The following is a 111,329-nucleotide window of genomic DNA, read 5'->3' on the forward strand; positions in this document are numbered from 1 at the left end:
TAAAGGGCGTTAGAACCGATAGAATTCGCCCGACGGTGGACCGGCGGAATTCGTTCTATCAGCTTCTTTCTTGACGAAGTTTCACTCAACTTCTCAAGGGAAATCAACAACGTCCGGTTTTGTATATCACAAACGGAAGCAGCCATTCCGCAAACCACCCTACGGTGCCAATCGGTTTGCGGGTGATGTGAGAGGGCTTGGGCGCCGCTGCCCGACTACGGGCATCTGATCATCTTCCCAACGACGCACCTCTCGGGGGGTATTCCAAGCGAATATAGATCAGCACCGCATCATTTGCCGGATGCAACCTGAATCAAGTCTTGCGTCCAATGTGGCATGCCCGGGTTCTCTCTGCTCCACAACAGGAGAAAATCCATGTTCGTCCGAGCCTTGCTGTTGACCGCAGCCTTCGCCGCCGCCACGCCTGCCTTCGCCCAGGATGCCGCCGCACCCGCTGCTCCCGCCGCAGCGCCCGTCACTGTGACCGAACCCGCAGACTTCGCTGCCATGGCCTCGGTCAGCAATCTCTTCGAGATCGAAACCAGTACCCTTGCCATCGAGCGCGGCCAGTCCGAAGAGGTGAAGGCCTTCGCCCAGCAGATGGTCACCGATCACACCAAGGCCACTCAGGATATGGCGCCCGCCGCGGAGGCCGAAGGCCTTACCCCGGCCACCGAACTCGATCAGCGTCATCAGGCTATCGTTGATGACATGACCAATCTTGAAGGCGCCGATTTCGACGCAGCTTATATCGCCGCCCAGATGCAGGCCCATGATGAAGCCGTCGCTCTCTTCCAGGGCTATGTCGATGGCGGTGCCGATGGCCCACTCAAGGATTTTGCTGCCGCAACCCTGCCCACCTTGCAGATGCACCAGGAACATGTCCGCGGCCTTTCTGTCCAGTAATCCAAAGGGAAGGGGTCAAACCCCTTCCCCCTTCCGGAGGCCCCGAAATGAACGCCATCACCCTTTCGTCCGGCCTCGCTCTGGCCCTTTTCGCCGGCTCCCTCGCCAATGCGCAGGAAACCGTCGGTGGGCAGCCCATCGCGCAGGAAGACATGATCGTCGTGCAAGACCATTGCAATGACCTCGTCCGCGCCGCGTCTGGCGCCGACCCCGGCGCTGGCCCGCAAGGCACTGCCCCCGACAGCGAAGGCGGCGCGGCCGGCTCAACCCTTGGCAACGACACAAGCGGCCTGGACCTCGCAGCTATCACCCTTGAGGACTGCCAAGCCGCCGGCATCGTCGAACTGACCCAATAGCGCTTGCGGCCATTCGGCCTTGCCACCATCGATGCCAAAAGCGGACTTTGACCGTGCTCTGGCTTGATCTACAGATTTCTGGGCCTGAGGAAGAAAGGCATAAGGTCATGCGCATCGCCATCAGCGTTATTTGCTTTTTGATAGCCTGTGCGGGAACAGCCGTAGCGATGCCGACGGACATGACCGTCGCACGCCTGCTCAATATATGTGAAGCGAGCACCGTTAGGGAAGCCGCGCCGATGGGAGACGAGCTTGGCTGGCAGCGCCTAGCCGACTCTGAAACAGAGGAATGGCGTGCGAGTCTCGTTGCCTCTAATGGTGGCTCGCTTGAACTTGTCGGCTGGCGGCAAGCGCAGGCCAGCGGCGAGGAGACTTTGTCGTTTTGGATAGCGGTCGGTCCAAACGCCATACAGCCTGTGCATATTCAACGACGGAACCTACCGGGGTCCTGAGTGCCCTAACGGAGCGCCTGGAAGAGCCGGACAGTCTCAATAGGAATGATGCCGTCGAAGTGCTATCTGCTGGGTGGACGCGAGGGGACCGTCACTATTCCCTCACTCAAGTTGGATCGTCCGCCACGATCAATATCGGGCCCAGCCTGTGAGCGCACATGCTGATCCAATGATCTTGTCAACCACTAACGGTCTTCCACCAAGCCGCCGGTCAGCCATCGACCCCATTTTGGACGTTTTACTTCATTGAGTTTGAGCTCGAAAGCAGTCACAAAATGAAGGGCAACAAGCGCCTGCGGAGCATCATGGAAGGGAGGACATAGATGTGTACTCTCATGTCAGCCCTCCAGAGCATTTTCAGTATCCCCGCGGTAAGCTCGCCCTGGCTGCTCTTGGTGGTTCTGCCGTCCATTCTATTTGGACACGGACGGTCAGCCCTCTTCATGTTCGGTGCGATCAACGGAATTGGCCTGATCTTCCTCGGAGCCGCCGTCTTTGTGGCTTCGGCATTGGGGATTGCGAAACGTTGGTGGTGGGCAATTTTTGGGGCATGCCTCTGTGCCAATGTGTCCTACTGGCTAATTAGAGGCATCTATTTTCCCGATCCACCCCCACCCGGCGCGTCGTCGCTCTATTTTGAGTATGAACCATTCCTCGCCTTGTTTGCTATGCCGACAATCCTAGTGGCGATGATAGTGGGGGCGAATTTCGACCGGCTCTTCAAACGAGTGAGCGATCTTCAGCCGCGCGCTTAGTTCACGTTCAAGAAACGGGATAGTCCGCCGAGGCGTCTCGCTCAAAGCAGTCCAGCGCAGACAGTCAGAAACCCGACCCCATCTAGTCCTCAACGCTTCGGTTGTGGAATCTCGAAAACGGCCATTAAGTTACCGCACTGCGGAGACGGTTCAGTTTCAATCGCCTCAATCTAAAATCGTATCGAAATCAAACTCGTCTTCGGCTGCCATCCTGCGTAAGGCGGCGATTTCGTCGGGGCGGATTGGCTCTCTAAGAGGTTGCTGTGCCGCGTTGCTGAGCACGTTGGAATGGATTCTTCCTTTGAACTCCTCACCAGCGATGAACCATTGCTCACCCCATTTAAAGTGAGGGGCGCAATCTCCGTCGCCCCAGGTCGCGTAAACAGGAATGATGGCGCCGGCCTCTGGGCCAACAATAGACGTATCTACCCGGAAAAGAGCCGCTCTGACGTGTTGGTACACCTCGCACATGGGCGTTGAGGCTGATTCCCAGTCGTAGCCACCATAGCCGTTGTGACCAGTATCCTTCTGAACGCAGGCCGCTGGCATCTGGCCTATTAGATTTTCGCCACTGTCTGTTTGCCACCCAATCACGGTGCCCCCGAAAATCGACGACAAGCCCGCCATCTGCTCAGCCATAGTGGGGGGACGTTTGGGAATCCGAATGTCACAAGCAAGAATGGGCGCCGCGCTGGCTCCGACCAACAGTCCCACCACCAGCGAGGCGCTCGAAAATTTGCGTTTAGAGCTCATCGCCCCCCCCTTATTGTCGGACTGCTTTGATGTGGCACATGTCGATTGCGTCTACTTCAGCGCATTTTGCAATAAGGAGCGGACCGTGATCTTTTGACCCGATTGCTGTCGCACGGGCCGGAGCGAATCTAGCCTAGCAGCTGCTATTCCCAGCTCGCCCGCATCTCCCAACGAGCCTTGATGCGGTGGCGCTCACGAAACCCGTAAATGAGGGGCGTGGCAAACAGCAATTGTGCGAAAATTATCCGGTTCCAGTTCACCGCTCCCGGAGAAACTGAGGAAGGATCGAAGCTCAGCTCCTCCCGGAAGCCGTACAGCAACAGCAATACCGCAATGACGAATACGAAAAATTTGTAGCGGTAGCTTTCAGAGATGGAAGACGCCGCAGCGAAAACGAAAACGAGGGGCAACCCAATGAGCCCAACGAACAGATAAACGAACGGCGAATAGGCGTGGTAATTGATGGCAACCATCGGAAACATGCCGAAGGCCGCCACGGCGAAGGCTAAAAGGAACGCGATTAAATCGCGGAGGTAGCGGCTTAGGTAGTCCTGAAAAAGCTGCATAGCGCTCTTTGCTTCGGGTTACGGGATTGGGTCCGCTTCCGCGCAATTCAGCACCGAAAGCGGCCAGGCTGCAACCCATCTGTGGACGCCCCGTAAGACGCAAGCGGCATTTTGAAGGATTGCACGTAGTCGGATGCTNACTCGGACAATTTGAAGCCTGCCTTGTGCACAAATTTTGCGCAATTCTAACCTTGTGTGGCACATATAACTGAACTGACTTAGGTCATTCATGTCGCTCGCGCGATCATAGTATAATCAACGAGTTTCTCTGGAGCGTGGAATGGGTCATCGACACCTGTGAGAGCCCAAGCGTCTTTCATCTGTGTGAGCATCATCCAGACGTCCATCCTGAGTTCCTTGCGCGCGAGATCGCCCTCGCCGAGCGCATAAAATTGGGGAATCGTCGTCTGTTTGACAGCTGGAGTGGTCCCGAACGTGCGCGGAACCTTCCGCCAAACCTTCTTCGCGATGGCCGTCTGCTGAAGTACATGCAGCGCTTTCATTTCGACTGCTTCCTGATCGGCCTTCGCTAGGTGGTATTCAATGTCGTCCATGGGTGCGGTGCCGACGGCAAAGGTCGCGAGCTTGCTTTCCTCGGCCACTTCGACTTCGCCGCTCCATCCCAGGACTTCGAGCGTGCGCACCAATTCATCAAACCACGAGGGATCATGGGCCGGGGCGTAGACAGACCGCTCCTCTCCGGACGCAAGACGCACCAGAGCCTTGTGATACTTGGCGACGGTCGACGGAACGCCGAAAAACAACTGAGCCAGTTGTTTTTCGAAACTGGCGATATCCCCGAGATGCGGCGCACAATGAGCGAGAATATGTGCTTCGATGAAACCGTTCGACAGCCTCACTGCGTCCCACAGCTGTCCGCCAGATCGGACGGCCAGGTCTTCGAACGCGATGACTTCGTCGACGATGACGTCGTCCGGAACCGATTCCGCGACCATTATCACGGCGGCCGGCACTTCGCGGTAGACCGGACGGATGCGGCCCGTCCCTTGGCGAAGCTGCTCCTCCCTGTATTGCTTCTGGACAGCATGGGCTAGTGGTCCTGCGTGCTGCTGGACCTCGAAGCTGATGTCGCTGCCGTCTCGGTGTTTCAGTGTGCGGCGGGTAACGTGAGCGGCGAACCTGTTGCCAGCCTCGTCCAGACCGGTGCCGGTGCTATCGATCAGTACCTCTTGGAGGTCGTCCTCGTGCGATAGCGCGGCAACGATCCCGTCGATCTCGCGGACGGGCAGCTCGATGCGACCAAGCGTCATGCTGCCGACGTGTCCCTTCGCGTAGTCCAGACCTGCAGTTGCGCCCAGGTGGCCGAAATCGACGTTTCTTGGTTTGACCCAGCCCTGCTGAATGAGCCGCCTGACTTTCTTCGTCGGCTGGATGACGACACGACCATGAGCATTTACCGCGGCATATGTCGCAATCATCAGACGCAGATCGGCAAGCGTCTGCGCAGCGCGCACGTGTTCGTTGATGTCGGCAGATTCAGACGGGAAAAGCATTGTCGACGACAGGCGACGATTGATCGCCACGGCGACCCGCTGGTTGAGTGAGACCTCGATCTTGTGCACCTTGACCTCGCGGCCGACGCCGATCGTACGGCGCACCAATTCTTCGTCCGTGGACGCGTCGAGGAGCAGTGTCGGTGTCGATGCCCAATTACCCTGCACGCCCCAGCTGATGCGGATCCATGGGAAGCACTTCGGATCGTCCTTGTCGAAGTCGAGCAGCTGGATCCTGCGATCAGAACGAGGGGTTGGCCGGCCGGCAAGATCGGCGTTGCGATGTTCCTCGATGCCCTCCTCAACGAGGCACCACATACGATATTCCTTGGCGACGTCTGTGCCTGTAGCCGTCGAGCACATCTCCTGGATGTCCTGCAGCGTACGGTTGGGGCTGAGTTCCGCTTGGGAGGTCATCGCCTGGCCGCAGACGCGCCGTGCAGCGGCCGCAAGTTCCGGACCGGTGGTGATAATGCCGTTGTTGTTTTCCGTGTGAGCATGGAAAGCGGTCGCGAGGTCCTTGCCCTCCTTGATCCATCTCTGTGCTAGCGCGCTAGCATGATCGCGGAGCTGGAGAAGTTCGTACGGATCGAGACCCGCTTCTTCCTCTTTTTTCGTCAGCCTTGGTGGACGGCGCGCCAAATCCAGCGATGTGATCTGAAAAGTGGTGCTCTTAACGAGCTGGTCGAAAACGCGCTCGTCGAGGATCACGCCCTTTGGATTGGCCAGCTCTTCCGGAATCGCAAGCGTCAGGAAGTTCCGGACCATGAAGACGATGTGTGCTGCCGCGGCCGTCTTGCGTTGAAGGATCGCCGGGCACGTGGCGTAGTGTTCGCAGTAGACCGTCTCCTTCTCGCCCGTGTAGACGCCGTTGTTCTTCACTGAGATGGTGGACTGGCAGAGCTGGCTAGACGAGATACCGGCGGCTTGCAGAAGGGCGACCTTCTCTTTCTCTGCGCATCCGGCGGCGATCTTGCCCTTGTAAGTGGCGCTGATCAGGCCCGCAGCTGATGCCATCGACCGAAGCTCGCCGAGGCGCTGATCGACTTGATCAACGTGGACCACACCCATCTCAAGCGCTTGAGCCTCCAGCTCGTCGTCAGGAAGACTGGGATCCAGGTTGATCGAGCTTGCGCGTTCTCGAAGTTCATCGACATTGTTGTACGAGGGCACCAGCATCAACATCGGCCCGTCGGCGATCGGCAGGCCGTCGTCGTCCGTGGCCTCGGCGGTGACTGTCAGAAGTTCGGGTCGCTTCACGATCTCGCGGATTATGGTGGCGCTCTTGCCTACGCCGGTGGGGGCATTCAGGACGTGCACGACGTTGTTGCGAACGATGACATCATCGAAGAATGCATTGATCGCGACCGCTACGCCGGCGGACGCTTTCTCGCCCTCTGCCTGCCTGTTAGGGTTCAACCGGCGCTCAGCCGCTTTGACTGGATCCGGCTTCGTCTCGTGAATTTTGAGCGTCTCGCGGCGCGTCGTCAGCCACGCGAAGGTGTCGTCCTCAGCGACATGGCGCTGCGGCGCGACGTAAGGAAATTCGTGGACTTCCACTGCGGCGACGATCTTGCCGTCGTCGTTCGCCGCCGCCAGCTTGCCCTTCGGCAAACGCGGCTTGATCCGCCCGGACTTGAGCATCTCGACAGCGCGGCCGGTTTTCTCGACGATCGCTCTCCGGAGATCAGCCTCCGGCCAGGATTTGTTGCCCTGCTCCTCGGCGCCCCGGAAAGCATCGCGGATGGCCGTCCGCAGGTCTTCAACCTTAAGGGCGTCCGCCATGATCGCGGCGGCGTGGCGCTTCACAGTGTCCTTCGTGAGCGTCCAGAGATACTCGTCGCGGCCATCTACGATCTTGCCATCGCTATTCTGCACCCATGCAACCGGCCGGTCGCCAAAACTCAGCTTGCCGACGACGATTCCATCGGCAGATCCATCGATCCACTCCCCGACCGCACCGGCAGCCGAGGCATGGCGATAGGCATGGCGCAGATCCTGCACCGCGTCGAAGAACGCCTCGAGTTGTTCAAGTGTCGCAACAGGAACGTCTTGAGGGCCGTTCGAGATCGGCTGGTTGGCATACCACTTGAAGTACTGGCTCGTTTTGTGGTGGTACCCGTAGGCCGTCATCATTCGGCCCGCGCCGAGGATCTCGATGCCGTCGTCCGTCGGCTGCTTGCGGTCCTCCGACATGAACTTGATGGATTTGTACGACGGCAGGTCTTCCTCGGTCTCGGCGCGATAGAGCAGCGCGATCTTCGGATGCATGCCCGTCCGGCGATACGGCGTCGCCCCCAAGATTTCGACGGACAATTCTTGGATCGAATAGCTCAACTCTACATCGAGCACGTCGATGTCGATCGCGAACACGTTTCCCGACGACGGCCCGAGCAGGATGGCGGCGTTTTCCGTACGCGCCTGGATGCCCCAGCGCGCGGTTTCCGCCGTGGTCGGCATGCGCTTGATGTACGGGCCCCATTTCAGCGCCTCGCCATCGATGACCGAGGTGAGGCGCTTGCCCTTCCGCGACTGCGGCAGGACGGTCCAGCCGTTGGCGCGCACCCTGTTGCAGACGCCGCCGAAAAGCGATTCGGTCGGCATATACATGTGCTCGATCGCGCCGGGAGCGAGTTCGGTTCCGTGGTCTTGGGCGGGAGGGTTCTCGACCGCCCGGTCCGCTGGCTCTGAAGCCTCCGCGGATCGATTCGTTTCGTTCAACATGACTATACACACCGTTTAAGCGCCGAGGTTTGCCCCGATCACCGAAACAGTCTGCGGCGCCTCTAAGCACGGCGCAACAAATTTCGCATAGAAAAATCGTTCGGAATTTAAACGATCCGCACTAGAGCCCGTATCTACGAGGTTTTGGCTCCAAAAAAGAATAATTCAAATCTTGTAGTTTTAACCTGCGGACTAAGAAGTCTGGCCGGTTCACTTGACCTCAACTCGGCGGCGCCGCCGAGTAGGATTGTAACGTCAATCCTTGAGACAAATCCTTGCGCCCGTTCTCTCTAAGTTCCTCCAACAACGCGGCAAGCATCTCGTCCGAAAAGGATCGGCTGCTTGAATACATCTCCGCGTTCATCGAAGAGCGGAAGCTTACCGCGAGACAGCTTCAAGTCCTGAAGCCAGGGATTCACCCCACAAGCTTTCTCTGTTGAGAGAAAAGGACCGCTCGGCGTGCGGCATCGATACGCTGAAGATTATCGCCGCCGGAATCGAATCTGGCGTGCTGGACCAGACCTCCGAAGAGGACTCCGGCGTCCATCGTCATCGCAATAATCCTTACGACAGGGATCCGATCGCTCAGGCCGTCAAGGACGAGCTCTTCCGCACCGTCGCCCAACAGGTTCGGCTCACGCCGACAGCCGAAATCCAGGCGGTTCTTCCAAATCTTGGCAAACGCCAGCTCACGAACCTACGGAACGAGAGGCCCAATTTATTCGGCTGGGACCGCCTCAATACCATCGCGATCCGCCTCGGAATCGATGTCACGGCGATCTGGTCGAAGCACTATCAGCCGCAGCAGGTGGCTGCATGACGACCATCCTGACGCTCGACACTGCCACCAAGACTGGCTGGTGCCTCACGCGAGATGGCCTCGTGATCGCGTACGGACTGCTGCGCTTCGATGATGACGTAACCGCTAAGGGTGACTTCATGCGTCCCGGTTCATTCGACTACATCGGCCAATCGTATCGAGCCGCCAAAGCAGCGGCCGAGCACTATGACCGCGAACAGGACCATGAGACCGCGCGGCGGTTCTGGCGGGACGCTGACGGTTGGTGCCGCCTCGCCAGGCAGAATGGCATCGACCTGGAGCGTCGCGCGGCATGACAATTCACGACAACCGGCGCGAAAGCGATGCGTTTTATTACGTGACACCGTCACCCGAAAAAGTAGCTCAAATCGTCGATCGCTATGGGGCCTTCGCTGCGGCAGAACGCTGGGGCTGGCTTAGCAACCTGCAGCTGACGGACCTCTATCGCCGCGGCCGGAAAGACATGACGGCCACGCTTAATTTCCAGTCATCATACGGCTGATGGATCCCGATTCCGTCTCGGAAGATTTCATGGTGCAAGATCTGGAGCCGCGGCGGGCGTCAACGTTCGTCGATCAGCTCGTCGAGTATGTCCACACAGGATCCGTCACATCAACGGAACCGGAGAAGCGCCTGGCGGCAGTGGTCGATCAGGATCGGGCTCATCCAACCAAGCGTATGGAAGCAGGCCCTCGACATCTGTCAACGCCTGCTCCACTTGCGCCGTCCAGCTGTCGATCATCTGGGGTGTGATTTCGACGGACTTGTGCCCCTTTTTGTGGACGCTTTCTGTGAGCCATTCTCCGGTATTTGGATCTTGATGGAAATGACCGTGCGCCAGTTCGTTTCTCCAAGCATTTATGCGACGTAGCCGTTCAAAGTCCGGTGCCGGCCACCTGGGGAAAGCGCATAACATTAAGTCGAGCCGCTCGACCTTCTGGATATAAAATTCGTTGATTTTGAAGAGATGAGGCTTCATCAGCTTCTCCTTCGTCGTCACGCGAATGATTTCTGCCAGAAGGCTTTCCAGCTGATTGAAGCGGACGAGCATGCGGCCAAGCGCAGCCTCGTAACGTTCCTCGAAATATTTGGTCCGCGGTTCGGTCATAGATCGATGCCGACAACCATGAATGCGATCATGTCACGCGCTCCCCACCCTGATATCTAGTGACAATGTCACGGAAAGCTGGGGGCTGGAAGGCGTCCGGCACTAGTGAAATCGCCTGACTTCTGCAAGTGTCAGAATGGGTTGGGGGAACTCGAATGCGGGACTGGATACCATTCTTGATAGCGTGCGCAATCTCGATAGCGCTGCTGTCGTTTTGGATGGGCGCTGTGACAGTCACCGGGGTCACCACTACCAGTGCGCCGCATGGAGTCGTCGAGTACTGGCTCAATAGATATCAGACCATCCTCGCCGCCTTCGTCGCATTTTCGGCTGCCTTTTTCGTAGCTCAGCAGATCCGTGAAACCAGGGCCCAACACCGCGCAAACGTCCGCCTCGCCATGCGCCAGGAATTCGATGCGCTGCAGTCCGCCGAACGGTATGGCGAAAGCATGATCCGAGCGGCCCACGATCGCCGTTTGGACGTCGCCTCAGCGCTGATAAACGCACCTGCATCACGAACATTTCCTCGGATGAGTGTTAGGCGGCTTGAGCGAATTCAGCAGTTCTCCGGAGACGTCGTAGCGGACTTCGTACAACGCCTTCTCGACGAGATCGCCGACTATGAGAGATGGCGCGACCGAGGGTCTGTAATACAGGTGACGGTTTTCGGAACGACGACGCCGACGTTTGAAGAACGCATCGAGCGAGTGATCGACGCCGGCATTCTTGTCGTCGAAGCCGCGAAGATGCAGCGGGCAGAACTTGAGAAGTACGCCGCGTAACCTTCACGGAAAACGCTCGCCTGGAAGGCCGGCTAGCCCCATAGATTTCGTTTCAGGTCATTCGATACCCAACCACAATCCAACCCGCCACGACCCATCTAGGCGCATGACCAACCGGCAGGTCGCCCACAGGTCATGCACAGGTCACGGAGCGGAGTAGTTGCCTAATTCACGAATGATTTCATACACTTGCCCGGAAGCATATTTTCGGATTTTCGAAGGCAGGATGGATTGAGGGTGGCGGAGAGGCCCGGAAATATTGGGTTTTGGTTTCGAGAACCGCGAAAAGAAGCCGAGGAGTCAGTTTTCGCCTCCCATGACTTCGACGAAAGCCAGCCTACCGGCATCGATCAATGCCTGCCGTCTCGCTGGATCGACGCCTTCAATGCTCTCGCCGGCAAGCCAGACCTGATCTGCGAAAACAGCGAGGTCTTCGAGATCTGCGACGGAGATGACGTTGTCGATGTATGACCGGAGCGCGGCGATCAGGCTTTCCTTCGTTGTCATCGGCCGGCCTCACGGATGGCATGGTGATGATCGCATTCAGTCCGCCACCATCCGCGCACCGCGCGGTTGATGCCGGGCGCACCGCAGCACTCGCAGATGTGCACAGAGAGCGCTTCCATACAGCTATCGACGAGATCCAATTCTCCATCGAAATACGACGACGAGAAAAGCGACATGCTGCCATATTTCTCCTTCGCGTATGAGATTTTCAGGGTCTCGCCCGCATCAGCAACGATCGCCGCACCGGCGCTCATGATATCGCACCAGCCAGCCTCGAAATCGAACGCGCCGCTCAGACCTGAATACCTTTCGCGAAGGGTTTCTCGCCAATTTTCGGGATGCCAGGCTTCACCGATTTCCGGCTCGAAGTGGCGGCGGCGATGGACGTAGAACTGCGCTACGAGCTTGGCCATCTGGACATAGACCGTGGGATCGTCAGCCAGGCGCTGGCCGGTTCGGTGATCAGGTGCAGTCAGGCGATCCCATACGATTTGGCTTTCGATTTGGAGAAGGTCGGTCATTTCGAGCACTCCAGGCTTTCGCTTGCGGCGATGCCGATTTCGATGAGCGCACCTTCGATTCTTGGCTGCCATGGCTGACCGATGCTGGCTCGGAGAACCGCCCTGGTGGTGGTCGGCGAAGGCTTTTCGAGAGCCGCCTCGATGGCAAGCCGAGCGTCGCCTGTGGCATGGTGAAGGCTCAAATTGAGAGCAGCGCAGTAGATCGCATTTGCCGTTTTCATCACGCATTCCCCCACGTCATTTCCCGTCCATCGACCAGGGTTTCAATGATCCTTGTCAGCTGTCGAAGACTTCCGCCAGGCCAGGTCTTCTTGATCAAGGCAATCTCGTCCGGGGCCAGCGGAGCAACCCACCTTCCATCTAAGCCGCGCTGCAGCATGAGATCGTTGACGATGTTTTCTGCCAGCAGGCCCAGGTGCTTCCATTCCGGATCCGGCATCTTGAGAATGCGCATGCGATCGCGAAGCGGACCTGGGACACCCTCAAGGCTATTGGCCGTTGCGAAATGGGATACATGTGACAGATCGCATTCGACTTCGAGCGCCGGATCGCGCACGCTCCTCGACTGGGTCCGTTCGAGCATTGGCAGCAGCGCATCAAGGGCGCTGCCGTTATGCGTCGCCGTCGACACTTTCTCCAGCTCGTCCCAAACGAGAGCCGGATTCGCGGAGCCTGATCGCCGGATCAACTGCAGCGGGACGCTTTCTCTCGCAGATGACCATTGTGCACTGGTACCCATCAACGAAGCATCCGAGACACCACCCAGCGGCACGACCTCGACAGGAAGGCCTGCCATTTCCGAGATCGCCTTCGCCAAAGCGGTTTTTCCGGAGCCGGGTTTTCCGACGATGCATGTCGGCCGGAAAAGCACGGTTTCTGAGACAACCAGATCGGAAAGGATGGTGTCGATCAAGCGGAAGGCATGCGGCCACCGTGCAACAAGCGCCTGCCGCGCGGCGACGATGTTTCCCTTTGCAATAAGGGGAATTTTCGATCCGGCGATGCCCGTCCATGCGCGGTGAATCTCACGCCGATGGCTCGTTCCCCCGTCTGGCAGCTCGGGCACGACGACGATGCCGGCCGACGTCGGCGGCGCGGTCTCCGCGCGGTCTTCTCGCTCTGCGGCAAGCGCTTCGCGGATCATCGATTCGGCGGCTTCGACCTCTGCATACTCGCCATTGGTGACCCACTTTTCGGCAGCAAGATAAAGGTTCGCAATGTCGTTGCTCTCTCTGATCCGCCGTGCGCCGCGAGCGTAGGCATCAACGGGATTCTTAAACATGCCGCTCATGCCTTCGAGCATCGTACGGCTGATGAGCGTACTGAACGAAAGAGTGCCGCTCATCGCAACGCGGTCTTCCAAATCCCGGCGAAGTTTGAACAGCGATTTGTGGTCGCCGAGGCAGACGGCGTAGAGCCGGACGCGATCAAGATCGTCCCCAAGCTCCCCTTCGCCTGCACCCAGCACAAGGCGGCACGACTCCACCGAATGACTGACTTTCAGATTTTCGAGCGCAGCTTCGAGCCGATCGCCAGCGCCGAGAAGGAGTCGATGCTTGCACCACGACGTGATGTCGATGTCGATATCGCCGGCTGCGAACGGATAGCCAGACAGCAGTTCCGAAGTCCGCGGCAGCATGCCTTCCTCGACACGCTGCATGCGCTCGTTGCGTGATTTGATCAGCCGAACTGCCGCGACGTTGATGCCGCTCGGGACTTTGAAATCGTCGAACTTAGACATCGCGCGACCCCACGTTTTTGTGCGGCCCAAGGCGATACAAATCGTTCTCAGTTTTCAGCCAGCGGCGGTCAAGGTCCGCGTGTGTCGGAGGTGACAGCACGATTTCGTCTTCGTCGCCGAGCAGATGCCCGATAACTTTACCGATAATGCTGCCGCCCCAAAATTCGTCATCTGAGATGGACCAGTTATACAAATAGGGGGCAGCAGCGATATCTGCGTCGGTCGGAAAAAGTCCGCCGTCGCCAAGATACAACAGGCAGGTCGTATCAACAATAATGCAAGACATAAGAGCCTCGGAAACCATCCGCCGCAGCGGACAGCCGAGGCGGAGACTAGATCGCGCGCCGTGAGACGCGAACGAAAACGACCGCGATTGCGGTCCCTTGCTCAGCGTCTATTCGAATGGTGGCGGCGAAGGTCATTTGGGTCTCCTGCCCAAAACATGGCGCCGGGGAGACCCATTGTAAAGGACCTTCCGGGCGGCAGAGCTCACAAAACGTTAATGGGATCCTACTCGATCGGCGATGTGCTTCAGCTGCCGATCGGCATAGTGCCCAACGATCGTCCTGGCGACACGTAGGGCAAGATCGCGATCGACAGGCAGCATGGCGACGGCCCAGTGCCCGCGCGGACCGTGGACTATATCCCAGCCGGACTTGTTGCGGACTGATCGCTCGTCGCTGTCGAGATCCGTCATATAAATGAGTGCTTCTTCGACGAGGTCATCCGGCCAATCGACACCCCCCTTGACCGTCTTGGCAGCACCTAGCATCGCTTCCGCACGCTTCTCGGTAACGCGGACGTAGCGATCAAGGGCGTCTTTTTGGCTGTCGAGTAAGTAGCTCTGACCGGTCAAATCGGTGATGGTTTTGTAGCCAGACGTGAACTGACCCCAGCGTTCTTTCGTCGCAACTGCCCGCGCCAGTGCACTGTCACGGCGCTCCCGGACGGCGCGCTTATTTTCGCGCTGCCTAACATGACGTTCGATGAACTCCGAATGCTTGGCTCGGAGCTTGTCCATATAAAATATGGTCAGCTTTTCCGGGGCTTTTCGAGGATCGTATTCCGCGTAGAAACCTCCCGGACCCTTGGTGAAAGTGATGCCGGCCCGCACCAGGTCGAGCGGATCGCTGTCGCGGTATTTCCAGAGCACCCTGCTCACCGGCGACAAGAATTTCTCGCCGTCCGCACGCCAATCAGTTCCATCTATTTCCGGCAGCATAGCAGTCTCCATGTCGCATTATGAACGACATGAATATGTATCACGGCGTTAACGATATCAAGGTTATGTCTCATATTTTGCGACATTAGATCTTGTAGAACGGATTTTCATGTCCTAAATTCGAGACATGACGCAGGCGTTGGCCGCGTCGCTAAGTGGAGAGACCAGACCGATGGCTAAAGAATTTCATCATTGCCCGGAGTGCGGCGAGCGCGCGACAATATATGGGACCAACCGCCGGGAAGCGCTGCGCAAGCTTGAATGGTGGCAAAGAACCCGCCCACTGTGCAACGGATGCCAACACAAGAAAGAAGAAGCAGCGCTAGAGAAGAAGAAAGACGCCGCGGCTATCGTTGTCGAAGAGTTGGAACTGCCGGCGCTGCGAGGGTCGAAAGCGCAGGTCAGAACCGCTAATCTCATCCGTGCCCGGCAGGTCCCAGCCATTCTGGCTGGTTGCGAACATGACGACGTGGAAGTCATCCGGTTCTTCAATCCAAAGCCTTACGAAAAGTCATTGATCGCGCAGTTGCACGGCTTGGCGATCGAGAAGATCGAGACTGCCAAGAATTACATCTGTAACATCGACGACGCGGACTGGTGGATCGAAAAAGGCAACCAGCTCGAAGCGGCACCGCTGTTGTGCCGGGTGATCGAAGAGATGGCTGATCGGGACCTTCCTGAAAAAAAGCCGGCACTGGTCGTCGCTGTCGATCTGGAAACCCTGCTACGCCCTGAGGCACCGGTTAGTGAGACCGTCGGTCGCGTGATCCACACGACCGGACGTCTGACCATGGACATCGATTATCCGGAAAAGCGCGAGGACTTCAACGAAGCGGTCAAAGCTTTCAACCCTCGTTGGGACGCACCGACCAGACGATGGGTGTTTGAGTTCCGCGAAGATCAGATGCCGGACATCGCAGCCGAAGTCGTCGCACATCTCGTCGGCAGTGGCTTTGTCTTGCGTGTCAAGGACACCGCCCTTCGGGAGCTGGTCCAGTCTGGCGAATTCAAGAAATCGGACGGAAGGCGCATTGACTATGCCGGCGGTGATTTCCTCCGTATCGACTGGCATCGGATCGACGGCGACTACTACGAAGAAGTGCGCAAGCTCGTCGGCTCGAAGTGGGATCGAGAAAACCGTACGGTCCTGGTTCCCATCGGATCCATCGACGACATTCGAGATTTCGCATCCAAGTTCGGCTTTCCCATGACCGACCTGGCGATAAAGGCTGCCGAGGCCTTCGACGAGTTCCGTAGATCCGGAATGATCGAAGGCAAGAAGCGCGCGAAGGGCAAGGCTGCGCCCATCCTCGACCGCAAAGTCTTCCCCGACACCATCAAGATCAATCCGGATCTCCTGGACTGATCGATGTTCCACACGACCACGGAACTCATGACGCACCAGGCGCGTGCGGTGGCGAAGCTTTCGCCATCGCGGGTCGCAGCGCTCTTCATGGACATGGGGACAGGCAAGTCCCTGACCGCCCTGCGCCTAGCCGAATTGAAGCAAGCCAATTGGAACAAGCTATTCTGGTTTTGTCCCTGCGCCCTTCGCCAGACCGTGCTCGAACAGATCATCGAGCACACCGACATTCCTGCCGACATGGTGACGGTCTGGAATCAGCAGGGCATGCGGAAAAGGAGCCGGCGCGACGACGCGCTCGTGCATATCATCGGCATAGAGACCATGTCTTCCTCGACGAACGCCGTGCTGCGTTACAACCAGCTTTTGACAGAAGACGGCTTCGTCATCGTTGACGAGTCTTCATACATCAAGGCCAACCGAGCGAAGCGGACGCAGCGGATAACGGCGATGTCCGATCGCAGTCGCTATCGAATGATCATGACCGGCACGCCGTTGACGGATTCGATCATCGACCTCTTCGCGCAAATGACCTTCCTGTCGCCGAAGATCCTCGGCCACAATTCTTGGTATAGCTTCGCCAACGCCCACATCGAATATGAGACGAAGCCGTCGCGCTTCAATAAGTCGATGAGAATACGTACGGGTCGCGTTCTGCGGACCTTCGATAAGGACGTCCTCGCCGCTCAGATCGAACCTTACGTATTTCAAGTCCGCCGTGAGGAATGCCTTGATCTGCCGAAACAGATCTACGTCGATAGAACCTGCGAACTGGCTGAGTGGCAGCGTGAACTGTACGAGCAGGCGAAGCTCGATGCTCTGGCCAGCCGAGATTGGGATGCTTGGAATGACACCAGCATTCTCCAGCTTTTCACTACCCTGCAGAAGATCGTGGTCGGGTTCGCCGGCCAGGTCGTTCGAGCAGACAATCCTAGGATCGACCTACTCTTGGAGACCATTGGGGAAATCGCCGACGATGAACCGCTGATCATCTGGACGAAATATCTCGAAGCCGCGGACACCATCTGCCAGATTCTTGGGCGGCATTACGGGTCCGACCAGGTCTGGAAGTTCACCGGCCGCGTCGGCGAGACGCAGCGCAACCATAACCTTGAAAACTGGCGTCGCAAGGGACGCTTTCTGATCGCGACGCAAGCGATCGGCGGTCATGGCCTTACGCTCAACGAAGCGGCCTACTCGCTCTTCTACGCTGATAGTTTCAAATATGCCGAGCGGATCCAGGCGGAAGGCCGCAACCATCGGATCGGTCAGGAGCGGCCTGTGGTCTACACCACGCTACGTTGCGAAGACACGATCGATAATCGCATCGAGCACAAGCTGCAGTTGACGGACAGCGTGGTGTCCGACTTCCGACGGATGGTCGACAGCCTCGTCCGCCAAGGCGATCAGGACGCCATAAAAAAAGCGATCGCTTCGCTCTGATACCCCTTGAAGAAAGAATTTCATGTCTCTATATTTGAGACATGGGCGCAGGCATAGGCCGCGTGCATTGGTAGGAGACCATCAAATGAACGACGACAAAACCTTGGATGAACTGTACGCCGAGCATGACGCTCTGGAGAAGGCGATAGAGGTCCTTAAGAAGCGGCAGGCAGAGATCATGTCCGCCGCAGGCGTTATCTGGTTGCGGGTGAAGAACCGGGAAATCGACGCCGCATTGGCGGCCGGTGACATCGAATGACCAAGCACCTTTCCATCGACGTCCACGCGGCCGCGATGAAGCGTATGGCCTACGTCTTTGCCAACTTCGACAACGTCTACGTCGCCTTCTCGGGCGGCAAGGATTCCGGGGTGCTGCTCAACCTCGCGCTGGACTATATCCGCCTCCACGCCCCGGAACGCCGCATCGGCGTGTACCATCTCGACTACGAGGCCCAATACACGGCCACGACCGAATACGTCGACGCTGTCTATGCCGAGCTTGGCGACAGCGTCGACAACCTGCGCTGCTGCGTGCCCGTCCGCTGCCCGACGTCCACCTCGATGTTCGAGACGCATTGGCGGCCGTGGGAGCAGGCAAAGCGAGACATTTGGGTGCGTGACCTTCCGAACGCCCACCTCGGCATCGACGATCTGCCGTGGATCACGCCGGAGATGACGGACTACGAATTTCAGGAAGAGTTCGGCCGGCACTACCACGCCGCCAAGAAGGCCAAGCGCACTGCCGTCATGGTAGGTATTCGAGCTCAGGAAAGCCTCGACCGCTGGCGCACCATTGTTTCCGATCGGAACAAGGTAGGCAAGTTCAAGGGCGTGCGATGGACGACCGAGGTCCACGAAGGCGTCTACAACTGCTATCCGATCTACGATTGGCAGACAGAAGACATCTGGGCGGCCAACGCTAAGTTTGGATGGCGGTACAACCGGCTCTACGACCTTATGCACTACGCCGGCGTGCCGTTGCATGCGATGCGCGTTTCCTCGCCTTTCCATGCGTACGCGAAAGGCACCCTGCAGCTCTACAGGACCCTTGATCCGCACGTTTGGGGAAAGATGATCAGCCGCGTCAACGGCGTCAATTTCACGGCCCTCTACGGCGACACGAAGGCTATGGGCTGGAAGAAGATCGAGAAGCCGGCGCACTTTACTTGGCAGCAGTATGCCGAGTTCCTGCTGGCCACCCTTCCGCCTGCCGTCGCCGAGAACTACCGAACCAAGTTGGCCACCTCGATCAAGAGTTGGAAGAAAGGTGGCGGCGTCATGGACGAGCAGACCATCGCCGAGCTGCGCGCCGAAGGCGTCCAATTCGAGGTGGGAGAGACCAGCGCAAGATCGGCGACTAAGAAACCGGTGACGATGGATTACCAAGACGACACGACCGTCACGGACTTCCGCCGGATCCCGACCTGGAAGCGTCTCTGCATCACCATCCTGAAGAGCGACCATGTCGGCAAGTACATGGGCTTCACCCTCACCAAAAACGAGATGGCGCGCCGTGCCGCTGCGCTGGAAAAGTACAAGGAACTCTGACATGACCAAGACCTTCGTATCGCCCGTATACGGCGTCCGTGCCGTGCCACTCGAAAAGATCCGGGCCAATGCCTACAATCCCAATGCCGTGGCGCCACCCGAGATGAGGTTGCTCGAGAAGTCGATCCGCGAGGACGGCTACACCATGCCCATCGTTTGCTACCACCTGCCCGACGAGGATATTTACGAGATCGTCGACGGCTTTCACCGCTACACCGTCATGATGACCTGCCGCGACATCCGCGAGCGCGAAGGCGGCTGCATGCCCGTCGTGGTCATCGAGAAAGACATCTCGAACCTCATGGCATCGACGATCCGGCACAACCGCGCCCGGGGCAGCCACTCGATCGACCTGATGGTCAATATCGTCGGCGAGCTGGTTCAGTCCGGAATGTCGGACGAATGGATCGCGAAAAACATCGGAATGGATGCCGACGAACTCCTGCGCCTCAAGCAGATCAGCGGCTTGGCTAGCCTGTTCGCGGACAAGGATTTCTCACGCGCCTGGGCGGTCGATAGCCATGACGAAAAATTCTACGTTGGCACTTGATACTCTCACTTCGTGTCGCTATATTTGAGACATGCAACGCAGGTATAGACCGCGTGACAGTTCGGAGAAGCCCGATGAAGACCCTCAAGACCGTCCAGTTCAAAGACAACCTCGTCTACCAGACCCGTGCTGGCCGTGACCGCATTTCCGTGGCGGATGCCAAGGATGCCATCTGGTTCCAGTATATCGATGGCGAAGAGGTTCTCGGTATCTGCTCCCTCTTGCCGATCACCGGCAACGGCGGCCGTCTCAAGGCAGTCTGGGTCAAGCCCGAACATCGCGGTGCCGGTAATGGCACCGCCATGGTCGAGGCTTTGATGGCCTTCGCCCGCGACAGGGGCGCCGACCGCTTGGAAGTCATAGCCTACAACCCGAAATTCTACGAAGCCCGTGGTTTCAAGAAGGTCGGGAACCCCCGTCCCAACGGCACTCAGCGCCTCGTCAAGGAGCCCGTCTGATGAAGGTCGTCATAACCGATCTCTCCCGACCCGATGAAGAAATCGCGAGGCAGATCGGCGTCAATGTCGAACGCGTCGCAGCTATCAAGAACCACCTGAAGAAGGCACCCGCAGATGGAAATCGATCTTCGCCACCCCAGCACGATTAAGTCCGGTTTCGATCTCTCCCTGGACGGCCAGGAAGGCGTCACCATCGTCGGGCTGGTCAACATCGACGACACCGACGAGGATCTCTACTACCCTCTGGCGATCGTCCAGTGTGGCCGTGTGCGCAAGCTGGCTGCCATTATCAATGGTGAAGCAGCCGACATCGAAGCACCCGATGCCGGGGCCGAATTCCATTCGGTCTTCGAAGACCTCATCAGCGATATCTGGCCCGAAGACCACGTTGCCGCCTTGACCCGTCTCTTCGGGTTCAATCGACGTTCCGTGCAACGCGACCGCATCTCCACCTGGCTGATCCCCGGTCCCGTGGTGCAGCTGCTTACCTATGTCCACTCGCGTCCCGATCGTCGCGCCTTCGCGCAGATGCTGCTCGTCATGTGCGAGTATGCCGATCTGTATGATGACCCGAAGAAAGCCAAGGCAGCAGTGCTGTCGGCAGTCGACTTCTTCTACGACGACAAAAACCAGAAGATTCTGCGCCCGCAGTCAGGAGATCCGAAATGAAACTGAGAGTTGAACCCCTCGCTACCGGCGGCGCTGCCTTGTTCGACGGCAAGGAGCACTTCATCACGCTCGAAACTACCGCCGCCGCAAACGAAATTAAGTCGCTCGTTGAGGCTGCCTTGGCTTCGGAAGCACCAGCTAAACAGATCGTTGGAGCTATCGCACTGGCGCTCAACGTGTCCCGCTGACATAGTGTGGTAAAATATCCAAGAGCCCGGCCATCGCGCCGGGCTTTTCGATTCCTTCCATAAGAACCGGCCGTCTTATGCCTTAACGCGAATCCGCCACCGGCTTATACGATGGACCAACATCCGGCCGACTTATATCGTGACATAGATTTCCACAGTTGATCCTTGAAACGAACCAACCCCGCGTGGATATCGGCAACTGCGCCCTAATCGCGCCCTAATCGATCATTTTTGGAGGATCCACCGTTGGGTTTTCTCACTCTCAAAGAGGAAAAAACCCAACGATTTCAATTTGGTAGCGGAGGAGGGATTTGAACCCCCGACACGCGGATTATGATTCCGCTGCTCTAACCAACTGAGCTACTCCGCCACAACGCTGCGACCGAAGTCACGCTTGCGGGGTCGTACTAGACGGGGAAGGGAACAGTGTCAAGTGCTCCGCAGAGGTTTGGTTCGGTTGTAGATTTGGACGCCTAAAGACAACGCAAATCGCCGATCTGGAGACGGCTCTGGCGGCGACTTCAGTGCCACCAGAGCCGCGACCTTCCCTCAAATTCCTGCAAGGCAAACGTACTTCATTTCGAGATAGCCCTCGATGCCGTATTTTGACCCCTCACGGCCTAGGCCGGATTGCTTGACGCCGCCGAAGGGCGCCATTTCGTTGGCGAGGGCGCCGGTATTGACCCCGACCATGCCGGCTTCAAGAGCTTCGGCCACGCGCATGATGCGGCCCATGTCGCGGGCGTAGAAATAGGAGGCGAGGCCGAATTCGCTGTCATTGGCCTTGGCGATGACGTCGGCTTCGTCCTTGAAGGTGATGATCGGCGCGAGGGGCGCAAAGGTTTCTTCCTTGGCGACGAGCATGGACTGGGTGACGTCGGCGATGACGGTGGGCTCGAAGAAGGTGCTGCCGAGCGCGCTGCGCTTGCCGCCGAGAAGCAGACGCCCGCCCTTTTCGAGCGCGTCGGCGACGTGCTGTTCGACCTTTTCGACGGCCTTGCCATCGATCAGCGGACCCTGGGTGACGCCAGGCTCGGTGCCGTGGCCCAGTTGCAGCGCGCGGGCTTTGGCGACGAGCTTTTCGGCAAAGGCTTCGGCAACGCTTTCCTGCACATAGATGCGGTTGGCGCAGACGCAGGTCTGGCCGGAATTGCGGAATTTTGACAGCATGGCTCCCTCGACGGCTGCATCGAGATCGGCGTCGTCGAAGACGATGAATGGGGCATTGCCGCCCAGCTCAAGCGACAGGCGCTTGATGCCACTGGCAGCCTCGCGCATCAGCCAGCGGCCGACCTCGGTCGAGCCGGTAAAGGTGATTTTTGCAATTTTTGGATTGGTGCAGAATTCTTGGCCGAAGGGTTTGGCCGAGCCGGTGACCACGGAGAAGACTCCCGCAGGCACGCCGGCGCGTTCGGCCAGCACGGCGAGAGCCAGGGCCGAGAGCGGGGTCTGCGAGGCGGGCTTGAGGATCATGGTACAGCCGGCGGCGAGCGCCGGGCCGGCCTTGCGGGTGATCATGCCGTTCGGGAAATTCCAGGGGGTGATGGCGGCGCAGACGCCGACCGGTTGCTTGAGCACCAGGATGCGCTGGCTGGGACTGGCGCCGGGAATGATGTCGCCGTCAATGCGCTTGGCCTCTTCGGCGAACCACTCGATATAGCCGGCATTGCTTGTGATCTCGCCCTTGGCTTCGGCCAGTGGCTTGCCCTGTTCGCTGGTGAGAATCAGGGCGAGATCATCGGCATTGGCGATGATGAGATCGAACCAGCGCCGCAGGATCTGCGAGCGCTCCTTGGCGGTCTTGGCGGCCCAAGCGGGCTGGGCCTCATGCGCCGCGTCGATCGCCTGACGGAGGACATCGACACCCAAGCTCGGGACGCTGCCGATGACGACACCGTCAAACGGGTCGGTGACGTCGATTTTGGCGCCATCGGGCGCGGCCACCCATTTGCCGCCGACGAGGGCTTTGTCGACGAGAAGCGACGGGTCCTTGAGGGCAAGCGAACGGGTGGTCATGATCAAATCCTAAAATTACTGCTTCTGCTTGAGCTGGCGGAGGGCCAGGATTTGCCGATCGCGCCAGGCCTGGCGCTCGGCAATGGAGTCAATCGGTACGCGCTCGGCAAGTTCCGCATGTGCTGACGCGATCTGCTCCGGCGTCCAATCGTAATCGGTGCGCGCCGCTTCGCCCATGCGGCGCATCATCGGGCCGAGGCGGTCAATAAAGCCCTGAAAACCGTCGGGGGCATTGAGGTGCGCGACCTCGAAGGGGCCGATAGAGGCCCAGCGAAGCGCGAGGCCATCAGTGAGGACAGCGTCGATATCCTCGGGGGTGCAGTAGCCCTCGCCCACCAGATGCAGCGCCTCGGCAACGAGGGTGAACTGCAGGCGATTGAGGATGAAGCCGTCGATTTCTTTCTTGAGCACGATCGGCCGCATGCCGGCTTCGGTCATGAGGGCCCGGGCCTTGGCGACGGTTTCGGGCGCCGTCCATTGCGTAACGCAAAGTTCGACCAGCGGGATGAGGGATGGTGGATTGACCGGATGGACGACGAGGGCGCGTTCGGGATGGGCAAAGTGACCCAGAAAATCCGAGCCGGGAATTGCCGAAGTTGACGACGCGAGGACGGCGTCGGCCGGCGCATGGGCAGCAATTTCCGCAAAAACGTCGCGTTTGACGGCGACGTCTTCGCGCACGCTTTCCTGCACGAAGATGACATCGGCCACCGCTTCGGCAATCGAGCCGGCGGCGCTGATGCGGCTGACGACGGTATCGATGTCTTCGGTAAGCAGGCCGTTCTCCCATAGAAGCTCAAGCGTGCGGCGCGCACCGGGAATGGCGGTGCGCGCGACTTCGCCGTCTATGGCGTCGTAGAGCCTGACATCATAGCCGGCGCGGGCAAAGACGACGGCCCAGGCGCGGCCGACCGTACCGGCACCGATACAGGCGACGGCGCTCATTCGGCAGCCGTCGTGGTCGGACGGGCCCAGCGACGCTCGAAGTCCCAAACTTCTTCAAACCCAATCAGCGTGTTGAATTCGCCGAAGTTGAAAAGCTTCGAGTTCGGCGAATTGGACGTGCCTTCGTTCTTTAAAACCTGCAGCGCGTTTTCGGCGGCGGCGGCGGCGGCAAGACCGGTGGCTGAGGGGAAGATCGCGAGCTTATAGCCGATATCGGCGAGTTCGGCCTTGGAGCGGATCGGCGTTTTGCCGCCATCGGCCATATTGGCCATCATCGGCTTGCTGACGCGCGCGCAGGCATCGCGCATTTCCTGTTCGCTCTCGAGTGCTTCGAGGAAGACGATATCCGCGCCGGCTTCGCCATAGGCGATACCGCGCTTGAGCGCGCCTTCAAAGCCATCGGTCTGGCGAGAATCGGTGCGGGCAATGATCAGGGTTTCCGGATTGCGGCGCGCTTCGACGGCGACCTTGACCTTTTCCACCATGTCGATCATCGGCACGACGCGCTTGAACGGCGTATGGCCGCACTTTTTGGGGAATTCCTGGTCCTCGATCTGGATGGCGGTGACGCCGGCTTCTTCAAAGCCACGCACGGTGTGGTGCACATTGAGAAGCCCGCCATATCCGGTATCGGCATCGGCGATCACAGCGGCATTGGCAGTGCGGCAGAGCGTGGCAACGCGATCGAGCATCTGGGTGTAGCTGGCGATACCGGCATCGGGCAGGCCATAGGCCGAGGCGGTCATCCAATAGCCCGAGGCATAGACGAAATCGAAGCCGACCTTGTTGCTGACCACGGCGGTGATCATGTCATGGATACCGGGAGCGACCACGAACTGGCCGGAGGCCAGAGCGGCCTTAAGGGAGGGCTTGCTCATCAATTTCGTCCTAGATTTCTGAGATATGAAATGGTTTCGGCTTCGGAGACGACGTCGCCATATTTGGCGTCCATGTCGAAGAGGTTGGCTTCGTGCGGCGCGGGATGACGATCACCCACAGCCTCGCGCACGATGATCGGGATGAAGCCGTGCGAATTGCAGTCGACGCAGGTGGCGCGAATGCAGCCGCTGGTCGACACGCCGGTATGGATCAGGGTGTCGATGCCGAGCGAGGTCAGCGTCGAGGCGAGCGAGGTGCCAAAGAAGGCGCTGGCATATTGCTTGGAGATGACGAGTTCATCCTCAGCCGGCACGAGACCCTTGGGCCAGGCGCCCATGGGGCTGCCTTCAAGGAAGTGATGGAGCGTCATCGACTTCTGATAGAAGCGGCCGCCATTGAGCGCCGTCTTGTTGTAGACGACGTTGGTATAGATCACCGGCACGCCGACTTCGCGCGCCACGTCCTGGAGCCGCAAGCCGCTTTCGAGGGCACTTTCGGTGCCGGCATAGAGCGAGCAGCTGGGATCGAAATAGGCTTCGACGAAATCGATCATGATCAGCGCCGGCTTCTTGCCGAAACCGATACGCTTGCCGAAGGCGCCCTTGTAGTTTTGCGACAGGTCTTGCTCGGTCATGCTTTGTCCGTCTGGCTGAAGAGAGTGTCGAGCCGGCCATCATCTAAGAACAGCCAGGGCTGGGAGGCGCGATGGCGCTTTTCGAAGGCGGCGATGTCGGCGGCATCCTGCGCCAGGATTTCGCCGATCTCGTCGAGACCGAGCATCAGCGCCGCCTTCCGGTATGGATCGATCTCGAAAGACAGTGAGGGGCCATTGGGAAGGGTGACCGTCTGCCTCTCGAGATCTATCGAGAACGGCTCGCAACTGGCAGCCGCTGCCAATGCATTGGCATGGGCCTCGCCAGTGATGACGATGGGAAGAACGCCGTTCTTGAAGCAATTGGAATAAAAGATTTCGCCAAAGCTCGGGGCGATGACGCAGCGGATGCCGAAATCGGCCAGCGCCCACACAGCCTGTTCGCGGCTCGATCCGGAGCCGAAATTGGCGTCGGCCACGAGAATCTTGGCCTCGTTGAACGGAGGAACGTTGAGCATAAAATCCGTGCTCGTGCCGTCCGGACGGTGCCGACGCTCATGGAAGAGGTGCTTGCCGAGGCCGGTCTTATCGAGCAGCAGCAGGAAGCGGGCGGGAAAGATGATATCGGTATCGACATCGGCTTCGGGCAAAGGTGCCGCGACGCTGGTGAGGGTAACGAATTTTTCCATCAGGCAGATTTCCCCAGCGTGCGCACATCGACGAGATGGCCCGAGATCGCGGCGGCCGCGGCCATGGCGGGGCTCATCAGGTGGGTTCGACCGCCTTGCCCTTGCCGACCCTCGAAATTCCGGTTGGAGGTGGACGCACACCGCTCGCCGGGGGCGAGGCGGTCATCGTTCATGGCGACGCACATCGAGCAACCCGAGTCGCGCCATTCGAAACCGGCATCCTTGAAGATGCGGTCGAGCCCTTCCGCTTCGGCTTGAATTCGCACGGTGGCTGAGCCCGGGACGACGATGCCGGCGACCGTGGACGCAACATGCCGGCCCTCGACCACTTGGGCGGCAAGACGCAGATCCTCGATGCGGCCATTGGTGCAGGAGCCGATGAAGACGCGATCGATAGCGATTTCGTCGAGCTTCATGCCCGGTTCAAGCGCCATATATTTAAGGCTCCGCTCCATCTTGGCGCGACGGACCGGATCGGCTTCGAGCGCGGGATCGGGAATGCGATCGGAAACCGGCGCCGTTTCGCCGGGATTGGTGCCCCAGGAGACGTGCGGCACGAGTGCGGAAACATCGAGCTCAACTTCGCGATCGAAGCTGGCATCGGCATCGCTGCTGAGACTCAGCCAGTGGGCTCCGGCTGCGGTCTGCATGTCCCGCGTCGGCGCAAGCTTGCGGCCGCGCACATAGTTGAGGGTCGTCTCATCCGGCGCCACCATGCCAACGCGACTGCCCGCCTCGATCGACATGTTGCACAGCGTCATGCGCGCTTCCATCGAGAGGGTCGCGATGGCCGGTCCGGCATATTCGATGGCGTGGCCGACGCCGCCATTGGTGCCGATCTTGGCGATCAGCGCCAAGATGATATCCTTGACTGCGACACCCGGCTGCAGCGCGCCATTGAGCGTCACCCGCATGGTCTTCTGCTTCTTCTGCCGCAGGGTCTGCGTTGCGAATACGCATTCACACTCGCTGGCGCCTATGCCGAAGGCAATGGCGCCGAAAGCTCCGTGGGTCGAGGTGTGACTATCGCCACAAACCAGCGTCATGCCAGGTAGCGTAAAGCCCAGCTCCGGCCCGATGACATGGACGATGCCATGCCGGTTATCGTTCATGCCAATATAGTGGACACCGAAGCGCTCACAGTTCGCCTCAAGCCGCGAAACCTGGCGCGAGGCGAGACCATCGGGCAGCGGCAGATGGCGCAACCGGGTCGGAACCGCATGGTCCGCAACGGCGATATGAGCCGCAGGACGCACGAGATTCCGGCCTTCCGCCACAAGGCCAGCAAAGGCCTGCGGGCTCGAAACCTCCTGCACGAGATGTCGATCGATGTAAAGCAGACTGGTGCCGTCGTCATAGTCCTTGACGACGTGCTGCTGCCAAACCTTGTCATAGAGAGTGAGTGCGCTCATAGCCCCGCCGAGACCAGGAAACCCTATTCATGAAGTGTAGTGGTGCAGCCTCCGCAGGCCAGTCCAAGAATCTGGAGAGGCCCACAATCTTTGCACTTGCGAAGATGTCAAACCCCAATCTATGCTGGTGTGAATGCGCATGCAATATCCAATTGGATGAGGGTGCATGCGTGACGGGGAAGACTAAGACAAGGGATGAATTATGAGATTGGGCGTAGACGTTGGCGGTACTTTCACCGACCTGCTCCTTCACGATGAGAAAGGCCGGCGAACCTTTCAGGCCAAGACCCCTTCAACGCCCGAGGATCAGTCGATCGGCGTCGTCGAAGGCGTGAAGCTGATCTGCGAAAAGGCCGGGATTTCGCCAGCCGATATCGACCTGATCCTGCACGGCACGACCGTCGCCACCAATGCGGTGCTCGAAGGCAAGGGCTCGCGCGTCGGGCTCCTCGTCACTGAGGGCTTCGAGTATACGCTCCATCTCGCCAAGGCCTGGACCCCGGGTCCGCTCTTTGGCTGGATCAATATGGAAAAACCCGATCCATTGGCCTCGCTCGCCGATACCCGCGGAATTCCCGAGCGCATGAATGCGCGCGGCGAAGTCGTTCGCGAACTCGACATGGCGGCGGCCACCGCACTGATCGACGATCTCTGCTCCTCGGGCATCGAAGCGCTGACCATTTCGCTTATGCACTCCTATGCCAATGCCGCCCATGAGCGCCAATTGCGCGATATCGTGGCCCAGCGTTTTCCCGATATCCCGGTCTCGCTCTCGTCAGAAATCCTCCCCGAATTCCGCGAATATGACCGTGCCATCACCACTGTGATGAACGACTATGTCCGCCCGATCATGAAGCGCTACCTTTCGCGCATCGAAGATCGCCTAGCCGACAATGGCGTCACCGCGCGTCTTCATATCGTCCGCTCGGATGGAGGACTGATGAGCGCTGCGGCGGCGTCAGAACGTCCGGTTCATACCGTGCTCTCCGGCCCAGCCGGTGGCGTCACTTCGACAATGATGCTCTCTCGCCGCTCGGGTTTCCCGAAACTGCTCGCCTTCGACATGGGCGGCACGTCGACCGACGTCGCCGTAATCATCGACGGTGACGCTACCATTTCGCGCTCGACCGAAGTCGGCATGTTCCCGGCCAAGGTGCCGACGCTCGACGTGCGCAGCGTTGGCGCCGGCGGCGGTTCGATCGCCGACGTTTCCGAACTGACCGGCTCGCTCCGCGTCGGACCGCGCAGTGCCGGCGCCCGTCCGGGTCCGGTCTCCTACGGGCGTGGCGGCACTGAACCGGCCGTGAGCGACGCCAATGTGGTGCTCGGTTATCTGCCGCCCGTGCTGCTCGGCGGCGAAATGAAGCTCGACGTCGAAGGCGCCCGCAAAGCCGTCGCCAATGTTGGCCAGCAGATCGGCCTTTCCCCAGAAGACGCAGCCAAGGGCATTATCGACATCGCCAATGAAGTCATGCTTGGCGCACTCCGCGTCATCACGGTGCAGCGCGGTCTTGATCCGCGTGAATTCGGCATCGTCGCTTTTGGCGGCGCCGGCCCGCTCCATGGCAATGCCATGGCCGAACTCTTGGGTTGCTATCCGGTGCTCGTGCCGCCCAATCCGGGCGTGCTCTGTGCGCTCGGCTTCCTCGAGGCCGACTTCCGCAACGAATTCGTGCAGACCTATATTCGCTCGACCGTGGGTCTCGACCCATCGGAAGTCTGGAGCCGTTTCGCCGAACTCGAGGCGAAGGCGCAGACTTGGCTGACCGAACAGGAAGTGACGGATGCCGATGCCTCGATCACCTATTCACTCGATCTTCGCTATGAGCAGCAGGGCTTTGAAGTGGCGGTGCCGGTCAGCGCTGCAGACGTCCATAACAAGGGCGCGCTGACGCAGACCCTCGCTGATTTCCACGATATCCACGAACGCCTCTATGGCGTGCGCTTCACCGTTCCGGTCGAACTCGTCGCCATGCGCGTCGTTGCCCGCGGCGCCACGGAGCCCGTGGAAGAGTCCTACGCCGAAGCCGCCTCGACCGACGTCAAGGCCGCGATCATCGAGACGCGCCCGGGCTATTTCAACGGCGCCTGGCAGGACACGGTCCATTATGACCGCAACAAGCTCGGCGTCGGCTCGCGCGTCGAAGGCCCGGCAATCATCCGGCAATACGACACTACGACCGTGCTTCTCCCGGCGCACTACGCCGAGATCGATACGCACGGCAATATCCTGATCTGGCCCGTTTCGAAGGGGAATTGAGCGCCATGACCAACGCAACCGAGACAACCACCGTCGACCCGATCACCCTCGATATCATCGAGAACGCACTCAAGAACGCCCGCTATGAAATGGATGGCGTCGTGGTGCGCATTTCGCTCTCGCCGGTAATCCGCGAGCAGCACGACGAATTCCCGATGATCTGCAATGAACGCGGGCAGATGATCGTCGGCCAGTTCGGCTCCTACATTCCGTCCGTCGTCGAAAAGTTCGGCGGCGATGTGAACGAAGGCGATATCTTCGTCTGGAACGACCCCTATGCCTCAAAGGGCTCGATCTCGCACAACAATGACTGGTGTGTGATGCTTCCCATCTTCCACGAGAAGGTTCTCGTGGGTTTCTCCTCGATCTTCGGCCACATGGTCGATGTCGGCGGCACCGTACCGGGCTCGATGCCGGCCAATGCCCGCACCATCTGGGAAGAAGGCCTTCGCGTTCCGCCAGTCAAGATCTACTCCAAGGGCGAATTGAACCAGGGTGTCCTCGACATCATGCTCAACAATTCGCGCACCCCGGACATGAACAGGGCCGACCTCATGGCGCTGATCGCCGGCTGCCGCACCGCGGGCACGCGCGTCAGGGAACTCTGCGACCGTTTTGGCCGCGAGACCTATATGACCGCCTGCGACATGCTTCTCGCACGCACCCGCGAAGCCATGCGCGTCGTCATCCGGAAATACATTCCGGAAGAGCCGGTGAGCTTCACCGACTATGTCGACGACGACGGCCTCGGCAATGGCCCGTTCAAGATGACGCTGACCATCTGCCGCCGCGGCGATGTGGCCGTGTTTGACTGGACAGGCACCGATGCGCAGGCGGAAGGCCCGATCAACTTTCATATCCATGAAGGGCTCTGCAAGCTCTTCTTCGGCGTCTATATGATCATGTCGTTCGACCCTTCGGTGCTGTTCAACGAAGGCTTTTATGACCTGTTCGAGATCGTATTGCCGGAAGGAAGTCTGCTCAATCCGCGCTTCCCGGCAGCGCTTTCGAACCGCCTCAACACCCACACGCGCTTCTTCGATTGTCAGGCCGGCGCGCTCGGCAAGTTCGTGCCGCAGCTGTCGATGGCTGCCGGCTACGGCACGAGCCCGCACTTCATCTTCTCGGGCACCGACAAGGAAAACAAGTACTTCCAGCTCATGGAATTGCTGTTCGGCGGGGTGCCGGGACGACCAAAGGGTGATGGCTTCGACGGTCACGCCTGGTGGCCGCTCTTTTCGGCGACCCCCATCGAATATATCGAGAACTACTATCCCGTTCTCATCGAGCGCTATCAGCCGATCCAGGATTCCGGTGGTCCCGGCCTTCATCGAGGTGGCGCCGGCATCGAAAAGGTCTATCGCCTGCTCGAAAAGGGCCAGGTCTCGATCCATGACGACCGCGAAGTCGTGCCACCCTGGGGCATCAATGGCGGCCTTCACGGCGGCACATCGAGCAAATGGGTGATCAAGAACGGCGAAACCGAACCGACCCGCATCCCGTCCAAGATCGACAATCTCAAGGTCAACCCCGGCGACCGCGTCGTGTTCAAGACCGCCGGTTCCGGTGGCTGGGGCGATCCGCTCGAACGCGCCGCCGAGATCGTCGCCCGCGACGTGCGCTATGGCCTCGTCTCTCGCGAACAGGCGGAGAAATCCTATGGCGTCATCCTGACCGAGGACAACGAGGCAGATGTGGCGGCCACTGCAAAACTACGCGACGCCACCAAGAAAGAACGCGGCGAGCCGCCGGCTTTCGACTTCGGCTACACGCCACCGGAACCCCAGGCAGCAGAATAAGCAAACGGGGCCGAAAGGCCCCGTTTCATTTCTCGTCTTCGTTTTTCGCAGCTTCCGCTTCGCCCCGATAGGCTGGTGGCACCGGGATAGAACTGCGCCAGATCAGACGCCCCTTGATCGGCCGGTCAATGCCGCGCGGGATAGGCTCGGTCGGATCGTCGAGATGGAGGATGGACAGGGTTTCATCCACCATCTGCTCGATCGGCTGTCGCACGGTCGTCAGCTGATAGGGCGCGCGGCGGCCTTCGGGGATATCGTCGAAGCCGCCGACCATCAGATCCTCCGGCACGCGCAGTCCGAGGCGATGGCGCAGGGCATCGATGGCGCCCATGGCCATGATGTCGTTAACCCCGAACAAAGCGTCGGGGCGCACGCGGCTTTTGTCGCGGATCAGCTTGATCGTCGCGTTGAAGGCCCCCTCATAGGAGGAATGCCCATGCACCTCGACGATCTGGGAGCGCTTTACGCCACCATCGAGCAGGCGCTCAACGAAACCACGCACACGATCACCGCTGGTTGTGCCCTTCAAATCGCCGGTGATCAGCGCAAAATTCTGCGCGCCGGCGGCAAGGAAAGCCTCGGCAATCAGCGCGCCGCCCGCGACATTGTCGCAGCGCACGCCGGACGCATCGGAGCCCGGAATATAGCGATTGAACAGTACGATCGGGATGCCGCGATCATGGCAGAGGCTGATCATGCGGGTCGAAAGTTGCGCCGCGGTCAAGACCACGCCGTCCACCTGATATTTGAGGAGATGCATGATCGCCTCGTCGCTTTCCGAATTCGGCTCGACGGTGAAGATCAGCACCTGCCGCCCCTGTGCCTGGAAGCGCCGGCTAAAAGTGTGGAGAACGTGGACGTAAAAGGGATTGTCGAGATTACCGATGATCAGCGCGACGATATTGGTGCGTTTCGTCGTCAGGCTGCTGGCAATGGAGTTCGGGACGTAGTTAAGCTTGAGCGCAGCTTCGAGCACTTTTGTGCGGGTTTCGTCCGCTATGCGCGAGCCGGGCGTGAAGGCCCGCGAGACTACCGATTGAGAAACGCCGGCTAAAGCGGCGACATCGAACGAAGTTGACCTGGAGCTTTTCCGCGCCATCAATTTTCTTTCCGGGGGCCTGCCGTCAGAATGCGCATGCATTCCTCGCCCTTCACCTATCGATAATCCCAGCCGCGCTGGGTTTCAATGCAAACCTGCACGCTTGCTGTGCATCTCGCCTGCAAAAACGGCTCGCCGATACAAGAATTCTCGCCAAAGATTTTTAGAACGGGAATTGACTTGGGTAATGAGTTGCGCTCCTATGAATACGCATTCACCATCATAGCCCGAGGGGGGTTCGATGGCCGGATACAGGGAGACTCTCATGAACAAACGCGCGCTGCTCGCGTCGGTTGGCGCCTTGACCATGCTTGTTGGCTTTGCAGGGGCCGCCTCTGCAGACGAGGCGAGCGACGGCTTGGCTCGGGCCAAGGAAAATATCGCCAAATATACCTCAAAGCCTGAATTCGTTGCTCCTGGCGACGCCTTCGATGCCAAGACTTGCGCGGCCGGCAAGAAGATGATGTCGATCCCCAACAATAGCGGCAATCCCTTCCTCAAGGGCATCATCGACCGCATGAAGGCGGCCGGCGCCGAAGTCGGCCTTGAAGTGCGTGAATGGGAAAACCAGGGCCAGCCGAGCCAGTGGGTCCAGGGCATCGAACTCGCAACGCGCGAAAAATACGACATCATTGACCTGATCTCGGGTATCGATCCGGCCACCGTCGCCCCGCAGCTCCAAGCTGCCAGCGATGCCGGCGTCAAGGTCATGACCTCGCACTTCTACGACCCGAGCTTCGAACAGCACCCCGTGGTATCGAGCTCGCTGACCATCGGTTTCGGTGAAATCGGCACGATCCTCGCCGATTGGTCGACTGTCGCGACAGAAGGCAAGGCCAATGTCGCGCTGGTCATCTCGACCGACGTGCCGCCGACCATTCCGCTCGTTGAAAACTTCAAGAAGCAGCTCGCCGAGAATTGCCCGAACTGCAAGATCGTCACTGAGATCAATGTCGGCGTGACCGAATGGGGCACCAAGATCCAGCCAGCCGTGCAGACCGCGGTGCAGGCCAATCCCGACATTAATGTCGTGATCCCGATCTATGACTCGATGAGCCAGTTCGTCGTTCCCGCGCTGCGCCTTGCCGGCAAGACCGGTGAAGTCAAGCTCGCGACCTTCAATGGCACGCCCTTCGTGCTTGACTATATCGCCCAAGGCCTGGCCGATATGGACATCGGGGAAAGCCTCGACTGGATCGCCTACGCAACGATCGACGGTCACTTGCGCGATGCTTGCGACCTGCCGACGCCGACCGCGCTCAACGTGCCCTTCTATATCTTCGACAAGAACAACATTGCCGAAGCCGGCACTCCGGCCCAGTTCGATACCGGCTATGGCGATGCCTACAAGTCCGGCTTCCGCAAGCTCTGGGGCCTTGAATAATGACCGCACTGTCGGATCACGCACTCCTCGATCCGACCAACCATCCGGGGGCGCCTCAGGCGCTCCCGGTGCTGTCGGTGTCCAATATCTCCAAGACCTTTGGCGGCGCCAAGGCGCTGCAGAACGTCTCGTTCAAGGTCATGCCCGGCGAGGTCCATGGACTTCTGGGCAAGAACGGCTCCGGCAAATCGACGCTCGTCAAAATCCTCGCCGGCTTCCACGCGCCCGACGAGGGCGGCACGCTGGAATTCAACGGCGAACGCGTCAGCCTCCCCTTGAAGCCCGGCGATTATCGTCGGCTCGGCATGGCTTTCGTCCATCAGAATTTGGGCCTCATCCCGTCGCTGACGGTGATGGAAAATCTGCGCCTCGTGCCGCTGACCACGGCCAAGTCCGCCTATATCAACTGGTCCGCCGAGGAGCGCGCGACTCGACAGGCGCTGGCCCGCTTTGGCCTCGATATCGACCCCAGTGAGCGCGTCGATCGCCTGACTCCGGTGCAGCGCGCTTTGCTCGCCATCGTCCGCGCCTTCGAAGAAATCGAAGCTTCGCGCGCCGTCACCGGCCGCCCCGGCCTTGTGCTCCTCGACGAACCGACGCCCTTTCTCCCGGCGGCCGGCGTGGCCCAGCTCTTTGATATGGTGCGCTCGATCACCCACTCGGGCTCGAGTGTTATCTTCATTTCCCATGACATCGACGAGGTCATGGAAATCACCGATTCCATCACGGTCCTCCGCGACGGCGTCATGGCCGGCGAATTGAAGCGCGCCGACGCGACGCACGAGACCATCGTCAAGATGATCGTCGGCCGCAGCCTTACCAAGACCGAGCGCCCCGCCGGTCCCGCCATCAGCCGCCCGGTCTATGCGCGCATTTCTGGTCTCGCCGGCAAGATGCTGCAGCCTTCCGACATCGATGTGGGCAAGGGCGAAATCCTCGGGCTTACCGGCCTCATCGGTTCGGGCTATGCCGAAGTGCCCTATCTCGTCTTTGGCGCACATCCTGCGCGTTCCGGCACGATCGCCGTCGAGGGCGGCAAGGCGTTCGACCAGAAGACGCTGTCGCCAAAGGCCGCCATCGACATGGGTTTTGCCCTTTTGCCTGGTGACCGCCAGGGCGCGAGCGGCGTCGATAGCCTCCCTATCGTCGACAACATGTTTCTGCCCGATGTTTCCCGCTTTTTCCGCGGCGGGTTCCTGCGCAATGGCGCCATGGTGCGCGAGGCCAAATCGCTGGGCACAACCTTTGAAGTGCGCCCCAATGACCCCGGCCTCAAACTTTCAGCGCTCTCAGGCGGCAATGCCCAAAAAGTGCTGATTGCGCGCTGGATGAACCGCTCGCCCAGCCTCCTGCTTCTCGACGAACCGACCCAGGGCGTCGATGTCGGCACCCGCCAGCAGATCTTTGCCGCGCTCCGCGCCGCTGCAGCCAAGGGCATGTCGGTTATCTGCGCCAGCTCGGAGGCCGAACAGCTGGCCGAGATCTGCGATCGTGTTCTGGTCTTTTCCAAGGGCAGCATCTGCACCGAAATCTCGGGCGATGCCGTCACCAAGGATGGCATTTCCGAAGCCTGCTACGCCACAGCCGCGCCCCTTTCCACCCCATCCCAATCTTCGCGGGTTGCATCATGACCGACGCCCTCTCCACCCCGTCCGCCGCCAACCCCGCAGTCAATCTCACGCGCCAGTTCGAGCGCATCGCCTTGCTGCTGGTCTGGGTTGTTATCATCGGCCTCTTCAGCGCCGCGATGCCCTCGGCCTTCTTTAACTGGGGCAATTTTTCGATCATGTTCGCCTCCTATGCCCCGGCAGCCTTGCTGGCATTGGCGATCATCATTCCGCTGACGGCAGGCGACTATGACCTCTCTGTCGGCGCGACGCTGACGCTCTCCGCCTCGACTATCGGCGTCCTCAATGTCTGGCACCAGATGCCGATCGGCCTCGTGCTTTGCATCGTTCTGGCAATGGGTGTGCTGGTTGGGCTCTTCCACGCGCTCTTCATCATCTATTTCCGCGTGCCCTCGCTGGTCGTCACCCTTGGCTCTACCTCGCTGATGAGTGGCGCCGTGCAATGGATGACCAACTCCTCGACCATTGGCGGCATCGACAACAACCTGATCATGGCCGCAGTCGGATATCGCCTCTTCGGCATTCCCTACGCTTTCTACTACGCTTTGGCCGCCGCGCTGATCATGTGGTACATTTTCGATTACACCCCCCTCGGGCGAAAGCTGCTCTTCGTCGGGCGCGGGCGTGAAGTTGCCCGGCTCAACGGCATCGCCGTCAATCGCGTGCGCGTCGGCGCCCTGGTCATGTCGGGCGTTCTGGCCTCGGCTGCCGGCATTCTCTATGCAGGCGTGCTGGGTTCGGCCGATCCCTATTCGGGCCTGAATTTCCTGCTCCCCGCCTTTGCCGCCGCATTCCTCGGCGCCACCACCATCCAGCCGGGACGCTTCAATCCCTGGGGCACGCTGGTCGCCGTCTATTTCCTCGCGACCGGCATTACCGGCCTTTCCATGCTCGGCATTCCGCTCTGGGTCACCAATGTCTTCAATGGCGGCGCGCTGATCCTGGCAGTCACCATCTCCCAAATCACCCGCGGTCGCGAAGCCTCAGACCTCGGCTAAATTCAAGGCGCGACAAGCGCAGGAGGACCATCTTGGCCACCCATCTCAAAACTGCTGAGGCCGCCGCCGGGCGCGCCGAGGCGGATAGCAAAGTTCGCTCTACGGTTGAAGGCATTCTGGCCGACATCGAGGCACGTGGCGACACCGCTGTGCGCGCACTCTCGGCCAAATTCGATAATTGGTCGCCCGAAAATTTCAGACTCTCAGAGCAGGATATCGAAGCCGCAATGTCGAAGGTTTCGGCGCGCGACCTCGAAGATATCCGCTTTGCCCAGGCCAATGTCCGTCGCTTTGCCGAACACCAAAAGGCTGCGCTGCAGGACGTCGAGATCGAAACAGAGCCCGGCGTGATCCTTGGTCACAAGAACATCCCGGTCGATGCCGTGGGCTGCTACGTCCCCGGCGGCAAATACCCCATGGTTGCCTCGGCGCATATGAGCGTCCTGACGGCCAAGGTGGCCGGCGTCAAGCGCGTCGTCGCTGCCGCGCCCCCATTCAAGGGTGGGGCGCATCCGGCCATCGTCGCCGCCATGCACCTCGCCGGCGCCGATGAAATCCTCGTTCTCGGCGGCGTGCAGGCCATCGGCGCCATGGCACTTGGCACCGAAACCATTGCGCCAGTCGACATGCTCGTCGGTCCCGGCAATGCTTTCGTCGCCGAAGCCAAACGCCAGCTTTATGGCCGCGTCGGTATCGACCTTTTTGCCGGCCCAACCGAAACCCTCGTCATCGCCGATGGCACGGTCGACGCCGAAATATGCGCCACCGATCTTCTGGGCCAGGCCGAGCACGGCCCGACCTCACCGGCCATTCTGCTCACCACCTCGGAAAAGCTCGCCCGCGAAACCATGGCCGAGGTGGAGCGCCTGCTGACCATTCTTCCAACGGCCGAAATCGCCCGCGTATCCTGGCGCGACCATGGCGAAGTCATCCTCTGCGCCGATGATGCAGAAATGCTCGCCGTTGCCAATGAACTTGCCTTCGAGCACGTCCAGGTCATGACCCATGACCCCGATTATTTCCTCGACAACATGACCAATTATGGTGCGCTGTTCCTCGGCGCCCGCACCAATGTCGCCTTTGGCGACAAGGTCATCGGCACCAATCACACCCTGCCCACCAAGCGCGCAGGCCGCTTCACCGGCGGGCTCTGGGTCGGCAAGTTCTTGAAAACCTGCACCTATCAGCGAATCACGACGGACGCCGCGAGCGCCAAGATCGGCGCCTACGGCTCCCGGCTGTCTATGCTCGAAGGCTTTGCCGGACATGCCGAACAAGCCAATGTCCGCGTACGCCGCTTCGGCGGTCGCAACGTCCCCTATGCAAGCGCCGCCGAGTAAACCAGCATGACCCTGCCTCGATTTCCCAACTTCCGCCTCTACGGCAAATGCGCCCTCGTGACCGGGGCTGGTCGGCGTCTGGGCCTGGCCGTTGGCTGGACCGCAGAGTAGAGAAATCCCTCATGAAAATTCGCGCTGCCATTCTCGAGCAATCCGGTCTTTCCGCGCCATACGCGATCTCGAAACCCCTGCGGGTCGGCGAGATTGAGCTCAGTGGGCCGGGTCAGGGCGAGGTGCTGGTGAAAGTGATGGCGGCGGGGCTTTGCCACTCCGATCTCTCGGTGATTGACGGCAATCGACCGCGACCTCTGCCCATGGTCTTGGGACACGAAGCGGCGGGGATAATTGAGTCGCTGGGACCGGGGATAGATGATCTTGCAGTCGGCGATCACGTGGTCTTCGTTTTCGTGCCGAGCTGCGGGTCGTGTGAATGTTGCTCGGATGGGCACCCTGCCCTTTGTATTCCGGGCGCGGCGGCCAATGGTGCCGGGGTGTTGCTGTCTGGCGAGCGGCGACTGCATGAGCATGACCACGCGCTCAATCATCATCTCGGCGTTTCGGCCTTTGCCGAATATGCGACGGTGTCGCGGCGTTCGCTGGTCAAGATCGACAAGTCGCTTCCCTTTGAAGAAGCGGCGCTTTTCGGCTGCGCCGTGCTGACAGGCGTCGGCGCCGTCTTCAATGGGGCCAAGGTCGCGCCGGGCGATAAGGTCGCGGTCATTGGGCTTGGCGGCGTCGGCATGGCGGCGCTGATGGGCGCCAAGGCGGCGGGAGCCGAGCAGATCGTCGCCGTGGACCTATCCCGCGAAAAGCTCGATCTGGCGCTCAGCATGGGCGCAACGGACGTGTTCCAGGCCACTGCCGAGGGCGTTGTCGACGTCATCAAGGAAGCGACGCATGGCGGGGTCGATCATGCCATTGAGCTCGCAGGCTCAGTGGCGGCGCTGCAAACTGGCTATCAAATCGTGCGGCGCGGCGGGCAATTGACGACTGGTGGCCTGCCGGCACCAACGGCGAGCTTTGCCTTCTCCCCCGTCAATCTTGTCGCCGAAGAAAAAACCATACGGGGCAGCTATTTGGGCTCATGCGTGCCAGCGCGCGACATTCCGCGCTTCGTGCGGCTTTATAAGCGCGGCATCCTGCCGGTGAATCGCTTGCTGTCCGAGGTCATGCCGCTCAGCGAGATCAATGCCGGCTTTGACAAATTGCGGGAGGGAAGCCTGCTGCGTGGCGTTGTCACCATGGGGCATTAAGCCCTTGGCCGGTCGACACTTCTCGGCCTGCACTTAAAGATTTCCACAGTCGCTCTTATCGCTTGCACCGAAAAATCACTTACCCTATAAGGCCGATGGCTTGCAGCTCAGCGCTGCGACTAGAATGCCCGAGTAGCTCAGTTGGTAGAGCAGCGGATTGAAAATCCGCGTGTCACTGGTTCGATTCCGGTCTCGGGCACCACTCTTTTCCCTTACATTTCAAATGTCTAGCCGCATTCAGGCGGCGTGCAGCTTTTCCATGTGGTCGCGGATCAGCGCGAGGTCGGCATCGAAGTTGGCGCTTTCTTCTCGCTTTTTTTGCGGGTCGGGAATGCGGAGGAGATAGGAGGGGTGGTTGGTGATGAAGAGCACGGCGCCATCTTCGAGCGGGATCGGCTGACCGCGCATCTTTGAGATCGTAACCGCTTTGCCCAGAAGGCTTTGGGCCGCGCTGGCGCCGAGGGCGACGACGATCTTGGGTTTCAGAAAATCGCGCTCGAGATTAAGCCAGAAGCGGCAGGCCTGGATTTCACCGGCATTGGGCTTTTGGTGGATGCGGCGCTTGCCGCGTGGCTCGAACTTGAAGTGCTTTACCGCATTGGTGACATAAAGGCGGCTGCGGTCTATGCCGGCCTTTTCCATAGCTTCGTCAAAGACTTGACCGGCAGGACCGATGAACGGGCGACCAGCGAGATCCTCTTGGTCGCCGGGCTGCTCGCCAACGAACATGACCTCGGCCTGGGCAGGGCCTTCGCCAAAGACCGGTTGCGTGGCGTGCTCGTAAAGCGGACACCGGCGGCAGCCGCCAATCGCCTCTGCAGCATCGCTAAGCGATTGAATATCCTTAGCTTCTTCCTCGACCTCATGCGCTTTTTGGCGCGTGTGGCGTGCGGGCGGCTGGGTCGCGGCGCGGGCGATCATGTCCTGCTCCATTTGCCTGGCATTGCGGATCAAGGGAGCAATGCGGGCCGCTTCGGGCAGGTTGCGCCAATATTTCATCGGCATTTCCGACTTCATCATCGCGACCTTGAGGCGGGCGGGGTTGAAGATGGAATCGTAGTAGGTCTGCCAATCATCCTCCACCGCATCCTCGGCGGGGATATCTTTCTTGGAGCCCCCGGGGCCAAAGCGCAGATTTTCCTTGTCCCAGAAGGCACTTGAGTAGGGTGTGACAATGCCCCAGACCATGCCAGCAAAGCGGCGACAAAAAAACGGTGCCGTGGCTTCGAGGGTGTGATGTTCGGGCTCGAACCAGGCGATGTACTGCTCTTCATCAGCGTCGGGGATGGCACGGAAGCGGACGAATGCCTTCATCTTATGGGCATCTCGACGCACTGCAGAGGCCAGTTTCGTTAACATTCCGGTATCGGCGTCAGCAGCATTAGCGAGAATTCGTGAATCCTGCTGCAGGCGCCAGAGCATCCGGTAGAGTAGCGCGAAGCGTTCCGGCTCGGAATGCTGGATGACCGACCCGGCGAGCTCCATGAACTGGCGGGGGACCGAGCCGATCGGACCATCGGTCTGTGGCAGCATGTCGTCGCCCGCTTCGAAGAGCCCGTTCTCTTCCGCCCCGACCCGCCAGACGACTTGCGAGGGTTTTAAGCCGGCCGCGAGCAGACGGCGGGCCTTGCCGCGCCACTCGTCGAGATCATTGAGATGGTCGAGCCGGACGGACAGCATCAGAAAAGCTCGAGCTGTTTGGGCTGGGGCGTGAGCTTTTGCTTGAGCTTGATATCGTCGGTGAGACCGCCGGGGGTCCAATCGGCAGCCGAGATGAAGGGGCGCACCTTGTCGATCGAGGCGGTGAGGCGCGAGACATCGGCAAGCGTCAGGCGATGATGGCGCCGCGAGGTGATGACGCGGTCGACAGCGCGGACGCCGAGGCCGGGAACGCGCAGCAGCATTTCCCGGTCGGCGCGGTTGACGTCGACGGGGAAACTCTGCCGGGTTTTGAGAGCCCAGGCGAGTTTTGGATCGATATTGAGATCGAGATGACCACCCTCCCCGCCCGCAACGATTTCTGGGACATTGAAGCCATAAAAGCGAATGAGCCAATCGGCCTGGTAAAGGCGATGCTCGCGCATCAGCGGGGGCGGCGCGAGCGGCAGGCGCGATGAGGCGTCGGGGATGGGCGAGAAGGCGGAGTAATAAACGCGCTTAAGCCGATAGCCGGAATAAAGGCCAGCGGCGCGCGTGAGGATGGCGCTGTCATCGGCCTTATCGGCGCCGACGATCATCTGGGTCGATTGGCCGGCAGGGGCAAACTTTTCGGGTTTGGCTTTTGACGGCTTCTTGTCGGGTGTCGCTTCGTCGAGCTTACCGCGCAGACGGGCCATTGCGGTGCGGATTTCTGAAGGACGCTTTTCCGGCGCGAAATGTTCGAGCGCGGAATCGGTGGGCAATTCGATATTGGTCGACAGGCGATCGGCCCAGCGGCCAGCTTCCGCGAGAAGCTCGGGGGCCGCATTAGGAATGACTTTGAGGTGGATGTACCCGGCAAAGAGATGGACCTCGCGCAGAGTGCGTGCGACGCGGACCATCTCCTCCATCGTATAATCGGGCGAGCGGATGATGCCGGAGGAGAGGAAAAGTCCCTCGATGTAATTGCGCTTGTAAAAATCGAGCGTCAGGCGAACGACCTCATCGACCGAAAAACGGGCGCGGGCGACGTTGGAGGACGAGCGATTGATGCAGTAGGCGCAGTCGTAAACGCAGAAATTGGTCAGCAGCAGTTTGAGGAGTGAAATGCAGCGGCCATCGGGCGCATAGGAATGGCAGATGCCGCTGCCTTCGGTCGAGCCAATGCCGCCGGTCTTGGCACTATTGCGCTTTTCCGTGCCGCTCGAGGCGCAGGACGCATCGTATTTGGCAGCATCGGCAAGAATGGCGAGTTTTCGCGAGAGCGTCAGAGCAACCATTGTTCTTCCTTTGTTCTAAAAATAGCGAGAGACCGGCGCGGGTGCATGTGAAAAAGACATGTCTGAGGAAATTGTGATGAGGGGACGGCTCGGGAGATTCCCGCTTCCGCGGGAATGACGCGGTGGTAAAACGTGTCGCAGGCGATTGGCCCTGGAGACCGCATAATGGATATATTGAACAAACTGCCTGCCAACGAGCCGGTGTCGCTGATTGCCGAATTTACCGCGCGGGTGGGCAAGGCGGAGGAGGTGGCCGAATTGCTCGCTGGGCTGGCCACCGATGTGCGCGCCGAGCCGGGCAATGTGGTGTTTGACACCTATCGTCGCTTCGATGCTCGGCAAAAATTCGTGGTCTACGAAATCTACAAAGACCGTGCGGCATTCGAGGCGCATATTTCGGCGGAGTATGGCGCCGTGTTCAATGCCAAATTGCGGACGCTGATCGAGGAGCCCAATTCGGTGTTGACGTTTCTGAGCGCGGTCTGATCTCCAGGTGGCGCTTGGAAGGGTCTGTGCTATGCCCGGGGCAACCAGAGGGGCTGACCATGCCGACGCTTTATTTCGTTCAGGGTTTTAGACAGAAGGGCCGCAAGCTCGAGCCGGATATGCCGACAGCGCATAAATCCGCCGAGGCAGCCATTGCTTCGGCTGAACGCATCGCGCCATCGCGCGCCGGCATCTGGGCCTATTCGGCCGATGTCGATGTCGAAGCCGACACTTATGACGAGCCAAAGGTGCTCTTTAAGGCGGGGACGCTGCCTGCGGGTGTCGCCGATTAATCGTTCGAAAATCGACACCAGTGCGTTGCTATTGTCTTTCTTTGTCTAACGCGCCGTCTGCCATACATTCATGAGCGAAGACGGCGCCTGGCGCCGCGTGAATTGGGAGACATCAAATGACCCTCGAACTTGGCGGCATCCACCACCTGACGGCCGTGACCGCCGACGCACCGCGCAACCTTAAATTTTATACCCAGACGCTCGGCATGCGCCTCATCAAGAAGACGGTGAACCAGGACGACACCTCGGCCTATCACCTCTTTTATGGCGATGGTGTCGCCTCGCCCGGCGCCGACCTGACCTTCTTCGATTTTCCCACGCTGCGCGAACAGCGCGGCAACCATACGGTGGGCCGCACGGGTCTGCGCGTCGACAGCGAAGAAACGCTGAAATGGTGGAAGGAGCATCTCGAGGCCAACCAGGTTTCGACGAGCGGGATCAGGGAACGTCTGGGCCACGTCTCCATGGATTTCGAGGATTTTGAGGGCCAGCGCTTCCGTCTGGTCGTCGATGGGCGGAACAAGGTGATCCCTTGGGCCAAATCGCCCGTGCCGGAAGACAAGCAGATCATCGGGCTCGGACCGATCACGCTTTCGGTGCCAAAACTCGAGCCGACCGATGCCATGCTGACGCGTGTGATGAACATGCGCCAGGTGCGGCACTATGCGGCCCGCGAACGCGGCGGCGAAGTGTTCGTCTATGAAATGGGTCCGGGCGGCCCGGCAGCGGAACTGCATGTTTCGGTTGACCCGAGCCTGCCCCAGGCACGGCCCGGTGCTGGCGGCGTGCACCATGTCGCCTTCCGCACGCCGGATCAGAATTCGCTCCATGAATGGATCGAACGCGTGAACAGCTTTGGCATTCGATCTTCGGGCGAAGTCGAGCGGTTCTATTTTACCTCGCTCTATTTCCGCGAGCCCAATGGGATTCTGTTCGAGATTGCGACAGATGTGCCCGGATTTGCGGCGGATGAGCCGATGGAGACGCTGGGCGAAAAACTGTCGCTGCCGCCGTTCCTGGAAGGGCGCCGGGCGCAGATCGAGGCAGGGTTGAAGCCGTTGGTTTGAACTGACGATGCAGCGCCGGCAGAGGGTTCCCCCTCATCCGGCGCTGCGCGCCACCTTCTCCCCGAGGGGGAGAAGAAAAGGCCAGTCGCTCTCGTGTTATTCCTCTCCCACTTGGGGAGAGGGTAGATCGGGCAGCGCCCGAGACGGGTGAGGGGTTACTGCGCGTCCGGCTCCAGCATCGCGGCATCCCTGACCAACCTGACGAACTCGGCGCGGTAACCGCCTTCGTCCATGCCGCGGGCGGATTGGGCCAAGGCTTCGATTTCGGCCCAGGTCGTGTCACTGCCATAGGCGCTGCCGCGGAGTTTTTGGCCGAAGGCGGCGACGGCGGTGGCGAATTGGGCATCGATCCCGGCGACGGCGATGTCGTCATAGGCGACCGATGGGGTCACCGGCTGTTCGATCAACTGACTGACGCTCTCGCCGGGCAGCTTGTAGCGGATTTTGAGGAAGGCGAGTTCGTCGCTGGCGGCGGGTTGCGCCGTGTCGCTGCCATAGCGCAGGGGATCGACCTGGCCTTCGCCGGCCGGGGTGATTTCGTAAAGCGCGGTGACCGTGTGGCCAGCGCCGATATCGCCGGCATCCACCGCGTCATTGTTGAAATCCTCGCGGTTGAGATGACGGGTTTCGTAGCCGATGAGGCGGTATTCCGAGACGAGCGCCGGATTGAACTCGACCTGGACTTTGACGTCCTGAGCAATAGTGTGGAGCGTGCCGCCGACTTCTTCGACGAGCACCTTCTTGGCCTCGGCGAAGTTGGAAATGTAGCTGGCATTGCCATTGCCGTTCTGCGCCAGCGCCTGCATGGTCGCATCATCAAGATTGCCGCGGCCAAAGCCGAGCACAGAAAGGCTGATGCCGGACTGGCGCTTTTTAGTGATGAACTGTTCCAGCGCCTTAGGGTCATCGATCCCGACATTGAAATCGCCATCGGTCGCGAGGATCACCCGATTGGTGCCATCGACCTTGCCCTGTTCGGCAAGGCGATAGGCAAGCTCGATCCCTTCGGCGCCGGCAGTGGAGCCGCCTGCCCCAAGCTCGTCGAGCGCGGAGAGGATTTTTGCCTTGTCGCTGGCCGAAGTGGGTTCGAGCGCGACACCGGCTGAACCAGCATAGGTGACGATTGAAACCGTATCCTTGTCGCTCAACTGATCGAGCAGCAGCGCAAAGGAGCGTTTGAGGAGCGGCAGCTTGTCAGGCTCGTCCATCGAGCCTGATGTGTCGATGAGGAAGACGAGATTGCTCGGCGGAATGGCTTCGGCCGGCGGGGCATAACCGCGAATGCCGATCGCCATGATCTCGGTCTTGTCGTTCCAGGGCGTCGGGAAGATTTTGATTGTCGGTTTGAACGGCATGTCAGCGCTGGGCGCGGCCGGGTAGTCGTAGGGGAAATAATTGATCAATTCTTCGATACGCACGGTATCGGGCTCTGGGACAAAACCGTCCTCGAGCTGGCGGCGGACATAGGAATAGCTCGCCGTATCGACATCGAGCGAGAAAGTTGAAACGGGCTCCTCGGCGGCAATCTTGAGGCGCTGCTCGTCAAAGCTGGTAAATTCGTCGCCGCTCGGTTCGGTGGCTGATGTGCCGACATAGGCAGGGCTCATGGCGCTGTCCTGCGCCAGCGTTATCGGCGCGGCCGGTGGCCGGGGGACGGCGGACGGCATGCGCATCATCGACGGCGCGGCTTCGCTTTCGAGCATCGGCTCTGGCGCAACCGGCATGGTTGTCACGGGCGGCGCCACGGCCGGCGCTTCGCTCCGCGTATCGACCGGCGCGGGCTCAGCCTCTTCGACGGGCTGCGGGGCTGGAGCCGGACGGCTGACCGACTCCGTCGGCGAAAGAGCGGTCGAGGAATAGAGCTGCCAGCCGAGCGGCAGGACGAGGAGGGCAATGGCGGCAGTGCCGATGGGAACGCGCATATCCATGATCGAAATCCTTTTGAAGGAAGCGAAGATGGACATGAGACGGCGGGCCGCGGGATTTCCTTTGGCCGGGATTTTGGATTTTTCGGTTTCGGCTTCGAATGCGGCGCGGGCGGCGGCGAGCGCAGCGGCTTTAGCCGCATCGCGCGGCCGCGGAGCCGGCGCATTGCGGAGCTGGTCGAAGGGATCGGGGCGATGATCGGTCATAGGAGCCCCCTCAAGGTCTTGCGGGCTTCGTGGACGTGAAAAGAGACTGTGGCTTCCTTGATGCCCATGATCTCGGCGGCGCGGGCATGAGAAAGGCCTTCGGCATAAACGAGGAGCACGGCATCGCGCTGCTTTTCCGGCAGGCGGCGCACCGCATCCCAAAGCTGGCTGCTGGTCGCCGCATCTTCCTGCGAGGGCGCTTCTTCGGTTGGGGCGATCTCGGCATAGGCATCGACATGGGCGCCGCGGCGGCGGCCGGCGCGCTGAAAATCGCGCACCATATTGATGGTGATCCGATAGACCCAACTCGAGAAGGCGCTGCGGCCGTCAAAACTTTTGAGCGCTGCACCGAGCCGCACGCAGACATCCTGCGCGATGTCCTCGGCGTCGGGCGCATTGCCGCACCAGCGCCAGGCCGTACGGAAAATGCGGTCGTATTGGTCCTCGATCAATTCGGCAAACGCCTCGGCATCGCCATTCTGGGCGCGCCGCACCAAGGCCTCGGAATAGGCATGGGTCGGATCGGGGATGGATGCGGCAGTCAGTCCCACCAAGCTTGCCTGCACATGAAGCCTCTTTGGCGCTAGTTTAGCGTAAGACGTTCGGCGGCCGACGATCCTTTGGTCGCTTTTCAGATTTTTTGCGGGAAAACTTTTGCCATGACCGACAGCCCCTTCAAGCTCAACCGCACGCGGGTCTTCCTCCTCGCCATGGGCGCGCTGATCCTGCTCATTACGATATCGATGATGATGGGTGGGCTTGGCTCGTATCAGGCACTGCGCGATGCGGCCAGCGCGGGCGTGCAGCCGACAGCGGAGCAGACTGCAAACTAAGAGTTCTGCCTTTTCGAAACCCGCGGCACCTTGGCGCCGCGGGAAGAGTGGTGGTGACTTACTTTGCGGCGGTGCCGGTGCGGATGCCTTCGAAGGCCTCGTTCAGAGCCGTGGCGGCGTCGGCCAGTTCCTTGCGCTCGCCGGCGAGCCAGGCCGTGTCGCCCTCGATAGTCGCATGCTGTCCGGCAATCATGCGCGCCACTTCTGCCGGCTGCGGACCGCCGAGGCCCAGGCTGGCATTGACCATGCCTTGTGGGCTTAGCGCCTCGCGGAACCGTTCTTCGGTGAGCGGGAAGGCAATATCGGCGAGATCATATTCCGCGGCTGCTTCAGCAAAGATCTTCTCGGCCTCGGCAAATGGCAGGTCGGCGGGCTTGAGCGCATTGGCACGGCCATAGGTCACGAGCATCGAGGCGAAGTGGTGCCCGACGCGGAAGGGAACGTCGGCCTCACGCTGCAGGACGTCGGCCAATTCGGTCGAGGTTGAATAGTCGGCATTGACCTCGGCCAGCGCCACGGCTTCGCGGAACTCGAGATCCCCGAGGAGGCTTTCAAGCGAAGCGAGCATTTTGGTTGCCGCTTCCAGGGTTTCGGTGGCTGAATTGCCCTGATCACGGAGGCCATGAGGCAGATTGTGGGCGCCGAAATAGAACCCGGTGGACTTGGCGAGGACCGCGCTGGCATTGCCACGCACGGTATTGACCGAGTTCGGATTGCGCTTTTGCGGCATGATGCTGCTGCTGCCGGTGGTGCCATCCTTGAGGATCAGCCAGGGCGACGTGAACCGATATTGCGCTTCGATATCGGAGAGGAGCGTGCCGACGGTGAGCGCCATTGAATTGGCAACCCCCACCGCAACGCCACCGGTATCGATGCGCGACAGCTGGTTGGCATCGAACGAATTTTCGAGGGCGCCGCCGAAGCCGAGAAGTTCGGCCAGTCGTTCGCGATCGACCGGGAAGCTCGACGTACCAAGTGCGGCCGAGCCCAGGGGCGACATGTTGACTTCGTCATAGAGGACTTTGACGCGCTCGGCGGCACGGTCAAGCGCCTGCACATAGCCGGTGATGTAGTGGCCGAGCGTGATCGGCTGCGCCTGAACACCGACCGTATAGGCAGGAACGATGGCGTCTGGATTGGTTTCGGCCAAAGTCAGCAGCGCGGTGCGCGTGTCGATCAGCGCCTGGAGCAATTGCAGTACGGCTTCGCGCTGGAACAACCGCTCGCTGGTCGAGCCGATATCCTGGCGGCTACGGCCCGAATGCATGCGAGTGACGTCAGGGCCGCCGATTTCGATCAGGAGCGGTTCGACCTGCAGATAATCGCCCGAGCGCGCGGCGCCTTCGACGGATTGATCTTCGATAACCTGCGCCACGGCATCGGCAATGGTGACGCCGAGATCGGCCGGGACGATGCCGGTTTCGACCACCATGACAGTCGATGCCTTGTTCATCTCCGAGAGCCAATAGAATGAATCTTGTGGAGCGTCCTGCGCCTGCAGGGACGTGCTGGTGAGCATTGCAATGGTCAAGGCAGCGCAGAACCCGGCTTTGCCGGGGCGAATTGGGGCAATCATGCTTTATCCTCCGAGGTGCCAGGCCTTCTCTTCGGAAGATCGAGGCACCGTGTGTGATTCTGCGGCCGGCATTTCGGTCCGCAATGACGAAACACTTCCACACTGACCAGGCGTAGAATAATGCATAGTTCGACCAAAACCATGCGTGAGGCGCATATATGGATTTGTGGGCATTGCGCGTCCTCGACGCGGTCGTAACGGCCGGAACCATCAGCGGAGCCGCGGAAATCGTGCGCCGCACGCAACCTCAGATCAGCCGCATCGTGCGCGATCTCGAGGCAAAACTCGGCTTCGAACTGTTCTTTCGGATCGGACGAAGGCTGTCGCCTACGCCTAATTGCCTAGTCTATCTCGAAGAGAGCCGGGACATTCTCGACCGGGTAGCGGCACTCGACATCACCGCGCGGCAATTGCGAGCCCAGCAGCAGCCAGACCTCCACATTGTTGCGCCACCCTATGCTTTTCATGGACTACTGCCGCCCGTGGTGGCCCAATTGCGCGCGGAAATGCCCGATGTGCCTCTGACTGTGTCGGGTCTCCATCGGCAGGATAATGGCAAATGGATGATGCCCTCGGGGTTCAATGTGGGCCTTGCCGTCTTGCCTTTCGATTTGCCCGAAGTCATTCAGCAAAGCGTCGGGACTTTTGGCGCGGCGGTCATTTTGCCACGAGGGCATGCGCTTTCGGGTCGCGCGGTGCTGACCGTTCGAGATATCGACCAGCATCCCTTTGTCGCGCTGCGTCAAGCGGCGCCATTGCGGCGGCAACTCGATCGTCTGTTTGAGGCCGAAGGCATAAGGCCCAATATCGCGATGACGGTCCCCGACTCCACCTCGGCGCTGCGCATGGTGATGGAGGGTGTCGGCCTGACCGTGGGCGATATCTTTAGTGCCCGCTCAATTGGCGGCGCGCAGGTTGAAATCATTCGGTTTGAGGGTCTGCAGCCAGGGCAGCTTGGCGTGTTCTGGCCAAACACGTCAGCGAGCCACCCTGCCCGCACGCGTTTCCTGGAGATATGCACTGAGCTTTTAGCGCGACAGTGAACCGATGCGGCTAAAGACCCCGGCTCAAGGCCGGGTTCACATTTGCTCGCTAAGGCCGCCGAACGTTCAAGCCACCAAAGCCTGCGGCACCGCCTCTGCGATGAAGCCTCCCCCGAGCACTTCCGAGGTTTGACTGTCGTCGGCGTAGAAGACGCAGGCTTGGCCGGGGGAGATGCCGTATTCGCCGGTGACGAGGGTGACGTAGACTTCGCCGTCCTGCATCTGGATGACGGCGGGCTGGGGGCCGCGGGTGGAGCGAACTTTGACTTCCACCGGGGCGCCATTGCCGGCGCTGGCTTCGGCGAGCGGGATGGCTCCGAGCCAATTAACGTCGCGAAGGCGGACGGTGTGCGTTTTCAGCGCTTCGCGCGGCCCGACGATGACGCGGCCGGTGCGATGCTCGAGTTTGACCACATAGAGCGGTTCGGCGGCGGCGACGCCGAGGCCTTTGCGCTGGCCGATCGTGTAGTGAACGATGCCGTCATGCGTGCCGAGGACGCGGCCGTCGAGATGGACGATCTCGCCCTGGGCCAGCGCTTCGGGGTGCATCTTGGCGATGATATCGGCGTATTTGCCCTGCGGCACGAAGCAGATGTCCTGGCTATCGTGCTTCTCGGCGATTTCGAGACCAAATTCGCGCGCGAGTTCGCGCACGGCTGGCTTGCTCATGCCCCCAAGCGGGAAGCGCAGGAAATCGAGCTGATCTTGCGTCGTGGCAAAGAGGAAATAGGTCTGGTCTCGATCGCTGTCGACGGGGCGGAAGAGCTGGCGGCGGCCATCTTCGCCGAGACGGGCCTGGACATAGTGGCCAGTCGCCAGAACGTCAGCGCCGAGATCGCGGGCGACGGTCATCAGGTCGACGAATTTCACCGACTGATTGCAGGCGATGCAGGGCACCGGGGTTTCGCCCTGCTGATAGGCATTGGCGAAGGGCTCGATCACCGAGGCCTTGAAGCGCTCTTCATAGTCGAGGACGTAGTGCGGGATCCCGAGCTTGGCGGCAACGCGGCGGGCATCGTGGATGTCCTGGCCGGCGCAGCAGGCGCCCTTGCGATGGGTGGCCTCGCCATGATCGTAAAGCTGCAGGGTAATGCCGATGACTTCATAGCCCTCTCGGGCGAGCACACCGGCAACGACGGAGGAGTCGACGCCCCCGGACATGGCGACAACAACGCGCGTGTCCTCGGGACGCTTGGCGATATCAAGCGAATTCAACATGTCTTTCCAATCCGGATGGGGTCAAGGGCCAGCGGATAAGCGTGAGCGGCTTCCATACGCCGAATGATGTTTCTAGGCAATCGGCGGCCCGGCAGGATTTGCCGGGTGGGGGTCAAACTGTTCCGAAGTACTGACCGAATGCAAAGCTGAGGAGAACAGACAGCGTGGTCCGACCAAAGCTAATCATCTGAAACTGATAGCAAAATTTCGAAACGCGCAAACTGGCAAGGCGCTTGCATTGAGTGAAGGGAATTCATTCGTTCGACGGAGCGCAGTCATGGCTTCAACAGTGGCAAATCTGCTGACCTCGATGGTTGGCAATGTGGTCAAGCCTCAACCGATCATTCCGATCGGTGGGGGCGACGACGGCTTTGCACGCATGCTTGACGCTGCCGCGAACACACCGGCACGGCCAGAACAGCCTGCGACGCAACAGACAGCGCCGAGCGATAGCGCGCCAGCGTCGAGTGATGCTGCGCCCGCAGCGGACGAAAAACCCACCGAAACCACAGAAACGGCCAAGGCCGGTGAAACCACCGAGACCAAATCCGACGACGACAAGGATACCGGAACCGGCGAGAATAGCCTGGCGGAGAGCCTCCTGGCGGCGCTCGCGGCGCTGGGGCTGAGCACCGAACAGGTCGGCCAGGCGGCCGCGACCAATGACCCGGCAGCCCTCGGCGAAGTCGAAGGCGCGCTCAACGATCTCGCCAAGCAACTTGGGATGGACCTCAAGACGCTGATGCAGCAATTGGCCGAGCTCGCCAAGGGCGTGGCGGCGGCAGGCGGTGGCAAGGACGATCTGGCGGCAAAGCTGAAAGCCTTTGTGAGCGATAAGCTCGGCGCCGCCGGTGTCGCTCTCGATCCGGGCATCGAAGAGAGCTTTGCCAAGCTTTTGGACGGGCTCGAAAAGCTCGCCAAGGCCATCCCCACAGAACCGGAACTGGCAACGCCCGAACTCAAGCTGACCGAACCCGTCCTGACCGGCAAAGCGACTGCGACGGCGGCCGAAGAAAAGCCGGCAGTTGCCGCGGCGGACCTTGAAGCAAAGCCCGAGCGCAAGACCGAAGCCAAGCCGGCCGATGCCGCGCCGGTGGCACAGGACAAGGCGCCCAACGCTACCCAGTCCACGCGCCAGAATGCGCCTCAGGACAATAATTCGGCTGTGAGCGCAGCAGGCCCGGCACAAGCGGCGCAGCCCCAGAATGATCCCACGGCTCAACCCGTCAATGCCGCGACGACGCCGCGCATCGTCCAAACCGGCTATCAGACGAGCCAGCAGCAACTCAACCTGCCGCAGATCGCCTTCGAGCTATCGCGGCAAGTGGAAGGCGGCAATACCCGCTTCCAGATGCGGCTCGATCCGGCCGAACTGGGCCGTATCGATGTCCGGCTCGATATCGACCACAAGGGCCAGGTGCATGCCAAGCTGACCGTGGAAAAGGCGGAAACGCTGGACCTGATGCAGCGCGACCAGCGCGCCCTCGAAAAGGCGCTGCAGCAGGCGGGCCTTGATCAGAGCAAGACCAATCTCGAATTCTCGCTGAAGCAAAACCCCTTCGCTGGTGACCAGAACCAGCATTCGGGCAGCGAGCAAGGCGGGTTCGGCGGTGGCCAGGATGGCCAGGAAGAGACAGAAGTCGCCGCTCCCCCCATTACCCTTTATCGCGGCGCGCTTCAGGCGAGCGGCGTCAACATCATCGCTTAAGGACCCACCACCATGGTTGACGGCGTTTCCGGCTCTTCCAACGTAAGCAATAACAGTGGTCTTGCAGCTTCGCGCCAGACCATTGCGCAGAACTTTGACACCTTCCTCTCGATCCTGACGACGCAGCTCAAGAACCAGAACCCGCTCGATCCGCTCGACACCAACCAGTTCACCCAGCAGCTCGTGCAGTTCACCGGCGTCGAGCAGCAGCTCAAGACCAATGAATATCTCGGCAGCCTCCTGTCCTCGACCCAGAATGCGGGCCGCATGGACGCCGTCAATTATATCGGCAAGCAGGTGACGATTTCGGGCAAGACGACCCAGCTTTCCGGCACCCACGCGATGTGGAGCTACAATGCCGAAGCGAACGTCGCCAATGCCAATATCACCATCAAGAACGACAAGGGCGACACGGTCTATACCCAGGCCGGCTCGCTCAATATGGGCTCGGGCACCTTTGCCTGGGACGGCATCGGCAGCAATGGCCAGCCTATGCCCGACGGGCTCTACACACTGACGCTCGAAGGCACCAATGTGTCGGGCAAGAACGTCAAGATCACCACTTCGGCCATCGGCAAGGTGAGCGCGGTCGATTTCTCGTCGGGCTCCCCGATGGTAACGGTCGGCGCGGCCAAGGTGCCGCTCAGCGATGTCAGCGAAGTCCGCCTACCGGACGCGACGACAACGCCGGCTTCGTAAAGAGCCCAAGGCTTTTCTTGATTGGCACCGCTGTCCGATGGGCGGCGGTGTTTTGGTTTCGGCCGCCACAAAGCGCTTGAGCCTTAAGCCCGGGCTTGCCATGAGAGGCTGCCCACCCTGCCCGCCGAACCGAGCCCATATCCATGCAGCCGCACCAGCGTCTCTACTTCATGCAGTTTGCCTTTGCCATCACCATGGGCGGCATGCTGACGCGTCTGCCGGACCTACAGGTGAAATTCGGGCTGACCGAAGGCCAGCTCGGGCTGATGCTTATTACCATGTCGCTCGGCGTCTTGTGCGGCATCACCTTCCTTGGCCGCACGGTCGAGCGGCTTGGGGCGCGGACGGGGTCGTTCATCGCCATTTTTGGGGCCTCGGCGCTATACGCGCTCGTGCCCTGGATGCCCAGCGCGCTCTGGGTAGCACCGGTGCTGTTCTGCGCAGGCCTTCTCGCCGGGGCTCTCGAAATTCTGATCAATGTCGAGGCCGACCGGCATGAGGCTCTGCTCGGCCGCCGGATCATGAGCCGTGTGCATGGCATGTGGAGCTTTGGGTTCTTCGTGACGGCACTCGTCGCAGCGGGTCTGCGGCAGGCCGAGGTATCGGTGGCGATCCATCTCGCGATTGCGCTGGTAGTGGTCGTCGTCTCTGGCGTCTTCATTCTTTCCAAGGTGGAAAACGCACCAGCGCGAGTGGAAGACCATGGCGGGCAGACGCACGCTTTTGCCTTCCCGACCATTGGGCTCCTGCCATTGTGCCTTCTTGGGGCCGCGCCGCTCTTTGTGGAGGGCGCCGGGGTCGACTGGTCGGCGATCTATATGCGCGACGTGTTCAGCGTCGAGCCGTTTATCGGCGGGCTCAGCGTCACCCTCTTTTCGCTCGCTATCGCCATCGGGCGGTTGAGCATGGACCGGGTCATCGATCGGTTTGGGCCGCAGGCCGTGGGGCGGACGCTGCTGCTGGTGGCAACGCTTGGCGTGGTGATGGTCGCCTCGGCGCCCCATCCGCTCGTGGCGCTACTGGGCTTCATGCTGGCGGGGATCGGCTGCTCTTCAGTTTACCCGCTCGCCATCTCGGCAGCAGCGCGGCGGACGGACCGCCCATCGGCCGTTAATGTCGCGGCGCTGAGCCAGATGACCTTCGTCGTCTTCTTTGCCGGCCCGCCGCTTCTGGGGTTCCTGGCCGAGCATTTCGGCATCAGGACATCCTACTGGGTGATCGTCCCGGTCCTGGCCGTCGCGCTCCTTTTGACGGGTGCCCTGGCGCCGGGAAAGAGAGTCTAAAGCGGGTCGTGGCAAGTATCGCAAGCCCCGACAATTGATTGATATTTCTTCGCAATCTTAACGGGTTGTAAGTTTCCCTTTAGCGGTATCTTAAGCTCATCGGCCTACTCTCATCCTCATATGGTCAGGTTTGAGTAGAGAGTAAAATGACCGTACAGATGCGTCCTCGCGTAAAGTACGTTATCGGTCCGGACGGCAGCCCGCTCACTATTGCGGATCTGCCTCCAGCCAATACCCGCCGTTGGGTTATCCGCCGCAAAGCGGAAGTCGTCGCGGCTGTTCGTGGTGGTCTCCTGAGTCTCGAAGAGGCTTGTGACCGCTATACGCTCAGCGTCGATGAGTTTCTAAACTGGCAGGCTGCCATCGATAAGCATGGCCTTGCCGGGTTGCGGACGACCTGGATCCAGCATTACCGCGAAGGCTAATCGCCTTCGTTTGGGATCGCGACAACCCCCAGGCCCATGGGCCTCGGGGGTTTTGCGCGTTGGCTAAAGCGTCAGGGAATATTATCCGGCATCCATTTCGCGCCGGCAGGGCGCTGGCGCAGACGCTCATAGTGCGCCTCGACATGGGGCAGCGCCTTGCGCTCGAAAGGTGTGCGCAGCCAGCGATGCGTCGAAAGGCCCAACGCTATATCGGCGATCGAAAAGTCCTCGCCGGCAATGAAGGGCGCGCCCTTCGCCAATTCGGCATCGAGAATGTCCATCTGCCCGTTCCAGCGGCTGACTGATTCGGCAATTTTTGCCGGGTCGTCATAGCCGGGGGTCTTCCGGGCGAGCGCATGATGGGCATATCCCCAGGCCGGATTGAGCTCGGTTGCCTGCCAGATCAGCCACTGAAGCGCGCGGCCATGGGCGTGAATGTCCACAGGGAGTAGGGCTGAGCGCGTCTTGGCGAGGTAAAGCAGGATCGCATTGCTCTCCCAAAGCGTCAGTCCATCATCGTCAATGAAGACCGGGATCTGGGCATTGGGGTTAAGAGCGAGGAATTCCGGGACTTTGGGGTCGCGGATGGGCAACCCCCAATCCGCCCGATCATAGCTTTCACCCAATTCGTCCAGCGCCCACAACACTTTGCGCACATTGATCGAGGTGACGCGCCCTAAAACTCGAACCATGGAAATCCTCGTTGTCTACCCGGCAAATCTTGCCTGATTTTGCGTTTCGCATCGAGTGGTTAAGACATTGTTTACCATCTGGTGGGTAATTTTTGCCCAGCGGTCGACGGGGGCTCCCACGACGGCACTAGAACAAACTCGAGTGGCAGCGTGGATAGTCTCACTACTCTCATCAACCGCATCGGCATTGCGCGTCTTGCAGCGATGGCGACTGTGGCCGTGCTCATCCTGGGTTTCTTCGTGTTCCTGATGATGCGCTCCCAAACCCCAAATCTCGCGCCGCTCTATAGCGGGCTGAGCCTTGAGGACTCCTCCGCCATCATCACCCAGCTTGAAGCCTCGAGTGTTCCCTACGAACTGCGCGGCGACGGCGACACCATTCTCGTGCCGCGCGACCAGATCACCACCGTCCGCATGAACCTTGCCGGTGAAGGTTTGCCGAGCAAGGGTCAGGTCGGCTACGAAATCTTCGACCAGCAATCGACGCTGGGTGCGACGAGCTTTGTTCAAAACATCAACAATGTCCGCGCCCTCGAAGGCGAATTGGCCCGCACCATCTCGTCGCTGACGCGCATCAAGGGCGCTCGCGTCCACCTCGTCCTGCCCGAGCGCGAACTGTTCCGCCGCGAACGCAAGGACCCCTCGGCATCGATCGTTCTTTCCGTGCGCGGTGCGCTGTCGAATGGCGAAATCCAGGCCATCCAGCACCTCGTTGCCTCCGCCATCGAAGGCCTGACCCCGCAGCGCGTGTCGATCGTCGACGATGCCGGCAATCTGCTTGCTTCGGGTACCGAAGACGATGGCCTCGGCGCCATGGCCGGCCAGGCCGAAGAACGCGTGCTCGGCTTTGAAAACCGCATGCGTACCCGCATCGAAGACATGCTCGCCAATGTCGTCGGACCGGGCCGGGCCCGCGTCGAAGTGTCGGCGGAACTCGACTTCAACCGCTCGACGACAACCGAAGAAACATTCAACCCCGATGGCCAGGTCGTTCGCTCGACCCAGACCCGTGAAGCCCAGAACCAGTCCGGTGCCGCTGCCGGTCAGGCCACCGTTGCCAATGAACTGCCGGGCGCCAGCGCCAATAATGGCGGCGACGGCAGCACCGAACAGGGCAATTCGACCGAAGAAGTCGTCAACTACGAGATCTCCAAGAAGACCGCGACAGCCGTGACCGAAGCCGGTGCGCTCAAGCGTCTCTCGGTGGCAGTGGTGGTCGATGGCACCTACACCGACGACGGCCAGGGCAACATGACCTATGCCCCGCGCTCGGCCGACGAAATCACTCAGATCCAGACCTTGGTTCGCTCGGCAGTTGGGTACTCGATCGATCGCGGCGACACCGTCGATGTCGTCAACATGCAGTTCGCCGAACGTCCGGACCTCGCTCCGGCAGGCACCGATCAGCAGGGTGGCCTTCTCGACTTTACCCGCGACGACATCATGAACGGCGCCGAAATGGCGGTGACCCTCCTCATCGCGCTCGCCCTGATGTTCTTCGTGCTCCGTCCGCTGCTCAAGAAGGTCATGAGCCCCGAGCCGACGACACTGGCTCTGCCGGCTGCAGTCGAACTGGGCCAGGGCACGACGCTCGATGCCGAAGGCAATGTCATCCCGACGCTGGCCGAAGATCCGATGACCGACCAGGCCCGCGCCGCACTCGCCAATCACGACTGGATCGAAGACGCCAAGGCCCTGGGCGAAGCCCAGCTCCAGCAGCTCAAGTCGGTCGGCTCGCTGGTCGAAGAAAATCCCAAGCAGGCAGCGCTCATCGTGCGCGGCTGGCTCTCCAACGCAGCGTGATCTGACATGGCCCTTGTTTCCCAGTCTGTCGAGAGTGATAGCCGCTCCGGCGGTCCCCAGCTCAGGATCGGCGGCGCTTCGAGCTACCGCGCCCTCAAGGGCGACGAGAAGGCCGCAGCGCTCCTCCTCGCGCTTGGTCCCGATCACGGCAAGCCGATCTTTGAAGAACTCGACGAACACGAGATCAAGACGCTCTCGCGCGCCATGGTCAAGCTCGGCCCGATTACTCCAGCCATGCTCGATGAGCTGATGGCCGAATTCGTCACCAACATTGCTTCCAACGGCAATGTGGCCGGCAATTCCGATTCGACGGAGCGTCTCCTCCTGTCGTTCCTGCCGCAGGAACGGGTCGATTCCATCATGGAAGAAATCCGCGGCCCGGCCGGTCGCAACATGTGGGAAAAGCTCTCGAACGTTCAGGCTGACGTTCTCGCCGCTTACCTCAAGAACGAATATCCTCAGACGGTCGCCGTGATCCTCTCCAAGATCGCGCCGGAACACGCTTCGGACGTGCTGGCCTCGCTTCCGGCGGAACTCGCCATGGAAGTCGTGCAGCGCATGCTCGGCCTCGATGTGGTGCAGAAGGACATTCTCGAAAAGATCGAGCAGACCCTCCGCACCGAATTCATCTCGACGCTCAATACCTCGAAGCGCCGCGACAGCCATGAACTGATGGCCGAAATCTTCAATTCCTTCGATCGCCAGACCGAAGCGCGTTTCATCACGAGCCTTGAAGAACGCAATCGCGAAGATGCCGAGCGCATCAAGTCGCTGATGTTCACCTTTGAAGACCTCGCCAAGCTCGACATGACCGCGGTGCAGACGCTGCTGAGCCGTGTCGACAAGCGCGAACTGGCGCTTTGCCTCAAGGGCGCCAATGACGAGGTCAAGGACTTCTTCCTCAAGAACATGTCGACCCGCGCCGCCAAGCTGATGCAGGACGACATGATGGCCATGGGTCCGGTGCGTCTCAAGGACGTCGACGAGGCTCAGAGCCGTATGGTTTCAACCGCCAAGGACATGGCCGCGAAGGGGGAAATCCTCATCGTCAAGTCCAAGGGCGACGACCAGATGGTCGGCTAAACCATGGCCGCCCTCGCCCGCTTCACTTTCGACCTCGACCTCGCGGACCGCCCGGCCCATGCGGCGACTGCCATGCCGGACTTGCCGCCCGAGCCGGTCGGCATTCCCGAGGACGTCGTTGCCCGTCTCGTGCGCGAGGCGCGGGAAGAAGGCTATGCCGAAGGTCTCATGGCCGGCGAAGGCAATTCCACCTCCATGGCCAGCCAGACCGTTGCAGCCGCCGCCGGCATGCTTGCCGCCCATGCTGCAAGCATGACAGCCGCACTCGACGATGCGCGCATGGAAAACCATGTCGCCGCCGTAGACCTCGCCGTCAGCGTCGGCCGCAAGCTTGCCTTCCACCTCATCAACCGCGAACCGGCCGGCGAACTCGAAGCGCTGATCGCCGAATGCATGCCGAGCCTTTCAGGCGTGCCGCATCTCGTCATCCGCTGCCACCCCGATCTCGCCGACCAGATCCGCGACATCGCCACCGCCCAGATCGCGACTTCCGGCTATGCCGGGCGTCTCGTCGTGATGGGCGAGCCTGACATTCGCCTCGGCGACGGGCGCCTCGAATGGGTCGATGGCGGCCTCATCCGCGATACCGGCGCCCTTGGAACCGACATCGACGAAACCATTGCCAACTATCTCGCCGCCAAGGCGAACAAGACCGGCAACCACCACAACAAGGAGAGCGGTGAATGAATCCGACCGATCCCGAACTCGATATTAATGACATGGGCGAACTCGGCCTCGACGAAATGCCGACGCCCGAGCGTGGCGATCGCATGGAAGCCTATGTCGAGCGCACCGCCGACGACCTCGAAGCTGTCTTCGACGTGCCAGTGCGCGTGTCGGTCGTGCTTGGCCGCACCAAGATGCCGGTCTCGCACCTTCTCAAGCTCGACACCGGCACTGTGGTGGAACTCGACCGCCAGGTCGGCGAAGCCGTCGAAATCTACGTTAACGACCGCCTCGTGGCGCGTGGCGAAATCGTGCTGGTCGAAAACCGGCTCGGCGTCACCATGACCGAGATCATCAAGCCGCAATAATAAGAAACGGGAGTGAATGGTATGCGTCTCCTCATCGTCGGAACCCTTGAAGGTCAACTGAGCCAGGCCACCAAAATGGCCATGGATGGCGGCGCCAAGGTCGCTCACGCGCCAGGCATCGAAATCGCCATGGCAGCGCTCCGCACCGGGCGTGGTGCCGACCTGCTGCTCGTCGACGTGATGATGGATATTGCCGGCCTCATCGCCGCGCTCGAAGCTGAACGCATTGCCATTCCAGTCGTCGCCTGCGGCGTCGAAACCAATGCCGCCGCGGCGGTAAACGCCATCCGCGCCGGCGCCAAGGAATATATCCCCCTGCCCCCCGATGCCGCGCTGATCGCAGCCGTGATCCAGGCCGTGTCGCGCGACAGCGAAGATTTCCTCTTCCGCGATCCCGCCATGCAGCGCGTCGTCAAGATGGCAGAGCAGGTCGCAGGCTCTGAAGCCTCGATCCTCATCACCGGCGAGAGCGGCACCGGCAAGGAAGTCATCGCGCGCTACGTCCACTCGCGTTCGAAGCGCGCCGCCAAGCCGTTCATCTCGGTCAACTGCGCTGCGATCCCAGAAGCGCTGCTTGAATCCGAACTATTCGGCCACGAAAAGGGTGCCTTTACTGGCGCTATCGCGCGCCGCGTCGGCAAGTTCGAGGAAGCTTCGGGCGGCACGCTGCTGCTCGACGAAATCTCGGAAATGGACGTTCGCCTGCAGGCCAAGCTCCTCCGCGCCATTCAGGAGCGGGTGATCGACCGCGTCGGCGGCAACAAGCCCGTGCCGGTCGATATCCGCATCCTCGCCACCTCGAACCGCAACCTCGTCGAGGCTGTCCGCGAAGGCTCGTTCCGCGAAGATCTTCTCTTCCGCCTCAACGTCGTGAACTTGAAGCTCCCGGCGCTTCGCGAGCGTCCGGGCGATATCGTGGCACTGGCCGACCACTTCGTCACCAAATATGCCAAGGCCAATGGCCTGCCAAAGCGCGAGCTTTCGGACGATGCGCGCACCGCCCTCCTCCATGCGCCATGGCCTGGCAACGTCCGCGAACTCGAAAACACGCTGCACCGCGCCGTACTACTCGCCACCGGCACGATGATCGGCTCGGAAGCCATCGTCCTGCCTGATGGCATGGGCCTCAATGAAGCCGCCCGCGCCAATTCGCCGGCCCAGCAGCTCGCCGAAACCGCCGAAGCCATGTCCCGCGCCCTTGTCGGCCGAACTGTGGCCGATGTGGAGCGCGAGCTGATCCTCGACACCCTCGACCACACCTGGGGCAACCGCACTCATGCGGCCAATATCCTCGGCATCTCGATCCGCACGCTGCGGAACAAACTCAACCAATATTCGGACGAGGGAATGAACATTCCCGACCCCGGAGAGCGGCGCAACGTCGCTTAAATTCAAATTTGGCGGGAGGACGGCGAAGTCGCCGCCCTCCTTTCCCGTTTCTCCCCGGTAGCCCGATCCCATGACCGATCTTTCAGCCTCGAATTCCCGCTTCAGCTTCAAGCCACCGTCCGTCAAGACAGTGCTCGATACGCTGCGTTCGGGCGATATCGCCCTCGCCTCCGGCGTCATGGGTCTGATCGTCATCCTGATCGTGCCGCTGCCCGCGCTGATGGTCGACGCGCTGCTCGCCATCTCGATCGTATTCTCAGTGATGATCCTGATGACGGCACTCTTCATCCAGAAGCCGCTTGAATTCTCCTCCTTCCCGACGGTGCTGCTGATCGCGACCATGCTGCGTCTCGGCATGAACCTGGCGACCACGCGCCTCATCCTCTCGGAAGGTCACAATGGGTCGGCGGCGGCCGGTCACGTCATCGAGGCCTTCGGCAACTTCGTGACGCGCGGCAATTTCGTCATCGGGATCGTGATCTTCATTATCCTCGTGATCGTGAACTTCATCGTCATCACCAAGGGTTCTGGCCGTATCGCCGAAGTCGCGGCGCGTTTCTCCCTGGACGCCATGCCCGGCAAGCAGATGGCCATCGACGCCGACCTTTCGGCGGGCCTGATCGATGAAGACACCGCCAAAAAGCGCCGCGCCGAACTCGAAGGCGAAAGTGCCTTCTTCGGTAACATGGACGGTGCGTCCAAATTCGTGCGCGGCGACGCCATTGCCGGCCTCATCATCACCTTCATCAACGTCTCGGCCGGCATGGCCATCGGCATCTTCCAGGAAGGGCTTTCGGCCGGTGAAGCCGGCCAGGTCTATACGCTCCTGACCATCGGCGACGGCCTCGTCTCGCAGATCCCGGCGCTGATCGTTTCGACCGCTGCCGGTATTCTCGTGTCGAAGTCGGGTGTGACCGGTTCGGCCGACAAGGCGCTGACCAGCCAATTCGGCGGCTATCCCAAGGCGCTCGGCATGGCGTCGGCCGTCATGGCCGCTCTCGCCCTCCTGCCGGGCATGCCGCTCATCCCATTCATGGCGCTTTCGGGCGGTGTTGGTTATGCCGCCTACCGCGCCTCGAAGAGCAAGACGGTTCGCGATGTGGCCGAACGCGCCAAGGCCGTGGCCGATGCCGCGACCAAGGCTGCGGGTGGTACGCCGGGCCAGCCTGCCGCTGGTGGTGCGCCGGCAGGCGAACCGCCGATCAGCGAAAGCCTCAAGATCGACGATCTCAAGCTCGAACTCGGCTATGGCCTCCTCGGCCTCGTCAAGGAAGACGACAGCGGCACCGATCGCCTGACCGAGCAGATCAAGGCGCTCCGCCGCCAGCTCGCGCTCGAACTCGGCTTCGTAATGCCGCCGGTCCGAATTCTCGACAACATGCAGCTCGAGCCCAATGACTATAAGGTCCGGATCAAGGAAGTGGAATCGGCGCACGGCCAGATCCACGCCAACCTCCTCATGGTCATGGACCCTTATGGCAATCCGATCGACCTGCCGGGCCACCAGACGACCGAGCCGACCTTCGGCCTGCCCGCAACCTGGATCGATCCGGCACTGCGCGACGAAGCTGAGCTCCGTGGCCTCTCGATCATCGACCCATCGACCGTTATCTCGACGCACCTGACTGAAGTCTTGAAGGCAAACGTTGCTGAACTCCTCAGCTACGCCAATGTGCAGAGCCTCCTTTCGGGTCTGCCGAAGGACCAGCAGAAGCTTGTCGAAGACATCATCCCGAGCCAGATCTCGGTTTCCGGTGTGCAGCGCGTGCTGCAAGCGCTCCTCACCGAACGTATCTCGATCCGCGATCTTTCGACCATTCTCGAAGGCATTGCCGAAGTCGCCGGCCCCGGCCGTTCGATCCAGTCGATCACCGAACATGTGCGTTCGCGCCTTGCCCGCCAGATCTGCGCCGCCAATCTCGGCCAGGACGGCAACCTGCCGCTCCTGACACTCTCGCCGCAATGGGAACGCGACTTTGCCGAAGCCATGGTTGGCGAAGGCGAATACCGTCACCTCGCTATGGCACCGAGCCGCCTGCAGCAGTTTATCGCCGCTGTTGGCCAGGGCTTTGAGCGCGCCGCTCAGCAGGGCGAATTGCCGGTAATGATCACCTCGCCTTCGATCCGGCCACATGTCCGCGCCATCATCGAGCGCTTCCGACCGCAGACGGTGGTGATGAGCCAGAACGAGGTTCACCCCCGCGTGCGCCTGAAGACGGTAGGCAGCGTTTAAGCGCACCCGGCAACGATGAAAACGAAAAGGGCGACCCCAGGGTCGCCCTAATTCATTTGGTCATGCCGCCCGGAATGATCGGAGGTAGGTCGAGAACCGAAGCTTCCTTGGAGGTATCGACCTCGATTTCTTCGGCGAGCTCACGCTCTGCCTGATACCAGAATTCCTGCTCCTGGCCCTCGGGCTGGCCGGCCAGATCCCAAAGCTGGTAGGCCCGGTCGCGAATTTTGTCTTCCTTGTGATGTGCCATGCATTCCTCCTCGTCTTGACGACGTTGGTTAACGCCCGGCAGAGGCGAGAGTTGCCGACCGCTCAGCGTTGGGTCAGCGCAAGCTTTGCGCCCAAGGCGACGAAGGCTGCAGCAAAGGATCGGCGCATCCAGACCATGATGGCGGGCCGCGAGACCACCTGATTGCGGATGGCAGCGGCAAAGAGCCCATAGAGCGCGAAGACCACGAAGGTCATCATCATGAAAACTCCGCTCAATTGCAGCATCTGTGGCACGGCGTCGGGTGCATCGGCGGGAACGAATTGCGGCAGAAAGGCAAAAAAGAAGATCGAGAGCTTTGGATTGAGCAGGTTCATGAGGATGATCTCGGTCGCCATATCCTTGAGTGGCTTTCTCGCCTCATCGGCCTTGACGGCAAGCGAGCCGGTTTCGCGCAAGGTCGCCCAGGCCATGTAGAGGAGATAGGCGACGCCGAGATATTTGATGATCTCGAAGGCCATGGCGCTGGCGTGAAGGATCGCGGCAAGACCGGTGATGGCGGCAATCATGTGCGGGACGATGCCGAGCGTGCAGAACAACGCGGCCCAGAGACTGGCGCGTGCCCCGCGGCCAAGGCCTGCCGCGATGGTGTAAAGCGCGCCGGCGCCGGGCGAAACGACGACGATCAAGGTGGTGATCAGGAATTCAACGGTCATACATCGGCCTCCTCGGGCGCTGCGACCATCTCGCCTGCGCCGCCCGGGGGCAAGACCCCGGCAGATTTATCCACCGAGGCCTTGGGATCTGGTTCAGCTCTGCGTGCCAAATGGAGTGGGCGAATAGGCGTTGGAATTGGAATTGTGCTCCTCGCCTTCACTGGCGCGGAAATTGCCGTCGCTGCCCTCGGCGCGGAGGCTGTTTTCCGCATCGAGCCAGAACTCGACATCGCGGCCTTCGGGCTCTCCGGCTTGCTTCCAGAGCCAGCGGGCCCGTTCGCGGATGCTGTTTTCGTTGATGTCCATGTCAAATCCTCCTGAAATGGCTTTGGTCTAGACAAGTCACGCGGCAACCGCGTGACAGCGCGGCCGGCAACGAGAATTTTAGACGGACCGGAACGGGCCAGCACGCCCGACATTGTTCCGGACGCGACAGCGAGGGCCCCATGCAGCTTTTTTCCTGCGATCACTGCGGCAATACGATCTATTTCGAGAATAATCTTTGCGAGCACTGCGGCCACGCTCTCGGCTATCTGCCGGAGGAAAATGCGCTGGTCTCGCTCGACCCCGCAGGCGACAACGCGTGGACGGCGCCTGCGGTACCCGGCAAGACCTATATCTATTGCGACAACGCGCGCCACGCCGCCTGCAATTGGCTGGTGACAAAGGAAGAGGGCGGGTCGATTTTCTGCCTCGCATGCCAGCATAATGAGACCATTCCCTCGCTCGAGGACCCGCATAATCTATCGCGCTGGCAGACGATCGAACGCGCCAAAAAGCGGTTGTTTTACTCTCTGCTCCGCTTGGGTTTGCCGCTCGAAACGCGCGCGGAAAATCCGGAACATGGTCTCGCTTTCCGGTTTCTCGCCGATGGCGATGGCAATGCGCCGGTGATGACCGGGCATGAAAATGGCATCATCACCATTTCGCTCGCCGAAGCGGACGATGCCGAACGCGAGCGGCGGCGCACCGGCATGGGCGAACCCTATCGCACGCTCCTCGGCCACTTCCGCCACGAGATCGGGCATCACTATTGGGATTTGCTCGTGCGCGAAAAGCCACAGGAGGCACGGTATCGCGAACTTTTCGGGGACGAGCGCGCCGATTATGGGCAGGCACTCAAGACCTATTACGCCAATGGCGCGCCGGCCGGTTGGCCCGCGACCCATATCAGTGCCTATGCGACCGCCCACCCTTGGGAAGATTTTGCCGAAACCTTCGCCCATTATCTCCACATCACCGACACTGTGGAGATGGCTGCCGCTTTTGGCATTCGCGCAAAACCCAGAACGGGGGACGAGAGTCTCGCGCTGCCGCCTGTTCGCTTCGATCCCTATATGGCGCCCGATATGAGCGAGATCGTCGACAACTGGATTCCGCTGGCGTCGCTGCTCAACAATCTCAACCGGGCTATGGGCCAGACCGATGCCTATCCCTTCGTGCTGTCACCGCCCGTGATCGACAGGCTCGCCTTCGTCAACGATCTGGTGCATCAGGCGCCAGCGCTTGAACAACTAGCGGCTCTCGAAGCGGTGGAATGAGAGAGGCAGGCGGTCGTTGGCGCTTCACCGCGCAGCGGCCGCCTGCTACATCCGGTTCATGTCCAGCCTTACCATTCTCACCGTCCCCGCCTTCTCGACCCTCTGCAACGCCGCCTTTGCGCTCCGGCGCGAGGTGTTTGTTTGGGAGCAAAAAGTGCCGGAGGAAGAGGAGAACGACGAACTCGATCTGACGGCGACGCACTACGTGGCGATTGCCGATGGCGAAGTGGTCGGCACCCTAAGGCTCATCGATTATCCCGAGCACATCAAGATCGGCCGTGTCGCCGTGCGCCTCCATTATCGTGGCCGGGGCGTCGCGCGCCAGTTGATCGAAGCCGCAATGGCAGATGCGCGCCAAGATGGCCGAGACAGGTTCTATCTCACTGCCCAATCGGACAAACTCGGCCTATATCATAAGTTAGGTTTCGTCGAATTCGGGCCCGAATTTCTCGACGGCGGCATGCCGCATCGGGCGATGCGCGACTACGATAAAGATACCGCAACCTTATCCAATTAAGTCAAATTTAACGCATTAACCCGGCCAGCGGACTCCTGCCCTAATTCCTGCGCTATTGTGGATCTGTCGCTCATAGAGCGCGTCCTGCCGGGCGGCAACCAATGTGTGGTGCTACGGCAAGAACGCGAATTCTTGTCTTTTCGCAGGACGCGACTAATCCGCCAGGGAGGCGGAAAGGGCCGGCACCGCCTAGGCGGAAGCCGGCCTTTTCAATTTTTCTGCAGCAAATATTTCATGGTTCCCGAAAAATCGGAAAAAATTGCTCGGGAACGGGTCGTGGGGACGTGACGTTGTCTCATCATAACGGCCCATGCGGTGCTACCGGCAAGTAATCACCACATGGGCCTGTTCATGACAACGATGAACCTTTGGAGCCTACAATGATCCGCACGCTTTTGACTACTACGGCCGTTGCCGTGCTCATGGGTACCGCTGCTATTGCCCAGACCACGCCTGCTCCTGCCACGACGGAAACTCCGGCCATGGGCACCGAAGCTCCGGCAACCACCACTGAAACGCCAGCTATGGGCACTGAAACCCCAGCCGCTCCGGCAACGAGTGTTGAAGCTGCGCCTGTTGAATCTGGTGCTATGGAAGAAACCGACGTCAATGAGCCTTGGGATATGTCGGCCGGCTACACTGCCGCTGATACCGATAACCTCGGTTCGCGCCTGATCGGCCAGCCCGTTTATTCGAGCGCCGGTGATGACGCTGAAGAAATCGGCAATATCAGCGACCTGGTTTTCGACGCTGATGGCCAGATCACTGCTGTGGTGATCGGCGTTGGTGGTTTCCTCGGCATCGGCGAAAAGAGCGTTGCCGTTGATTTCAAGGCGCTTGAATTCACCGTTGCTGCCGACAACACCGAACGTTGGGTTGTTCCGACCACGGCTGATGCTCTGACCGCAGCTCCCGACTTCGTCTGGGCTGACGATGAGCCCGTCGATGGCGCGAACGACGCGATGGCCCCTGCTGCTGACGGCATGACCCCAGCCGCTCCGGCTGACACGATGGCACCGGCAGCTCCCGCCACCACCAACTAAGTTTCTCATAGGTCCTTGTTCACTGAGGACCCGAGAAAAAGAAAAGGCCCGCTTCTGCGGGCCTTTTTTCGTCTAACGAAGAGAGGCGCTTCAAGGGAAGCGCCGGGCACTAGCGCTTGAGAAAGCGCTGACGGGCTACCTCGTCGAAATCTGCCTGTTCAAGCTTGTTCTGTTCCTGGCGTTCGCGCTCATGTTCGCGCTGATCGAGCAGCTCGACCTTTTTCAGGTCTTCGAGCGCTTCGGCGAGCTGATCTTGTGCATTCTCGAGCTTGCCGCGCATATCATTGGCCGAGGCCAGAAGATTGTCGCGGCGCTGAAGTGCGGCCTTGGCAAAGGTGGAATAAGCAAAATGAGCGACATCGGAAATGCCGGTCTTGGTCTGCTCGATCTCGATCTGCTGATCGAGCTCAGAGGCCATGCGCTCGAAGTCCGCGACCATCATTTCGATCTGCATAACCTGCCGGCGCTTTTCGTCGACATTGAACTTCTTGAGCCGAATGAGGCTCTCGCTGCGCGATTTCAAGACCTGTACTCCTTACACATCAAGCCAGTTCCGAAAAGGCGTTAAGCCCTCCCGATAGACCCTAAGCATCGGCTTCCGCGATGATTTCCGCCAGGCGTCGATAGCCTTCGGCAACCGTCGTGGTCTCTTCCCGCTGCTGGCTCAAAAACGCCTCCAGCTTCGGGTTGATACCGATAGCAAGGTCCACATTCGGATCCGACCCTTTGCGGTATGCCCCCAACCGGATCAGCTCCTCCATGTCCGAGAATATGGACATGAGCTCCCTCGCCCTTGCCAGTACCGGCCGAAAATCGGGCGGTACGCACCCTGGCATGGTGCGCGAGATGGACCGGAGCACGTTGACGGCAGGATAACGTCCCCGCTCGGCAATTCCGCGCTCCATCACGATGTGCCCATCAAGAATGCCGCGCACGGCATCCGCAATTGGCTCATTGTGATCATCACCTTCCACCAAAACGGTAAAAAGTCCGGTAATAGAACCGGTCGTAGGCGTCCCTGGGCCGGCTCTTTCGAGCAAACGTGGCAATTCTGTGAAAACTGTCGGTGGATAACCCTTGGCGGTGGGGGGTTCGCCGATGGAAAGACCGATCTCGCGCTGCGCCATGGCAAAGCGGGTGAGCGAGTCCATCATGCAAAGGACGCGCTTGCCCTCGTCGCGGAAATATTCCGAGAGCGAGAGGGAGATATAGGCAGCCTGCCGACGCATGAGCGCCGCTTCGTCAGAGGTCGCAACGACGACGACGGCGCGGCGAAGGCCTTCTTCGCCGAGATATTCCTGAATGAACTCGTGCACCTCGCGGCCACGCTCACCGATGAGCCCAATGACCGAGACGTCCACATTGGTATTGCGCGCCAGCATCGACATCAGCACGGACTTGCCGACGCCGGAGCCGGCAAAGATGCCCATGCGCTGGCCTTCGCAGAGTGTCGTGAACGTATTGAGCGTGCGGACGCCGAGATCGAGCGGCGCGCCGACGCGCACGCGATCATGCGCCGCTAATGGGGATTGGCGAAGAGGATAGGATTTGGCGCCACGCTGAAGAGGGCCCAGCCCGTCGATCGGCTCGCCATTGGCATTGATGACGCGGCCGAGCCAGGACATCGACGGATTGACCGCGCCGTCATGGCGCTTAAAGACGGCCTTACAGCCAAGACGCACGCCGCTCAATTCACCAAAAGGCAGGCAAAGCGCATGGCCATCGCGGAAGCCGATGATCTCGGCAGCCAGGGTATCGCCGTCGCTGCCTTCGATCATCACCCGCCCACCTACGCGCAGTTCGCGCACGGGACCGACGACTTCGATAAGAAGGCCCTGGACCGATTTGACGCGCCCGAAAACCTCGACGTCGTCGATCGCATCGATGGCTGAAATCAGCGCCTTCATGAGTGGTCCTGCAACCCCGGTTCGAAAGAGACATGGTTTACGCGACGGCTCGAATCGAGCCCGTCACGAATCGCAAGATAACCGAACATTAACCAAATTTCGCTACTGGCTGAGCAGTAGGGTCAAAGGCAGGCAAAGGCCGAACTATGCCCAAAATCCCGGCACGACGACGAATGGATGAGTCGACTGAATCGCTTGTAGGCAACTTTTAACGTAATACTTTAAGAAATTTTCATCCGTTTTATGTTGCAATTTCAGACACTTAAACTTAAATCGTCCTAACGTCGTTTGCGTATTGCCGAACCGAATTAAACTTTGTTAACTATTTGAGCTTAGGCTTCAGTCATATCCAGTAGGGTTGGAGCGCGTGGGACGACTTGTCATCCACCGCGCAGGTTCCAGCAGGAACGAATGACAAGGGGAATATAATGCGGGTACTCCTCATCGAGGACGATAGCGCCACGGCGCAGAGCATCGAATTGATGCTCAAGTCTGAAAGTTTCAACGTCTACACCACTGATCTCGGTGAAGAGGGCGTCGATCTCGGCAAACTCTATGACTACGATATTATCCTGCTCGATCTGAACCTGCCTGACATGAGCGGCTATGAGGTCTTGCGGACCCTGCGCGTCGCCAAGGTTCAGACGCCGATCCTGATCCTCTCCGGTCTTGCCGGCATCGAGGACAAGGTACGCGGTCTCGGCTTCGGCGCCGATGACTACATGACCAAGCCATTCCACAAAGACGAACTCGTGGCCCGCATCCACGCCATCGTCCGTCGCTCCAAGGGCCATGCCCAGTCGGTCATCTCGACCGGCGATCTCATGGTCAACCTCGACACCAAGACGGTCGAAGTCCAGGGCGCTCGCGTTCACCTGACGGGCAAGGAATACCAGATGCTGGAGCTGCTTTCGCTCCGCAAGGGTACGACCCTGACCAAGGAAATGTTCCTCAACCACCTCTATGGTGGCATGGACGAGCCCGAACTCAAGATCATCGACGTCTTCATCTGCAAGCTGCGTAAGAAGCTCAGCGTCGCAACTGCAGGCAAGAATTACATCGAAACCGTCTGGGGCCGTGGCTACGTGCTGCGCGAGCCTGACGAGGCCGATGCCTATAGCGAAAACGTCGCCTAAGCGACCGCATCGCTTCAGCGTCATTCGTAAAAAGCCCCGCTCAACGGCGGGGTTTTTTATTGCCCAAAAAATCGCATCTGGCATGTCGAGCAAAGATAGGCCCACTCGTCGTCTCATCGAAAGCGCACTTCAAGTGCCAAGCCGATGGAGACTATCGATGTTGAGTTCCCTGACCATTGCCGCAGCCATTCTGCTGACAACGATTGGCGCGCAGGCCCAAGCCGAGGCCAAGGGCGACTATGCCGACGTCAACGGCATGCGCGTGTATTACGAGGTTTCGGGCGAAGGCGCGCCGATCGTCGTTCTGCATGGCGCCTATATGAATATCCCGGCCATGGGCGGGATTATCCCCGCACTCGCCAAGACCCACACCGTCTATGCGCTCGAATTTCAGGGCCATGGACGCACCGAAGACATCGACCGGCCGGTGACCTATCCCAATCTGGCGAGCGACGTCGCCGCTTTCATGGACGACGTCGGGCTCGAAAAGGCGGATATCTTTGGCTATTCCATGGGCGCGGCGGCCGCCTTGCGGCTTGCCATCGACCATCCCGAAAGAGTCGATCACCTGATTACCGCTTCGGTGAGCTATGACATGTCGGGCTCGCAGCCGGCATTCCTCGCCATGATCCCGACAATGGTGCCCGAAATGTTCGTCGGCACGCCCATGGAGGACGCCTGGAAAGCCCTCGCGCCTAATCCTGATGGTTTCCGGCCGTTTGTCGAGCGCATGATCGCGCTCGAGCATGAGCCGATGGCCTGGGGCGAGGACGTCAAGAAGCTGAAAATGCCGGTGCTGATCATCGGGGGGGATTCCGACATGATGACCCTCGAGCACCTCGTCAGCATGTACCGCCTGCTTGGCGGCGGCGAGCCCGGCGATATGGGCAAGCCCCTCTCCGCCTCGCGCCTTGCTATTCTCCCGGCGACCTCGCACACGGCCGTCATCGATCAGGTAGACCTACTGATGGGCTTCATGGAGCCTTTCCTCAATGGCGAAACGCCCAAGGGCATGTTCGATCAATAGTGGTTGGGGCCGGAGAGATGCAGTCCGGCCTTTTCCTCGCGTCTTTTCGCTGGCAATTTGCCCAGCGATCTGGAGGAGCCGATGAGCAATCGCACCGAAACGGACAAAGCCATCACGACTGTCTGGCGGCAGGAACAGGCGCGGCTCATCGCGAGCCTCACCCGTGTCGTCCGCGACATCTCGCTGGCCGAGGAACTGGCGCAGGACGCGCTCATGGCTGCGCTCAAGCATTGGCCGGAAACTGGCGTGCCGCGCAATCCCGGCGCCTGGCTGATGCAGGCGGGCAAGCGCAAGGCAATCGACTATTTTCGCCACCGCAAAATGGCGGCGGGAAAGCTCGAGGAAGTCGGGCGCACCATGGAGGAAGACGTGCCTGACGCCGAAACCGCCATCCACGACAGCATGGACGACGATGTCGGCGACGATCTCCTGCGCCTGATTTTCACCTCCTGCCACCCCATCCTGCCGGCAGAAAGCCGTGTTGCGCTGACTCTGCGGCTGATCGGTGGCCTGACGACCGAGGAAATCGCCCGGGCATTCCTTGCCAATGACACGACCATCGGCCAGCGCATCGTGCGCGCCAAACGCACCATTGCCGATGCGGGCCTGCCCTATGAAGTGCCGCGCGGCGCCGAGCGGGTGGAACGGCTCGCCTCGGTTCTGGGTGTTTTGTACCTAATCTTCAACGAGGGCTATTCCGCCACCGCCGGGGAAGACTGGATGCGGCCGCAGCTTTGCGAAGAGGCCATGCGCATGGGGCGCATTCTCACCCAACTCATGCCCGAAGAGGCAGAGGTCCATGGGCTTCTGGCGCTAATGGAAATCCAGCATAGCCGGGTCAATGCCCGCACAAATGCCAAAGGCGAGCCGATCCTCCTGCCCGACCAGAACCGGGCACTTTGGGATCAATTGATGATCCGCCGCGGCCTCAACGGGCTGCAACGCGTGACGGCACTCGGCGGTGACACTGGCCCCTATGCCCTCCAGGCAGCGATTGCCGCTTGCCATGCGCGGGCGCGGCGGGCCGAGGACACCGACTGGCGTCGGATCGCCTCGCTCTATGCGCTTTTGGTAGAGGTCATGCCCTCGCCCGTGGTCGAGCTCAATCGGGCCGTGGCGGTTTCGATGGCCGAGGGCCCTGCCCCGGCACTCACGCTCGTCGACGCCATCCGGTCAGGTGGTTTGCTCGACAATTACCACCTGCTCTATGGCGTCCGTGGTGATCTCCTGAGCAAGCTCGGGCGGCACACAGAAGCCAATCTCGATTTCCGCCGCGCAGCGGAGCTCACGCGGAACGAGCGCGAAAAAGCCTATCTCCTCGGACGCGCCGATGAGGCGATGTCAGCGCTGACGGCCTGACGATCAGGCCGCGACGATGGCGGGATCGAATTTGGCGGCCAGGATCGCGCGGTCGAAAGGCTTCATCATATAGTCGTTGGCCCCGGCCTTGCGGGCCATGGCGATGGCGCCGATGTCGTTCTCGACTGTGCAATAGACGATATGGGGCTTCTCGCCACCGATATAGGCTCGCAAATGCTTTAGAAATTCGAGCCCGCTCATGATCGGCATCTGCCAATCGAGGAGTATCGTGTCAGGCATGTTGACCTTGCACTTTTCGAAGGCTTCCTGCCCGTCTTCGGCCTCTTCGACCTCATAGTGCAAATCTTCGAGAATGCGCCGCGCGACCTTCCGGACGACGCTGGAGTCGTCAATGATCAGGCAGGTTGGCATCTAAAAACTCCGGGCAGCAAGGGCAACCCGGAGTATGCAGCGCAACTGGTTCGAGAAAGGTTAGCGCATACCGCTCGAAAATGGGGACTGATCCCCAAAAAGCGACATGCGCCAGACAGATGCGCCGGTTAGTCGGCCTTGAGGTCTTCGGACTTGGTCTCTTCGACCTTCACGTCTTCCGCCTTCGTTTCTTCAGCGGCCGATGCCTCCACGGCGTCCTTGGACTTGGGCAGAGCGGTAAAGAAGAAAACGTCCTGCTCGATACCGATATCGAGCTCCATATCGGTCATGCGGGCGAGAAGACCGGTGTAGAACGGCTGGATACCGCGCGCATCGACCGAGCCTTCATCGGGCATGCCCGACAAAAGGCCGGCAGAGCCTGAGGGGACCAGCGTCTTCTGGCGCTTTTCCGGATCGCTCTTGGAGCTGAATTCAAACTTTTCTTCGCCCGCAGGACCCGAAATACGCGCGCTGACCTGGCCGCCGCGCGGCACCGAACCCGCTGCGATCAGCAGCATGTTCATGAAGAGCTTGGCCTTGTGCTTGGGCAGAAGGATCAGTGGCACATCCCATTCGAGATCGGCCTTTTCGATGTCAAAGAGGATACGCGCAACGCGCTCGCATTCGCGTGTGTCGATATCGGTGCCGGCGGTCGAGGACGCTCCATAGGCGAGACGGGCAAATTCGAGCTTGGCGCGGCTCTGCTTGGCCGCGCTGGCGATCAGGTCGCGGGCGCCCTCCGACATATCGGCCTGGTTGGGATCGGCCAGGACTTCGAGGCCATTGCCGATGGCGCCGATGGGATTGATGAGGTCATGGCAAACCCGCGAGCAGAGCATGGCAGCGAGGTCTGTTGCCTTGAGCTCAATGATATCGGTCATCGTCGGTCTCCATACGCCCTCGCCCAAGGCAGAGGGGAATCAGTGTTGCGGAAGGATAGTGGGGAGCGTTGCCGAGCACTACTGCGTCGACAGTGTTTTGGATAAAGTGGGCCAGTTCTTGGCGCCGTTGCGCGCCGCAGCATCGGGTGCGAGGAGAAATGCCTCGCGGTTGGAGGCGGAATAAAAGAGAAAAAGCCGTTCCTTGAAAACGGTGTACATCCGCGGATCGGAATCCGACACAAAGCCGCGCGCCATGCTCATGGCCCCATGGCCGCCATATTGAGGCGCATAAATTTCCGGATGTTTTTTGAAAACCTCCATATTGGCCTCGTTGGCAAAGTGCCAGGGCGCGCCTTTCCAGGAGAATTCGAACTCGGGCTTGCCGGGCAGCGGTGCCGGATCGGTGAAATAGGACACCGGGTCCATGCCGCCTATGGCGATGCCGGTCAGGGGGTCGGTGGTGATGTAGCTCACGACCGATTGGGCGACTGCCGGGCTGAACTGGGCCGAAACCGGCCCGAAAAGCGGCAGAAGCACGGCAAACATGGTTAAGATTTGTTTAGAGGTTTGCTTCATGATCTGGCTCAGGAACGGCACGACGTCGACGGCAAATTTGCCGCAAAGACCTTAATGTCTTCGTAACCACGCTGAGCCGCCAAGGGAGCAGACCATGTTCAAACGCCTCGCCAAGATTGGCGCCCTCATTCTGGCGCTCGCCATGCCTGCGGCCGCCCCCGCTGTCGCGCAGGGCTCATTGAGCGATACCTATTCCGGCCAGGAACTGGTCGAGAGCGGACACCAGTTTTTCGGTTCCGCCTCCCAGGGCCTTGCCTCTGTCGTTGAAAAGGCCGTGAGCCAGTTCGGCTTGCCCAATGGCTATATTCTTGGCGAGGAAGCCGGCGGCGCCCTGTTCATCGGCGCCAAGTATGGCGAGGGTAAACTCTTCACCCGCAATGCGGGAGAATATTCAATCTATTGGCAGGGCCCGAGCATCGGCTTCGACGTTGGCGGCGATGGCTCCAAGGTCATGATGCTGGTCTATAATCTCAACGCTATTCAGGAAATCCTCGGCCGCTATCCCGGTGTCGATGGCTCGGCCTATGTGCTCGGTGGCTTCGGCATGACAGTGACCAAGCGCGGCAATGTCGTCGTGGTGCCGATCCGCTCCGGCGTCGGCGCGCGTCTCGGGATCAATGTCGGCTATCTCAACTTCACCAACGAGCCCACCTGGAACCCCTTCTGATCGGTTCGAGCGATAAAACGTGTAGGCAAGCCGGGGCACTTTCCCCGGCTTTTTCGTGACGGTGAGCCCCAAAGCCGTTAGGGTTAATCTTCGGCAAAGATGGTCAGGCCAGACCGGTCCGGCTTATTAATCCGTTGGGTCTGCCGGTGCAGCCGGAGTATGCGCGATGCTTATCGAAAATATAATGTACTTTGCGCTGGGCCTCTTAGCTGCGGGGCTGATCGCGCTCATCATCATGCCCGCGGTGTGGAAACGCGCCGTGCGCCTCACCAAGCGCCGCATTGAAGCGGCGACCCCAATCACCCTGTCCGAATTCCGCGCCGACAAGGACCAGTTGCGCGCCGAATTTGCGCTCTCGACCCGACGGCTCGAAATGAATGTCGAGGCTCTGCGCAAGCGCCTTGCCGAGCAGTTGAGCGACGTCAATCAGAAGCGCACCGATCTCGGCGCACTCAAAGCCGAACGCGACAAGCACCTCTCCGTCGTCACCGAACTCGAAACGCGGCAGGAAGAACTGCGGGCGCGCATCCTCGAGCTGGAAAAAGAAGGCACCGATCTCGCCCAGCGGCTGCGCATGCGCGAACGCGATGCTGAATCACGGCAGGGCGAAATCGAAAGTCTGCGCAGCAATCTGCGTGGTGGCCTCCCAGCCTCGACCATGGCGCAGGAAATCGGTCTTCTCGGCGATTATGAAGAGGACATGGAGCGTCTGATGACGGCGCTAGCCGTCGAGCGCAAGCGTGCGGCGTTCCTTGAAGATCAGGCGCGCAGCCTCATCGAGCGCCTCGAGAATTCCGATCGCCGCTCGACGGAATCGACCGCCGCGATTGCCGCCATGCGCAATGCCCTCGCCCGCCGCGACGCCGATCAGGAAGAAAGCGCCGAGGCTTTGACGGCAGCAGAGGCGCGGATTGCCAGCGCCGAAAACCGCCTCAATGCCCTGCTCGCCGAAAGCAGCGAGGCGGTTGCACAAAGCAATGGCCGCGCCGAACAACTTCTGGCCGACAAGCTCAACCTCGAAGACGAAGTCGAAAAGCTGCGCAAGAAGGTCGCCAATGTGGAATCTTCCATTCTGGCCGATTGGGACACCGAGCGGCTCGAAGAAGCGCATCTGCGCGAGCGGCTCAACGATATCGCCGCCAGCGTCAGCAAGCTCGTCTATGCGGTCGACAACGACGCGCCGCTGCAGGACGAGGTCGAAGAAAGCCTCTTTGACCGCGTCCAGCGCTTTGCCGACGATGGTGAATCCATGGGCACGCTCGCGCCCCCGCCAAGCGAGGGTCCACGTCGCGGGTCGGTGTCGGACCGCCTGCAGGCTCTGCGGGAAATTCAGGGGCGCTAAGGGCAAAGCCCCTAATTCCTACTCCGCCGAAATCGCCGTCGTCTGCCGCAGTTCACCGGTGCTCGCGTCAAAGACTGAGAGCATCACCGCGCCGCCGGCCTGATAGGTCACTTGGATCGTACCATCAACGCTGAGTGCCGAGAGCACTTCGGCGCCAGCCGGGACGCTGACGGTTTCGGCGATCGTTGGCGGCGGCGCATCGCGCATGACGCGATAGACAATCGCAAAGCCAACCGCCATAAAGCCGAGCAACATGATGCCCATGGCGAAACCCGCCGAGCGGCGTGCTTTTCCAATAGCGGCATTAGCCTCCGGCGTGAGCTCCCTCTCGTCAGGAAAGGGCGTATTGCCGGACTTGTCAGGATCACTCATGGCAGACGAAACCATTTCCGAATTCGAGGGCGAGCCGATCGAGCTTGTCGTCGATGAAACAGTGGCCGGCGGACGGCTCGATGCCGTTCTCGCCAAGGAACACGATGTCCTGAGCCGTAGCCGGATCAAGGACCTGATCCTTGAAGGCGCTGTCACGATCGACGGCAAGACCGTCAGCGAACCCAAATACCGGCTGAAGGCGGGCGAGACAATCGTCCTTCTTGCCCCACCCCCGGAAGATCCTGAACCGGTGGCGGAAAACATCCCGCTCGATATCCTTTACGAGGATGACGAGCTGATCGTGATCAACAAGCCAGTCGGCATGGTGGTTCACCCCGCCCCCGGCTCGCCCAATGGCACCTTGGTCAATGCGCTGATCTACCATTGCGGCGAAAGCCTCAAAGGCATCGGTGGCGTCAAACGGCCAGGGATCGTTCATCGGCTCGACCGCGACACGTCAGGCGTCATGGTCGCGGCCAAGACCGATCGGGCGCATAAGCACCTTTCAGCCCAGTTTGCTGATCACGGTCGCACCGGGCCTCTTCATCGGGCCTATATCGCCTTTGCCTGGGGCACGACGCAAAGCGCGCTCGGTACGGTCGATGCGCCCCTTGGCCGCGACCCCGGCAATCGCTTGAAACAGGCCGTACGCAAGGACGGCCGCGAGGCAATCACCCATTATGCTGTCGAAGCGCGTTACGGCGACGAGCGCTGGGATATCACGCGCATCCAGTGCCAGCTTGAGACCGGCCGCACGCATCAGATCCGCGTCCACATGGCCCATATCGGCCATCCACTGGTCGCCGATCAGGTTTACGCGTCCGGCTTCGCGACAAAGCTCAATCGCCTGCCCGAAGAATTGGCCGACGCCGTCCGGGCTTTGGGCCGGCAGGCACTCCACGCCGCGGAACTCGGTTTCGAGCATCCCGTCACCGGCGAAGAAATGACCTTTGAGGCCGATTTGCCCGATGATCTGCAGGCACTAGAAGACGCACTGGCGCCATTCGACAAGGCATTCGCCCGATAGGCACAGCACTGGTCACTCACCCAAGGGTGATCGAACTGCCTGGGGACCTGAGGCGTATACCTACCAGGCAGTTCGAATGCTGGCAGGAACCTTATCCGAATTGTAACGTTCGGACGTCTTTTGCCTCTTAAATTCGCCAAACTGCCGCCTATATATGGCGATGCGTCTCGTCTTGTGCCGCAAGGACAAGAGGAGATTTTCCGCCCGCGCCATGCGGGGGAATCAAGAAAGGGGGTGCACAATGGCCCAAACGAATTTGCCTGTCCTCTCGTCCGAGGGCGGACTTAGCCGTTACCTTCAGGAAATACGCCGGTTTCCGATGCTGGAACCCGATGAAGAATACATGCTTGCCAAGCGCTACAAGGAACATGCCGATCCCGGCGCGGCGCAGAAGCTGATCACCAGCCATCTGCGTCTGGTCGCCAAGATTGCTATGGGCTATCGCGGTTATGGCCTGCCGATCTCCGAAGTCATTTCGGAAGGCAATGTGGGCCTTATGCATGCGGTCAAGCGCTTCGAACCTGAAAAGGGTTTCCGCCTCGCGACCTATGCCATGTGGTGGATCCGCGCCGCGATCCAGGAATATGTCCTGCGCTCGTGGAGCCTCGTCAAAATCGGCACGACGGCCGCGCAGAAACGGTTGTTCTTCAACCTGCGAAAGGTGAAGGGCCAGATCGCGGCTCTGGAAGAGGGTAGCCTCCACCCCGACCAGATCAAGCAGATCGCGACGACGCTCAAGGTGACCGAAGCCGATGTCGTGTCGATGAACGCTCGCCTTTCGGGTGATGCCTCGCTCAACTCGCCCATGCGTGCGGACGAAGGCTCGTCGGAATGGCAGGATTGGCTGGTCGACGATACGCCCGACCAAGAAACGAGCCTCGGCGAAACGCAGGAATTCAGTGAGCGCATGGGCCTTCTTACCCAGGCTATGGACGTGCTCAACGAACGCGAACGCGCCATCTTCCAGGCCCGTCGCCTGCAGGACAATCCTTCGACGCTCGAAGAGCTGGCGCAGCAATATGACGTCAGCCGCGAACGCATCCGCCAGATTGAAGTCCGTGCCTTTGAAAAGGTGCAGGAAGCGGTCAAGGAAGCGGCTCGTCCGCACTGATCGACGACATCATGAGATGATGAAGGCGGGCCAAGTGCCCGCCTTTTTAGTTTTGAGGAACGGACGCCAGCCAGAGCGTGAACGGATCCTCTGGTGGGGCATTTTCGAGAGGCCCAAGAATTTCCGAGGCCGTTCGCGGGATGGTCACGTCGAACGTCTTGCTGACGAACTGCCGAAACTGAGCGGGCGGGCTATAGGGTGGCACGTTTTCAGCGCCGACGGTCGCCACGAGATTGGCATGCTCTTCTTCCGGCGTAATCCCAAAATATTCCAGCCAACACAGTTCGCCATAGCCGATCGCCATAAGCCGCAGCATATCGACGGGATTCTCGGTCAGCGTTGCCATCAACACCGAGCCGGAGCCCGAGCCCATATGGACGATAGAGAGACCGCCATCGTCACGGCGCCACAGCGCGGCGTAGGAGCCCTCGCCGCCGGTCGGGATGATGGGCGCTAGGCGCTCGGCATAGGCTTTGTCATCCGTACCAAGCCAAGCCTCGACATGGCCGGGATCGACCGGCTTGAAGCCGGTTTCGCTGGTGAGTTGGGCATCGGCCGATTTGACAAAGGCCATGCCGCCATCGCGCACGAAATTGTTGGCGTCGAGCCAGTCGATCGTGGTGACGAAGGCTTCTGGTAGTTCCATGCCGGGCGGCAGCGAGGCCGCGATCGCTTGCGTAAAACTGCTCATGGCAAATCCCCTGCCTGTCAGAAGCGGAGTGGCCGCGAGACCCGCAAGCACGCTGCGTCTATGCACTTTTGCGCGCCTCTTCGATCAGGTCCCAAAGGCGTTCTTTGCCGAGAATAAGGAGCCAGGGCGTGTCGTCCTCGGGCTCGACCACCACGTCTCCGCCCGTGCCTTCATTCGATGTGCCGATCAGCCCGCCGGGCTCAAGCGTGAGGCCATCCATGGGATAATAGAGCCCAGTCGAGCGCCGGAACTGGATCGGCACCAGCGGGTGGATCGACACCCGCTCTTTCGGCGCCGCGTCGAAGGCAATGCAGCCAGTCACGGCGAGCGCGACATCGGTTTCATCGACCAGCAACAGCTTTCGCGTGGGTGCATATTGCAGAACGGCACTAAGCGCGGCGAGCGTATGGTCGAGGCGCTTGCCGGTCATCCCAAGGGCAAGGGTCACCGGGGCACTGGTCGAATAGAGCGCCTTTTGGAAATCGGTGGTGATCTGCTCGGGGATATGGATGACGCGCGTGCGCTGCTCCCACCCGGCCCGATCCGAAAGGGAATCGAGATCGCCGATGATCGCATCGGGCGTCAGGCCAGCCGCGCCAATCGCGTCGCCGCCGCCATCGGCACCAACCAGCGCAATGCCGCGCGCGGCCAGATCCTGTAAAAGCGCGCTATCGACGGCACCGCCGCCGACAATGGCCATGGGCCGTTGAAAGACCAGCGGCACTGCGCCTGCGCCGCTTCCTGAAGTCACTTGCACTGTCACATTTCTCTCAATATGGTCCGAGCCGTCTCGCTGGGGTGTTCCGGATCATGTCCGGAGCTGAGAGTTACCCATAGAACCTGAACCAGGTCATGCTGGCGGAGGAAGTTCGAGATGGCAAGGGCGTCTCTTCGCGTCCTCTCCATTGACTTATCCCTTCTCCCATGGCCGCAACCGTTGAAGGGATGACCAAATGGTCAAATCCACTTGCCTCGCGCTTGCGGTCCTTTTTGGATTGTCTGCCGTTTCTGCCCATGCGCAGGATGTACCCACGCTCACCATTTATACCTATGACGGCTTTGCGGCCGAATGGGGTCCCGGCCCGCAGCTTTCCGCAGCCTTCGAACCCGTCTGCGGCTGCAAGCTCAATTGGGTCGCCGCGGATTCGTCCATTGGTACGCTCCGCCGCGTGCAGCTCGAAGGCGCCACGACCGAAGCTGATCTCATCGTCGGGCTCGATACCGCCATTGCCGGCGAAGCCCGCGCCACCGGGCTCTTTGCCGATCATGGCCTGACGCTCGACAAGCTCGATCTGCCGGAAGCCTGGGCGGATGCGCAATTCGTGCCATTCGATTATTCGCACTTCGCCTTCATGTATGACACCGACCGGACCGCGACGCCGCCCAAGAGCTTTGAAGAGCTCATCGCCATGCCAGACGATTTCAAGATCGCCATCCAGGACCCGCGTTCGGCAACGCCGGGCCTTGGGCTGGTCCTCTGGATCAAGGCCGCCTATGGCGACCGCGCGCCGGAAATTTGGGCCGGTCTCAAGCCCCATATTCTGACCGTCACGCGCGAATGGAGCGAGAGCTATTCACTCTTCCTCGATGGCGAGGCCGACATGGCGCTCTCCTATACGACCTCGCCCGCCTACCACATCATCGAAGAGAACGACGACACGATCAAAGCGGCGCTGTTCGAAGAAGGGCATTATCCGCAGATCGAAGTGGCCGGGATTTTGAAATCTTCCAAGCACCAGGATCTTGCCAAGCAGTTCCTCGAATGGTTCGCTTCGCCCCAGGGCCAGAAGATCATCCCGACGACCAATTGGATGTTCCCGGTGGTCGATCTTGGGGCTGATCTGAACCCGGCCTTTGCCAGCTTGCCTCAGCCTGAAAAGACCTTGCGGTTGAGCGACGAGGATATCCTGGCGCATTCGTCCGAGTGGATCGACGAGATGCTGGCAGCGGTGCAATAATCAATGCTCTGCACAAACTTGATATGGCACCTCCCCCTTGACGGGGGAGGTTGGGAGGGGGTGCCGGCAGCCACGACGCTATCGTGGCTCACTTCCCCGTCCTCAACCCTCCCCGCAAGGGAGAGGGTGCCTTTCAGTGCGTGTGGCCACTCATGCTGACCCTCCCACACCGCCCCACCCGCATCGCCATCTCTTCAGCCCTCGCCCTCGCCATTGCCGGCCTCATCGCCGCCGTGCTCTGGGCCATCTTCTCCGCCGCCACCGACGCCAGCGGCTCCTCGCGCGTCGATATTTCCCACCTTCTGCGGATGACCGCCATCCAGGCGGGCCTCACCACCATCCTGTCGCTCTCATTCGGCATGGCCCTCGCCTGGGCGCTCAATCGCCTGCGCTTTCCGGGGCGCGATCTGGTGGTCGGGCTCTTTGCCGCCGCCATTGTCACGCCCGGCATGGTCGTCGCTTTTGGGCTCCTCTCCATCTGGGGCCGCAATGGCTGGATCAACCAGGCGAGCGAAACGCTATTCGGTTTTTCGATCGGCAATCCGGCCTTTGGGCTTTCCGGCATTCTCCTCGCCCATGTCATCCTCGACGGCGCCTTTGCCGCGCGCATTCTCCTTGCGCGGCTCGATGCCATTCCGCAAAGCAAGCTCAAGGTCGGGCAATCACTTGCCCTATCAGCGACGCAGCGGTTTCGGCTGATAGATTGGCCCGCCATGCGCACCAGCCTGCCAGGCCTCGGCGCCATCATCTTTCTCCTCGCCTTTACCAGCTTCCCGATCGTGCTGCTGCTCGGAGGCGGTCCGGCAAACCAGACCCTTGAGGTGGCCATCTATTCGGCCGTACGGCTCGATTTCGACCTTATCGGCGCTGTGCGGCTGGCCCTGACCCAGATCGGCGTTTGCGCGCTCGTCATCCTCCTTGCATCGAGCACGACGCCCGTCGTCAGCGTCCATGGCCGCTCGCTGCCGCCCACATGGGGCGATGGTTTTGGCGCACGCGTCCTGCAGGGACTGGTATTGGTTCTCGCCACCGTCGGCTTCGCCCTGCCGCTTGTCTCCGTGCTGATCGACGGGCTCGGCTCAGGCCTCCTCCGCGTGTTCGCCCAGGCGACATTCTGGTGGGCGCTGGGCACGAGTCTCGTCATCGGCAGCGCCTCCGCGGCCCTGACGCTGGTTCTGGCTCTGGCGCTGACATTGGGCCGCGCTGCCAGCGGATCGCGCGCTGCGCGAACGCTGTTGGGCACGCCGAGTTTTGCTTACCTCGCGGTGCCGGCCGTCGTGCTCTCGCTCGGCTTTTTCCTGATCGTGCGCAATCTCGGCGTGGCGCCAGCACAAGCCGCGCCCGTCGTCGTCATCATCGCCAACAGCCTTCTTGCCCTGCCCTTCGCCGTTGCGACGCTCGGCCCGCCGCTCGATGCGGTCGCGCGGTCACGCGGAAAGTTCATCCGGTCGCTGGGCCTGTCCGGCTGGCAGCAGTTCCGGCTGGTGGAATATCCGCTGCTGGGCAAGGATATCGGCCTGATGCTGGCCCTGGCATTCTGCTTCTCGCTCGGCGATCTCGGCGTCATCGCGCTGTTCGGTACGCAGGATTTCCAGACCCTGCCGCTGATGATGTTCCGCGCGCTCGGCGCCTATCGCAACAATGATGCGGCAGCTATCGCGGCAATCCTCCTCGTCGGCACCATTGTCGCCTTCATGGCTCTACCCCGCCTTTTCGAAAGACTAGCCCATGCTTCGCGCTGACTACCTCGCCTTCGCCTATGGCGCGGAGACGCAGACCTATGATTTCAGCTTTGCGGCTAAAGCGGGCGCGGTGACCGCAATCTCGGGCGCCAGCGGCTCGGGCAAGTCGACGCTGTTCGATCTTCTGGCTGGTTTCTTGAAACCGAAGAGCGGAAGCCTCCATCTCGACGGGCAAAATCTTCTGCCGCTCTCGCCGGAGACGCGCCCCATCTCGCTGCTGCTGCAATCCGACAATCTCTTCGAACATCTTTCGGCGCGTGAGAATGTCGCCCTCGGCTTGCCGCGCCATGTCGGCAAGACGGAAACGCGCGACCGCGTGGATGCCGTGCTGAAGCGGATGGGGCTTGAGAGCATTGGCAAGCAGACGGCAGCCACCCTCTCCGGCGGCCAGAAGCAACGTATCGCGCTGGCGCGAACGCTGCTACGCGACCGGCCGGTTCTTCTCCTCGACGAGCCGTTTTCCGCGCTCGACGACGACACGCGGCACGGCATTCGGGCATTGGTCGGAGAACTGACAGAAAGTGAGGACTGGCATACCATTCTCGTCAGCCACCACGAGGATGACGTCACTGCGCTGGCGCAGCGGCGTTATCGGCTGGAGAATGGCACTCTTCGCGAGGCCTAAAGAAAAAGGTCGCTGGTTTCATCCAGCGGCCTTTTCATTACTGCGCCCAGGCGGCGAACACTTCCTTGAAGAGCGAGTCCGCCTCGCTATCTTTTTCCAGCGTCAGGATGGCGTTGCGGCCCGTCCCGTAGACGATCGCCAGATCGAGCCAGCGGCGGTTTTCGAGAAGGTTGACATTGGCCGTCTCGTCATCTGGCGATGAACTTAGGGCAAAGAGGAAGCTATTGCCGACAATGCGCGCCGAGGCGCCGACCAGCGGCGTACCGGGCACAAGTTCTTCGTTCTTGAGGAGCACGCCCGGAAGGCTCGAAATCGAGCCGCCGACAAAGGTGTCGCTGACATCGAAATTGACTTCCATCAAGTGGCTGGCCGGCAGGCTGGGATCGGTATTCCGGCGGATCGTAACCGAGACATTGAGCGCACGTGCCGGGATACTCGCCTTGCCAACGAGGGTCGGCTGGCCGAGTTCATCTTCGCCCTTGGCCCAATCGACCGTACCCGAGAAGGGCACGGCGCCGGTACGGCCATCGGAAGAAGCTTCGAGCAGCAGCGACTGGCTGCCAGCAAGCACGGCCGGATCGACGCTATTCGCGGGATCGTTGGTTGCGGCGATGCTGGTATCAGCGCCCGAGAGGCGCTCTTCGGTCTTGACCTCACCGCCATTGAGCGAGGGCAAGGCGGTTTCAGTGCCATTGGGCGTAACCGCTTCGGGTGTCGGCTCCAGGCGATCTTCGGTGCCGTCGATCGACGTCGTCGGTTCGATCGTTGGGGTCGTTGCCGTATTGCCGGGGCCGGTCGTCGTCTCGTTGACGCTCGGCGCATCGAGCGTCGGCGTCGTTGCGATGGGCGTATCCGCCGTCTGAGTGACAGGCGCTGCGGCGCGGCCGAACATCTGGTCGAGGTCGACATAACCCTCGCGCCATGCCCAGAAACCGGCGCCACCGGCACCCGCGAGCAGCAAGGCAAAGACGATGAGGAAAATGGTCAGACCTGCACCCTGACGGCGCTGGCTGCCAGCCGTGTCAAAGGCACTCGGATCCGCATTGTCTTCGGTAAGGCCCGCATCGGCGAGAGCTGGAGTCTCTTCACTCGCCGTCGTTTCCGATACTTCGCCGCGCGCCTCGCGATCGAGCGTCTCGATGGCACGTTCGATGGCGCCTTCGGCTTCCTTGGCGCCGTCATCGATCTCGACTTCGCGCACGCTCGACAGCGCAGTTTCGACCGGCGGCTCGACAACGGTGATCTCGGGTTCGATGACCGGCTGGCGCGCTAAAGCGGCGCTGCCGCCGAGCGAGGGCTCGACGCGGGCAACGGCAGATGCGGTGCCACCAAATCCGACAGCAGCAGCGGCACCAATGGCCGCAGCGTCGCGGCGCGGCGTGAAATCGGGGCGCTTGAGCGGAACCGGCGCAACCGCGGGCGGCGGCACAAAATCGGGCTCATCTAATTTTGCGACGCCCGGACGTTCGACAGGGCGCAACTCAAACGGCAGCGTCGAGGACTGGACCTTGGCGCCACCTGCATCGGCAGCCTGGCTGATGATTTCCTCTATCGAGAGGGTCTCATCCATCGGGCTCTGCGTGAGCGTATCGTCATCGGCAGGTTCGTCGACCGCCTCAACAATCGGTTCCGGCTGAGGCTCCGGAACATATTCCGGCTCTGGTTCAGGTTCGGGCTCTGCTTGAACGAAAACCGGCTGCGGCGCTGGGCGCTCGACGGCTTGCGGCGGCACGAAGCTTTGTGCGGGGCGCGCTTCGGGTGCAGTTGGGCGCGGGCTGATGACCGCGACTGACTCGGGCTCGGCAGGTTGTGGCGCGGGCTGAGGGGCCGCCGCTGCCGGTTTGGGCGCAATCATGGCGTCGCGCCCAAGGCTGATGACGGCTTCGCTCGCTTCCTGCTCGACCTGACGGATGCAGTCTTCAAGCTGCAGGCGGTGCTGGGTGATTTCGCGAGCCGGCAAAGGAGGCTGGATAGACCGCAACTGCCCGACAAGGGCGGCGCGTGCCTTTTCGTAAACTGCGCGGCGCGCAGCTCCATTGTTCTCCGGCAGCGCCGAGATTGCTCGGCGCAACAGCTCCTTATAGTCCGCCATTGGCTACTGGGTACTCACAATTGCAGCGACGTCTTTTAGCAAGTTTTATCAGTCTTGGAACGGGTCAACTACCAAGATGGTATCTGCGCGTTCCGGACTAGTGGACAACAATGCGACCGGGGCCCCGATCAGCTCTTCGATATAGCGAACATATTTCACGGCCTGGGCCGGCAACTCGGCCCAGGAACGCGCGCCGGCAGTCGTTTCGGACCAGCCCTCAAGCGTCTCATAAATAGGCTTAACGCGGGCTTGTGCCCCCATTGAGGCGGGCAAATAATCAATGCGTGATCCATCAAGCTCATAGCCGACGCAGACCTTGATCTCTTTCAGACCATCGAGAACGTCGAGCTTGGTCAAAGCGATCCCGGTAATACCCGAGGTTTTAACCGTCTGGCGCACGAGGACCGCATCGAACCAGCCGCAGCGGCGCGGACGACCGGTATTGACGCCGACTTCCTTGCCAACCGTAGCGAGATGGCGGCCGATTTCATCATCGAGTTCGCAGGGGAACGGGCCTTCGCCGACGCGCGTCGTATAGGCCTTGGTGATCCCCAGGACATAGCCGATCGCCGTTGGCCCGAGGCCCGAACCGGCGGCGGCCTGACCGGCAACGGTGTTGGACGAGGTCACGAACGGATAGGTGCCGTGATCATTATCGAGGAGCGCACCCTGCGCACCTTCGAAAAGGATCCGCGCGCCTTCGCGGCGCTTGTCGTCGAGCACGCGCCAGACCTGATCCATAAAGGGCAGGATTTCGCCGGCGATGGACGTCAGCTCGTCATAGATCGTCTGTGCGTCGATCTCGGCAAGACCCATGCCGCGGCGGAGCGCATTATGGTGCGACAAGAGACGCTCGATCTTGGGCATGAGCGTATCGGGTTCGCTGAGGTCGATAAGGCGGATGGCGCGACGGCCGACCTTATCTTCGTACGCTGGGCCGATGCCACGGCGTGTGGTGCCGATCTTGAGGCCGGAATTGGCGTCTTCGCGAATACCGTCGAGCTCGCGATGGAGCGACAGGATGAGCGGCGCATTATCGGCAATACGCAGGATCTGCGGGGTAATTTCGACCCCCTGCCCGCGCAGCTTGGCCATTTCCTGGACGAAATGGTGGGGATCGACGACGACGCCATTGCCGATGACCGAGAGCTTGCCCTGGACAAGGCCCGAGGGCAGCAGCGCGAGCTTGTAGCTCACGCCATCGATCACAAGGGTATGGCCGGCATTGTGACCACCATGGAAGCGCACGACGACATCAGCGCGTTCCGAGAGCCAATCCACGATCTTGCCCTTGCCCTCGTCACCCCATTGAGAGCCGACGACAACCACATTCGCCATAGTCCAGTCTTCCTTAACTTAAGGCGTGCCAAGGCCCGGCACGACAGAAATCGGGCCGGCCAGAAAGGCTGCACCCTTACCCAAGTGGCGGACATTCGTCCTTTCGGCTGCGCCCGGTGTCGGGTTTGAATGCAGCCGAATAACTGATAAGTCCGACTGTCCTTACATCACCCAAGCGCCGATGACAAAGCCGCAGACCATCGAAAATCGCGGCATAACCGCCAGAATTCTCGATCAGCCCTATCTTTTGCTGGTTCTGGCGCCGCTTTTCTGGGGCGGCAATGTCATCGCCGCCAAGCTTGTGGTCGGCGAAATCAGCCCATTCCTGCTGCTCGCCTGCCGGTGTGTCCTGGCGACGCTGTTCATTCTCCCCTTCTCCTGGCGTCATTTGCGCGCCGATTGGGTTGAAGTGAAACGCTCGTGGCCGGTGATGATGAGCAACGGCATTATCGGCTACGCGCTCTTTAATGCACTGCTCTATGTTGGCCTGACCATGACCACGGCGGTCAATTCGGCGATCGAGCAGGCATCACTGCCCATGCTGATTCTCGGCGCCAACTTTCTGATTTTTCGCGTGCGCGCCAGATGGCTGCAGATTTTCGGCGTCCTGCTCGCAATTTTCGGCGTCATTCTGACGGCAACCCATGGCGATCCATCGCGACTTCTACGCATGGACATCAATCTCGGCGACGGTTTTGTCATCCTCGCTTGCCTCGCCTACACCGCCTATACGCTTGCTTTGCGCTTTCGCCCAAAGGTCCATGTTTTCAGTTTCATGGCCGTATCGTTTTTCGGCGCGGCAACCGCAGCGGTAGTCATGCTCGCGCTCTTTGGTGGCGGGCTCGGAACGGTGGCGACGTTGCCGCAAATGTCCCCGACTGTCTGGCTGGTCATCGCCTATGTCGCGACCTTCCCATCCATGTTCAGCCAGATCGCCTATGCCCGTGGCGTTGAACTCGTCGGCGCCAATCGCGCGGCGCCGAGCCACAATCTCATTCCGGTTTTCGGCACGCTAGGCTCGGTGATCATTTTAGGCGAGCACCTTGAGACCTATCACTTCCTCGCCGCCGCCATCATCATCACCGGCATCGTCTTGGCGGAGTGGGCGGCGCGGAAAAGCGCCGCCTAAAAGCATGCTTACGGCAGCGTATGCCCCGCCGTGCGGAACAGGCGATACCATTCCTCTCGCGTCAGTGGCACGGATGACCCCGCCGCGCATTCCGCAACGCGCGAGGGTTTGGTCGTACCAAGAACCACCTGGACATTGGCCGGGTGGCGCGTGATCCAGGCCACCGCAATGCCTGTCGGCGTTACGCCATACTTTTCCGCCAGCTCATCGAGCGCCTCGTTGAGTTCGGGAAACCCTTCCCGATCGCCAACAAAAACGCCGTCGAAGAACCCCTTCTGGAACGGCGACCAGGCCTGCAACATCATGCCTTTGAGACGCGAATAATCGAGCAGGCCATTGTCGCGGCTGATCGATTGTTCGAGCCCATTCATATTGGCCGCGACACCCTGCGCGAAGAGATTGGCATGGGTGACGCTGAGCTGGACCTGATTGAACAGCAGCGGCTGTTTTACTGCCGTCTTCAGCACCTCGATCTGGCCAGGCGTATGGTTGGAAACACCGAAATGGCGCACCTTGCCCGAGGCCGCGAGCTTGTCGAAGGCGGCAGCGACATCTTCGGGCTCGACCAGGGTGTCGGGGCGATGCAGCAGCAGCACATCGAGATAATCGGTGCGCAGCGCCGCCAGTGATTCATCGACCGTCTGCAAAATATGCTCGGACGAAAAATCGAAATAGCCTTTGCAGATGCCGACCTTAGACTGGATCAGGATCTTTTCGCGATCGGCGGCGGACATCGTGATGGCTTCGCCAAACCGCTCCTCGCAGCGATGACGCTCGCCGCCATAGATATCGGCATGATCATAAACCGTGACGCCGGCATCCATCGCCGCGCCGAACAGCGCCTGGATTTCGCTGTCGCTCATCTTGGCGATGCGCATCAGGCCAAGCACGACGCTCGACACGGTCAGATCGGTGTGGGGCACCTTGAAGGTCTTCATCAGAACCTCGAAATTTTTGGGATTGGCGCCAGAAGCCGGCGCAGGGGACGACGGAGACTAACGCGCCAAACGCCCAAAAAGAAAGCCCCGCCAGCATGCTAGCGGGGCCAATTGTCAATAATTGAGCTTGTCTTAGAAGCGAACGGCCTTGGCCTGCTTGACGCCTTCGAGCGCCGCGATCTTGGCCAATTGCTCTTCAGTCAGCGTCCCGTCGATGGAGACAAGCGCGATGGCATCGCCGCCAACGTCGGCACGGCCGAGGTTGAAATTGGCGATATTGATGCCAAGCGTGCCGAGCAGCGTGCCAAGGCGACCGATATGACCCGGCTTGTCCTCATTGGTGACATAGAGCATGGACGGGGTAAGTTCCGCTTCCATGTTGATGTCCTTGACCTGGATGACGCGCGACTTGCCATTGGCGAAAATCGTGCCGGCAACGGCGCGGGTCTGCTGTTCTGTGGTCACCGTCAGGCGCACGTAACCCTCATAAGCGCCCTGCTGGTCGCGGGTCGTGGTTTCAACCGTGATACCGCGATCCTTGGCGATCTGCGGCGCCGAAACCATGTTGATGTCCCCAAGCGACGGTTTCAGCACGCCATTGATGGCGGCCGCCACCATGGGGCGAGTATTCAGCCCAGCCGGCGTACCTTCAAACTCGATCTTGATGCCGGTGATCGCCGTTTCCGTGAGCTGGCCCGCAAAAGAGCCGAGCGCTTCAGCCAGCTTCACCCATGGCGTGATGATCGGGGCTTCTTCCGCCGAGATCGACGGGAAGTTGAGTGCGTTGGTGATTTCGCCGGTCATCAGATAGGCCGAAATCTGCTCGGCAACCTGCAGCGCCACATTCTCCTGCGCTTCCGTTGTCGACGCGCCAAGGTGCGGCGTGCAGATCACGTTGGGCAGTTCGAACAGCGGGTTGTTTTCGGCGGGCTCAACGAGGAACACGTCCAGCGCTGCGCCAGCGACATGGCCCGACTTCAAAGCCGCATAGAGCGCGTCTTCATCGATCAGACCGCCACGAGCGCAATTGATAATCCGCACGCCTTTCTTGGTCTTGGCAAGATTTTCGGCATTGAGAATGTTGCGCGTCGCGTCGATCAGCGGAGTGTGCAATGTGATGAAATCTGCGCGGGCCAGAAGATCATCCAATTCGACCTTTTCGACACCCAGCGTCTGGGCGCGTTCTGGGGTGAGAAACGGATCGAAGGCGATGACCTTCATGCGTAGGCCAATGGCGCGGTCGGCGACGATCGAACCGATATTGCCGGCGCCGATCAGGCCAAGGGTCTTGTTGGTGACTTCGACGCCCATGAAGCGGTTCTTTTCCCACTTCGAGGCGCGGGTCGAGGCGTCAGCCTCGGGCAGTTGGCGGGCCAGTGCGAACATCATGGCGATGGCATGCTCGGCCGTCGTGATCGAATTGCCGAAGGGCGTGTTCATCACGATGATGCCCTTCTTAGTCGCCGCCGGAATATCGACATTGTCGACACCGATCCCGGCGCGGCCAATGACCTTCAGATTGGTCGCGGCAGCGATGATCTTCTCGGTGACCTTCGAAGCCGAACGGATGGCGAGGCCATCATACTGGCCGATGGCCTCAAGGAATTTTTCTTTGTCCTTGCCGAGATCGGGCAAGTAGTCCACCTCGACGCCATTGTCCTTGAAGATCTGGACGGCGGTCGGGCTCAGTTTGTCGGAAACGAGAACTTTTGGCATTTGCTTGGGCTTTTCCAATTTGGATGCGGCAGCAGATCGATCAGCGCCGCGTGAATCGCGTGAATGTAGGGGTGTACCCCCGCCAGCTGGCGGGGCCAAAAATCAGGCAGCAGCCTTGAGCGCGGCCTTTTCCTCGGCAAAAGCCCAGTCGAGCCACGGCGTCAGTGCCGCGAGATCGGATGCTTCCACCGTCGAGCCAGCCCAGATACGCAGGCCAGCGGGCGCGTCCTTATAGGAGCCGAAATCATAACCCACGCCGAGCTTGTCCAGCCGCGCCACGATCGCCTTGGCAAACGCAGCCTGACCTTCATCATCAAGCGCCGTGATCTCAGGATCAACGATCGAGAGGCACACAGAAGTGTTCGACCGCTGATCGGCATTCTTGGCGAGGAAATCGACCCAATCGGTCTTTTCCACCCAGTCGGCCAACACGCCATAATTGGCATCGGCACGGGCCTGCATGGCCTGCAAACCACCAATTTGCAAACCCCACTGCATGGCATCGATCGCGTCTTCGATGCAGAGCATCGAAACGGTGTTGATCGTTTCGGCTTTGAAAATGCCCTCGATCAGCTTGCCGCCCTTGGTCATGCGGAAAATTTTCGGCAGCGGACGATCGGGCTTGAACGTTTCGAGACGTTCGACGGCGCGTGGCGAGAGAATAAGAATACCGTGCGCGGCTTCGCCACCCAGCGCCTTCTGCCAGGAGAAGGTGACGACATCGAGCTTGGCGAAATCAAGCTTCTGCGCAAAGGCCGCCGAGGTCGCGTCGCAGATGGTAAGCCCTTCGCGATCCGCCGGGATCCAGTCCGCATTCGGCACGCGCACACCCGAAGTCGTGCCGTTCCAGGTAAAGACCACGTCGCGTTTGAAATCGACCTGCGCCAAATCCGGCAGTTCGCCATAAGGCGCTTCGAGCACGCGGCAATCAGCAAGTTTGAGCTGCTTCTGCACGTCGGTCACCCAACCGGCACCAAACGATTCCCAAGCCAGCATATCGACGCCCCGAGCACCAAGCGCGCTCCAGAGGAACATCTCAACCGCGCCGGTATCGGAAGCAGGGACAATGCCGATGCGATAATCGGCCGGAACTTCAAGCAGTTCGCGCGTCAGGTCGATGGCCTGCTGAATGCGCGCCTTGGCGGGCTTGGCGCGGTGCGAACGACCGGTCAGCGCGCCAGCAAGCGCCTCAACCGTCCAGCCTGGACGCTTGGCACATGGACCCGACGAAAAATTTGGATTAGCCGGTTTTACCGCCGGTGCGGTCAGGGGCGTATCAGCCATTCTCTAGCGGCCCTCCCAGGCCTATGGTCTCGCGTTAGGGCGAGATGTCCTGAGAACCGAGATACTCCTCCGCTACCAAGGCGTCAACTGGAGTTGGTTGGCATCGGCTGTTCATAAGGCGATGGGCAAGACCGAGATTAAGCCAAGCTGCTGAGGGCGCCTGTAATTCCTTACACATGCGACTTGTGGCGCAGCCCACGAAGCGGGCGTAGACAAACACAATTGCGGTCGGTCTTCACGGCGTCACATCCGCTCACCATGATTGTGCCATGGCCGAGCATCTCACCCAAGAAAAGCTGATCGATGCGTGCGAGCACCTGCTCTCGACCGCCCAACACCCCGACGAGGTGACGGTCCGCTCGATCACCCAGCGCGCCGGCACCAATGTCAGTGCCGTCAATTATCATTTCGGAAGCCTCCAGCGCCTGGTCTTTTCGACTGCGGAGCGGGTCTATCTGCGCCTCAATGCGGAGCGTTTGAGGCTTTTGCAAGCTGCGGTGCAACGCGCCCATCCCGCCCCGGCATGGGTGGAAGACCTGATCGCCGCGCTGGTGGGGCCATCGATCCGCTGGAGCCTTGATCCCAATTCCAACTATAATGTCATGCGACACATGACGACCCTGGCGCAGGCGAGCGACCATCCGGAAATATTTCGGCCGATGATCGAGGACATCGAACATCACCTGCAGTTCATTCCGCATTTCCGCAAGATCGCTCCCTGGCTGAGCGAGGTGGATATCGGCTTCCGGATCTCCTGCCTCCTGGGCGTGCGGACGCAGATGACCCGCAACCGCCACCGCACGGTGGAATTGACCCAGCACGCGATCGATCTTGAAAACGCCGATACCGTTATCGCGCAGATCGTTGCCGCGACCGCGCCGATGTTCGTGGCGCCCATTTCAAACAGCGTTCCAATCCCGTCACGTCACTGAGACTGGAGGGCATTAGTCAGGCTCCAACCGAGGAGCTTGCGATGGCCGAGACCACCTTTATCCACCTCACCGATCTGCATGTCGGCAATCCCGCCGTCATCGACGATCATCTGTTCAGCGACACCTCGGCAACGCTCGCCCGCGTGCTCGAGATGATCGGCACCATGGATCAGACGCCGAGCTTTATCGTGGCGAGCGGCGACCTGACCAATCGCGGCGATGTCGACAGCTATCGTCAGCTCAAATCCATCATGGCGGCGACCGATCTGCCAGTGGTCTATGCGATCGGCAATCACGACACCCGGCCCGGATTTTACGAGGGCATGCTAGATCGCACCAGCGACCTCCACGCGCCCTATGACCACGATCAGATCATCGCTGGCACCCATATCATCACCCTCGACACGACGACGCCCGGACAGATCGGCGGCAGCCTGACGCCTGAGCAGTTCGCCTGGCTCGAAGGACGTTTGGACAGCCATGCCGACCTGCCGAGGCTGATCGTTGCGCATCACGCGCCTGCGCTCGGCGATGCCCCGCCATGGGATCATTGGCGCACCATCGAATTCGGTCAGAGCCAGCAGCTGGCCGCCCTTCTCAAGGGGCGCAACGTGCTCGGCATTCTGTCCGGCCATATCCATCACGATCGCTTCTCGGTCTGGCATGGCATTCCGGTGATCGTCGGCATGGGCCAGCATGCAGCCACCGATATTTTGACGACGAACGTGCTTCGCATGGTCGAAGGCGCCTCCTTCGGCATCGGCACGATCCGGTCTTCGGGGCTGACGATGGCGCTCGTCCCCCTCCCCCAAACGCGGCGTGAACTCAACCGCTACGACCTTTCCCTCCTCCGCCAGAAGCAGGAAGCGGCGCTGACCAACGCGGCAGAATAGCTTTTCCTCGAAAAGGACAACCCTCGATGCAAAAACGCACCTTCCTCAAGCTGGCGGCTTTCGCGCTCGGCGCAACGGCCATGACCGGAGCAGCCCGCGCCGAAATGGCCGGTGAAATCACCGAGCCGGTGACCATCAGCTTTTACAATTACAACCTCGCCACCGCGAGCGCCGGGGCCGATGCCACCCGCGAGATGATCGCCAAGTTCGAAGAAGAAAACCCGCTGATCAAGGTGGAAACCGTCGGCGTGCCATCGAACGAAATCATCACCCGCATCCAGGCCGACATGGCTGCAGGGATCCAGCCGGACGTTGCCCAGCTGGTGTTCCGCGACTTGATCTACCTCGCTTCGGACCTTGGCGCCCAGCCGCTCGAAGACATGGCCGGCGCCGAAGGCTATACCGAACTCGTCGATGGCCTGATCCCGCGCGGCGTCGATCTCGGCAAGATCGATGGCAAGACCTATGGTCTCGCCTACACCTTCTCGACTCCGATCCTTTACTACAATGCCGATCTCTTCCGTCAGGCTGGTCTCGACCCGGACAATCCGCCCAAGACCTGGGCCGAGGTGAAGACCGCGGCCGAAGCCATCGTCGAAAAGACCGATGCCGACGGCTTCTTCCCCGGCGCCTATGGCCCTGCCGACGGCACCTTCGTCTACCAGGCCATTCTGATGTCCAATGGCGGCAAGGTGCGCGATGGCAATACGCTGACCTTCGCCGATCCTGCCGGTATCGAGGCCGTGCAGATGCTGCGCGACATGGTCGATAGCGGTGCCCACGCCCGTCTCGATCCATCCAATCCGCAGGAAGCCTTCGCGGCCGGCCAGCTCGGCATGTATCTCTATACGAGTGCGCTGCAGAGCTCGCTGTCCAAGGCCTCCGAAGGCAATTGGGAATTGCGCGTAGCCGCCATGCCCGCCTTTGGTGACAAGCCGACGGCGCCGACCAATTCCGGTTCGGCCCTCTACGCTTTCTCGCAGGACCCGATCAAGCAGCGCGCTGCCTACGAGCTGATGAAGTTCCTGACTTCGGACTATGGCTACACCATCATTACCTCCAAGATCGGCTACCTGCCGCTCCGCCTCGACATCGTTGATGACCCGAAGTTCCTTGGTCTGTGGACGGCTGAGCATCCGCTGATCCGCCCCAATCTCGAACAGCTTTCGCGCCTGACACCAAACGTCGCCTTCCCTGGCCCCAATTACCGCCAGGCAGAATCGATGATGAAGGAAGCCGTCACTGAAGCCGTCCTTGGCACCAATGACGTCGCGCAGACCCTGACCGATGCGCAGGCCAATGCCCAGGCACTGATGCCCTAATGCGCCGTGGGAGCCGGCAAGACCGGCTCCCCTTTCATCGACAAAAACATCCAAGACAAGAGGAGGTCGCGATGCGTCATTGGCGTTTGCCCGACACACACAATATTCGCGACCTTGGCGGCTATCCGCTGGCATCAGGCGGAACCACACAATGGCGCCGAATGCTGCGGGGGGAAGCACTGCACACCCTGACCGCAGAAGGGCTTTCGGGCCTCATTGAGAGTGAACTGGCGCTCGTCATAGACCTGCGCGGGCCGCATGAAACCGGCCTTCACATCCATCCCTTTGCCGACCATGAACGTGTTGGCTATCGCAACATCGTGCTGTTCGACGCCTTGAGCCCGATCGCCTTGGCCGGACCCTCTTTTGACATGGCGCAGCGCTATTGCGACGCGCTCGACCAATGCGGTCCGCAATTCGCCGAGGTGTTTCGCGCCATAGCCGATGCAGTGCCCGGCATGGTGCTTTTTCATTGCACCGCCGGCAAGGACCGCACCGGCGTCGTCGCCGCGCTGCTGCTCGCCAATGCCGGTGTGGCCGAGGAAGATATCGTCGCCGATTATGCGTTGACCGCGTCGGCAACCGGCTTGATTGACCAACTGCGTACGCGCGCCCTGTCGACCGGCTCCGACCCGATGCAGGTCGAGCGGATGCTCGCGAGCGACGCCGCGACGATGGAGCGGTTTCTTGCAGCGCTCAATACCAAGCATGGCGGCATCAAAGCCTATCTCAGCGCCATCGGCCTATCGGCTTCGGAGGTCGACGCGGTCAGAGATCGGCTCTGCTAATGATCGCGTCAGCGCCGAATGGCGGCCCAGCACATGTCGGCAATCATGCGCCGGTCTTTGGGTGCGAGCTTGCTGCCATTCTGCCGCAGTCGCTTCAAGGCATTGCGGATGGCGCCGCGCATAAAGCTCATGATCAGGGTGGGAAGACCTTCACGCACCGCGCCGGAGGCCTGGGCGGCTTCGATCAGCCCGATGCCATGCTGGACGAAGGGACCGAAGACCGCCTTGGCATCGTCGAAACTGATCAACGGGTTGTTGTCGAGATAATCGAAGAGACGCGCGCGCTCGGCATCGTCCCAGATGAAGTCGATATAGCGTTCGATATAGCTCGCGAGGTCGGCCTCGGGAGACGTGGTGGCCTTGTCGGACAGCATCAGGCTTTCGGCCATTTCCATACTGACGCGGACATAGACACCAAGGACAAGCTCTTCCTTGTTCTTGAAATAATTGTAGAGCGAGCCCGTCGCGACACTCGCCTCTTCGGCAATGGCCGACATGGAACATTGCAGGCCATTGCGCACGATCAGCCGTGCCGCCGCCGCAAGGATCCGCTCGCGCTTATCCGGAACCACATCCATCTTCTGAATGAACCTTCATTCACATGTCATGGTCGGACGGTAGCTCTATGACCGTCGCCGCGCAAGCCCTGTGCGAAAAAAGATCGGCGAACCAGATAGTTACGGCACGCTTGCGGCCATCATGGCCCGTGCCAGAACAGGAGACTTCCGTGTCCGACACCACAACCTTCGTTCACCTCACCGATCTTCATGTCGGCAATCCAGCCGTCCAGGACGATCATCTCCATTCCGACACGACGACGACGCTGCGTCGCATCCTGGCTGACGTGAAGTCGCTGGTGCCGCAGCCCAAATTCATGGTCGTCAGCGGCGACCTGACCAATCGCGGCGATGCCGGATCCTACGAAAATCTCAAGGGCCTGATCGCCGAGGCCGGTCTCGATATGCCGATCCTCTTCGCGCTCGGCAATCACGACCGCCGCGACGGGTTCTATCCCATCATGCTCGGCCGTAGCGATAATCTCGATGCCCCATACGATCATGCTGCGGTGATCGCCGGCATTCACATCATCGTTCTCGACACCAGTGTTCCCAATAAGATCGGCGGCGCCTTCGAACCGGGCCAGCTTGATTGGCTGAAGAGCGAACTGGCCCAGCACGCGGACCTGCCCAAGTTGCTCGTCATGCACCATGCCCCTGCGCTCGACATGCACGACCCTTCGATGGAGTGGGAATCGCTCTCCTACGCCGACACCGAAGCGCTGCGCGATGCCGTGGCCGGCAAGAATGTCCTCGGCATCCTCTCGGGCCACATCCATTACGATCGCGTCGCCCATTGGTATGGGATTCCGACAGTTGTGGGCATCGGCCAGCATGCGGCAACGGACGTGCTCTGGCTGCATGAGGGCCTCCGCATGCTCGAAGGCGCAGCCTTTGCCATCGGCACGGTTCGCCCCTCGGGCCTTGCCATCACCTTCGCGCCACAGCCGGCGACGCGCCGCGAGATCGGCGGGTTCCGCTTCGCCGACATGGCCGAAATGCTCAGGAAATACGAAGCCGACACCGCGGCTGCTGCCGAATAAACCCGCGAACGAGAAAGACTCTCCCATGTTCCGCACGTCTCTTCTTGCCGGCCTCCTGGCCCTTTCCGCGGCGACGTCCGTGCTCGCCCAGACCATGGCGCCGAGCATCGACCGGCCGGTCACCATCACCTTCTACAACTACAATCTTGCCACCGCTGGTCTCGGCGCCGAAGCGACGCAAAAGCTGATCAACGAATTCATGGCGGCCAATCCCAATGTCACCGTGACCGGGATTGGCTATTCCAGCGCAGATTCGAGCCGCATCCAGGCCGACCTGGCCGCGGGTCAGCCGATCGATCTCGTCCAGACGGTCTTTTCCGATCTCGATTTCTCGGTGCACAATTTTGGCGCGCAGGCGCTCGAAGATATCGCGCCCGCCGAAGAGATCAGCGCCCATCTGGCCGGCATGCACCCCAATGGCACCAAGCTCGGCGTACTCGATGGCAAGACCTATGGGCTCGCCTATACGTTCTCGACGCCAGTGCTCTTCTACAATGCCGACCTGTTTCGTGAAGCCGGTCTCGACCCAGATGCGCCGCCGGCCACCTGGGAAGAGCTGAAGGCTGCCGCGCTCGCCATCGAAGAAAAGACCGACGCCGAAGGCTTCTCCGCCGGCATCACGGGCCCCAGCGCTGTCGACTGGCTGTTCCAGGGCATTGTCCGCTCGAACAACGGCGAAGTAATCTCGCGCGATCGCAAGACCTTGAAATTTGCCGAGCCTGAGGCTGTCGAAGCGGTCAAGATGCTGCGCGACCTCAACGACGCGGGCGTCTACGAGGTCTATGAAGGCCTTGGCGCTGTCGACGCCATGTCGTCGGGCTCGCTCGGCATGTACCTCCAGACCAGCGCCCTGCAGTCTGGCCTCGTCAAGGGCGCCGAAGGCAATTTCGAATTGCGCTCGGCGGCCATGCCCCGCTTTGGCGACAAGCCGACGCGCCCGAACAATTCCGGCTCGGCGCTGACGATCCACACCACCGACCCGCTCAAGCAGCGCGCCGCCTGGGAACTGATGAAGTTCCTCACCTCCGATCATGGCTACACTGTCATCACCTCGGAAATCGGTTACCTGCCGCTGCGCCCAGCCATCGTCACCGATCCGAACTACCTCGCTGGCTGGGTTGCCGAGCACCCGCTCGTCGCCCCCAATCTCGAACAGCTCGACCGTCTCGAGCCATGGGACCCGATGCCGGGCCCGAACTACCGCCAGATCGTCAAGACGATGATGGACGCGGTCGAAATGTCGATCTTTGGCGGTGCAGATGTCGAGGCGACCCTCGCCGATGCGCAGGCCAATGCCCAGGCTCTGATGCCCTAAAACCCGCGACCCATCGCCGAAAGGCGGTGGGTCACCCCCTGTTCTGAAAAAGGAGCGATCGATGGCCGTGGCTGCACCCGCCCTTCCCCGCCGCCGGCGCATGACCCAATCGCGCTGGGCGCCCTGGCTTTATCTGTCGCCTGCCATCATCACGCTTGTCGTGTGGATCTATTGGCCACTGGTGGACGCCGTCCGCCTCAGCTTTTTCCAGTGGAACATGCTGCCGACATCGGCGCAGACCTTTGTCGGCTGGGACAATTACGTCCGCATCTTCGCCCTGCCCAAGTTTTGGCAGGCCCTGCGCAATACCGGGGTCTATATCCTCGGCCTCTTGCCGCTGGCCGTGCTCATTCCGCTCGCGATCGCCATCTACACCCACGACCTGCCGGAGCGTTCGCGCAACATCTATCGCGCCATCATCTTCGTGCCGATGATCATCGCGCCTGTCGTCGGCGCCGCCGTCTGGCGCTGGTTGCTTGATCCCGGCTACGGCCTCGTCAATCAGGCGCTCAAGGGTCTCGGCCTTAACCCGGTGAAATTCCTGTCCGATCCGAACATCGCCATCTGGACCGTGATCATGATCACCGGCTGGAAGTTGATGGGTTTTTCAACGCTCATCCTTTCGGCCGCCAATGCCAATATCAATCCATCGCTGATCGAGGCGGCGCGCATGGATGGCGCAAGCAAGTGGGAAGTCGTCCGCGACATTCGCCTGCCGCTGTTGAGCTCGACCGTGTTGTTTCTCGTCGTCATGACCATCCTGCTCGGGGCACAGTGGAGTTTCACCTATATCAACGTGTTGACTGGCGGCGGCCCGCTCGGCTCCACCTCCAACATCTACTACCTTCTTTGGGATTTCGGCTTCTCCACCATGTCGGTTGGTTGGGGCTCGGCCTCTGCCGTCATCCTCTTCCTCGGCTTTGGCGCGGTGGCCTTTGTGCTCTTCCGTTTGATCGACAGGTATTCCTTCCATGACAACTGAAGCTTTGCGCGCGCCGCGGATTGCGAGCCGGCCGCTCCGTCGCATTTCGGAAAAATCTGGGCTCGATACGGCGGCCGGTCACGTGCTGATGGTCCTGCTGTCGATCTTTTGCCTCTTCCCGGTCTATTGGATGCTGGCCAGCTCGCTCCGGCCCGCCAATGCCATGTTCGAGACAAGCCTTGTCCCGACCAGCATGTCGCTCGACAATTACACCCAGGCCATCGACGCCATCCCAATCGCCCGTATGTTGATCAACACGCTGATCTTTTCGGTTCTCTCGACCGTCTTCCAGCTTCTGACCGGGATTCTTGCCGCCTTTGCCTTTGCGCGCTGGAAATTCCGCTTCGACAAGCTGGTCTACACCGCCATCGCCCTCACCTGGCTCGTGCCCTTCCAGGTGGTGATGATCCCCAACTATCTCCTCATCGCGCAGATGGGACTGCTCGATAGTGTTGCAGCCCTGATCCTGCCCAATCTCGCGGCCGCTCTAGCCATCCTGCTGCTCGCCCAGGCGATGCGCGGCTTTCCGAGGGAAGTGATCGAGGCCGCCCGCATGGATGGAGCCCGCAATTGGCGGATCCTCTGGGAAGTGCTGGTCCCGAATCTCCGTGGCACCATCGCCTCGCTCGCCATCCTCATCTTCATCTCGAGTTGGAACGAGTACTTCTGGCCCCTGCTCCTCAGCCGAACGGCAGAAAATTCGGTCATCCAGATCGGCATCCAGATGTTCATGACCGCCGAAGGCAATCAGTGGGGACCGCTCATGGCCGCCTCCACCCTCGCGAGCCTCCCCGTCCTTCTGATCTACATCGTCCTGCAGCGTCAGGTCGTCCAATCCTTCATGAAATCCGGTATTCGCTGATGCACCAGACCCGACACCTGCCCATTCCCGGCACGCACAATGTTCGCGATCTCGGCGGCTATGCCACTGCCGCCGGTTCGACCCGTTTCCGCCGCATCCTCCGCGCCGATGCCCTGCACAAGCTCGATGAAACCGGCATCGGCAATCTGGTCGATACGGGCGTGAAGACAGTCATAGACCTTCGTCACACCGATGAACTGGCGCACCAACCGAACCCTTTTGCGACCCACGACACCGTCGCCTATCACAACGTCTCGCTGCTCGATGGGCTCGCGCCCGATCTGATGAGCGAAGGCGATCTGCTGCTCGAACTCTACCGGTTGACGCTGCAATCGCGGCAAGCTGCCATCGCCGAAATCCTCACCCTCATCGCCGCAGCGCCCGAAGGCGTCGTCTTGTTTCATTGCACCGCCGGCAAGGATCGCACCGGCATCATCGCAGCCCTGCTGCTGGGGCTGGTGGGCGTAGAACCCGATGACATCGTCGCGGATTATGCGCAGACTGCGGACCTGATCGCGCCCATCATCGCCGAAATTACCGCAGGCGCAGTTGCCCGTGGCGCCGACCCTGACAGCTTCAGGCGCCTCTTGGCCTCCGAGCCCGAAACTATGGCGGCAACTCTTGCCTTTATCGATGCCGAATATGGCTCGGTGGAACGCTATCTCGAACTGATCGGCCTTGAGGCAACGACGATAGAGCGCCTTCGCCAACGCCTTCTGGGAGACAACTGATGGCTGATCTCAAAATTACCAATGTGAAGAAGGCCTATGATGGCAAGCCCGTGTTGCATGGCGTCGACATCTCCATTCCTGATGGACATTTCGCCGTCATCGTCGGCCCTTCGGGCTGTGGCAAATCCACCCTTTTGCGCATGATTGCGGGGCTTGAAGATATCACGTCGGGCGAAATCACCATTGGCGGCGTGGTCATGAACGATATCGAGCCGTCCGATCGCGGCTGCGCCATGGTGTTCCAGAACTACGCGCTTTATCCGCACATGTCGGTGCGGCAGAACATTGCTTACCCACTGCGTCTCGCCGGTTTGCCGGTCGCGGAGCGCAACATTCGCGTCGAACAGGCCGCCAAGATCCTCAACCTCACGGACTATCTCGACCGCCGGCCGGCCCAGCTCTCTGGTGGCCAGCGCCAGCGCGTCGCCATGGGCCGCGCCATCGTGCGTGAGCCGGACGTTTTCCTGTTCGACGAACCGCTATCCAACCTCGACGCGCTCCTCCGTGTGCAGATGCGCATCGAGATCAAGAAACTGCACAAACGGCTCAATGCGACCTCGATCTTTGTGACCCATGATCAGGTGGAGGCCATGACCCTTGCCGATACGCTGATCGTCATGAACGGCGGGCGGGTCGAGCAGATCGGCTCGCCAACCGAAATCTATCGCCAGCCGGCATCGGCCTTCGTCGCCGGGTTTATGGGCTCGCCGGCGATGAACCTCTTGCCCGCGACGGTCGGCGCCGGTGGGCAAATCCTGATGGACGCACCAGCAACTACGCATGTCCTCGCCCGCAGCACCTTGCCCGAGGGATCGCCCGTGACCCTCGGCATTCGCCCTGAAAATGTCGGGCTGATAAAGTCGCCAGGCGCCGGCCTCCCAGCCACCGTGGACCTTGTCGAAGAACTCGGCGGATCTCGCGTTGCCTATTGCAATGTCGCCGGCCACGAAATGTCGGTCGTCTTGCCCGCCAGCGATGATCCGCTCGAAGGAAAGCACGTGTGGCTAACGTTGCCAAACCAGGACTTGCATCTTTTTGATCGCATTTCCGGACGGCGGCTGTACGCGAAAATGACCTCCCACTCCAATTCAGCCACGCTGGAAGCAGAGACGGTCAGTTAGGCCATAGGCACAAGCTTCACTTGATCAAGCGCTGCGATTGCCTAGGCCGAGGTGCTGGAGTGCACTGCACCTTGCCCTTGGCCGCGCTTGGTGACCTGCACCAAAGCTGTCACTCCGGTCCGAAAAACAGCCAAAGCGTAATCCCTGGCGCGAACCGTCGAACGTTGTGAGCGCCTTGAAAATGTGCTCACTCAACCGATCCCAACTCTCAGCACAAGCTCGGCTTCTTGCGATAACGGTTTCGACTTTCGAGCGCAGCGCCAAGGATATTCCTTGACGGAAGCCATGCATTCCCAAACAAGCGACCACTGCTTCAATCTGGACCACAGTCATGACCACAGATGCTGCGCATAGGGTCGTCTCCAATACCGCTTTCCTGGCCGGAGGTGGTGCGCTTGGCGAACTCATCCGCAGTTACGATTGGGCGTCGACGCCTTTGGGCGTTCCGTCGACCTGGCCGGGAAGCCTCCGGACCCTCGTCCAGGTAATGCTCACGTCGCAGCAACCCATGTTCATCGCCTGGGGACCCGAACGAACCATGCTCTATAATGACGGTTATGCGCCGATGTGCACCAACCGTCATCCATGGGCCTTGGGCAAGCCGTTTGCAGAGGTTTGGTCGGACATCATCCAGGATGTTGGCCCGATCATGGATGCGGCCTATGCCGGCACCCCAACCTATATGGACGATATCGAATTCCAGATGACGCGAAACGGTCGACCGACCGAGACGCACTTCTCGTTCGGCTATACGCCTGTTCATGATGAGACCGATCAGGTCGCGGGCATGTTCTGCACCGCTCTTGAAATCACCTCTGAAGTGATTGCGGGCCGCCATCGGCGGCAGGAGCTCGACCGCCTCCGGACGCTGTTGGAACAAGCGCCGAGCTTCATGGCCGTGCTCACCGGGCCGGAGCACCGCTTCGAAATCACCAATGCTGCCTATAGACAGCTCATTGGACATCGCGACATCATCGGAAAAACCGTGCGCGAAGCTCTGCCCGATATTGAGGGCCAGGGCTTTTATGAGCTGCTGGACAAGGTGTTTACGACAGGCGAAATCTTCGTCGGGCGCGGCATGAAGATCGAACTTCAGCACACGCCAGGCGGGCCCGTCGAGAATGGCTATCTCAATTTCATATATCAGCCGATGTATGATGAGGCCGGAGAGATCAGCGGCATCTTCGTTGAAGGTGGAGACGTCACGGATCTCAAGAAGGCGGAACTGGCGCTGATGGAGTCGATCGCGACTCAGGAAGTCCTCGCCGGCGAATTGCAGCATCGCATCAAGAACAGCCTCGCCATGGTCGCCGCGATCGCCGCGCAGACCCTGCGTGGAGAAGACATTGCTGATCGACGGCTGCTCTTTAATTCACGTCTGAGCGCCTTGGCGACTGCCCATGACATTCTCACCAACAGCACATGGACGACGGCTTCGTTGCGTGAAGTCGTAGACGGCGCCCTCCTCCCCCATTTGCCCAGCGAGAACCGCGTCAGCGTCCAAGGCCGGGATATCGACCTTAATCCCAAGCAGGCCCTGTCGATGGCTCTCGCGATCCACGAGCTTGCCACGAATGCGGCAAAATACGGGGCGCTCTCTGCCCCCTATGGCAGTGTTTCTATTTCCTGGGACTTTTCCGGTTTGGCCGACGAGCGCAAGTTCGTTTTCACCTGGGCCGAGAGCGGCGGGCCGCAGGTCAGCGAACCGAGCCGAACAGGATTTGGCTCAAGATTAATCACAAAGGTGTTGGCGTCCGATTTCGGCGGTCAAGTTGGCATCGATTACGCCCCGCAAGGCGTTCGATGTGTCTTGGAAACCGATGCGGCTAGCGTCACCGCGTCTAAAACACCCAGCAAAAAAGGCTGAGTCATATGGCGCACTCAAAGCTCACAGTCCTCGTGGTTGAGGATGAATCGCTGGTCAGAATGGCCATCGTCGACCGCCTTGAGAATGAAGGTTTCCTGGTGCTCGAAGCCGCCAATGCTGACGAGGCACTCGCGATCCTTGCAAAAAACCTCGATATCAGGCTGGTCTTTACTGATGTCGACATGCCCGGCAGCATGGATGGCTTGAAGCTTGCGGCCGCCGTTCGCGACAGATGGCCCCCCATCAAGATCGTCGTCACATCGGGCTATAAGCATGTCCGGCGCGACCAGATCCCCGCAGAAGCCGAGTTTGTCCCAAAACCCTACGATCCCGACAATCTCATCAGCGCCCTCCGCCGTATGATCCAGTAGGACAACTCGGAACGCTCTGAGACGACAACGCCCCACTAATTGACGTGACGCAAAAATTGGCCCCTGGGCTCGATGAGCTCAAGGGCCAGGGCGTCATTACAATTCGTCCAAATACTCTAGGCCAGGAATGGCGTCGCCGCCGCCAGCACGGCTTTCTTGCTGAGCGGCTTGTCGAATGCGCCATCCCAACCGAATTCGAGGCCAATGCGCCGAACTTCGGAAGCGTGACGGGCTTCGACCGAATGAATCTGCAAGGCAACCGTAAGCACTTCCTTCGAGCCGATCAGATTGCCCGCCTGCCCTTTATAAGCGGCCACGCCGAGATCTTCGAAGGTCTGGCTAAGGGTAAGGAACGTGTCGAAGTTTTCCCAAACGTCGGCATATTTGCCGCCGGCGGTAAAATCGACGCCCGGGGCTTTGACCGCAGCCGAGCCCAACACGCCCTTCAAGAGCTTCACGTGGGCATTTTCGTGCTGACCGATGGTGCGGAAGACCGCGCGGTATTGCGATGGAATAATGCCCGACTTGTTCCCTTGCTCGTAGAAGGCTGCTTCCAGATATTCGAGCGTCAGCGCGAAATTGAGCGTATCGGTGATCTGTTGCGGCAGGCTCTGGCCAAATGCCTGGTTGGACGCGAGCGCCAGCACGAGTGGAGCACTCGTCATGATCCCGGCCGCTTTGGCGTAGCGGGCGAAAACGTCACGACGGCTGCTGACGATCGTATCTGCCAGCTCAGGCTCGATGGCGCCGAGAATGGTGTTATCATTGCTCATGATCGAATTCCTTATGGCAGAGTTGCAGCGGTGACTTCGGTCACAATGAAGGGGGCAGCGTTGGGCAGAACCATCGATGGCAGCAAGGCCTTATCGAGCCCCTTGTGGTCGACATTGCCTCGACCAGCGGCCTCGGCGCTGAACGGTCTCAGGAGGTCGGCAATAGCGGCTGCGTGGCGCGCTTCGACCGATACGATGGAACCGGCGGCTACAAGATAATCCGGCGTGGAGATGAGCTGGCCCGCGCCGTTATAGGCCGCGACACCCAGGTTCTCGAAAACATCTGCCGTTCCAAGCACGCTGGCACGGCTTGAGAAATCGACGGCCGAGAAATCGACTTCAAGCGCTGGAATGGCGTTGGAGCCGAGTGCGCGCTTGAGGAAATCGCGATGCGCGATTTCGTGGTCGCGAATTTGCTGAAGGATGCGCTGGTCGTTGACCTGCATATTGCCGAACGGGTTTTCGAGCGCCTGAGTGTAGAAGGCGGCCTCGAGCTGTTCGAGCGCATAGGCATAGTTGAGAACGCCGATGTCGCCATCGCCCAATTCGGCGGCCAGTGCAGCACTGATACCGAAATTGGGCAACACGGCACTCGCGATCGCCACCGTTGTGCCCGCCCCTGCCCACTTGAGCAGATGGCGCCTTGAAAGGCTGGTCTTGCTTTGCATGATTCAATCTCCGGGTGAATTCCGAAGAAGCAACGGCAAGCCCGCCAGCCCCGGTTTCTGAAAAATGCGACAAAGATGCGCGATTTATCGAGAAACTTTTTTGGCTGCGGCGAGTATGCGCGCGAGACCACATCCGAAGCCTGACGGCTATTTATGGCTGCGTCACGGACATCTCGACGGACGACTACATCGATCCGAGGCAAAACCCCGCCTGTCTAATCGCTAGCTGACAAATCTCGCGCCGAGCGGGATTGACCGGATAAACACAAGATGCATATATGACACCGATGTCATGACATCGGTGTCATAATCACCGGGGAGACATCGAGGGTGGATTGACGGGTTTAGCGGCGCGAAGCGCTGTGTGCCGGATCAGTCCAACCAAGGGAGGATCGCTTGGCCACCATCTATGACGTTGCGAAAGCTGCGGGTGTTTCGCCCAAGACGGTCAGTCGCGTCATGAACGGGGATGCGCCCGTCAACGAAAAGACGCGCGAAGCCGTAGAAGCGGCCATGCTTTCGCTCAACTATGTGCCTTCGAGCGCCGCCCGCACCATGCGCTCCCAGCGCTCCGGGCTGATCGGCATGATCACCGGCGCCATCAGCACCACACACCATTTCGAAGATACTGGCCTTCCCGAAATCTATCTCGTGCAAGGCGCGCAGCGCGTCATTGCCCAGAGCAATCGCACCCTGCTCATCGCCGATAGCGGCGGTCAGGTCGATCGCATCCCCGCCCTTTTGCAGACCTTCCGCGAGCACCGCGTCGAGGGCGTGCTTTACGTCGCCGAATATCACCGCGAAGTCAGCCTGCCGGCCAATCTGCGCGATCGGCCCATGGTGCTCGTCAATTGCTTTGATGCCGACGAGACCCCGGCCGTTCTGCCCGATGACGCGGGCGGCCAATTCACCCTCGTCGATGGGTTGATCAAGCGGGGCCATCGCCGCATCGGTTTCCTCACCCTGCCCGAACAGCAGATTGCCTCCGGACTGCGCATGGATGGCTATCGGCGCGCGCTGGAGAGCAATGGCATTGCCTTCAACGAGCAACTGGTTCAGGTCGGCGCCCTCGCCAATGCCGCGCACGAATTCGATCTGCTCTGGGATGCGCTCGACCGTGTCCTCCGCGCCGAGCCGACGGTCATCTGCTGCGCCAACGACAAGATGGCGATGCGGGTCTATGGCCTGTTGCGCGAACGCGGCATGGCCATCCCGCGCGATATCTCAGTCGCCGGTTACGACGACTATCGCATGATCGCGGAGCACCTGCATCCCGGCCTGACCAGCGCTCAATTGCCTTATGCCGCCATGGGCGCCCGCGCTGCCGACAAGCTTTTGCGTCTCATCGCCGGCACGCAACGCCCGGGCGAACCGGCCCATGAGTTGGTCTCTGGCCCTGTCGCCTGGCGCGACAGCGTCCAGCCGCGCGACACAACCATCACCCAATTATCGACCAGGAGGAAAGACATATGAAATCCCTGAAGCTTCTCGCTGCAACGCTGGCCTTTAGCACCGCCCTCGGCGGCGCCGCGTTCGCCCAAACCAACCTGACCATGTGGTACCACGGCGCCGGCAGCACGGTGGAACGTGACCTGATCAACGGCATCATCACCGATTTCAACGGTTCGCAGACCGATTGGAAAGTCTCGCTGCAGGAATTTCCGCAGGCCGCTTACAATGACTCCGTCGTCGCCGCCGCCGTTGCCGGTAATCTGCCCGACATCATCGACGTCGATGGTCCGGTGATGCCGAACTGGGCCTGGGCCGGCTATATGCAGCCGCTCCAGCTTTCTGAAGGCGCGCTCGATGGTTTCCTGCCCGGCGCGATCGGCAAGTATAACGACCAGGTCTATTCGGTCGGCCTCTGGGATGCTGCGGTCGCCATGTATGCTCGCAAGTCAACGCTCGAAAAGTTCAACATCCGCATTCCGACCCTCGAACAGCCATGGACCGGCGAGGAGTTCAACGGCATCCTTGAAACGCTCAAGGCTTCGGGCGAATTCGACTATCCGCTCAACCTCGGCATGGCCGATCAGGGCGAATGGTATCCCTATGCCTTCGCCCCGTTCCTTTGGAGCTTCGGCGGCGACCTCGTCGACCGCACCTCCTATGAAACCGCGGAAGGCGCGCTCAATGGCGATGCCGCGGTCGCGTTCGGCGAATGGTGGCAGAGCCTTTTCACCAACAATTATGTGCCCGGCACGAGCCAGGACATGGCCAGCCACGAAACCGGCTTCATCGATGGCGACTACGCGCTGCAGTGGAACGGCAATTGGGTGGCGGTCAAGACGCTCGAAGCCCTCGGCGACGACGTGCTCTTCCTTCCTGCGCCAGACTTTGGCAATGGCCCCAAGATCGGCGGCGCTTCCTGGCAGTTCGGTGTGTCGGCGACCTCTGCGCACCCCGATGGCGCCAGCGCCTTCATCGAGTTCGCCCTGCAGCCAAAGTACCTCGCCGCCTTCTCCGATGGCATCGGCCTGATCCCGGCAACCGCTGAAGCCGCGGCGCTCACCAAGAACTACGCTCCCGGTGGCGCGCTCGAGAGCTTCTACGCGCTCTCCGAAAAGCAGGCCATGCTGCGTCCGGTGACCCCGGGCTATGTGTTCGAAGCGCTCGAATTCCGCAAGGCGCTCTCGGACATCGCCAATGGCGCTGACGTCGTCGACGCGCTCGACGCGGCAACCGACGCCATCAACGCCGATATCGCGCGCAACAACAATTACGCTGCCGCGCAGTAACCTCTCCCTCCCGAGCACGGTCGGCCCGGATTTTTTCTGGGCCGGCCTCCCGGCACGTCTTCAAGGCAGTCGCACATGCGCCCCAAACAGACCAAATCGCTGCAGTCCAATACGCTCGCCGGATGGCTGATGAGCGGCCCTGCGCTGCTGCTGATCACGCTTTTCCTTATCGTGCCGTTTCTTCTGGCCTTCTGGTTTTCCTTCACCAATCAGCGGCTGATTTCGCCCAATCCGACCCAATTCGTCGGCACATCCAATTTCGAGCAATTGCTCGGCGTCGGCACTCTGGTGCTGCAGCCGGAAAAGGCCGAGGACGGCAGCCTCGTCGTCAGCGCCACGGGCGAATTGAGCTATCCGCGCGTTCGCGATTTCACCCGCAACAACCCTGATTTTCAGCATCTCAACGGCATGCGCGAATGGTTCGGCTGGGAGTGGGGCAATACCAAAATATTGGTCCTCGCCCGCGACCTCGTCTTCATGAAGGCGCTGACCAATACGCTCTTTTTCGTCGCCATCGTCGCGCCCCTCCAATCCATTATCGCGCTCCTTTTGGCGCTGATGATCAATCAGAAGCTGCGCGGCATAAACGTCTTCCGCACCGTCTATTTTATGCCGGTCGTCGTCTCGATCGTCGTCGTCTCGCTCCTCTGGCGCTTCATCTATGACGGGCGCAGCGGGCTCCTCAACAATCTCCTCCAGTTCCTCTCCTTCGGCCATTTCCAGCCGGTCGATTGGCTGGGCAATCCCGATACGGCCATGTGGGCCATCATCGTCATGTCGATCTGGCAGGCGGTTGGCTTCCATATGGTGATCTGGCTGGCGGGCCTCCAGAACATCCCGCTGACGCTTTATGAAGCCGCCGATATCGAAGGCGCTTCAAGCTGGCAAAAATTCCGCTTCGTCACCTGGCCAGGCCTGCGCAATACCGCGGTCCTGATCCTTGTGGTCATCACCATGCAGGCCTTCGCGCTCTTTTCGCAGATCGACGTCATGACCAATGGCGGGCCGCTCGATTCCACCCAGACGCTGGTCTTCCAGGCCGTGCAGCGCGGTTATGAGCAACAGAATATTGCCGGTGGCTCTGCCATCTCGGTGCTGCTGTTCCTCATGGTGCTCACGATCTCGCTGGTCCAGCGCTACCTCACCCGGGAGCGCTAGAACATGGCTGCTGTCACCTCGCCCAATCAACGCCTCAAGATCAGCCTCAAATATCTGCTGCTGATCCTTGTCGCCCTGGTCTTCGTCTTCCCCATCGTCTTCATGGTGGTGAGCTCGTTCAAGCCCGACCTGCAATTGCTGCGCGACACATCCTCGTTCAACGCTTTCCTGCCGACCGGGGATATCTCGCTCGACAATTACTTCGCCGCGTTCCGCCGTGCGCCGGTGGGGCTCTTTGTCTTCAACTCCATCCTCGTGACGTCGCTGACCGTCGTCGGCTCGCTCTTCCTCTGCTCGATGGCAGCGTTCGCCTTCGTCTTCCTCGAATTCCGCGGCAAGGAGATCGTCCTTTCGATCATCATTGCGACGCTCATCGTGCCCTTCGAAACCATCGCCGTGCCGATGCTGATGGTGGTCAATTCCCTCCCCTGGATCGGCGGCAATGGCGTCACCTGGGGCTGGCTCAATACCTATCACGTCCAGATCGTCCCCTTTCTCGCCGATGCGCTGACAATCTTCCTCTTCGTCCAGTTCTTCCGCGATCTGCCCAAGGAATTGGTCGAAGCGGCGCGTCTCGATGGGGCAAGCTGGTTCCAGGTCTATTCCATGGTCATCGTGCCGATCGCCGGCCCGGTCTTTGCGACTGCCGCCATCCTCAAATTCCTCGCCATGTACAACCAGTATCTCTGGCCGCTCATGGTCACCCAATCCGAGCAGTTCCGACCGGTCATGGTTGGT

Annotated in this window: 111 protein-coding genes, 2 tRNA genes and 1 riboswitch (1 of these 114 running past the window's edge); of the genes, 69 read left to right on the forward strand and 44 right to left on the reverse strand. The window is 60.5% G+C overall.

Annotated features, from left to right (window positions below; genetic code table 11):
- Positions 1 to 375 precede the first annotated feature (375 nt).
- From ASE94_RS07400 to ASE94_RS07415, 3 genes are all read left to right on the forward strand, one after another.
- Complete coding sequence (locus tag ASE94_RS07400; RefSeq protein WP_062629825.1) at positions 376 to 906, forward strand: DUF4142 domain-containing protein; 531 nt, start codon at positions 376 to 378, stop codon at positions 904 to 906.
- Between the two features lie 47 nt (positions 907 to 953).
- Positions 954 to 1,262 (forward strand): hypothetical protein, encoded by a 309-nt coding sequence (locus tag ASE94_RS07405; protein WP_062629826.1) that lies wholly within the window; start codon positions 954 to 956, stop codon positions 1,260 to 1,262.
- Between the two features lie 787 nt (positions 1,263 to 2,049).
- Positions 2,050 to 2,469, forward strand: coding sequence for a hypothetical protein (locus ASE94_RS07415; RefSeq protein WP_156351985.1), 420 nt, complete (start codon positions 2,050 to 2,052; stop codon positions 2,467 to 2,469).
- Positions 2,470 to 2,634: 165 nt separating this feature from the next.
- Here ASE94_RS07415 and ASE94_RS07420 read toward each other — a convergent pair whose 3' ends face one another.
- From ASE94_RS07420 to ASE94_RS07430, 3 genes are all read right to left on the reverse strand, one after another.
- Positions 2,635 to 3,222 carry a hypothetical protein gene (locus tag ASE94_RS07420; protein WP_156351988.1) on the reverse strand — a complete coding sequence of 196 codons (588 nt, stop codon included), beginning with the start codon at positions 3,220 to 3,222 and terminating at the stop codon, positions 2,635 to 2,637.
- 143 nt (positions 3,223 to 3,365) lie between these two features.
- Positions 3,366 to 3,788, reverse strand: coding sequence for a hypothetical protein (locus ASE94_RS07425; protein ID WP_062629830.1), 423 nt, complete (start codon positions 3,786 to 3,788; stop codon positions 3,366 to 3,368).
- A 227-nt stretch (positions 3,789 to 4,015) separates the two neighbouring features.
- The gene (locus ASE94_RS07430; protein WP_082461051.1) at positions 4,016 to 8,026 is read right to left on the reverse strand and encodes a bifunctional DNA primase/polymerase; all 4,011 of its coding nucleotides are present in this window, start codon (positions 8,024 to 8,026) and stop codon (positions 4,016 to 4,018) included.
- A 436-nt stretch (positions 8,027 to 8,462) separates the two neighbouring features.
- Between ASE94_RS07430 and ASE94_RS07435 the strand changes: the two genes are divergently transcribed.
- From ASE94_RS07435 to ASE94_RS07445, 3 genes are read left to right on the forward strand one after another with little or no spacing between them, the layout of a single operon-like run.
- Positions 8,463 to 8,846 (forward strand): hypothetical protein, encoded by a 384-nt coding sequence (locus tag ASE94_RS07435; protein WP_062629832.1) that lies wholly within the window; start codon positions 8,463 to 8,465, stop codon positions 8,844 to 8,846.
- Positions 8,843 to 9,142: a hypothetical protein gene (locus ASE94_RS07440; protein ID WP_062629833.1), complete on the forward strand. Its 300-nt coding sequence runs from the start codon at positions 8,843 to 8,845 to the stop codon at positions 9,140 to 9,142. The genes ASE94_RS07435 and ASE94_RS07440 overlap by 4 nt, the downstream gene beginning before the upstream one ends.
- Positions 9,139 to 9,348 (forward strand): hypothetical protein, encoded by a 210-nt coding sequence (locus tag ASE94_RS07445; RefSeq protein ID WP_062629834.1) that lies wholly within the window; start codon positions 9,139 to 9,141, stop codon positions 9,346 to 9,348. Before ASE94_RS07440 ends, ASE94_RS07445 begins: the two co-directional genes overlap by 4 nt.
- A gap of 105 nt (positions 9,349 to 9,453) precedes the next feature.
- On the opposite strand, the gene ASE94_RS07450 is transcribed toward ASE94_RS07445, so the two are convergent.
- Positions 9,454 to 9,954 (reverse strand): hypothetical protein, encoded by a 501-nt coding sequence (locus ASE94_RS07450; RefSeq protein ID WP_062629835.1) that lies wholly within the window; start codon positions 9,952 to 9,954, stop codon positions 9,454 to 9,456.
- 155 nt (positions 9,955 to 10,109) lie between these two features.
- Here ASE94_RS07450 and ASE94_RS07455 point away from each other — a divergent pair, with 155 nt between their 5' ends.
- Positions 10,110 to 10,736 carry a hypothetical protein gene (locus ASE94_RS07455; protein ID WP_062629836.1) on the forward strand — a complete coding sequence of 209 codons (627 nt, stop codon included), beginning with the start codon at positions 10,110 to 10,112 and terminating at the stop codon, positions 10,734 to 10,736.
- Positions 10,737 to 11,036: 300 nt separating this feature from the next.
- Here the strand turns inward: ASE94_RS07455 and ASE94_RS07460 are convergent, their stop codons facing one another.
- The 6 genes from ASE94_RS07460 to ASE94_RS07485 form a co-directional block, all read right to left on the reverse strand.
- The gene (locus tag ASE94_RS07460; protein ID WP_062629837.1) at positions 11,037 to 11,243 is read right to left on the reverse strand and encodes a hypothetical protein; all 207 of its coding nucleotides are present in this window, start codon (positions 11,241 to 11,243) and stop codon (positions 11,037 to 11,039) included.
- Positions 11,240 to 11,764, reverse strand: a complete 525-nt coding sequence (locus ASE94_RS07465; RefSeq protein ID WP_062629838.1) for a hypothetical protein — start codon at positions 11,762 to 11,764, stop codon at positions 11,240 to 11,242. Before ASE94_RS07465 ends, ASE94_RS07460 begins: the two co-directional genes overlap by 4 nt.
- Entirely contained in the window at positions 11,761 to 11,985 is a 225-nt protein-coding gene (locus ASE94_RS07470; RefSeq protein WP_062629839.1) for a hypothetical protein, read from the reverse strand. The genes ASE94_RS07465 and ASE94_RS07470 overlap by 4 nt, the downstream gene beginning before the upstream one ends.
- Positions 11,985 to 13,535 carry an AAA family ATPase gene (locus tag ASE94_RS07475; RefSeq protein WP_156351991.1) on the reverse strand — a complete coding sequence of 517 codons (1,551 nt, stop codon included), beginning with the start codon at positions 13,533 to 13,535 and terminating at the stop codon, positions 11,985 to 11,987. The genes ASE94_RS07470 and ASE94_RS07475 overlap by 1 nt, the downstream gene beginning before the upstream one ends.
- Complete coding sequence (locus ASE94_RS07480) at positions 13,498 to 13,791, reverse strand: hypothetical protein (protein WP_156351994.1); 294 nt, start codon at positions 13,789 to 13,791, stop codon at positions 13,498 to 13,500. Before ASE94_RS07480 ends, ASE94_RS07475 begins: the two co-directional genes overlap by 38 nt.
- Positions 13,792 to 14,004: 213 nt before the next feature.
- Positions 14,005 to 14,727, reverse strand: a complete 723-nt coding sequence (locus ASE94_RS07485) for a hypothetical protein (protein WP_156351997.1) — start codon at positions 14,725 to 14,727, stop codon at positions 14,005 to 14,007.
- A 172-nt stretch (positions 14,728 to 14,899) separates the two neighbouring features.
- Between ASE94_RS07485 and ASE94_RS07490 the strand changes: the two genes are divergently transcribed.
- The 9 genes from ASE94_RS07490 (at position 14,900) to ASE94_RS07520 (ending at position 20,946) form a co-directional block, all read left to right on the forward strand.
- Complete coding sequence (locus tag ASE94_RS07490; protein ID WP_156352000.1) at positions 14,900 to 16,093, forward strand: hypothetical protein; 1,194 nt, start codon at positions 14,900 to 14,902, stop codon at positions 16,091 to 16,093.
- A 3-nt stretch (positions 16,094 to 16,096) separates the two neighbouring features.
- On the forward strand, positions 16,097 to 17,533 hold the full coding sequence (locus tag ASE94_RS07495; protein WP_062629844.1) for a DEAD/DEAH box helicase: 1,437 nt from the start codon (positions 16,097 to 16,099) through the stop codon (positions 17,531 to 17,533).
- Between the two features lie 85 nt (positions 17,534 to 17,618).
- Complete coding sequence (locus tag ASE94_RS20910) at positions 17,619 to 17,792, forward strand: hypothetical protein (protein WP_156352003.1); 174 nt, start codon at positions 17,619 to 17,621, stop codon at positions 17,790 to 17,792.
- Entirely contained in the window at positions 17,789 to 19,081 is a 1,293-nt protein-coding gene (locus ASE94_RS07500) for a DUF3440 domain-containing protein (protein WP_062629845.1), read from the forward strand. Before ASE94_RS20910 ends, ASE94_RS07500 begins: the two co-directional genes overlap by 4 nt.
- Position 19,082: 1 nt before the next feature.
- A complete protein-coding gene (locus ASE94_RS07505; protein ID WP_062629846.1) occupies positions 19,083 to 19,631 on the forward strand; it encodes a ParB/RepB/Spo0J family partition protein in 549 nt (182 codons plus the stop codon).
- Positions 19,632 to 19,705: 74 nt separating this feature from the next.
- The gene (locus ASE94_RS07510; RefSeq protein ID WP_062629847.1) at positions 19,706 to 20,089 is read left to right on the forward strand and encodes a GNAT family N-acetyltransferase; all 384 of its coding nucleotides are present in this window, start codon (positions 19,706 to 19,708) and stop codon (positions 20,087 to 20,089) included.
- Positions 20,089 to 20,238 (forward strand): hypothetical protein, encoded by a 150-nt coding sequence (locus ASE94_RS20915; protein ID WP_156352006.1) that lies wholly within the window; start codon positions 20,089 to 20,091, stop codon positions 20,236 to 20,238. The genes ASE94_RS07510 and ASE94_RS20915 overlap by 1 nt, the downstream gene beginning before the upstream one ends.
- The gene (locus tag ASE94_RS07515; RefSeq protein WP_062629848.1) at positions 20,204 to 20,758 is read left to right on the forward strand and encodes a hypothetical protein; all 555 of its coding nucleotides are present in this window, start codon (positions 20,204 to 20,206) and stop codon (positions 20,756 to 20,758) included. The genes ASE94_RS20915 and ASE94_RS07515 overlap by 35 nt, the downstream gene beginning before the upstream one ends.
- Positions 20,755 to 20,946: a hypothetical protein gene (locus ASE94_RS07520; RefSeq protein WP_062629849.1), complete on the forward strand. Its 192-nt coding sequence runs from the start codon at positions 20,755 to 20,757 to the stop codon at positions 20,944 to 20,946. The genes ASE94_RS07515 and ASE94_RS07520 overlap by 4 nt, the downstream gene beginning before the upstream one ends.
- Positions 20,947 to 21,239: 293 nt before the next feature.
- Here ASE94_RS07520 and ASE94_RS07525 read toward each other — a convergent pair.
- The 7 genes from ASE94_RS07525 to leuC form a co-directional block, all read right to left on the reverse strand.
- Positions 21,240 to 21,316: transfer RNA gene (locus ASE94_RS07525), tRNA-Met, on the reverse strand.
- Positions 21,317 to 21,495: 179 nt separating this feature from the next.
- Positions 21,496 to 22,962, reverse strand: coding sequence for an NAD-dependent succinate-semialdehyde dehydrogenase (locus tag ASE94_RS07530; RefSeq protein WP_062629850.1), 1,467 nt, complete (start codon positions 22,960 to 22,962; stop codon positions 21,496 to 21,498).
- A gap of 15 nt (positions 22,963 to 22,977) precedes the next feature.
- Entirely contained in the window at positions 22,978 to 23,907 is a 930-nt protein-coding gene (locus ASE94_RS07535) for a 3-hydroxyacyl-CoA dehydrogenase (protein WP_062629851.1), read from the reverse strand.
- Positions 23,904 to 24,785: an isocitrate lyase/PEP mutase family protein gene (locus ASE94_RS07540; RefSeq protein WP_062629852.1), complete on the reverse strand. Its 882-nt coding sequence runs from the start codon at positions 24,783 to 24,785 to the stop codon at positions 23,904 to 23,906. The genes ASE94_RS07535 and ASE94_RS07540 overlap by 4 nt, the downstream gene beginning before the upstream one ends.
- Positions 24,785 to 25,420, reverse strand: a complete 636-nt coding sequence (locus tag ASE94_RS07545) for an isochorismatase family protein (RefSeq protein ID WP_062629853.1) — start codon at positions 25,418 to 25,420, stop codon at positions 24,785 to 24,787. The genes ASE94_RS07540 and ASE94_RS07545 overlap by 1 nt, the downstream gene beginning before the upstream one ends.
- Positions 25,417 to 26,067 (reverse strand): 3-isopropylmalate dehydratase small subunit, encoded by a 651-nt coding sequence (leuD, locus tag ASE94_RS07550; protein ID WP_062629854.1) that lies wholly within the window; start codon positions 26,065 to 26,067, stop codon positions 25,417 to 25,419. Before leuD ends, ASE94_RS07545 begins: the two co-directional genes overlap by 4 nt.
- Complete coding sequence (gene leuC / locus ASE94_RS07555; RefSeq protein ID WP_062629855.1) at positions 26,067 to 27,479, reverse strand: 3-isopropylmalate dehydratase large subunit; 1,413 nt, start codon at positions 27,477 to 27,479, stop codon at positions 26,067 to 26,069. Before leuC ends, leuD begins: the two co-directional genes overlap by 1 nt.
- Before the next feature lie 202 nt (positions 27,480 to 27,681).
- Here leuC and ASE94_RS07560 point away from each other — a divergent pair, with 202 nt between their 5' ends.
- On the forward strand, positions 27,682 to 29,739 hold the full coding sequence (locus ASE94_RS07560; RefSeq protein WP_062629856.1) for a hydantoinase/oxoprolinase family protein: 2,058 nt from the start codon (positions 27,682 to 27,684) through the stop codon (positions 29,737 to 29,739).
- A 5-nt stretch (positions 29,740 to 29,744) separates the two neighbouring features.
- On the forward strand, positions 29,745 to 31,538 hold the full coding sequence (locus tag ASE94_RS07565) for a hydantoinase B/oxoprolinase family protein (RefSeq protein WP_062629857.1): 1,794 nt from the start codon (positions 29,745 to 29,747) through the stop codon (positions 31,536 to 31,538).
- 25 nt (positions 31,539 to 31,563) lie between these two features.
- Here the strand turns inward: ASE94_RS07565 and ASE94_RS07570 are convergent, their stop codons facing one another.
- Positions 31,564 to 32,637 (reverse strand): LacI family DNA-binding transcriptional regulator, encoded by a 1,074-nt coding sequence (locus ASE94_RS07570; RefSeq protein ID WP_062629858.1) that lies wholly within the window; start codon positions 32,635 to 32,637, stop codon positions 31,564 to 31,566.
- A 265-nt stretch (positions 32,638 to 32,902) separates the two neighbouring features.
- Here ASE94_RS07570 and ASE94_RS07575 point away from each other — a divergent pair, with 265 nt between their 5' ends.
- From ASE94_RS07575 to ASE94_RS07600, 6 genes are all read left to right on the forward strand, one after another.
- Complete coding sequence (locus ASE94_RS07575) at positions 32,903 to 34,021, forward strand: sugar ABC transporter substrate-binding protein (protein ID WP_082461053.1); 1,119 nt, start codon at positions 32,903 to 32,905, stop codon at positions 34,019 to 34,021.
- Positions 34,021 to 35,652 carry a sugar ABC transporter ATP-binding protein gene (locus ASE94_RS07580; RefSeq protein ID WP_062629859.1) on the forward strand — a complete coding sequence of 544 codons (1,632 nt, stop codon included), beginning with the start codon at positions 34,021 to 34,023 and terminating at the stop codon, positions 35,650 to 35,652. Before ASE94_RS07575 ends, ASE94_RS07580 begins: the two co-directional genes overlap by 1 nt.
- Positions 35,649 to 36,647 (forward strand): ABC transporter permease, encoded by a 999-nt coding sequence (locus ASE94_RS07585; RefSeq protein ID WP_062629860.1) that lies wholly within the window; start codon positions 35,649 to 35,651, stop codon positions 36,645 to 36,647. The genes ASE94_RS07580 and ASE94_RS07585 overlap by 4 nt, the downstream gene beginning before the upstream one ends.
- Positions 36,648 to 36,679: 32 nt before the next feature.
- Positions 36,680 to 37,987 carry a histidinol dehydrogenase gene (gene hisD, locus ASE94_RS07590; RefSeq protein WP_062629861.1) on the forward strand — a complete coding sequence of 436 codons (1,308 nt, stop codon included), beginning with the start codon at positions 36,680 to 36,682 and terminating at the stop codon, positions 37,985 to 37,987.
- Positions 37,988 to 38,109: 122 nt separating this feature from the next.
- Entirely contained in the window at positions 38,110 to 39,240 is a 1,131-nt protein-coding gene (locus ASE94_RS07595) for a zinc-dependent alcohol dehydrogenase family protein (RefSeq protein WP_062629862.1), read from the forward strand.
- 126 nt (positions 39,241 to 39,366) lie between these two features.
- Positions 39,367 to 39,442: transfer RNA gene (locus tag ASE94_RS07600), tRNA-Phe, on the forward strand.
- Between the two features lie 35 nt (positions 39,443 to 39,477).
- Here ASE94_RS07600 and ASE94_RS07605 read toward each other — a convergent pair.
- Together ASE94_RS07605 and ASE94_RS07610 are read right to left on the reverse strand one after the other, a co-directional pair.
- Entirely contained in the window at positions 39,478 to 40,920 is a 1,443-nt protein-coding gene (locus tag ASE94_RS07605) for a UdgX family uracil-DNA binding protein (protein ID WP_062629863.1), read from the reverse strand.
- A complete protein-coding gene (locus tag ASE94_RS07610) occupies positions 40,920 to 42,158 on the reverse strand; it encodes a putative DNA modification/repair radical SAM protein (RefSeq protein WP_062629864.1) in 1,239 nt (412 codons plus the stop codon). The genes ASE94_RS07605 and ASE94_RS07610 overlap by 1 nt, the downstream gene beginning before the upstream one ends.
- 165 nt (positions 42,159 to 42,323) lie before the next feature.
- Here ASE94_RS07610 and ASE94_RS07615 point away from each other — a divergent pair, with 165 nt between their 5' ends.
- The 3 genes from ASE94_RS07615 (at position 42,324) to ASE94_RS07625 (ending at position 44,004) form a co-directional block, all read left to right on the forward strand.
- Entirely contained in the window at positions 42,324 to 42,644 is a 321-nt protein-coding gene (locus tag ASE94_RS07615) for a putative quinol monooxygenase (RefSeq protein ID WP_062629865.1), read from the forward strand.
- 59 nt (positions 42,645 to 42,703) lie between these two features.
- Positions 42,704 to 42,937, forward strand: a complete 234-nt coding sequence (locus ASE94_RS07620; RefSeq protein ID WP_061909101.1) for a hypothetical protein — start codon at positions 42,704 to 42,706, stop codon at positions 42,935 to 42,937.
- A 116-nt stretch (positions 42,938 to 43,053) separates the two neighbouring features.
- Complete coding sequence (locus tag ASE94_RS07625; RefSeq protein WP_062629866.1) at positions 43,054 to 44,004, forward strand: ring-cleaving dioxygenase; 951 nt, start codon at positions 43,054 to 43,056, stop codon at positions 44,002 to 44,004.
- Positions 44,005 to 44,159: 155 nt separating this feature from the next.
- Here ASE94_RS07625 and ASE94_RS07630 read toward each other — a convergent pair whose 3' ends face one another.
- Both ASE94_RS07630 and ASE94_RS07635 read right to left on the reverse strand, forming a co-directional pair.
- The gene (locus ASE94_RS07630; RefSeq protein ID WP_062629867.1) at positions 44,160 to 46,136 is read right to left on the reverse strand and encodes a VWA domain-containing protein; all 1,977 of its coding nucleotides are present in this window, start codon (positions 46,134 to 46,136) and stop codon (positions 44,160 to 44,162) included.
- The gene (locus ASE94_RS07635; protein ID WP_244483996.1) at positions 46,133 to 46,687 is read right to left on the reverse strand and encodes an RNA polymerase sigma factor; all 555 of its coding nucleotides are present in this window, start codon (positions 46,685 to 46,687) and stop codon (positions 46,133 to 46,135) included. The genes ASE94_RS07630 and ASE94_RS07635 overlap by 4 nt, the downstream gene beginning before the upstream one ends.
- A gap of 108 nt (positions 46,688 to 46,795) precedes the next feature.
- Between ASE94_RS07635 and ASE94_RS20925 the strand changes: the two genes are divergently transcribed.
- A complete protein-coding gene (locus ASE94_RS20925; RefSeq protein WP_156352012.1) occupies positions 46,796 to 46,969 on the forward strand; it encodes a hypothetical protein in 174 nt (57 codons plus the stop codon).
- 58 nt (positions 46,970 to 47,027) lie between these two features.
- Here ASE94_RS20925 and ASE94_RS07640 read toward each other — a convergent pair whose 3' ends face one another.
- On the reverse strand, positions 47,028 to 48,545 hold the full coding sequence (locus ASE94_RS07640; protein ID WP_062629868.1) for a lyase family protein: 1,518 nt from the start codon (positions 48,543 to 48,545) through the stop codon (positions 47,028 to 47,030).
- A 158-nt stretch (positions 48,546 to 48,703) separates the two neighbouring features.
- Here ASE94_RS07640 and ASE94_RS07645 point away from each other — a divergent pair, with 158 nt between their 5' ends.
- The gene (locus ASE94_RS07645) at positions 48,704 to 49,588 is read left to right on the forward strand and encodes a LysR family transcriptional regulator (protein WP_062629869.1); all 885 of its coding nucleotides are present in this window, start codon (positions 48,704 to 48,706) and stop codon (positions 49,586 to 49,588) included.
- 66 nt (positions 49,589 to 49,654) lie between these two features.
- On the opposite strand, the gene mnmA is transcribed toward ASE94_RS07645, so the two are convergent.
- Positions 49,655 to 50,806 carry a tRNA 2-thiouridine(34) synthase MnmA gene (gene mnmA / locus ASE94_RS07650; RefSeq protein WP_062629870.1) on the reverse strand — a complete coding sequence of 384 codons (1,152 nt, stop codon included), beginning with the start codon at positions 50,804 to 50,806 and terminating at the stop codon, positions 49,655 to 49,657.
- Positions 50,807 to 51,083: 277 nt separating this feature from the next.
- On the opposite strand from mnmA, the gene ASE94_RS07655 reads away from it, so the two are divergent.
- From ASE94_RS07655 to ASE94_RS07670, 4 genes are all read left to right on the forward strand, one after another.
- Positions 51,084 to 52,514, forward strand: a complete 1,431-nt coding sequence (locus ASE94_RS07655; protein ID WP_062629871.1) for a flagellar hook-length control protein FliK — start codon at positions 51,084 to 51,086, stop codon at positions 52,512 to 52,514.
- 12 nt (positions 52,515 to 52,526) lie between these two features.
- The gene (locus ASE94_RS07660; protein WP_061909115.1) at positions 52,527 to 53,213 is read left to right on the forward strand and encodes a flagellar hook capping FlgD N-terminal domain-containing protein; all 687 of its coding nucleotides are present in this window, start codon (positions 52,527 to 52,529) and stop codon (positions 53,211 to 53,213) included.
- 143 nt (positions 53,214 to 53,356) lie between these two features.
- The gene (locus ASE94_RS07665; protein ID WP_062629872.1) at positions 53,357 to 54,496 is read left to right on the forward strand and encodes an MFS transporter; all 1,140 of its coding nucleotides are present in this window, start codon (positions 53,357 to 53,359) and stop codon (positions 54,494 to 54,496) included.
- Between the two features lie 146 nt (positions 54,497 to 54,642).
- A complete protein-coding gene (locus ASE94_RS07670) occupies positions 54,643 to 54,921 on the forward strand; it encodes a DUF1153 domain-containing protein (RefSeq protein ID WP_035102845.1) in 279 nt (92 codons plus the stop codon).
- Between the two features lie 71 nt (positions 54,922 to 54,992).
- Here the strand turns inward: ASE94_RS07670 and ASE94_RS07675 are convergent, their stop codons facing one another.
- On the reverse strand, positions 54,993 to 55,613 hold the full coding sequence (locus ASE94_RS07675; protein WP_062629873.1) for a glutathione S-transferase family protein: 621 nt from the start codon (positions 55,611 to 55,613) through the stop codon (positions 54,993 to 54,995).
- Between the two features lie 150 nt (positions 55,614 to 55,763).
- On the opposite strand from ASE94_RS07675, the gene fliF reads away from it, so the two are divergent.
- The 6 genes from fliF to flhA all read left to right on the forward strand — a co-directional run bounded on the left by fliF (position 55,764) and on the right by flhA (position 63,155).
- Positions 55,764 to 57,416, forward strand: a complete 1,653-nt coding sequence (gene fliF, locus ASE94_RS07680; RefSeq protein ID WP_062629874.1) for a flagellar basal-body MS-ring/collar protein FliF — start codon at positions 55,764 to 55,766, stop codon at positions 57,414 to 57,416.
- Between the two features lie 6 nt (positions 57,417 to 57,422).
- A complete protein-coding gene (gene fliG, locus ASE94_RS07685) occupies positions 57,423 to 58,499 on the forward strand; it encodes a flagellar motor switch protein FliG (protein WP_061909122.1) in 1,077 nt (358 codons plus the stop codon).
- Between the two features lie 3 nt (positions 58,500 to 58,502).
- Positions 58,503 to 59,186 carry a hypothetical protein gene (locus ASE94_RS07690; RefSeq protein ID WP_062629875.1) on the forward strand — a complete coding sequence of 228 codons (684 nt, stop codon included), beginning with the start codon at positions 58,503 to 58,505 and terminating at the stop codon, positions 59,184 to 59,186.
- 56 nt (positions 59,187 to 59,242) lie between these two features.
- A complete protein-coding gene (gene fliN, locus ASE94_RS07695; RefSeq protein WP_244484006.1) occupies positions 59,243 to 59,533 on the forward strand; it encodes a flagellar motor switch protein FliN in 291 nt (96 codons plus the stop codon).
- A 21-nt stretch (positions 59,534 to 59,554) separates the two neighbouring features.
- The gene (locus ASE94_RS07700) at positions 59,555 to 60,922 is read left to right on the forward strand and encodes a sigma-54 dependent transcriptional regulator (RefSeq protein WP_061909128.1); all 1,368 of its coding nucleotides are present in this window, start codon (positions 59,555 to 59,557) and stop codon (positions 60,920 to 60,922) included.
- A gap of 70 nt (positions 60,923 to 60,992) precedes the next feature.
- On the forward strand, positions 60,993 to 63,155 hold the full coding sequence (gene flhA / locus ASE94_RS07705) for a flagellar biosynthesis protein FlhA (protein WP_062629877.1): 2,163 nt from the start codon (positions 60,993 to 60,995) through the stop codon (positions 63,153 to 63,155).
- 52 nt (positions 63,156 to 63,207) lie between these two features.
- On the opposite strand, the gene ASE94_RS07710 is transcribed toward flhA, so the two are convergent.
- The 3 genes from ASE94_RS07710 to ASE94_RS07720 form a co-directional block, all read right to left on the reverse strand.
- Positions 63,208 to 63,405 (reverse strand): DUF2934 domain-containing protein, encoded by a 198-nt coding sequence (locus ASE94_RS07710; protein WP_062629878.1) that lies wholly within the window; start codon positions 63,403 to 63,405, stop codon positions 63,208 to 63,210.
- Positions 63,406 to 63,467: 62 nt separating this feature from the next.
- Positions 63,468 to 64,079 (reverse strand): LysE family translocator, encoded by a 612-nt coding sequence (locus ASE94_RS07715; RefSeq protein ID WP_062629879.1) that lies wholly within the window; start codon positions 64,077 to 64,079, stop codon positions 63,468 to 63,470.
- 93 nt (positions 64,080 to 64,172) lie between these two features.
- Positions 64,173 to 64,385, reverse strand: a complete 213-nt coding sequence (locus ASE94_RS07720; protein WP_062629880.1) for a DUF2934 domain-containing protein — start codon at positions 64,383 to 64,385, stop codon at positions 64,173 to 64,175.
- Between the two features lie 140 nt (positions 64,386 to 64,525).
- On the opposite strand from ASE94_RS07720, the gene ASE94_RS07725 reads away from it, so the two are divergent.
- The 3 genes from ASE94_RS07725 to ASE94_RS07735 all read left to right on the forward strand — a co-directional run bounded on the left by ASE94_RS07725 (position 64,526) and on the right by ASE94_RS07735 (position 67,180).
- On the forward strand, positions 64,526 to 65,620 hold the full coding sequence (locus tag ASE94_RS07725) for a putative zinc-binding peptidase (protein WP_062629881.1): 1,095 nt from the start codon (positions 64,526 to 64,528) through the stop codon (positions 65,618 to 65,620).
- A gap of 58 nt (positions 65,621 to 65,678) precedes the next feature.
- Complete coding sequence (locus ASE94_RS07730; RefSeq protein WP_062629882.1) at positions 65,679 to 66,137, forward strand: GNAT family N-acetyltransferase; 459 nt, start codon at positions 65,679 to 65,681, stop codon at positions 66,135 to 66,137.
- Positions 66,138 to 66,517: 380 nt separating this feature from the next.
- Positions 66,518 to 67,180: a PRC-barrel domain-containing protein gene (locus tag ASE94_RS07735; RefSeq protein ID WP_061909140.1), complete on the forward strand. Its 663-nt coding sequence runs from the start codon at positions 66,518 to 66,520 to the stop codon at positions 67,178 to 67,180.
- Between the two features lie 109 nt (positions 67,181 to 67,289).
- On the opposite strand, the gene fliJ is transcribed toward ASE94_RS07735, so the two are convergent.
- Positions 67,290 to 67,703, reverse strand: coding sequence for a flagellar export protein FliJ (fliJ, locus tag ASE94_RS07740; RefSeq protein ID WP_061909142.1), 414 nt, complete (start codon positions 67,701 to 67,703; stop codon positions 67,290 to 67,292).
- A gap of 61 nt (positions 67,704 to 67,764) precedes the next feature.
- Positions 67,765 to 69,087: a flagellar protein export ATPase FliI gene (gene fliI / locus ASE94_RS07745; RefSeq protein WP_061909144.1), complete on the reverse strand. Its 1,323-nt coding sequence runs from the start codon at positions 69,085 to 69,087 to the stop codon at positions 67,765 to 67,767.
- 428 nt (positions 69,088 to 69,515) lie between these two features.
- On the opposite strand from fliI, the gene ASE94_RS07750 reads away from it, so the two are divergent.
- The 3 genes from ASE94_RS07750 (at position 69,516) to ASE94_RS07760 (ending at position 72,609) form a co-directional block, all read left to right on the forward strand.
- Entirely contained in the window at positions 69,516 to 70,223 is a 708-nt protein-coding gene (locus ASE94_RS07750) for a response regulator transcription factor CtrA (protein WP_061909146.1), read from the forward strand.
- 157 nt (positions 70,224 to 70,380) lie between these two features.
- Positions 70,381 to 71,250 carry an alpha/beta hydrolase gene (locus ASE94_RS07755; protein WP_062629883.1) on the forward strand — a complete coding sequence of 290 codons (870 nt, stop codon included), beginning with the start codon at positions 70,381 to 70,383 and terminating at the stop codon, positions 71,248 to 71,250.
- Positions 71,251 to 71,331: 81 nt separating this feature from the next.
- On the forward strand, positions 71,332 to 72,609 hold the full coding sequence (locus ASE94_RS07760; RefSeq protein ID WP_062629884.1) for an RNA polymerase sigma factor: 1,278 nt from the start codon (positions 71,332 to 71,334) through the stop codon (positions 72,607 to 72,609).
- A gap of 3 nt (positions 72,610 to 72,612) precedes the next feature.
- On the opposite strand, the gene ASE94_RS07765 is transcribed toward ASE94_RS07760, so the two are convergent.
- The 3 genes from ASE94_RS07765 to ASE94_RS07775 all read right to left on the reverse strand — a co-directional run bounded on the left by ASE94_RS07765 (position 72,613) and on the right by ASE94_RS07775 (position 74,438).
- Complete coding sequence (locus tag ASE94_RS07765) at positions 72,613 to 72,981, reverse strand: response regulator (protein WP_062629885.1); 369 nt, start codon at positions 72,979 to 72,981, stop codon at positions 72,613 to 72,615.
- Between the two features lie 128 nt (positions 72,982 to 73,109).
- Entirely contained in the window at positions 73,110 to 73,862 is a 753-nt protein-coding gene (locus ASE94_RS07770) for a histidine phosphotransferase family protein (RefSeq protein WP_082461055.1), read from the reverse strand.
- A 78-nt stretch (positions 73,863 to 73,940) separates the two neighbouring features.
- On the reverse strand, positions 73,941 to 74,438 hold the full coding sequence (locus ASE94_RS07775; RefSeq protein ID WP_082461057.1) for a YHS domain-containing (seleno)protein: 498 nt from the start codon (positions 74,436 to 74,438) through the stop codon (positions 73,941 to 73,943).
- 142 nt (positions 74,439 to 74,580) lie between these two features.
- Between ASE94_RS07775 and ASE94_RS07780 the strand changes: the two genes are divergently transcribed.
- Positions 74,581 to 75,105: a DUF1134 domain-containing protein gene (locus ASE94_RS07780; RefSeq protein WP_244484007.1), complete on the forward strand. Its 525-nt coding sequence runs from the start codon at positions 74,581 to 74,583 to the stop codon at positions 75,103 to 75,105.
- A 166-nt stretch (positions 75,106 to 75,271) separates the two neighbouring features.
- Complete coding sequence (locus ASE94_RS07785) at positions 75,272 to 76,447, forward strand: hypothetical protein (protein ID WP_062629888.1); 1,176 nt, start codon at positions 75,272 to 75,274, stop codon at positions 76,445 to 76,447.
- A gap of 18 nt (positions 76,448 to 76,465) precedes the next feature.
- Here ASE94_RS07785 and ASE94_RS07790 read toward each other — a convergent pair whose 3' ends face one another.
- On the reverse strand, positions 76,466 to 76,819 hold the full coding sequence (locus ASE94_RS07790; protein WP_062629889.1) for a DUF6476 family protein: 354 nt from the start codon (positions 76,817 to 76,819) through the stop codon (positions 76,466 to 76,468).
- Between ASE94_RS07790 and ASE94_RS07795 the strand changes: the two genes are divergently transcribed.
- Positions 76,818 to 77,846, forward strand: a complete 1,029-nt coding sequence (locus ASE94_RS07795; RefSeq protein WP_062629890.1) for an RluA family pseudouridine synthase — start codon at positions 76,818 to 76,820, stop codon at positions 77,844 to 77,846. The genes ASE94_RS07790 and ASE94_RS07795 overlap by 2 nt on opposite strands.
- Positions 77,847 to 78,087: 241 nt before the next feature.
- On the forward strand, positions 78,088 to 78,957 hold the full coding sequence (rpoH, locus tag ASE94_RS07800; protein ID WP_062629891.1) for an RNA polymerase sigma factor RpoH: 870 nt from the start codon (positions 78,088 to 78,090) through the stop codon (positions 78,955 to 78,957).
- A gap of 46 nt (positions 78,958 to 79,003) precedes the next feature.
- On the opposite strand, the gene ASE94_RS07805 is transcribed toward rpoH, so the two are convergent.
- Together ASE94_RS07805 and ASE94_RS07810 are read right to left on the reverse strand one after the other, a co-directional pair.
- Positions 79,004 to 79,648: a hypothetical protein gene (locus tag ASE94_RS07805; RefSeq protein WP_062629892.1), complete on the reverse strand. Its 645-nt coding sequence runs from the start codon at positions 79,646 to 79,648 to the stop codon at positions 79,004 to 79,006.
- A 58-nt stretch (positions 79,649 to 79,706) separates the two neighbouring features.
- Positions 79,707 to 80,399, reverse strand: a complete 693-nt coding sequence (locus ASE94_RS07810) for a thiamine diphosphokinase (RefSeq protein WP_156352015.1) — start codon at positions 80,397 to 80,399, stop codon at positions 79,707 to 79,709.
- A 33-nt stretch (positions 80,400 to 80,432) separates the two neighbouring features.
- Positions 80,433 to 80,534, forward strand: a riboswitch (TPP riboswitch).
- 67 nt (positions 80,535 to 80,601) lie between these two features.
- Between ASE94_RS07810 and thiB the strand changes: the two genes are divergently transcribed.
- From thiB to ASE94_RS07825, 3 genes are all read left to right on the forward strand, one after another.
- Positions 80,602 to 81,606, forward strand: coding sequence for a thiamine ABC transporter substrate binding subunit (thiB, locus tag ASE94_RS07815; RefSeq protein ID WP_062629894.1), 1,005 nt, complete (start codon positions 80,602 to 80,604; stop codon positions 81,604 to 81,606).
- 152 nt (positions 81,607 to 81,758) lie between these two features.
- On the forward strand, positions 81,759 to 83,348 hold the full coding sequence (locus tag ASE94_RS07820; RefSeq protein WP_062629895.1) for a hypothetical protein: 1,590 nt from the start codon (positions 81,759 to 81,761) through the stop codon (positions 83,346 to 83,348).
- Positions 83,335 to 83,973 carry an ATP-binding cassette domain-containing protein gene (locus ASE94_RS07825; RefSeq protein ID WP_062629896.1) on the forward strand — a complete coding sequence of 213 codons (639 nt, stop codon included), beginning with the start codon at positions 83,335 to 83,337 and terminating at the stop codon, positions 83,971 to 83,973. The genes ASE94_RS07820 and ASE94_RS07825 overlap by 14 nt, the downstream gene beginning before the upstream one ends.
- A 37-nt stretch (positions 83,974 to 84,010) precedes the next feature.
- Here the strand turns inward: ASE94_RS07825 and ASE94_RS07830 are convergent, their stop codons facing one another.
- Positions 84,011 to 86,065 (reverse strand): hypothetical protein, encoded by a 2,055-nt coding sequence (locus ASE94_RS07830; protein WP_062629897.1) that lies wholly within the window; start codon positions 86,063 to 86,065, stop codon positions 84,011 to 84,013.
- A gap of 48 nt (positions 86,066 to 86,113) precedes the next feature.
- Complete coding sequence (locus tag ASE94_RS07835; RefSeq protein WP_062629898.1) at positions 86,114 to 87,403, reverse strand: adenylosuccinate synthase; 1,290 nt, start codon at positions 87,401 to 87,403, stop codon at positions 86,114 to 86,116.
- Between the two features lie 181 nt (positions 87,404 to 87,584).
- On the opposite strand from ASE94_RS07835, the gene ASE94_RS07840 reads away from it, so the two are divergent.
- Positions 87,585 to 88,532 (forward strand): DMT family transporter, encoded by a 948-nt coding sequence (locus ASE94_RS07840; protein WP_062629899.1) that lies wholly within the window; start codon positions 87,585 to 87,587, stop codon positions 88,530 to 88,532.
- 8 nt (positions 88,533 to 88,540) lie between these two features.
- Here the strand turns inward: ASE94_RS07840 and ASE94_RS07845 are convergent, their stop codons facing one another.
- From ASE94_RS07845 to ASE94_RS07855, 3 genes are all read right to left on the reverse strand, one after another.
- The gene (locus ASE94_RS07845) at positions 88,541 to 89,470 is read right to left on the reverse strand and encodes an aldo/keto reductase (protein WP_062629900.1); all 930 of its coding nucleotides are present in this window, start codon (positions 89,468 to 89,470) and stop codon (positions 88,541 to 88,543) included.
- A 132-nt stretch (positions 89,471 to 89,602) separates the two neighbouring features.
- Entirely contained in the window at positions 89,603 to 91,186 is a 1,584-nt protein-coding gene (gene serA / locus ASE94_RS07850) for a phosphoglycerate dehydrogenase (RefSeq protein WP_061909183.1), read from the reverse strand.
- Between the two features lie 102 nt (positions 91,187 to 91,288).
- A complete protein-coding gene (locus ASE94_RS07855; RefSeq protein WP_062629901.1) occupies positions 91,289 to 92,470 on the reverse strand; it encodes a phosphoserine transaminase in 1,182 nt (393 codons plus the stop codon).
- 269 nt (positions 92,471 to 92,739) lie between these two features.
- On the opposite strand from ASE94_RS07855, the gene ASE94_RS07860 reads away from it, so the two are divergent.
- The 4 genes from ASE94_RS07860 to ASE94_RS07875 all read left to right on the forward strand — a co-directional run bounded on the left by ASE94_RS07860 (position 92,740) and on the right by ASE94_RS07875 (position 96,405).
- On the forward strand, positions 92,740 to 93,402 hold the full coding sequence (locus tag ASE94_RS07860; protein WP_062629902.1) for a TetR/AcrR family transcriptional regulator: 663 nt from the start codon (positions 92,740 to 92,742) through the stop codon (positions 93,400 to 93,402).
- A 41-nt stretch (positions 93,403 to 93,443) separates the two neighbouring features.
- Positions 93,444 to 94,295, forward strand: coding sequence for a metallophosphoesterase (locus ASE94_RS07865; protein WP_062629903.1), 852 nt, complete (start codon positions 93,444 to 93,446; stop codon positions 94,293 to 94,295).
- 26 nt (positions 94,296 to 94,321) lie between these two features.
- Positions 94,322 to 95,617 (forward strand): ABC transporter substrate-binding protein, encoded by a 1,296-nt coding sequence (locus tag ASE94_RS07870; RefSeq protein WP_062629904.1) that lies wholly within the window; start codon positions 94,322 to 94,324, stop codon positions 95,615 to 95,617.
- Between the two features lie 71 nt (positions 95,618 to 95,688).
- Entirely contained in the window at positions 95,689 to 96,405 is a 717-nt protein-coding gene (locus tag ASE94_RS07875; RefSeq protein ID WP_062629905.1) for a tyrosine-protein phosphatase, read from the forward strand.
- A gap of 8 nt (positions 96,406 to 96,413) precedes the next feature.
- Here ASE94_RS07875 and ASE94_RS07880 read toward each other — a convergent pair whose 3' ends face one another.
- Positions 96,414 to 96,977: a TetR/AcrR family transcriptional regulator gene (locus ASE94_RS07880; protein WP_162236060.1), complete on the reverse strand. Its 564-nt coding sequence runs from the start codon at positions 96,975 to 96,977 to the stop codon at positions 96,414 to 96,416.
- Between the two features lie 155 nt (positions 96,978 to 97,132).
- Here ASE94_RS07880 and ASE94_RS07885 point away from each other — a divergent pair, with 155 nt between their 5' ends.
- From ASE94_RS07885 to ASE94_RS07920, 8 genes are all read left to right on the forward strand, one after another.
- Entirely contained in the window at positions 97,133 to 98,005 is an 873-nt protein-coding gene (locus ASE94_RS07885) for a metallophosphoesterase (protein ID WP_062629907.1), read from the forward strand.
- A 25-nt stretch (positions 98,006 to 98,030) separates the two neighbouring features.
- Positions 98,031 to 99,320, forward strand: a complete 1,290-nt coding sequence (locus ASE94_RS07890) for an ABC transporter substrate-binding protein (protein ID WP_062629908.1) — start codon at positions 98,031 to 98,033, stop codon at positions 99,318 to 99,320.
- A gap of 61 nt (positions 99,321 to 99,381) precedes the next feature.
- Positions 99,382 to 100,302 carry a sugar ABC transporter permease gene (locus ASE94_RS07895; RefSeq protein WP_062629909.1) on the forward strand — a complete coding sequence of 307 codons (921 nt, stop codon included), beginning with the start codon at positions 99,382 to 99,384 and terminating at the stop codon, positions 100,300 to 100,302.
- The gene (locus tag ASE94_RS07900) at positions 100,292 to 101,164 is read left to right on the forward strand and encodes a carbohydrate ABC transporter permease (RefSeq protein WP_062629910.1); all 873 of its coding nucleotides are present in this window, start codon (positions 100,292 to 100,294) and stop codon (positions 101,162 to 101,164) included. Before ASE94_RS07895 ends, ASE94_RS07900 begins: the two co-directional genes overlap by 11 nt.
- Positions 101,164 to 101,895, forward strand: a complete 732-nt coding sequence (locus ASE94_RS07905; RefSeq protein ID WP_062629911.1) for a tyrosine-protein phosphatase — start codon at positions 101,164 to 101,166, stop codon at positions 101,893 to 101,895. The genes ASE94_RS07900 and ASE94_RS07905 overlap by 1 nt, the downstream gene beginning before the upstream one ends.
- Entirely contained in the window at positions 101,895 to 103,016 is a 1,122-nt protein-coding gene (gene ugpC, locus ASE94_RS07910; protein WP_062629912.1) for a sn-glycerol-3-phosphate ABC transporter ATP-binding protein UgpC, read from the forward strand. Before ASE94_RS07905 ends, ugpC begins: the two co-directional genes overlap by 1 nt.
- A gap of 331 nt (positions 103,017 to 103,347) precedes the next feature.
- A complete protein-coding gene (locus ASE94_RS07915; RefSeq protein WP_062629913.1) occupies positions 103,348 to 104,883 on the forward strand; it encodes an HWE histidine kinase domain-containing protein in 1,536 nt (511 codons plus the stop codon).
- Between the two features lie 5 nt (positions 104,884 to 104,888).
- On the forward strand, positions 104,889 to 105,254 hold the full coding sequence (locus tag ASE94_RS07920) for a response regulator (protein WP_061909215.1): 366 nt from the start codon (positions 104,889 to 104,891) through the stop codon (positions 105,252 to 105,254).
- Between the two features lie 116 nt (positions 105,255 to 105,370).
- Here the strand turns inward: ASE94_RS07920 and ASE94_RS07925 are convergent, their stop codons facing one another.
- Positions 105,371 to 106,027: a ferritin-like domain-containing protein gene (locus tag ASE94_RS07925; protein WP_062629914.1), complete on the reverse strand. Its 657-nt coding sequence runs from the start codon at positions 106,025 to 106,027 to the stop codon at positions 105,371 to 105,373.
- Between the two features lie 11 nt (positions 106,028 to 106,038).
- The gene (locus tag ASE94_RS07930) at positions 106,039 to 106,695 is read right to left on the reverse strand and encodes a ferritin-like domain-containing protein (RefSeq protein WP_082461059.1); all 657 of its coding nucleotides are present in this window, start codon (positions 106,693 to 106,695) and stop codon (positions 106,039 to 106,041) included.
- Between the two features lie 396 nt (positions 106,696 to 107,091).
- Between ASE94_RS07930 and ASE94_RS07935 the strand changes: the two genes are divergently transcribed.
- The 4 genes from ASE94_RS07935 to ASE94_RS07950 form a co-directional block, all read left to right on the forward strand.
- Positions 107,092 to 108,168: a LacI family DNA-binding transcriptional regulator gene (locus ASE94_RS07935; RefSeq protein ID WP_061909187.1), complete on the forward strand. Its 1,077-nt coding sequence runs from the start codon at positions 107,092 to 107,094 to the stop codon at positions 108,166 to 108,168.
- Entirely contained in the window at positions 108,165 to 109,433 is a 1,269-nt protein-coding gene (locus ASE94_RS07940; protein WP_062629916.1) for an extracellular solute-binding protein, read from the forward strand. The genes ASE94_RS07935 and ASE94_RS07940 overlap by 4 nt, the downstream gene beginning before the upstream one ends.
- Before the next feature lie 75 nt (positions 109,434 to 109,508).
- A complete protein-coding gene (locus tag ASE94_RS07945) occupies positions 109,509 to 110,591 on the forward strand; it encodes a sugar ABC transporter permease (protein ID WP_062629917.1) in 1,083 nt (360 codons plus the stop codon).
- Positions 110,592 to 110,594: 3 nt separating this feature from the next.
- Positions 110,595 to 111,329, forward strand: partial view of a carbohydrate ABC transporter permease gene (locus tag ASE94_RS07950; RefSeq protein ID WP_062629918.1) — the 5' portion only. The gene runs 144 nt beyond the window's last position; 735 of the gene's 879 nt are visible here — the first part of the coding sequence; its start codon is at positions 110,595 to 110,597; its stop codon lies beyond the right edge, outside the window.

It is taken from the genome of Devosia sp. Leaf64, from assembly GCF_001421945.1.
Lineage (GTDB): Bacteria > Pseudomonadota > Alphaproteobacteria > Rhizobiales > Devosiaceae > Devosia.

What these genes read in the sequence shown, in the direction of transcription:
- ASE94_RS07700 (WP_061909128.1), top strand. Translation starts at nt 59,555, where the DNA reads ATGCGTCTCCTCATCGTCGGAACCCTTGAAGGTCAACTGAGCCAGGCC.
- ASE94_RS07660 (WP_061909115.1), top strand. Translation starts at nt 52,527, where the DNA reads ATGGTTGACGGCGTTTCCGGCTCTTCCAACGTAAGCAATAACAGTGGT.
- ASE94_RS07585 (WP_062629860.1), top strand. Translation starts at nt 35,649, where the DNA reads ATGACCGACGCCCTCTCCACCCCGTCCGCCGCCAACCCCGCAGTCAAT.
- ASE94_RS07720 (WP_062629880.1), bottom strand. Translation starts at nt 64,385, where the DNA reads ATGGACATCAACGAAAACAGCATCCGCGAACGGGCCCGCTGGCTCTGG.
- ASE94_RS07455 (WP_062629836.1), top strand. Translation starts at nt 10,110, where the DNA reads ATGCGGGACTGGATACCATTCTTGATAGCGTGCGCAATCTCGATAGCG.
- serA (WP_061909183.1), bottom strand. Translation starts at nt 91,186, where the DNA reads ATGCCAAAAGTTCTCGTTTCCGACAAACTGAGCCCGACCGCCGTCCAG.
- ASE94_RS07470 (WP_062629839.1), bottom strand. Translation starts at nt 11,985, where the DNA reads ATGAAAACGGCAAATGCGATCTACTGCGCTGCTCTCAATTTGAGCCTT.
- ASE94_RS07715 (WP_062629879.1), bottom strand. Translation starts at nt 64,079, where the DNA reads ATGACCGTTGAATTCCTGATCACCACCTTGATCGTCGTCGTTTCGCCC.
- ASE94_RS07790 (WP_062629889.1), bottom strand. Translation starts at nt 76,819, where the DNA reads ATGAGTGATCCTGACAAGTCCGGCAATACGCCCTTTCCTGACGAGAGG.
- ASE94_RS07945 (WP_062629917.1), top strand. Translation starts at nt 109,509, where the DNA reads ATGCGCCCCAAACAGACCAAATCGCTGCAGTCCAATACGCTCGCCGGA.
- ASE94_RS07440 (WP_062629833.1), top strand. Translation starts at nt 8,843, where the DNA reads ATGACGACCATCCTGACGCTCGACACTGCCACCAAGACTGGCTGGTGC.
- thiB (WP_062629894.1), top strand. Translation starts at nt 80,602, where the DNA reads ATGGTCAAATCCACTTGCCTCGCGCTTGCGGTCCTTTTTGGATTGTCT.
- ASE94_RS07450 (WP_062629835.1), bottom strand. Translation starts at nt 9,954, where the DNA reads ATGACCGAACCGCGGACCAAATATTTCGAGGAACGTTACGAGGCTGCG.
- ASE94_RS07615 (WP_062629865.1), top strand. Translation starts at nt 42,324, where the DNA reads ATGGATATATTGAACAAACTGCCTGCCAACGAGCCGGTGTCGCTGATT.
- ASE94_RS07645 (WP_062629869.1), top strand. Translation starts at nt 48,704, where the DNA reads ATGGATTTGTGGGCATTGCGCGTCCTCGACGCGGTCGTAACGGCCGGA.
- ASE94_RS07510 (WP_062629847.1), top strand. Translation starts at nt 19,706, where the DNA reads ATGAAGACCCTCAAGACCGTCCAGTTCAAAGACAACCTCGTCTACCAG.
- ASE94_RS07730 (WP_062629882.1), top strand. Translation starts at nt 65,679, where the DNA reads ATGTCCAGCCTTACCATTCTCACCGTCCCCGCCTTCTCGACCCTCTGC.
- mnmA (WP_062629870.1), bottom strand. Translation starts at nt 50,806, where the DNA reads ATGTTGAATTCGCTTGATATCGCCAAGCGTCCCGAGGACACGCGCGTT.
- leuC (WP_062629855.1), bottom strand. Translation starts at nt 27,479, where the DNA reads ATGAGCGCACTCACTCTCTATGACAAGGTTTGGCAGCAGCACGTCGTC.
- ASE94_RS07605 (WP_062629863.1), bottom strand. Translation starts at nt 40,920, where the DNA reads ATGCTGTCCGTCCGGCTCGACCATCTCAATGATCTCGACGAGTGGCGC.
- ASE94_RS07830 (WP_062629897.1), bottom strand. Translation starts at nt 86,065, where the DNA reads ATGGCGGACTATAAGGAGCTGTTGCGCCGAGCAATCTCGGCGCTGCCG.
- ASE94_RS07930 (WP_082461059.1), bottom strand. Translation starts at nt 106,695, where the DNA reads ATGCAAAGCAAGACCAGCCTTTCAAGGCGCCATCTGCTCAAGTGGGCA.
- ASE94_RS07860 (WP_062629902.1), top strand. Translation starts at nt 92,740, where the DNA reads ATGGCCGAGCATCTCACCCAAGAAAAGCTGATCGATGCGTGCGAGCAC.
- ASE94_RS07805 (WP_062629892.1), bottom strand. Translation starts at nt 79,648, where the DNA reads ATGAGCAGTTTTACGCAAGCGATCGCGGCCTCGCTGCCGCCCGGCATG.
- ASE94_RS07845 (WP_062629900.1), bottom strand. Translation starts at nt 89,470, where the DNA reads ATGAAGACCTTCAAGGTGCCCCACACCGATCTGACCGTGTCGAGCGTC.
- ASE94_RS07855 (WP_062629901.1), bottom strand. Translation starts at nt 92,470, where the DNA reads ATGGCTGATACGCCCCTGACCGCACCGGCGGTAAAACCGGCTAATCCA.
- ASE94_RS07545 (WP_062629853.1), bottom strand. Translation starts at nt 25,420, where the DNA reads ATGACCGAGCAAGACCTGTCGCAAAACTACAAGGGCGCCTTCGGCAAG.
- ASE94_RS07430 (WP_082461051.1), bottom strand. Translation starts at nt 8,026, where the DNA reads ATGTTGAACGAAACGAATCGATCCGCGGAGGCTTCAGAGCCAGCGGAC.
- ASE94_RS07640 (WP_062629868.1), bottom strand. Translation starts at nt 48,545, where the DNA reads ATGATTGCCCCAATTCGCCCCGGCAAAGCCGGGTTCTGCGCTGCCTTG.
- ASE94_RS07825 (WP_062629896.1), top strand. Translation starts at nt 83,335, where the DNA reads ATGCTTCGCGCTGACTACCTCGCCTTCGCCTATGGCGCGGAGACGCAG.
- ASE94_RS07925 (WP_062629914.1), bottom strand. Translation starts at nt 106,027, where the DNA reads ATGAGCAATGATAACACCATTCTCGGCGCCATCGAGCCTGAGCTGGCA.
- ASE94_RS07920 (WP_061909215.1), top strand. Translation starts at nt 104,889, where the DNA reads ATGGCGCACTCAAAGCTCACAGTCCTCGTGGTTGAGGATGAATCGCTG.
- ASE94_RS07485 (WP_156351997.1), bottom strand. Translation starts at nt 14,727, where the DNA reads ATGCTGCCGGAAATAGATGGAACTGATTGGCGTGCGGACGGCGAGAAA.
- fliN (WP_244484006.1), top strand. Translation starts at nt 59,243, where the DNA reads ATGCCGACGCCCGAGCGTGGCGATCGCATGGAAGCCTATGTCGAGCGC.
- ASE94_RS20925 (WP_156352012.1), top strand. Translation starts at nt 46,796, where the DNA reads ATGACCGACAGCCCCTTCAAGCTCAACCGCACGCGGGTCTTCCTCCTC.
- ASE94_RS07870 (WP_062629904.1), top strand. Translation starts at nt 94,322, where the DNA reads ATGCAAAAACGCACCTTCCTCAAGCTGGCGGCTTTCGCGCTCGGCGCA.
- ASE94_RS07625 (WP_062629866.1), top strand. Translation starts at nt 43,054, where the DNA reads ATGACCCTCGAACTTGGCGGCATCCACCACCTGACGGCCGTGACCGCC.
- ASE94_RS07400 (WP_062629825.1), top strand. Translation starts at nt 376, where the DNA reads ATGTTCGTCCGAGCCTTGCTGTTGACCGCAGCCTTCGCCGCCGCCACG.
- ASE94_RS07915 (WP_062629913.1), top strand. Translation starts at nt 103,348, where the DNA reads ATGACCACAGATGCTGCGCATAGGGTCGTCTCCAATACCGCTTTCCTG.
- ASE94_RS07750 (WP_061909146.1), top strand. Translation starts at nt 69,516, where the DNA reads ATGCGGGTACTCCTCATCGAGGACGATAGCGCCACGGCGCAGAGCATC.
- ASE94_RS07875 (WP_062629905.1), top strand. Translation starts at nt 95,689, where the DNA reads ATGCGTCATTGGCGTTTGCCCGACACACACAATATTCGCGACCTTGGC.
- ASE94_RS07575 (WP_082461053.1), top strand. Translation starts at nt 32,903, where the DNA reads ATGAACAAACGCGCGCTGCTCGCGTCGGTTGGCGCCTTGACCATGCTT.
- ASE94_RS07725 (WP_062629881.1), top strand. Translation starts at nt 64,526, where the DNA reads ATGCAGCTTTTTTCCTGCGATCACTGCGGCAATACGATCTATTTCGAG.
- ASE94_RS07630 (WP_062629867.1), bottom strand. Translation starts at nt 46,136, where the DNA reads ATGACCGATCATCGCCCCGATCCCTTCGACCAGCTCCGCAATGCGCCG.
- ASE94_RS07895 (WP_062629909.1), top strand. Translation starts at nt 99,382, where the DNA reads ATGGCCGTGGCTGCACCCGCCCTTCCCCGCCGCCGGCGCATGACCCAA.
- ASE94_RS07465 (WP_062629838.1), bottom strand. Translation starts at nt 11,764, where the DNA reads ATGACCGACCTTCTCCAAATCGAAAGCCAAATCGTATGGGATCGCCTG.
- ASE94_RS07655 (WP_062629871.1), top strand. Translation starts at nt 51,084, where the DNA reads ATGGCTTCAACAGTGGCAAATCTGCTGACCTCGATGGTTGGCAATGTG.
- ASE94_RS07610 (WP_062629864.1), bottom strand. Translation starts at nt 42,158, where the DNA reads ATGGTTGCTCTGACGCTCTCGCGAAAACTCGCCATTCTTGCCGATGCT.
- ASE94_RS07445 (WP_062629834.1), top strand. Translation starts at nt 9,139, where the DNA reads ATGACAATTCACGACAACCGGCGCGAAAGCGATGCGTTTTATTACGTG.
- ASE94_RS07580 (WP_062629859.1), top strand. Translation starts at nt 34,021, where the DNA reads ATGACCGCACTGTCGGATCACGCACTCCTCGATCCGACCAACCATCCG.
- ASE94_RS07570 (WP_062629858.1), bottom strand. Translation starts at nt 32,637, where the DNA reads ATGGCGCGGAAAAGCTCCAGGTCAACTTCGTTCGATGTCGCCGCTTTA.
- ASE94_RS07905 (WP_062629911.1), top strand. Translation starts at nt 101,164, where the DNA reads ATGCACCAGACCCGACACCTGCCCATTCCCGGCACGCACAATGTTCGC.
- ASE94_RS07820 (WP_062629895.1), top strand. Translation starts at nt 81,759, where the DNA reads ATGCTGACCCTCCCACACCGCCCCACCCGCATCGCCATCTCTTCAGCC.
- ASE94_RS07565 (WP_062629857.1), top strand. Translation starts at nt 29,745, where the DNA reads ATGACCAACGCAACCGAGACAACCACCGTCGACCCGATCACCCTCGAT.
- ASE94_RS07515 (WP_062629848.1), top strand. Translation starts at nt 20,204, where the DNA reads ATGGAAATCGATCTTCGCCACCCCAGCACGATTAAGTCCGGTTTCGAT.
- ugpC (WP_062629912.1), top strand. Translation starts at nt 101,895, where the DNA reads ATGGCTGATCTCAAAATTACCAATGTGAAGAAGGCCTATGATGGCAAG.
- ASE94_RS20910 (WP_156352003.1), top strand. Translation starts at nt 17,619, where the DNA reads ATGAACGACGACAAAACCTTGGATGAACTGTACGCCGAGCATGACGCT.
- leuD (WP_062629854.1), bottom strand. Translation starts at nt 26,067, where the DNA reads ATGGAAAAATTCGTTACCCTCACCAGCGTCGCGGCACCTTTGCCCGAA.
- ASE94_RS07670 (WP_035102845.1), top strand. Translation starts at nt 54,643, where the DNA reads ATGACCGTACAGATGCGTCCTCGCGTAAAGTACGTTATCGGTCCGGAC.
- ASE94_RS07535 (WP_062629851.1), bottom strand. Translation starts at nt 23,907, where the DNA reads ATGAGCGCCGTCGCCTGTATCGGTGCCGGTACGGTCGGCCGCGCCTGG.
- ASE94_RS07415 (WP_156351985.1), top strand. Translation starts at nt 2,050, where the DNA reads ATGTCAGCCCTCCAGAGCATTTTCAGTATCCCCGCGGTAAGCTCGCCC.
- ASE94_RS07760 (WP_062629884.1), top strand. Translation starts at nt 71,332, where the DNA reads ATGAGCAATCGCACCGAAACGGACAAAGCCATCACGACTGTCTGGCGG.
- ASE94_RS07505 (WP_062629846.1), top strand. Translation starts at nt 19,083, where the DNA reads ATGACCAAGACCTTCGTATCGCCCGTATACGGCGTCCGTGCCGTGCCA.
- ASE94_RS07620 (WP_061909101.1), top strand. Translation starts at nt 42,704, where the DNA reads ATGCCGACGCTTTATTTCGTTCAGGGTTTTAGACAGAAGGGCCGCAAG.
- flhA (WP_062629877.1), top strand. Translation starts at nt 60,993, where the DNA reads ATGACCGATCTTTCAGCCTCGAATTCCCGCTTCAGCTTCAAGCCACCG.
- ASE94_RS07865 (WP_062629903.1), top strand. Translation starts at nt 93,444, where the DNA reads ATGGCCGAGACCACCTTTATCCACCTCACCGATCTGCATGTCGGCAAT.
- ASE94_RS07665 (WP_062629872.1), top strand. Translation starts at nt 53,357, where the DNA reads ATGCAGCCGCACCAGCGTCTCTACTTCATGCAGTTTGCCTTTGCCATC.
- rpoH (WP_062629891.1), top strand. Translation starts at nt 78,088, where the DNA reads ATGGCCCAAACGAATTTGCCTGTCCTCTCGTCCGAGGGCGGACTTAGC.
- ASE94_RS07500 (WP_062629845.1), top strand. Translation starts at nt 17,789, where the DNA reads ATGACCAAGCACCTTTCCATCGACGTCCACGCGGCCGCGATGAAGCGT.
- ASE94_RS07735 (WP_061909140.1), top strand. Translation starts at nt 66,518, where the DNA reads ATGATCCGCACGCTTTTGACTACTACGGCCGTTGCCGTGCTCATGGGT.
- ASE94_RS07890 (WP_062629908.1), top strand. Translation starts at nt 98,031, where the DNA reads ATGTTCCGCACGTCTCTTCTTGCCGGCCTCCTGGCCCTTTCCGCGGCG.
- ASE94_RS07755 (WP_062629883.1), top strand. Translation starts at nt 70,381, where the DNA reads ATGTTGAGTTCCCTGACCATTGCCGCAGCCATTCTGCTGACAACGATT.
- ASE94_RS07480 (WP_156351994.1), bottom strand. Translation starts at nt 13,791, where the DNA reads ATGTCTTGCATTATTGTTGATACGACCTGCCTGTTGTATCTTGGCGAC.
- ASE94_RS07490 (WP_156352000.1), top strand. Translation starts at nt 14,900, where the DNA reads ATGGCTAAAGAATTTCATCATTGCCCGGAGTGCGGCGAGCGCGCGACA.
- ASE94_RS07675 (WP_062629873.1), bottom strand. Translation starts at nt 55,613, where the DNA reads ATGGTTCGAGTTTTAGGGCGCGTCACCTCGATCAATGTGCGCAAAGTG.
- ASE94_RS07775 (WP_082461057.1), bottom strand. Translation starts at nt 74,438, where the DNA reads ATGAAGCAAACCTCTAAACAAATCTTAACCATGTTTGCCGTGCTTCTG.
- ASE94_RS07710 (WP_062629878.1), bottom strand. Translation starts at nt 63,405, where the DNA reads ATGGCACATCACAAGGAAGACAAAATTCGCGACCGGGCCTACCAGCTT.
- ASE94_RS07425 (WP_062629830.1), bottom strand. Translation starts at nt 3,788, where the DNA reads ATGCAGCTTTTTCAGGACTACCTAAGCCGCTACCTCCGCGATTTAATC.
- ASE94_RS07420 (WP_156351988.1), bottom strand. Translation starts at nt 3,222, where the DNA reads ATGAGCTCTAAACGCAAATTTTCGAGCGCCTCGCTGGTGGTGGGACTG.
- ASE94_RS07795 (WP_062629890.1), top strand. Translation starts at nt 76,818, where the DNA reads ATGGCAGACGAAACCATTTCCGAATTCGAGGGCGAGCCGATCGAGCTT.
- ASE94_RS07595 (WP_062629862.1), top strand. Translation starts at nt 38,110, where the DNA reads ATGAAAATTCGCGCTGCCATTCTCGAGCAATCCGGTCTTTCCGCGCCA.
- ASE94_RS07690 (WP_062629875.1), top strand. Translation starts at nt 58,503, where the DNA reads ATGGCCGCCCTCGCCCGCTTCACTTTCGACCTCGACCTCGCGGACCGC.
- ASE94_RS07835 (WP_062629898.1), bottom strand. Translation starts at nt 87,403, where the DNA reads ATGGCGAATGTGGTTGTCGTCGGCTCTCAATGGGGTGACGAGGGCAAG.
- ASE94_RS07940 (WP_062629916.1), top strand. Translation starts at nt 108,165, where the DNA reads ATGAAATCCCTGAAGCTTCTCGCTGCAACGCTGGCCTTTAGCACCGCC.
- ASE94_RS07780 (WP_244484007.1), top strand. Translation starts at nt 74,581, where the DNA reads ATGCCTGCGGCCGCCCCCGCTGTCGCGCAGGGCTCATTGAGCGATACC.
- ASE94_RS07520 (WP_062629849.1), top strand. Translation starts at nt 20,755, where the DNA reads ATGAAACTGAGAGTTGAACCCCTCGCTACCGGCGGCGCTGCCTTGTTC.
- ASE94_RS07770 (WP_082461055.1), bottom strand. Translation starts at nt 73,862, where the DNA reads ATGACCGATATCATTGAGCTCAAGGCAACAGACCTCGCTGCCATGCTC.
- ASE94_RS07840 (WP_062629899.1), top strand. Translation starts at nt 87,585, where the DNA reads ATGACAAAGCCGCAGACCATCGAAAATCGCGGCATAACCGCCAGAATT.
- ASE94_RS07460 (WP_062629837.1), bottom strand. Translation starts at nt 11,243, where the DNA reads ATGACAACGAAGGAAAGCCTGATCGCCGCGCTCCGGTCATACATCGAC.
- ASE94_RS07495 (WP_062629844.1), top strand. Translation starts at nt 16,097, where the DNA reads ATGTTCCACACGACCACGGAACTCATGACGCACCAGGCGCGTGCGGTG.
- ASE94_RS07785 (WP_062629888.1), top strand. Translation starts at nt 75,272, where the DNA reads ATGCTTATCGAAAATATAATGTACTTTGCGCTGGGCCTCTTAGCTGCG.
- ASE94_RS07900 (WP_062629910.1), top strand. Translation starts at nt 100,292, where the DNA reads ATGACAACTGAAGCTTTGCGCGCGCCGCGGATTGCGAGCCGGCCGCTC.
- fliI (WP_061909144.1), bottom strand. Translation starts at nt 69,087, where the DNA reads ATGAAGGCGCTGATTTCAGCCATCGATGCGATCGACGACGTCGAGGTT.
- ASE94_RS20915 (WP_156352006.1), top strand. Translation starts at nt 20,089, where the DNA reads ATGAAGGTCGTCATAACCGATCTCTCCCGACCCGATGAAGAAATCGCG.
- fliG (WP_061909122.1), top strand. Translation starts at nt 57,423, where the DNA reads ATGGCCCTTGTTTCCCAGTCTGTCGAGAGTGATAGCCGCTCCGGCGGT.
- ASE94_RS07540 (WP_062629852.1), bottom strand. Translation starts at nt 24,785, where the DNA reads ATGAGCAAGCCCTCCCTTAAGGCCGCTCTGGCCTCCGGCCAGTTCGTG.
- ASE94_RS07560 (WP_062629856.1), top strand. Translation starts at nt 27,682, where the DNA reads ATGAGATTGGGCGTAGACGTTGGCGGTACTTTCACCGACCTGCTCCTT.
- ASE94_RS07765 (WP_062629885.1), bottom strand. Translation starts at nt 72,981, where the DNA reads ATGCCAACCTGCCTGATCATTGACGACTCCAGCGTCGTCCGGAAGGTC.
- ASE94_RS07530 (WP_062629850.1), bottom strand. Translation starts at nt 22,962, where the DNA reads ATGACCACCCGTTCGCTTGCCCTCAAGGACCCGTCGCTTCTCGTCGAC.
- ASE94_RS07405 (WP_062629826.1), top strand. Translation starts at nt 954, where the DNA reads ATGAACGCCATCACCCTTTCGTCCGGCCTCGCTCTGGCCCTTTTCGCC.